The 111,465-nt window shown below is 66.5% G+C and carries 104 protein-coding genes and 3 tRNA genes (2 of these 107 cut by a window edge); 50 read left to right on the plus strand and 57 right to left on the minus strand.

Annotated elements, in window-relative coordinates:
- On the plus strand, nucleotides 1-80 hold the final stretch of the coding sequence (locus IBJ06_RS01395; RefSeq protein WP_209116798.1) for a hypothetical protein. It extends 130 nt beyond the left edge of the window; the window shows 80 of its 210 coding nt (coding positions 131-210); the start codon falls outside the window, past its left edge; the stop codon is at nucleotides 78-80.
- Nucleotides 81-227: 147 nt separating this feature from the next.
- Here IBJ06_RS01395 and IBJ06_RS01400 read toward each other — a convergent pair whose 3' ends face one another.
- On the minus strand, nucleotides 228-920 hold the full coding sequence (locus IBJ06_RS01400; protein WP_292156731.1) for a murein L,D-transpeptidase catalytic domain family protein: 693 nt from the start codon (nucleotides 918-920) through the stop codon (nucleotides 228-230).
- Nucleotides 921-1,046: 126 nt separating this feature from the next.
- Between IBJ06_RS01400 and IBJ06_RS01405 the strand changes: the two genes are divergently transcribed.
- Nucleotides 1,047-2,363, plus strand: coding sequence for an amidohydrolase family protein (locus IBJ06_RS01405; RefSeq protein ID WP_292156732.1), 1,317 nt, complete (start codon nucleotides 1,047-1,049; stop codon nucleotides 2,361-2,363).
- Between the two features lie 3 nt (nucleotides 2,364-2,366).
- Here IBJ06_RS01405 and lpxK read toward each other — a convergent pair whose 3' ends face one another.
- From lpxK to IBJ06_RS01425, 4 genes are read right to left on the minus strand one after another with little or no spacing between them, the layout of a single operon-like run.
- On the minus strand, nucleotides 2,367-3,377 hold the full coding sequence (gene lpxK / locus IBJ06_RS01410; RefSeq protein WP_292156733.1) for a tetraacyldisaccharide 4'-kinase: 1,011 nt from the start codon (nucleotides 3,375-3,377) through the stop codon (nucleotides 2,367-2,369).
- Nucleotides 3,374-4,660, minus strand: coding sequence for a 3-deoxy-D-manno-octulosonic acid transferase (locus IBJ06_RS01415; protein ID WP_292156734.1), 1,287 nt, complete (start codon nucleotides 4,658-4,660; stop codon nucleotides 3,374-3,376). Before IBJ06_RS01415 ends, lpxK begins: the two co-directional genes overlap by 4 nt.
- The gene (locus tag IBJ06_RS01420; protein WP_292156735.1) at nucleotides 4,657-5,349 is read right to left on the minus strand and encodes a lysophospholipid acyltransferase family protein; all 693 of its coding nucleotides are present in this window, start codon (nucleotides 5,347-5,349) and stop codon (nucleotides 4,657-4,659) included. The genes IBJ06_RS01415 and IBJ06_RS01420 overlap by 4 nt, the downstream gene beginning before the upstream one ends.
- A complete protein-coding gene (locus tag IBJ06_RS01425; protein WP_292156736.1) occupies nucleotides 5,346-7,172 on the minus strand; it encodes an ABC transporter ATP-binding protein in 1,827 nt (608 codons plus the stop codon). Before IBJ06_RS01425 ends, IBJ06_RS01420 begins: the two co-directional genes overlap by 4 nt.
- Nucleotides 7,173-7,261: 89 nt before the next feature.
- On the opposite strand from IBJ06_RS01425, the gene IBJ06_RS01430 reads away from it, so the two are divergent.
- Nucleotides 7,262-7,927, plus strand: a complete 666-nt coding sequence (locus IBJ06_RS01430) for a sulfur transferase domain-containing protein (protein WP_292156737.1) — start codon at nucleotides 7,262-7,264, stop codon at nucleotides 7,925-7,927.
- Nucleotides 7,928-7,937: 10 nt separating this feature from the next.
- Here the strand turns inward: IBJ06_RS01430 and IBJ06_RS01435 are convergent, their stop codons facing one another.
- From IBJ06_RS01435 to folE, 17 genes are all read right to left on the minus strand, one after another.
- Entirely contained in the window at nucleotides 7,938-8,696 is a 759-nt protein-coding gene (locus tag IBJ06_RS01435; protein WP_292156738.1) for a hypothetical protein, read from the minus strand.
- Between the two features lie 54 nt (nucleotides 8,697-8,750).
- Complete coding sequence (locus IBJ06_RS01440; protein ID WP_292156739.1) at nucleotides 8,751-8,957, minus strand: hypothetical protein; 207 nt, start codon at nucleotides 8,955-8,957, stop codon at nucleotides 8,751-8,753.
- Between the two features lie 45 nt (nucleotides 8,958-9,002).
- Complete coding sequence (locus IBJ06_RS01445) at nucleotides 9,003-9,260, minus strand: DUF4170 domain-containing protein (protein WP_292156740.1); 258 nt, start codon at nucleotides 9,258-9,260, stop codon at nucleotides 9,003-9,005.
- 43 nt (nucleotides 9,261-9,303) lie between these two features.
- Nucleotides 9,304-10,098 (minus strand): 3'(2'),5'-bisphosphate nucleotidase CysQ, encoded by a 795-nt coding sequence (locus IBJ06_RS01450; RefSeq protein WP_292156741.1) that lies wholly within the window; start codon nucleotides 10,096-10,098, stop codon nucleotides 9,304-9,306.
- Nucleotides 10,095-11,444, minus strand: a complete 1,350-nt coding sequence (locus IBJ06_RS01455) for a metallopeptidase TldD-related protein (RefSeq protein ID WP_292156742.1) — start codon at nucleotides 11,442-11,444, stop codon at nucleotides 10,095-10,097. The genes IBJ06_RS01450 and IBJ06_RS01455 overlap by 4 nt, the downstream gene beginning before the upstream one ends.
- Nucleotides 11,445-11,498: 54 nt before the next feature.
- Entirely contained in the window at nucleotides 11,499-11,927 is a 429-nt protein-coding gene (locus tag IBJ06_RS01460; RefSeq protein ID WP_292156743.1) for an MAPEG family protein, read from the minus strand.
- Entirely contained in the window at nucleotides 11,927-13,780 is a 1,854-nt protein-coding gene (locus IBJ06_RS01465) for a M14 family metallopeptidase (RefSeq protein WP_292156744.1), read from the minus strand. Before IBJ06_RS01465 ends, IBJ06_RS01460 begins: the two co-directional genes overlap by 1 nt.
- Nucleotides 13,781-13,827: 47 nt before the next feature.
- The gene (locus IBJ06_RS01470) at nucleotides 13,828-14,445 is read right to left on the minus strand and encodes a hypothetical protein (protein WP_292156745.1); all 618 of its coding nucleotides are present in this window, start codon (nucleotides 14,443-14,445) and stop codon (nucleotides 13,828-13,830) included.
- Between the two features lie 126 nt (nucleotides 14,446-14,571).
- Nucleotides 14,572-14,886 carry a type II toxin-antitoxin system PemK/MazF family toxin gene (locus IBJ06_RS01475; RefSeq protein ID WP_292156746.1) on the minus strand — a complete coding sequence of 105 codons (315 nt, stop codon included), beginning with the start codon at nucleotides 14,884-14,886 and terminating at the stop codon, nucleotides 14,572-14,574.
- Nucleotides 14,886-15,215, minus strand: a complete 330-nt coding sequence (locus IBJ06_RS01480; protein ID WP_292156747.1) for an AbrB/MazE/SpoVT family DNA-binding domain-containing protein — start codon at nucleotides 15,213-15,215, stop codon at nucleotides 14,886-14,888. The genes IBJ06_RS01475 and IBJ06_RS01480 overlap by 1 nt, the downstream gene beginning before the upstream one ends.
- 42 nt (nucleotides 15,216-15,257) lie before the next feature.
- A complete protein-coding gene (locus tag IBJ06_RS01485) occupies nucleotides 15,258-16,787 on the minus strand; it encodes a UbiD family decarboxylase (RefSeq protein WP_292156748.1) in 1,530 nt (509 codons plus the stop codon).
- A 52-nt stretch (nucleotides 16,788-16,839) separates the two neighbouring features.
- Complete coding sequence (locus IBJ06_RS01490) at nucleotides 16,840-17,088, minus strand: helix-turn-helix domain-containing protein (protein WP_292156749.1); 249 nt, start codon at nucleotides 17,086-17,088, stop codon at nucleotides 16,840-16,842.
- Nucleotides 17,089-17,109: 21 nt separating this feature from the next.
- Nucleotides 17,110-17,955: an aldo/keto reductase gene (locus tag IBJ06_RS01495; protein ID WP_292156750.1), complete on the minus strand. Its 846-nt coding sequence runs from the start codon at nucleotides 17,953-17,955 to the stop codon at nucleotides 17,110-17,112.
- 55 nt (nucleotides 17,956-18,010) lie between these two features.
- On the minus strand, nucleotides 18,011-18,880 hold the full coding sequence (locus tag IBJ06_RS01500) for an alpha/beta hydrolase (RefSeq protein WP_292156751.1): 870 nt from the start codon (nucleotides 18,878-18,880) through the stop codon (nucleotides 18,011-18,013).
- Between the two features lie 50 nt (nucleotides 18,881-18,930).
- Nucleotides 18,931-19,290 (minus strand): MmcQ/YjbR family DNA-binding protein, encoded by a 360-nt coding sequence (locus IBJ06_RS01505; RefSeq protein WP_292156752.1) that lies wholly within the window; start codon nucleotides 19,288-19,290, stop codon nucleotides 18,931-18,933.
- A gap of 75 nt (nucleotides 19,291-19,365) precedes the next feature.
- Complete coding sequence (locus IBJ06_RS01510) at nucleotides 19,366-19,809, minus strand: biopolymer transporter ExbD (RefSeq protein ID WP_292156753.1); 444 nt, start codon at nucleotides 19,807-19,809, stop codon at nucleotides 19,366-19,368.
- A 156-nt stretch (nucleotides 19,810-19,965) separates the two neighbouring features.
- Nucleotides 19,966-20,577, minus strand: coding sequence for a GTP cyclohydrolase I FolE (gene folE, locus IBJ06_RS01515; protein ID WP_292156754.1), 612 nt, complete (start codon nucleotides 20,575-20,577; stop codon nucleotides 19,966-19,968).
- Between the two features lie 175 nt (nucleotides 20,578-20,752).
- Between folE and cysS the strand changes: the two genes are divergently transcribed.
- The gene (gene cysS / locus IBJ06_RS01520; protein ID WP_292156755.1) at nucleotides 20,753-22,162 is read left to right on the plus strand and encodes a cysteine--tRNA ligase; all 1,410 of its coding nucleotides are present in this window, start codon (nucleotides 20,753-20,755) and stop codon (nucleotides 22,160-22,162) included.
- Between the two features lie 38 nt (nucleotides 22,163-22,200).
- Here cysS and IBJ06_RS01525 read toward each other — a convergent pair whose 3' ends face one another.
- Entirely contained in the window at nucleotides 22,201-22,446 is a 246-nt protein-coding gene (locus IBJ06_RS01525; protein WP_292156756.1) for a hypothetical protein, read from the minus strand.
- Between the two features lie 137 nt (nucleotides 22,447-22,583).
- Between IBJ06_RS01525 and putP the strand changes: the two genes are divergently transcribed.
- Both putP and IBJ06_RS01535 read left to right on the plus strand, forming a co-directional pair.
- Complete coding sequence (gene putP, locus IBJ06_RS01530) at nucleotides 22,584-24,104, plus strand: sodium/proline symporter PutP (RefSeq protein ID WP_292156757.1); 1,521 nt, start codon at nucleotides 22,584-22,586, stop codon at nucleotides 24,102-24,104.
- A 44-nt stretch (nucleotides 24,105-24,148) separates the two neighbouring features.
- Nucleotides 24,149-24,535: a hypothetical protein gene (locus tag IBJ06_RS01535; protein WP_292156758.1), complete on the plus strand. Its 387-nt coding sequence runs from the start codon at nucleotides 24,149-24,151 to the stop codon at nucleotides 24,533-24,535.
- A 7-nt stretch (nucleotides 24,536-24,542) separates the two neighbouring features.
- On the opposite strand, the gene IBJ06_RS01540 is transcribed toward IBJ06_RS01535, so the two are convergent.
- Both IBJ06_RS01540 and IBJ06_RS01545 read right to left on the minus strand, forming a co-directional pair.
- Complete coding sequence (locus IBJ06_RS01540; protein ID WP_292156759.1) at nucleotides 24,543-25,310, minus strand: ABC transporter permease; 768 nt, start codon at nucleotides 25,308-25,310, stop codon at nucleotides 24,543-24,545.
- Nucleotides 25,307-26,269, minus strand: a complete 963-nt coding sequence (locus IBJ06_RS01545) for an ABC transporter ATP-binding protein (protein ID WP_292156760.1) — start codon at nucleotides 26,267-26,269, stop codon at nucleotides 25,307-25,309. Before IBJ06_RS01545 ends, IBJ06_RS01540 begins: the two co-directional genes overlap by 4 nt.
- Before the next feature lie 92 nt (nucleotides 26,270-26,361).
- On the opposite strand from IBJ06_RS01545, the gene IBJ06_RS01550 reads away from it, so the two are divergent.
- From IBJ06_RS01550 to IBJ06_RS01560, 3 genes are all read left to right on the plus strand, one after another.
- Nucleotides 26,362-27,249, plus strand: a complete 888-nt coding sequence (locus tag IBJ06_RS01550) for a DUF1206 domain-containing protein (RefSeq protein WP_292156761.1) — start codon at nucleotides 26,362-26,364, stop codon at nucleotides 27,247-27,249.
- Between the two features lie 63 nt (nucleotides 27,250-27,312).
- Nucleotides 27,313-27,855 carry a lipocalin family protein gene (locus tag IBJ06_RS01555; RefSeq protein WP_292156762.1) on the plus strand — a complete coding sequence of 181 codons (543 nt, stop codon included), beginning with the start codon at nucleotides 27,313-27,315 and terminating at the stop codon, nucleotides 27,853-27,855.
- Between the two features lie 123 nt (nucleotides 27,856-27,978).
- Nucleotides 27,979-29,811, plus strand: a complete 1,833-nt coding sequence (locus tag IBJ06_RS01560) for a long-chain-acyl-CoA synthetase (protein ID WP_292156763.1) — start codon at nucleotides 27,979-27,981, stop codon at nucleotides 29,809-29,811.
- 452 nt (nucleotides 29,812-30,263) lie between these two features.
- Here IBJ06_RS01560 and IBJ06_RS01565 read toward each other — a convergent pair whose 3' ends face one another.
- Nucleotides 30,264-31,049, minus strand: coding sequence for a hypothetical protein (locus tag IBJ06_RS01565; protein WP_292156764.1), 786 nt, complete (start codon nucleotides 31,047-31,049; stop codon nucleotides 30,264-30,266).
- A 318-nt stretch (nucleotides 31,050-31,367) separates the two neighbouring features.
- On the opposite strand from IBJ06_RS01565, the gene motA reads away from it, so the two are divergent.
- The 5 genes from motA (at nucleotide 31,368) to IBJ06_RS01590 (ending at nucleotide 35,384) form a co-directional block, all read left to right on the plus strand.
- Nucleotides 31,368-32,240 (plus strand): flagellar motor stator protein MotA, encoded by an 873-nt coding sequence (gene motA, locus IBJ06_RS01570; RefSeq protein ID WP_292156765.1) that lies wholly within the window; start codon nucleotides 31,368-31,370, stop codon nucleotides 32,238-32,240.
- A gap of 131 nt (nucleotides 32,241-32,371) precedes the next feature.
- Complete coding sequence (locus tag IBJ06_RS01575) at nucleotides 32,372-32,617, plus strand: hypothetical protein (protein WP_292156766.1); 246 nt, start codon at nucleotides 32,372-32,374, stop codon at nucleotides 32,615-32,617.
- 149 nt (nucleotides 32,618-32,766) lie between these two features.
- Nucleotides 32,767-34,584, plus strand: a complete 1,818-nt coding sequence (gene mnmD / locus IBJ06_RS01580) for a tRNA (5-methylaminomethyl-2-thiouridine)(34)-methyltransferase MnmD (protein WP_292156767.1) — start codon at nucleotides 32,767-32,769, stop codon at nucleotides 34,582-34,584.
- Entirely contained in the window at nucleotides 34,581-34,964 is a 384-nt protein-coding gene (locus tag IBJ06_RS01585; protein WP_292156768.1) for a hypothetical protein, read from the plus strand. Before mnmD ends, IBJ06_RS01585 begins: the two co-directional genes overlap by 4 nt.
- A gap of 21 nt (nucleotides 34,965-34,985) precedes the next feature.
- Complete coding sequence (locus IBJ06_RS01590; protein WP_292156769.1) at nucleotides 34,986-35,384, plus strand: hypothetical protein; 399 nt, start codon at nucleotides 34,986-34,988, stop codon at nucleotides 35,382-35,384.
- Between the two features lie 9 nt (nucleotides 35,385-35,393).
- Here IBJ06_RS01590 and scpA read toward each other — a convergent pair whose 3' ends face one another.
- Together scpA and IBJ06_RS01600 are read right to left on the minus strand one after the other, a co-directional pair.
- On the minus strand, nucleotides 35,394-37,541 hold the full coding sequence (gene scpA / locus IBJ06_RS01595; RefSeq protein WP_292156770.1) for a methylmalonyl-CoA mutase: 2,148 nt from the start codon (nucleotides 37,539-37,541) through the stop codon (nucleotides 35,394-35,396).
- Nucleotides 37,538-38,935, minus strand: coding sequence for a methylmalonyl-CoA mutase family protein (locus IBJ06_RS01600; protein ID WP_292156771.1), 1,398 nt, complete (start codon nucleotides 38,933-38,935; stop codon nucleotides 37,538-37,540). Before IBJ06_RS01600 ends, scpA begins: the two co-directional genes overlap by 4 nt.
- Before the next feature lie 90 nt (nucleotides 38,936-39,025).
- Here IBJ06_RS01600 and IBJ06_RS01605 point away from each other — a divergent pair, with 90 nt between their 5' ends.
- Complete coding sequence (locus IBJ06_RS01605) at nucleotides 39,026-39,763, plus strand: Crp/Fnr family transcriptional regulator (RefSeq protein ID WP_292156772.1); 738 nt, start codon at nucleotides 39,026-39,028, stop codon at nucleotides 39,761-39,763.
- Here IBJ06_RS01605 and IBJ06_RS01610 read toward each other — a convergent pair.
- Complete coding sequence (locus IBJ06_RS01610) at nucleotides 39,698-41,386, minus strand: ATP-binding cassette domain-containing protein (protein ID WP_292156773.1); 1,689 nt, start codon at nucleotides 41,384-41,386, stop codon at nucleotides 39,698-39,700. The genes IBJ06_RS01605 and IBJ06_RS01610 overlap by 66 nt on opposite strands.
- Complete coding sequence (cydD, locus tag IBJ06_RS01615; RefSeq protein ID WP_292156774.1) at nucleotides 41,383-42,987, minus strand: thiol reductant ABC exporter subunit CydD; 1,605 nt, start codon at nucleotides 42,985-42,987, stop codon at nucleotides 41,383-41,385. Before cydD ends, IBJ06_RS01610 begins: the two co-directional genes overlap by 4 nt.
- A gap of 130 nt (nucleotides 42,988-43,117) precedes the next feature.
- Between cydD and IBJ06_RS01620 the strand changes: the two genes are divergently transcribed.
- From IBJ06_RS01620 to cydX, 3 genes are read left to right on the plus strand one after another with little or no spacing between them, the layout of a single operon-like run.
- Nucleotides 43,118-44,692, plus strand: coding sequence for a cytochrome ubiquinol oxidase subunit I (locus IBJ06_RS01620; RefSeq protein ID WP_292157265.1), 1,575 nt, complete (start codon nucleotides 43,118-43,120; stop codon nucleotides 44,690-44,692).
- A 23-nt stretch (nucleotides 44,693-44,715) separates the two neighbouring features.
- Nucleotides 44,716-45,864: a cytochrome d ubiquinol oxidase subunit II gene (gene cydB / locus IBJ06_RS01625; protein WP_292156775.1), complete on the plus strand. Its 1,149-nt coding sequence runs from the start codon at nucleotides 44,716-44,718 to the stop codon at nucleotides 45,862-45,864.
- Nucleotides 45,865-45,881: 17 nt separating this feature from the next.
- The gene (cydX, locus tag IBJ06_RS01630) at nucleotides 45,882-46,013 is read left to right on the plus strand and encodes a cytochrome bd-I oxidase subunit CydX (RefSeq protein WP_292156776.1); all 132 of its coding nucleotides are present in this window, start codon (nucleotides 45,882-45,884) and stop codon (nucleotides 46,011-46,013) included.
- A 758-nt stretch (nucleotides 46,014-46,771) separates the two neighbouring features.
- Here the strand turns inward: cydX and IBJ06_RS01635 are convergent.
- The 3 genes from IBJ06_RS01635 to IBJ06_RS01645 are packed head-to-tail and all read right to left on the minus strand — an operon-like array spanning nucleotide 46,772 to nucleotide 51,365.
- Nucleotides 46,772-47,116, minus strand: coding sequence for a metalloregulator ArsR/SmtB family transcription factor (locus IBJ06_RS01635; RefSeq protein WP_292156777.1), 345 nt, complete (start codon nucleotides 47,114-47,116; stop codon nucleotides 46,772-46,774).
- Complete coding sequence (locus IBJ06_RS01640; RefSeq protein WP_292156778.1) at nucleotides 47,113-50,343, minus strand: efflux RND transporter permease subunit; 3,231 nt, start codon at nucleotides 50,341-50,343, stop codon at nucleotides 47,113-47,115. The genes IBJ06_RS01635 and IBJ06_RS01640 overlap by 4 nt, the downstream gene beginning before the upstream one ends.
- A complete protein-coding gene (locus IBJ06_RS01645) occupies nucleotides 50,340-51,365 on the minus strand; it encodes an efflux RND transporter periplasmic adaptor subunit (protein ID WP_292156779.1) in 1,026 nt (341 codons plus the stop codon). Before IBJ06_RS01645 ends, IBJ06_RS01640 begins: the two co-directional genes overlap by 4 nt.
- A gap of 166 nt (nucleotides 51,366-51,531) precedes the next feature.
- On the opposite strand from IBJ06_RS01645, the gene IBJ06_RS01650 reads away from it, so the two are divergent.
- From IBJ06_RS01650 to IBJ06_RS01665, 4 genes are all read left to right on the plus strand, one after another.
- Nucleotides 51,532-52,845 (plus strand): FAD/NAD(P)-binding oxidoreductase, encoded by a 1,314-nt coding sequence (locus tag IBJ06_RS01650; RefSeq protein ID WP_292156780.1) that lies wholly within the window; start codon nucleotides 51,532-51,534, stop codon nucleotides 52,843-52,845.
- Complete coding sequence (locus tag IBJ06_RS01655; protein WP_292156781.1) at nucleotides 52,842-53,045, plus strand: DUF2892 domain-containing protein; 204 nt, start codon at nucleotides 52,842-52,844, stop codon at nucleotides 53,043-53,045. Before IBJ06_RS01650 ends, IBJ06_RS01655 begins: the two co-directional genes overlap by 4 nt.
- Nucleotides 53,046-53,562: 517 nt before the next feature.
- The gene (locus IBJ06_RS01660) at nucleotides 53,563-54,033 is read left to right on the plus strand and encodes a hypothetical protein (RefSeq protein WP_292156782.1); all 471 of its coding nucleotides are present in this window, start codon (nucleotides 53,563-53,565) and stop codon (nucleotides 54,031-54,033) included.
- A complete protein-coding gene (locus IBJ06_RS01665) occupies nucleotides 54,030-54,530 on the plus strand; it encodes a hypothetical protein (protein ID WP_292156783.1) in 501 nt (166 codons plus the stop codon). Before IBJ06_RS01660 ends, IBJ06_RS01665 begins: the two co-directional genes overlap by 4 nt.
- Before the next feature lie 8 nt (nucleotides 54,531-54,538).
- Here IBJ06_RS01665 and IBJ06_RS01670 read toward each other — a convergent pair whose 3' ends face one another.
- The 7 genes from IBJ06_RS01670 to zorA all read right to left on the minus strand — a co-directional run bounded on the left by IBJ06_RS01670 (nucleotide 54,539) and on the right by zorA (nucleotide 67,545).
- Nucleotides 54,539-55,069 carry a hypothetical protein gene (locus tag IBJ06_RS01670; protein ID WP_292156784.1) on the minus strand — a complete coding sequence of 177 codons (531 nt, stop codon included), beginning with the start codon at nucleotides 55,067-55,069 and terminating at the stop codon, nucleotides 54,539-54,541.
- A gap of 326 nt (nucleotides 55,070-55,395) precedes the next feature.
- Entirely contained in the window at nucleotides 55,396-58,530 is a 3,135-nt protein-coding gene (locus IBJ06_RS01675; RefSeq protein ID WP_292156785.1) for a DEAD/DEAH box helicase, read from the minus strand.
- A complete protein-coding gene (locus IBJ06_RS01680; RefSeq protein ID WP_292156786.1) occupies nucleotides 58,523-59,284 on the minus strand; it encodes a hypothetical protein in 762 nt (253 codons plus the stop codon). The genes IBJ06_RS01675 and IBJ06_RS01680 overlap by 8 nt, the downstream gene beginning before the upstream one ends.
- Nucleotides 59,285-59,755: 471 nt before the next feature.
- Nucleotides 59,756-63,409 (minus strand): DEAD/DEAH box helicase, encoded by a 3,654-nt coding sequence (locus IBJ06_RS01685; RefSeq protein ID WP_292156787.1) that lies wholly within the window; start codon nucleotides 63,407-63,409, stop codon nucleotides 59,756-59,758.
- Nucleotides 63,402-64,826, minus strand: a complete 1,425-nt coding sequence (locus IBJ06_RS01690) for an EH signature domain-containing protein (protein WP_292156788.1) — start codon at nucleotides 64,824-64,826, stop codon at nucleotides 63,402-63,404. Before IBJ06_RS01690 ends, IBJ06_RS01685 begins: the two co-directional genes overlap by 8 nt.
- Nucleotides 64,823-65,578 (minus strand): OmpA family protein, encoded by a 756-nt coding sequence (locus IBJ06_RS01695; RefSeq protein ID WP_292156789.1) that lies wholly within the window; start codon nucleotides 65,576-65,578, stop codon nucleotides 64,823-64,825. Before IBJ06_RS01695 ends, IBJ06_RS01690 begins: the two co-directional genes overlap by 4 nt.
- Nucleotides 65,575-67,545 carry an anti-phage ZorAB system protein ZorA gene (zorA, locus tag IBJ06_RS01700; protein WP_292156790.1) on the minus strand — a complete coding sequence of 657 codons (1,971 nt, stop codon included), beginning with the start codon at nucleotides 67,543-67,545 and terminating at the stop codon, nucleotides 65,575-65,577. Before zorA ends, IBJ06_RS01695 begins: the two co-directional genes overlap by 4 nt.
- Before the next feature lie 161 nt (nucleotides 67,546-67,706).
- Here zorA and IBJ06_RS01705 point away from each other — a divergent pair, with 161 nt between their 5' ends.
- Genes IBJ06_RS01705 through IBJ06_RS01725 form a run of 5 tightly spaced genes read left to right on the plus strand, consistent with a single transcriptional unit; the run spans nucleotide 67,707 to nucleotide 76,355 of the window.
- Nucleotides 67,707-69,314, plus strand: a complete 1,608-nt coding sequence (locus IBJ06_RS01705) for a class I SAM-dependent DNA methyltransferase (protein WP_292156791.1) — start codon at nucleotides 67,707-67,709, stop codon at nucleotides 69,312-69,314.
- Nucleotides 69,307-70,644, plus strand: a complete 1,338-nt coding sequence (locus IBJ06_RS01710; RefSeq protein ID WP_292156792.1) for a restriction endonuclease subunit S — start codon at nucleotides 69,307-69,309, stop codon at nucleotides 70,642-70,644. Before IBJ06_RS01705 ends, IBJ06_RS01710 begins: the two co-directional genes overlap by 8 nt.
- Nucleotides 70,641-71,057 carry a hypothetical protein gene (locus tag IBJ06_RS01715; protein ID WP_292156793.1) on the plus strand — a complete coding sequence of 139 codons (417 nt, stop codon included), beginning with the start codon at nucleotides 70,641-70,643 and terminating at the stop codon, nucleotides 71,055-71,057. The genes IBJ06_RS01710 and IBJ06_RS01715 overlap by 4 nt, the downstream gene beginning before the upstream one ends.
- Nucleotides 71,058-71,079: 22 nt before the next feature.
- Nucleotides 71,080-73,212: a DUF262 domain-containing protein gene (locus IBJ06_RS01720; protein WP_292156794.1), complete on the plus strand. Its 2,133-nt coding sequence runs from the start codon at nucleotides 71,080-71,082 to the stop codon at nucleotides 73,210-73,212.
- Nucleotides 73,212-76,355 (plus strand): type I restriction endonuclease subunit R, encoded by a 3,144-nt coding sequence (locus tag IBJ06_RS01725; protein ID WP_292156795.1) that lies wholly within the window; start codon nucleotides 73,212-73,214, stop codon nucleotides 76,353-76,355. Before IBJ06_RS01720 ends, IBJ06_RS01725 begins: the two co-directional genes overlap by 1 nt.
- 619 nt (nucleotides 76,356-76,974) lie before the next feature.
- Here the strand turns inward: IBJ06_RS01725 and IBJ06_RS01730 are convergent.
- Nucleotides 76,975-77,325 (minus strand): XRE family transcriptional regulator, encoded by a 351-nt coding sequence (locus IBJ06_RS01730; RefSeq protein WP_292156796.1) that lies wholly within the window; start codon nucleotides 77,323-77,325, stop codon nucleotides 76,975-76,977.
- A gap of 67 nt (nucleotides 77,326-77,392) precedes the next feature.
- On the opposite strand from IBJ06_RS01730, the gene IBJ06_RS01735 reads away from it, so the two are divergent.
- The 3 genes from IBJ06_RS01735 to IBJ06_RS01745 all read left to right on the plus strand — a co-directional run bounded on the left by IBJ06_RS01735 (nucleotide 77,393) and on the right by IBJ06_RS01745 (nucleotide 79,486).
- Nucleotides 77,393-77,959, plus strand: a complete 567-nt coding sequence (locus IBJ06_RS01735; protein ID WP_292156797.1) for a hypothetical protein — start codon at nucleotides 77,393-77,395, stop codon at nucleotides 77,957-77,959.
- A 145-nt stretch (nucleotides 77,960-78,104) separates the two neighbouring features.
- The gene (locus IBJ06_RS01740) at nucleotides 78,105-78,512 is read left to right on the plus strand and encodes a hypothetical protein (protein ID WP_292156798.1); all 408 of its coding nucleotides are present in this window, start codon (nucleotides 78,105-78,107) and stop codon (nucleotides 78,510-78,512) included.
- A 122-nt stretch (nucleotides 78,513-78,634) separates the two neighbouring features.
- Nucleotides 78,635-79,486: a site-specific integrase gene (locus IBJ06_RS01745; RefSeq protein WP_292156799.1), complete on the plus strand. Its 852-nt coding sequence runs from the start codon at nucleotides 78,635-78,637 to the stop codon at nucleotides 79,484-79,486.
- On the opposite strand, the gene IBJ06_RS01750 is transcribed toward IBJ06_RS01745, so the two are convergent.
- Together IBJ06_RS01750 and IBJ06_RS01755 are read right to left on the minus strand one after the other, a co-directional pair.
- On the minus strand, nucleotides 79,483-80,790 hold the full coding sequence (locus IBJ06_RS01750; RefSeq protein ID WP_292156800.1) for a type II toxin-antitoxin system HipA family toxin: 1,308 nt from the start codon (nucleotides 80,788-80,790) through the stop codon (nucleotides 79,483-79,485). The genes IBJ06_RS01745 and IBJ06_RS01750 overlap by 4 nt on opposite strands.
- A complete protein-coding gene (locus IBJ06_RS01755) occupies nucleotides 80,790-81,002 on the minus strand; it encodes a helix-turn-helix domain-containing protein (protein WP_292156801.1) in 213 nt (70 codons plus the stop codon). Before IBJ06_RS01755 ends, IBJ06_RS01750 begins: the two co-directional genes overlap by 1 nt.
- Nucleotides 81,003-81,041: 39 nt before the next feature.
- Between IBJ06_RS01755 and IBJ06_RS01760 the strand changes: the two genes are divergently transcribed.
- The gene (locus IBJ06_RS01760) at nucleotides 81,042-81,224 is read left to right on the plus strand and encodes a hypothetical protein (RefSeq protein ID WP_292156802.1); all 183 of its coding nucleotides are present in this window, start codon (nucleotides 81,042-81,044) and stop codon (nucleotides 81,222-81,224) included.
- On the opposite strand, the gene IBJ06_RS01765 is transcribed toward IBJ06_RS01760, so the two are convergent.
- Together IBJ06_RS01765 and cpdR are read right to left on the minus strand one after the other, a co-directional pair.
- A tRNA-Val gene (locus tag IBJ06_RS01765) sits at nucleotides 81,203-81,277 on the minus strand. The genes IBJ06_RS01760 and IBJ06_RS01765 overlap by 22 nt on opposite strands.
- Nucleotides 81,278-81,352: 75 nt before the next feature.
- On the minus strand, nucleotides 81,353-81,709 hold the full coding sequence (gene cpdR, locus IBJ06_RS01770; RefSeq protein WP_292156803.1) for a cell cycle two-component system response regulator CpdR: 357 nt from the start codon (nucleotides 81,707-81,709) through the stop codon (nucleotides 81,353-81,355).
- Nucleotides 81,710-81,848: 139 nt separating this feature from the next.
- On the opposite strand from cpdR, the gene IBJ06_RS01775 reads away from it, so the two are divergent.
- Nucleotides 81,849-82,730: an N-formylglutamate amidohydrolase gene (locus IBJ06_RS01775; RefSeq protein ID WP_292156804.1), complete on the plus strand. Its 882-nt coding sequence runs from the start codon at nucleotides 81,849-81,851 to the stop codon at nucleotides 82,728-82,730.
- A 240-nt stretch (nucleotides 82,731-82,970) separates the two neighbouring features.
- Here the strand turns inward: IBJ06_RS01775 and IBJ06_RS01780 are convergent, their stop codons facing one another.
- The gene (locus IBJ06_RS01780; protein ID WP_292156805.1) at nucleotides 82,971-83,681 is read right to left on the minus strand and encodes a DUF599 family protein; all 711 of its coding nucleotides are present in this window, start codon (nucleotides 83,679-83,681) and stop codon (nucleotides 82,971-82,973) included.
- A 128-nt stretch (nucleotides 83,682-83,809) separates the two neighbouring features.
- On the opposite strand from IBJ06_RS01780, the gene ppa reads away from it, so the two are divergent.
- Together ppa and cobT are read left to right on the plus strand one after the other, a co-directional pair.
- Entirely contained in the window at nucleotides 83,810-84,361 is a 552-nt protein-coding gene (ppa, locus tag IBJ06_RS01785) for an inorganic diphosphatase (RefSeq protein ID WP_292156806.1), read from the plus strand.
- A 549-nt stretch (nucleotides 84,362-84,910) separates the two neighbouring features.
- Nucleotides 84,911-86,782, plus strand: coding sequence for a cobaltochelatase subunit CobT (gene cobT / locus IBJ06_RS01790; protein WP_292156807.1), 1,872 nt, complete (start codon nucleotides 84,911-84,913; stop codon nucleotides 86,780-86,782).
- On the opposite strand, the gene IBJ06_RS01795 is transcribed toward cobT, so the two are convergent.
- A complete protein-coding gene (locus IBJ06_RS01795) occupies nucleotides 86,779-87,303 on the minus strand; it encodes a demethoxyubiquinone hydroxylase family protein (RefSeq protein WP_292157267.1) in 525 nt (174 codons plus the stop codon). The two genes, cobT and IBJ06_RS01795, sit on opposite strands and share 4 nt — an antisense overlap.
- An 85-nt stretch (nucleotides 87,304-87,388) precedes the next feature.
- On the minus strand, nucleotides 87,389-87,922 hold the full coding sequence (locus IBJ06_RS01800; RefSeq protein ID WP_365811750.1) for a disulfide bond formation protein B: 534 nt from the start codon (nucleotides 87,920-87,922) through the stop codon (nucleotides 87,389-87,391).
- A 91-nt stretch (nucleotides 87,923-88,013) separates the two neighbouring features.
- On the opposite strand from IBJ06_RS01800, the gene IBJ06_RS01805 reads away from it, so the two are divergent.
- The 9 genes from IBJ06_RS01805 to IBJ06_RS01845 all read left to right on the plus strand — a co-directional run bounded on the left by IBJ06_RS01805 (nucleotide 88,014) and on the right by IBJ06_RS01845 (nucleotide 93,969).
- Entirely contained in the window at nucleotides 88,014-88,679 is a 666-nt protein-coding gene (locus IBJ06_RS01805) for an exopolysaccharide biosynthesis protein (protein ID WP_292156809.1), read from the plus strand.
- A 121-nt stretch (nucleotides 88,680-88,800) separates the two neighbouring features.
- A complete protein-coding gene (gene hppD / locus IBJ06_RS01810) occupies nucleotides 88,801-89,904 on the plus strand; it encodes a 4-hydroxyphenylpyruvate dioxygenase (RefSeq protein ID WP_292156810.1) in 1,104 nt (367 codons plus the stop codon).
- Nucleotides 89,897-90,070, plus strand: a complete 174-nt coding sequence (locus IBJ06_RS01815) for a hypothetical protein (protein WP_292156811.1) — start codon at nucleotides 89,897-89,899, stop codon at nucleotides 90,068-90,070. The genes hppD and IBJ06_RS01815 overlap by 8 nt, the downstream gene beginning before the upstream one ends.
- Before the next feature lie 22 nt (nucleotides 90,071-90,092).
- Nucleotides 90,093-91,247 carry an isoaspartyl peptidase/L-asparaginase gene (locus IBJ06_RS01820; protein ID WP_292156812.1) on the plus strand — a complete coding sequence of 385 codons (1,155 nt, stop codon included), beginning with the start codon at nucleotides 90,093-90,095 and terminating at the stop codon, nucleotides 91,245-91,247.
- A 3-nt stretch (nucleotides 91,248-91,250) separates the two neighbouring features.
- The gene (locus tag IBJ06_RS01825) at nucleotides 91,251-91,745 is read left to right on the plus strand and encodes an isoprenylcysteine carboxylmethyltransferase family protein (RefSeq protein ID WP_292156813.1); all 495 of its coding nucleotides are present in this window, start codon (nucleotides 91,251-91,253) and stop codon (nucleotides 91,743-91,745) included.
- Nucleotides 91,742-92,011 carry a hypothetical protein gene (locus tag IBJ06_RS01830; protein WP_292156814.1) on the plus strand — a complete coding sequence of 90 codons (270 nt, stop codon included), beginning with the start codon at nucleotides 91,742-91,744 and terminating at the stop codon, nucleotides 92,009-92,011. Before IBJ06_RS01825 ends, IBJ06_RS01830 begins: the two co-directional genes overlap by 4 nt.
- Nucleotides 92,012-92,059: 48 nt before the next feature.
- Entirely contained in the window at nucleotides 92,060-92,779 is a 720-nt protein-coding gene (locus IBJ06_RS01835; protein ID WP_292156815.1) for a hypothetical protein, read from the plus strand.
- 37 nt (nucleotides 92,780-92,816) lie between these two features.
- Nucleotides 92,817-93,827, plus strand: coding sequence for a fumarylacetoacetate hydrolase family protein (locus IBJ06_RS01840; protein WP_292156816.1), 1,011 nt, complete (start codon nucleotides 92,817-92,819; stop codon nucleotides 93,825-93,827).
- A gap of 57 nt (nucleotides 93,828-93,884) precedes the next feature.
- Nucleotides 93,885-93,969: transfer RNA gene (locus tag IBJ06_RS01845), tRNA-Leu, on the plus strand.
- Nucleotides 93,970-93,975: 6 nt separating this feature from the next.
- On the opposite strand, the gene IBJ06_RS01850 is transcribed toward IBJ06_RS01845, so the two are convergent.
- Nucleotides 93,976-94,950 (minus strand): class I SAM-dependent methyltransferase, encoded by a 975-nt coding sequence (locus IBJ06_RS01850; protein WP_292156817.1) that lies wholly within the window; start codon nucleotides 94,948-94,950, stop codon nucleotides 93,976-93,978.
- Between the two features lie 101 nt (nucleotides 94,951-95,051).
- Here IBJ06_RS01850 and IBJ06_RS01855 point away from each other — a divergent pair, with 101 nt between their 5' ends.
- The 3 genes from IBJ06_RS01855 (at nucleotide 95,052) to IBJ06_RS01865 (ending at nucleotide 99,043) form a co-directional block, all read left to right on the plus strand.
- Complete coding sequence (locus IBJ06_RS01855; protein WP_292156818.1) at nucleotides 95,052-96,302, plus strand: multidrug effflux MFS transporter; 1,251 nt, start codon at nucleotides 95,052-95,054, stop codon at nucleotides 96,300-96,302.
- 100 nt (nucleotides 96,303-96,402) lie between these two features.
- On the plus strand, nucleotides 96,403-98,349 hold the full coding sequence (locus IBJ06_RS01860; RefSeq protein ID WP_292156819.1) for a M1 family metallopeptidase: 1,947 nt from the start codon (nucleotides 96,403-96,405) through the stop codon (nucleotides 98,347-98,349).
- Between the two features lie 172 nt (nucleotides 98,350-98,521).
- The gene (locus IBJ06_RS01865) at nucleotides 98,522-99,043 is read left to right on the plus strand and encodes a porin family protein (protein ID WP_292156820.1); all 522 of its coding nucleotides are present in this window, start codon (nucleotides 98,522-98,524) and stop codon (nucleotides 99,041-99,043) included.
- Nucleotides 99,044-99,113: 70 nt separating this feature from the next.
- On the opposite strand, the gene IBJ06_RS01870 is transcribed toward IBJ06_RS01865, so the two are convergent.
- From IBJ06_RS01870 to IBJ06_RS01895, 6 genes are all read right to left on the minus strand, one after another.
- Nucleotides 99,114-99,395 carry a hypothetical protein gene (locus IBJ06_RS01870; protein WP_292156821.1) on the minus strand — a complete coding sequence of 94 codons (282 nt, stop codon included), beginning with the start codon at nucleotides 99,393-99,395 and terminating at the stop codon, nucleotides 99,114-99,116.
- A 98-nt stretch (nucleotides 99,396-99,493) separates the two neighbouring features.
- On the minus strand, nucleotides 99,494-100,627 hold the full coding sequence (locus IBJ06_RS01875) for a beta-ketoacyl-ACP synthase III (protein WP_292156822.1): 1,134 nt from the start codon (nucleotides 100,625-100,627) through the stop codon (nucleotides 99,494-99,496).
- A 28-nt stretch (nucleotides 100,628-100,655) separates the two neighbouring features.
- Nucleotides 100,656-102,695: a capsular polysaccharide biosynthesis protein gene (locus IBJ06_RS01880; protein WP_292156823.1), complete on the minus strand. Its 2,040-nt coding sequence runs from the start codon at nucleotides 102,693-102,695 to the stop codon at nucleotides 100,656-100,658.
- Nucleotides 102,692-103,549, minus strand: coding sequence for a CoA ester lyase (locus IBJ06_RS01885; RefSeq protein ID WP_292156824.1), 858 nt, complete (start codon nucleotides 103,547-103,549; stop codon nucleotides 102,692-102,694). The genes IBJ06_RS01880 and IBJ06_RS01885 overlap by 4 nt, the downstream gene beginning before the upstream one ends.
- A 5-nt stretch (nucleotides 103,550-103,554) precedes the next feature.
- Nucleotides 103,555-104,235 carry an SDR family NAD(P)-dependent oxidoreductase gene (locus IBJ06_RS01890; RefSeq protein WP_292156825.1) on the minus strand — a complete coding sequence of 227 codons (681 nt, stop codon included), beginning with the start codon at nucleotides 104,233-104,235 and terminating at the stop codon, nucleotides 103,555-103,557.
- Nucleotides 104,236-104,313: 78 nt separating this feature from the next.
- Complete coding sequence (locus IBJ06_RS01895) at nucleotides 104,314-104,820, minus strand: GAF domain-containing protein (RefSeq protein ID WP_292156826.1); 507 nt, start codon at nucleotides 104,818-104,820, stop codon at nucleotides 104,314-104,316.
- Between the two features lie 305 nt (nucleotides 104,821-105,125).
- Between IBJ06_RS01895 and IBJ06_RS01900 the strand changes: the two genes are divergently transcribed.
- Together IBJ06_RS01900 and IBJ06_RS01905 are read left to right on the plus strand one after the other, a co-directional pair.
- The gene (locus IBJ06_RS01900; protein WP_292156827.1) at nucleotides 105,126-106,547 is read left to right on the plus strand and encodes a sel1 repeat family protein; all 1,422 of its coding nucleotides are present in this window, start codon (nucleotides 105,126-105,128) and stop codon (nucleotides 106,545-106,547) included.
- Nucleotides 106,548-106,562: 15 nt separating this feature from the next.
- On the plus strand, nucleotides 106,563-108,059 hold the full coding sequence (locus IBJ06_RS01905) for a hypothetical protein (protein WP_292156828.1): 1,497 nt from the start codon (nucleotides 106,563-106,565) through the stop codon (nucleotides 108,057-108,059).
- On the opposite strand, the gene IBJ06_RS01910 is transcribed toward IBJ06_RS01905, so the two are convergent.
- A tRNA-Ile gene (locus IBJ06_RS01910) sits at nucleotides 108,054-108,129 on the minus strand. The two genes, IBJ06_RS01905 and IBJ06_RS01910, sit on opposite strands and share 6 nt — an antisense overlap.
- A gap of 909 nt (nucleotides 108,130-109,038) precedes the next feature.
- Here IBJ06_RS01910 and IBJ06_RS01915 point away from each other — a divergent pair.
- A complete protein-coding gene (locus IBJ06_RS01915) occupies nucleotides 109,039-109,788 on the plus strand; it encodes an SIMPL domain-containing protein (protein ID WP_292156829.1) in 750 nt (249 codons plus the stop codon).
- A gap of 61 nt (nucleotides 109,789-109,849) precedes the next feature.
- Here IBJ06_RS01915 and panD read toward each other — a convergent pair whose 3' ends face one another.
- Entirely contained in the window at nucleotides 109,850-110,206 is a 357-nt protein-coding gene (gene panD, locus IBJ06_RS01920; RefSeq protein ID WP_209116665.1) for an aspartate 1-decarboxylase, read from the minus strand.
- A 215-nt stretch (nucleotides 110,207-110,421) separates the two neighbouring features.
- Here panD and sppA point away from each other — a divergent pair, with 215 nt between their 5' ends.
- Nucleotides 110,422-111,465, plus strand: partial view of a signal peptide peptidase SppA gene (gene sppA, locus IBJ06_RS01925; RefSeq protein WP_292156830.1) — the 5' portion only. 738 nt of this gene lie beyond the right edge of the window; 1,044 of the gene's 1,782 nt are visible here — the first part of the coding sequence; the start codon lies at nucleotides 110,422-110,424; its stop codon lies off the right edge, out of view.

The following is a 111,465-nucleotide window of genomic DNA, read 5'->3' on the forward strand; positions in this document are numbered from 1 at the left end:
AACTGGCGGCGCCCGTCGCCGTCGACTTCTCGAACATGCCCTCACAGGTCATCAACGAAGCCGCCCACGGGTACGAATAAGGAAATCCTCCCCCGACGCGAAGCTTCGGGGGAGGGGGACCACGGAGTGGTGGAGGGGGTGGAAACCGGACACCGGCGGCTGGAGGTCGCCCCCTCCACCCCCCTTCGGGCGGTCCCCCTCCCCCGTGAAGGACGGGGGAGGATCTTTTAGCTGAACGCGAACAGCAGGCGGCCCTCGCCCATCCGCTCGCGCAGGCCCGGCAGGTCGGCGTGGGCGACCGAGAAGCAGCCGTAGGACCGGCCCAGCTTGCCCTCGCGCTCCAGGAATTCCGGATCGGCGTAGTCAGCGCCGTGGACGATGATGGCCCGCTCGCGCGCCTTGTCGTTGGAATACTCCAGCCCGTCCAGCAGGACATTCGGCCCCTGCTGCGGACCCCAGTTCGGGCCTGCGGTCACATAGGACCCGACCGACGACATGTAGCTTTCCGGTGTGTTCGAAAAGGTGCGCGGAACCCCCGTATGCTCGGGATCCGATCCCCGGCCGTGGCTGGTCCGAAGCGCGGTCACCGTCCCGGCCAGCAGGTCGACCTCATACAGGCGCGGCTGGGACGAATGGACCTTGAAATCGACCAGATACATCCGGTCCCGCTGCGGGATCCGGCGGTGGTGGATGTCCAGCGCGGCCATGGCCCGGTCCATCACTTCCTTGCGCACCAGACCCTTGGGGTCCAGGGGCGCGGGGTCTGCACTGGCAAGCACCGTCGGCTCAATCAGCGGGGCCGGCACCGGCTCGGGCATGACCAGCGGTGCGGCCAGCTCAACCGTGCTGGCGGTGGCGGACGAGCATCCGGCCAGAAGCGCGGAGCCCCCCAGGATCAGTCCTCGTCTCGATATCCGCATGCGACGCCCTGTTTGCGGTTCAACGATGATGTCGACTTGTTTCAAATCCGCACGGCCATATCAACCTGAGCCTTGGCGAAACCCCACATCGGCCTATGGTGCAAACCTCGTACCGGGGAGGGGAAGATGCGTTCGATCCTGATGGCGATTGGCCTGTGGCTGCTGTCGACGGTGCCCAGCCTGGCACAGCAAGCGGCGGTCCCGACTGGCCTTTCTCCTGATGGGGGAACGACGTTCCTGCAGGTCGGTCGTCTGCTCGCCGACCCGGGAACCGGCAGAATTCTTACGGATAAAACTGTCGTGATCACGGGTGGCCGGGTGGTCGAGATCCGCGACGGCTTCGTCGGCGAGGGCCGGGTCATCGACCTGCGGGACGCCTTCGTCCTGCCCGGCCTGATCGACAGCCACGTCCATCTGACCAGCCAGCAAAGCCCGACCGGCCGCCTGGACGCCGTCACCCTCTCGACCTCCGACCGGGCGCTGATCGGGGCCCGCCATGCCCGGCTGACCCTGATGGCGGGCTTCACCACCGTGGCCGATCTGGGCGGAGCCAATGAAGCGGTCTTCGCCCTGCGCGACGCCATTCGGCGCGGCGATGTGATCGGCCCCCGCATCATCGCCTCGGGCTCCTCTGTGTCCATCCACGGCGGCCACGGCGATGCCAACGGCTATCGGGATGAGGTCCTGCACGTGCTGTCCTCGCCCAGCGTCTGCTCGGGCGTCGACGACTGCATGCGGGCCGTCCGCGAACAGGTCCGGGCCGGGGCTGACGTCATCAAGATCACCGCGACCGGCGGCGTCCTGTCGAACACGGCCGCCGGTCTGGGCCAGCAGTTCACCGAGGCCGAGCTGGCCGCCATCGTCGAGGCCGCCCACCGCATGGGCCGCCGCGTCACCGCCCACGCCCACGGCACCGACGGCATCAACGCCTTCCTCCGCGCCGGGGGCGACTCGATCGAGCACGGCACCTACCTCGATGACGAGTCGATCCGGCTGATGCGTCAGAGCGGTGCCTGGCTGGTGCCGACCCTGATGGCCGGGGACTATGTCGCGCGCGTTGCCTCGGGCCCCGACAACTTCTTCACCCCCGCCCAGACGGAGAAGGCCCTGCAGGCCGGACCCCTGATGCTGGACATGGCCGGTCGCGCCCACCGGGGCGGCGTGCGGATCGCGTTCGGCACCGACTCCGGGGTCTCGGCCCACGGCGACAATGCGCAGGAGTTCGCCCTGCTGGTTCGCGCCGGCCTGACCCCGCTGGAAGCCATCCAGACCGCCACTGTCAACGCCGCCGAACACCTCGGCATCGCCGATCAGGCCGGCCGCATCGCGCCGGGCATGCCCGCCGACCTGATCGCCGTACGCGGCGACCCGCTCAGCGACGTCACCGTGCTGGAACGCGTCACCTTCGTCATGAAGGGCGGGGTGGTCTACAAGTCGGAATAGGCCTCAGCCGCCGCAGGCCCGGGCCAGCAGGGCGTCCAGCGCCGCCGCGTCCTCGAAGCGGGCGCGGACGGGCCAGGCGGTGACGCGGGCGCGCCAATCGGGGGGCAGGCGCACCCAGTCCTTTTCGGTCGTCACCAGACCGGCGTCGAACACCGCCGCCCGCTCGGCCAGGGCCTTCAGTTCGCCGTCGGAATAGGCGGCGTGGTCGGCGAACGGGGCAAAGTCGACCAGATTGCAGCCCGCAGCCTTCAGCGACCGCTCGACCTTCCACGGCTTGGCGATGCCGGCAAAGCCCATCTGCGGTCCGGTGGGAGGAGGGCCAGCCGGCTCCAGCCGGGCGATCAGCACGGGCAGGGCACCGAAGGTCGTCACCAGCTCCGGATCGGGGGCCTCGAGGTCGGCCGGCATCAGGATGACGACCGCGTCGGCCCGGGCCAGCCCCGTCGCCAGCGGCTCGCGCATCGGGCCGGAGGGAAACACCGCCCCGTCGCCGAATGGCCATTCGTCATCGCGGGTCTCGCCGTCGACGATGACAAGGCTGAGGGTCTTGGTCAGCGTGGGGTTCTGGTGGGCGTCGTCCAGCACCAGGGCTTCAGCCCCGCCTGCCACGGCGGTATCGGCCCCGGTCGCCCGGTCCCGCGCGATCCAGGCCGGGGCGACCTGCGCCAGCATCAGCGGCTCGTCGCCGACATCCTCCGCCGTGTGCGCAGCGGGATCGACCTGCACGGGCCCTGCCAGCCTGCCGCCATAGCCGCGCGACAGGGCGTGGGCCACGACCCCCCGCGCCTTCAACCGCTCGAGGATCGCCAGCGCAATCGGCGTCTTGCCCGAGCCGCCGACCGTCAGATTGCCGATCGAGATGACCGGCACGCCCGGATCATGCGGCACCGTCCGCGCGATCCGCCGCGCAGTCGCCGCCGCCCAGATCCACGAGACCGGCTTCAAAAGCAGCCGGGGCAGCACGCCGTATTTGCGGTCGCGGCGGTACCACCAGCGGGGGGTCGAGATCTTCATCGGCGTCCTCCGGCCGGGGGCAGCAGGGGCACCATCGCCTGCCACAGGACCTCCAGCCCGCCGTCGGCGCCGGCGGCGGCCTGTTCTGCCTGCCGCCCCAGCTGGCGCGCCTGATCCCGATCGGCCAGCAGTTCGCCCACCCGGGGGGCCAGACGGGACAGGTCGGTGATGATCTCGAGGCCGCCCGCCTCGGCCATCGCCCCGGCGATGCTCCAATTGCTCATGTCCGGCCCGGTCAGGGTCGGCCGGGCCAGCCGCGCGGGCTCCAGCGGATTGTGGCCGCCGACGGGGGCGCGCCCGATCAGCGGCCCGAAGGCCCCGCCCAGCACCACCACCTCGGCCAGCCTCAGGAACAGGCCCATCTCGTTCAGGGTGTCAGCCAGATAGACCTGCGAGTCCGCGCCCGGCGTCTCGCCCCGGGACCGGACCGCGACCGTCAGGCCCAGCGCCGCCATGTCCGCCTCGATGGTTCCCGCCCGCTCCGGGTGGCGCGGCACGACGATCAGGAAGGGCAGGGGGTCGAGCGCCTGCAGCCGCTGGACCAGCGCGGCTTCCTCGCCGTCATGGGTGCTGGCCAGCACCACCACCGGCCGGTCGCCGATGGCCCCGCTCAGCCGGTCGAATTCCTTGCGGTCAAAGGGCAGGGGCGCGCCCACCAGCTTCAGATTGACCCGCCCGCCCGTCCGTCCGCCCAGATCGGCGATCCGGCTCGCCGAGGCCTCATCCTGCGGCAGGATGCAGGCAAAGGCCTCCAGCAGCGCCCGCGCCGCCGCCGGGCGCTTCTTCCAGCCCGCCGCGCTGTGCCCGGTGATCCGCGCGCTGGCCAGCATCAGCGGAATGTCCCGCGCCCGCGCTTCAAGGATCAGGTTCGGCCACAGCTCGCTCTCGACAAACAGGCCCAGCGACGGTCGCCAGTGGTCGAGGAACCGCGCCACTGCGGCCGGCACATCGACCGGCGCATACTGGTGGATCACCCCCTTGGGCAGGCGCTGGGCCATCATCCGGGCCGAGGTGGTCGTGCCGGTCGTTACCAGCACCGACAGGTCCGGCCGCCGCTCGGCCAGCAGGGTAATCACCGGCAGCAGCGACAGGCTCTCACCCACGCTGATCGCATGCATCCAGACCAGCGGCCCGTCCGGGCGAGCCACTCCGGCCTGCCCCAGCCGCTCGTCCAGCCGTGCCGGGTCTTCCTTGCCCTTGCGTGCCCGGTGCGCCAGCACCCGGGGCGCTAGCGGCTGCAACAGCCGGGTCAGCAGGCGGTAGCTGTGCAGCAGCAGGCTCACGCCGCGTCCCTGCTCAAACCCGTCAGCCGGTCGGCGCGCGCCTCGACCGCGTTCAGCCGGTCGGTCCACTCGGCGGTGACGGCCTCCATGTCACCATCCCCGGGCCAGTCGACGCGGTCCCACACCACCGCCCCCTTGCCGAACGGCAGGGGCAGGACCGCCCGGTCCCAGCTGTTCAGCCGAATGGCGGGGCTGCACGACACCCCGATCAGCAGCACCGGCGCGCCCGACATCCGGGCCAGGGTCGGCAGGCCGGGCGCCATGACATTGGCCGGGCCACGCGGCCCGTCCGGCGTGATCGCCAGCCCGCCGGTCTTCAGCTGCCGAAGGCCATCGCGCAGGGCCTGCGCCCCGCCCTTGGCACGGTCGGCCTTGTCCTTGTTGGCCGAGGACCCCCGTATGGCTGGAAACCCCAGCCGCGCCACGGCCCGCGCGATGAACTGACCGTCCGGCGACAGCGAGATCAGGGCCTTGGTCGGTTGCGCCCGGTCCAGGGGCCAGCTCGCGGGCGACAGGGCGATGCGCGAATGCCAGAAGACCGCCAGCACCCCGCCGCCCTGGTCCCAGACCGCCTCGGCCACGCCCTCATTCTCGCGCTGCCAGCGGATGGTGGCGAAGCAGAAGGCCATCCACCGCGCCAGCAGCCAGGCCAGCAGGCCCTGGATCAGAGGATTGCGCAGCGGCCTCATGCCACAACACCGGCGGGCTGTCCGTCCAGCGCCTGACTGCGCGCCAGCCGGGCATACAGGCCCTTCTGTGCCACCAGATCGGCGTGGCGGCCCTGTTCGACCACCCGCCCGGCCGAGATCACATAGATGCGGTCGGCGTTCTGAACCGTCGACAGCCGGTGGGCGATCATCAAGGTGGCGCGGCCCTCCATCAACCGCTCCAGCGCGCCCTGCACCAGCGCTTCGCTCTCGGTGTCCAGCGCACTGGTCGCCTCATCCAGCAGCAGGATCGGCGCATCCTTCAGAAAGGCCCGGGCGATCGCCACCCGCTGGCGCTGACCGCCCGACAGGCGCAGGCCCGCCTCTCCCGCCCGGGTCTGATAGCCGTCCGGCAGGGCGGTGATGAACTCATGGGCCGCAGCCGCCCGGGCCGCATCCTCGATCTGGTCCTGCGTCGCGCCCGGCCGGCCATAGGCGATATTGGCCGCGAGCGTGTCGTCGAACAGGAAGGGCTCCTGCGTCACCAGGGCGATGCGGTCGCGCAGGTCGGGCAGCTTCAGCTCCCGGATGTCGCGGCCATTGATCGTCACCTTGCCCGCCGTGACGTCATAGAAGCGCGGCAGCAGGCTCAGGATGGTGCTCTTGCCGCCGCCCGACGGTCCGACCAGCGCCACCGTCTCGCCGGGGCGGACCACCAGATCGACGTCGGAGAGGGTCGGGGCGCTGTCTTCGTTCAGCGGACCATAGGCGAACGACACGCCCTCCAGCGCCACCGTCACCGGTCCGTGCGGCAGGGGGGCGGCATCGGGTGCCTCGCGGATCTCGGGCTGGATATCCAGCGCCCCGAACAGCCGGTCGGCCGCGGTCAGGCCCTCGGACATGACGGTCTGCAGATTGGTCACCTGACGCAGCGACTGCCCCGCCGCCATCAGCAGGCCGATGTAGGCGGCAAAGGCCCCGACCGTCATCGCCCCGTCGCGCGCCTGCCAGCCGGCATAGGCCATGACGGCGGCGACGATCATCATGGCCACGAGGTTCGACATCGGACCAGCAAAGGCGCGGGAATCGGCGCTCTTGATCACATGGCGCTGGCGCCGCCCCACGACCTCGCCCACGCGGGCCTGTTCGGCGTCCTCGCGGTTCTCGATCTTGATCAGCCGCACCCCGTCCAGATTCTCCATCAGGGCGGTCGACAGATTGCCGGTCTCGACCATGGCGCCGGTCGTGGCCTTCTTCATCCGCTTGCCGAACCGGCGGATCACCAGGGCGATCAGCGGCGCGCCCAGCAGCACGATCAGCGTCAGCCGCCAGTCGGTCCAGGCCATATAGGCGATCACCGCAATCAGGGTCAGCGCATGCTGGGTATAGTTGACCATGCCGTTGGTGAAGGCTTCCCGCACCAGATTGGCGTCGAACAGCACGGACGAGACAAAGCCGCCCGAATGCTGCGCCCGCAGCCGCGCCAGATCGGCCCGGATCATCGCCCCGAACAGCTTGATCTGGATGTCGCCGACGATGCCGTGGCCCAGCCGGTTGACCAGCGCCGCCTGTCCCAGCGCCGCCACCGTCCAGATCAGGCCGGCCCCCACGATGATCAGGGGAATCCACACCAGCGCCCGCCCGGGCGGCACGGTGATCACGCCCCAGATGGTCACCGCCTCGCCGAGGAACAGGCCGTCGATGGCCGGCTCCAGCAGCTGCAGCACCGTCGCCGCCATGATCCCGACCACCGCCGCGCAGACCAGCGACAGGGCAAGCGCCGCCTTGTGCCGGGACAGATAGTCACGCCAGATCCGGCCCAGCAGCGGGCGGGCAGGTCGGGTGGGTGCGTCGGACGCGGACATGCCCTCTCGGTCGTCTGATGCCCCCCGCAAGTCAAGCGTCTGGCGAAATTGCATTGCTGCCCTTCCCGGCGAAAGGCTATCTGCCCCCCATGTCGCGCCATGATCTGTCCACGCGCCTGGGCCGCTTCAAGACCCACCTGTCCTATTGGCTGGACGACCATGCCTTCCTGCGCGTGGCCTTTTCGAATGCCCACTGGCTGGGCCCCGACTTGGTCCGCACCAACCAACCCTCACCGCGCCAGCTGGCCCGCTGGAAGGCGAAGGGCATCAAGACCGTCATCAACCTGCGCGGCGCGCGCGACCAGGCCTACTACTGGCTGGAGAAGGACGCCTGCGAGCGGCTGGGCCTGACCCTGATCGATGCGCCGCTGGACTCCCGCGACGTGCCGGGTCCCGACCGTGTGCACCGGGCCAAGGCCCTGTTCCAGACCATTGAGTATCCGGTGCTGATCCACTGCAAGTCCGGCGCCGACCGGGCCGGTCTGATGGCCGTCTTCTATCGCCACTTCCATCTGGGCGAGCCGATCTCCGAGGCCATGAGCCAGCTGTCGAAAAAGTACCTGCACAGCCGCGAGGGCCTGACCGGCGTGCTGGACTTCTACCTCGAGAAATACGTCCACGAGATCGAACCGCAGGGCATCGGCTTCCTCGAATGGGTCGACAGCCCCGGCTATGATCCGAAGGCCATTCGCGCCGAGTTCAAGGCCGGCTGGTGGGGCACCTTGCTGACCGAACGCCTGCTCAAGCGGGAGTAGGGCTTACCCCCTAGTCAGCGATAACGCGGCCATCGGCCCACCCCCACATCACGCTCACGGCGCTCGGAGGGCGGAGCTCAGAGAGTTCGATTTTGAGGATCCACAAGTCTCCATCACTACGGAGCACCAGTGCCCAGCAGTCATAGGAATACCCGCTTCGGCATTCGCCCTCGGCGCTTCTTACGCGCTCTAGATCGCTCGGCTTGAGAATCGCCAGCCCCTGATCGCGGGTGGGGCAACGTTCAATATTCTCGCAGCCCCATCTCACGCGCTGATCGGTCCGCGCGTCGAGCGCGAGTGCCTCGATAATATGCCCTGCCAGCCAGACGGCGCCGTCATGCTCTGCGTCTATATAGGCCAAGTTTCCCTGCTGGCCCCAGTGATAGCAGGCGATGTCATGGGCGATGTCCCTCTCCCACTCCTCCTCAACGGTCTCATTCCCGCGTTCGAGTTCGACGGCCATGATTCCGTAACTGGTCTGGACATGAGCCTCCGTCGCCCGCGGGACGCCTTCGCCCCGATCAGGCCCCATGCCGATCCAGAAACTGTCCTGCTCGCAGATGCCGGGGCTTCCCTCTGACGCCCGCATCCTTGTTTCGCCCTTAAGAGCAATGCCTTCCCCCATGAGGAACCAGTCTTGGGGCCACAGGGTGGTGTTGTCTTGAAGGGCTTGCAGAACCTCATCTGTCGACGGGTCGAGGACAGCATCCTGGGCCTGAGCGGCGGTCGCCAGCAGAGGGATGGAAAGCAGCAGGGCGCGTAGCAACATGGCAGGATCCCGTCAGCGAGCGGTGGGTCACTATTGCCGTCTAGCCGATCGGGCTCAACCCCACGGACCGCCCGATCCGCCGCCGCCCTCGGCGCGGTCCTGGGCCTCGCGCCTCGCCTTGCGGTCGGCTTCCCAGCGCTTGAACCAGCGGTGATAGCTGCGCTCGCCCCGCATGACGAACACCCAGTAGATCAGGCTGGCGCACAGCAGCACCAGGGCGAACACCTGCTGCGTATCAAAGGTCTGGCCGAACAGGGTCATGGGCTCAGCATCTCACGGTCCGCGCCACTGCACCAGACAGGGGCCTCAGTGGGCGTCGCCGCGCGGGTCGATCATCCGGTGCGCGTGCAGGATGAAATAGCGCATGTGAGCGTTGTCGACCGTGGCCTGGGCCTTGGCCTTCCACGCCTTCTTGGCCTCTTCGTAGTTCGGGAAGGCACCGACGAAGTCGATCTTCGACAGGTCGCGGAACACCGGGGCGTCCAGGTGACGCAGCTCTCCGCCGATCACCAGATGCAGCAGCTGCTCGGGTTCCTGGCCGGGGGTCTTGGGGGTGTCGGTCATGGGCGGCTGGCCTGCGGGCAGGCCTCCTGATGGAGGGGAGGGGTCAACTGGCCCGGGGGATAGCCCCGGTTCGCTCCAGGATCAACGGGTGCAGGGCCGGTGCCGAACAGATCAGGCTGGTTTGACGCGGGTCGGGCCGGTTGAAGCGCCAGTCCCCGCCGAGGTGATCGGTGACGATCGCCCCGGCCTCGCGCGCGATCAGGGCGCCTGCCGCGACGTCCCAGTCCCATTTGGGGGTCAGGGCGACCGTGGCATCGAACGCCCCGCCTGCCACCAGCGCCATGCGGTAAGCCAGGGCATTGCGCTTCTCGAACCGCATGGGCGGCCAGGGCGTGACCCACTGCGGGCCCTGCAGCATCTGGGCGCTGGCCAGCAGGGAGGCATCCTCCAGCGCATCGGTGTCGCTGGCCCGGATCGCCCGGCCGTTCAGCCGGGCACCGGTGCCGAGCGTGGCCTCGAACGTGTCGCCCAGTTCCGGCACGTGGATGACGGCGGCAACGGGCTGGCCGTCCTCGACCACGGCGATCGGAATGCACCACCACGGCCGGTTGGCGATAAAGGCCTGGGTGCCGTCGATCGGATCGACCACAAAGATCCGCCGGTGCTTCAGCCGCTCGGGGCTGTCCGGCGTCTCCTCCGACAGCCAGCCATAGTCGGGGCGGGCCGACCGCAGGCGCTCCTTCAGAAAGGCGTCGACGGCATGGTCGGCGCTGGTGACCGGCGAGCCGCCGGGCTTGCGCTCGATCTCCAGCCCCTTGACCCGCTCGGCCTCGGCCAGAATGGCGCCCTCGCGCGCGGCCTCGATGATCAGGGCCAGATCGGCGGCGAGGTCGGTCACTTGCCGGCCACCGCCACCCCGTCGATCAGCAGCGACGGGCTGTTGAACGACGACCGGAACTCCAGATCGCGGCCCGCCACCATCCGCTTCCACAGCGCACGCAGGTTTCCGGCCACGGTCACCTCGCTGACCGGATGGGTGATCTGGCCGCCCTCGAAGAAGAAGCCCGACACCCCCGCCGACCAGTCGCCGGTGTTGGGGTTCAGCGACGGGCCGAACATGGAGGTCACCAGCAGGCCCGTGCCCGCCTGACCCATCAGACCCGCCAGATCGGCCTCGCCCGGGGTCAGGTGCAGATTGTGGGTCGAGACGCCCGACGGGCCCGCGAGACCGCGTGAGGCATGGCCGGTGCTGGCCAGCCCCAGCTGTGCCGCTGCCGCCGTATTCATCAGCCAGGTGGTCAGGACTCCGTGGTCGACCAGCGAGCGTTCGATCACCTCGACCCCCTCATCGTCGAACGGGGTCGAGCCCAGACCGCGGACCCGGAAGGGATCATCGATCAGCGACAGATGGGCGGGCAGAACGGCCTCGCCCAGGGCGTCCTTCAGGAAGGAGGTGCCGCGCGCAATCGACGGGCCGGAGATGGCGCCCAGCAGCGGCGACAGCACCTGGGTCGCGACCCGGTTCTCGAAGATCACCGGCAGGGTCTGCGAGGCGATCTTGCGCGCCCCGACGCGGGCCACGGCCCGACGTCCGGCCTCCAGCCCCAGCGATTCCGCCGACGGCATGTCCGACAGATGGCGCAGGGTGCGGTGTTCTCCGCCCCGCTCCATCGCCCCGTCCTTCTCGGCGATGACGCCCGCGCCCAGCGAAAAGGCGGTGCCGCGATACTGGCCGTCGAACCCGTGCGAGGTCACCAGCCGCCAGGCGCTGCGCGAGGCCGAGGCATGGCCGCCTTCGGACCGGGCCACGCCCTCGACGCCCAGTGCGGCCGCTTCACAGTCGCGGGCCGCCGCCTCCAGCGCCCTGGGTTCGGGGAATTTGTCGTCGTAGAGATCCAGCTCGCGAAACGGTGCCCGGGCCAGCCGCTTTTCGGGGGCCAGCGTCGCATAGGGGTCTTCGGGGGCCAGCCGCGCCATGGCCACGGCCCGCTCGATCAGCCGCGCCCGCGTCGGTGCCGACAAGTCGGAGGTCGACACCGTCGCCTGTCGCCGTCCGATAAAGACCCGGAGGCCGAGATCGTGCGACTCCTCGCGCTCGACATCCTCCAGCGCCCCGTCGCGCACGCCGACCGACAGCGAGGTCCGCTCGGAGGTCACGACCTCAGCCGCATCGGCTCCGGCCCTGAGCGCGGCGGTCAGGACATCATGGATCAGGTCAGGGGAGGGAGAGGAGGAATCGGCCATGCCCCGATATGGCGACAGCGGCTCTCAGGGGCAACCGTCCGCGCCTGTCCGACCTCAGCCGACGGCCTGCCCGATCAGGAGCCCTGCCGCAAACAGCAGCACCGCATAGGTCAGGGCCATGCCCAGGATCCGGCCCAGCGACGGCCCCTTCTGGAACAGCAGGCCACCCGCATGGATCACCCGCCCGATCAGCAGGGTCGCCCCCAGCGCATGGATCAACAGCGGCGTGGCCCCGGTCAGGGCCAGCAGCAACAGGGCGATCAGCCCGGCCGGCACATATTCCGCCGCATTGCCGAACGCCCGCCCGGCCGCCGTCAGCGACACATGGCCCCCGTCGCCGAAGGCCACCTTCAGCCGTCGCCTCTGCCCGACCACACCAAACGACAGCACCACCAGCCACAGCACCAACAGGCCGACCCACAGCGACAGGGCGTCCAACGCTCCGGGCAAGGCCTCGGGCCCGATGAAATCCGACAGGGTCATCAGCGTGTCTCCCGCGCGACCGGATACAGGTTGAAGCGGTCGTCATAGAAGGGCGTCCGCTGATAGAACCAGGCCAGCCGCGCATCGCCGTTCGCGGCAAACTCCGGCTCGGCGGCCAGCTTCGCCTCGAACTCGGCCTTCAGCGCCGGATCGGCCGCGAGCATGGCCTCGGCCAGCGGGGCGATGGCATAGGCTTCCATATATTCGACGCGGTTCAGCACCTCGAGGAACATCCCCCAGGCAAAGAAACTCTCGCTCGACTGCGGCTCCAGCAGCAGCACTACGACATCGCCCAGCGGCTGGTCGGTCGACACCCGCACCGATCCGGCGGGGAAGGTCCAGTCGCGGGCCTCGGGCGTCACCCCGCCCACCCGCACCGGCACATGGCCCTCATTGGTGCGCGGCGACAGGCGGATGTCATCCAGCCTCAGCATCTCGACGGACACGGTGCGCGCCTCGGTCAGGGTCTCCATCTCGATGCCGTGCATCCGCAGCCGCTCGATGATGTCGGCCCGGTGCGCGGGCACCCAATAGGCCTCGGGCCGCGTCAGCTCCAGCGTCGGCACCGAGCCATAGAAGGGCATCTGCCACAGCTCGGGATCGGCCACGCCCAGCCAGCGCACCTCCTCGCGGCCCGACGCCGGGCTCACCCAGGTCTCATAGCGGATGCCCTTGAACGGGCGGATCGACACCGGTTCCTCGGTCGGCACGAAATTGGTCGGGATGGTCGCGGGGCGCAGGGCCCGGTCGGCCTCGACCGCCGCGCGCAGGTCGCTGCCCCCGTCCGCCAGCACGGTCAGCGCCGTCTCAAGGAAGACATAGGTGCCCAGCACCCGCTGCTCATAGGGTTTCAGGCTGTGGTTCTCGATCAGAATGGTCGGCACATGGGCGGCCGAGCCCCAGCCGTTCGAGAAGCGCTCGCCCAACCCGCCGTCCGACAGGCCCGCGCGCGGGTTCCGGTCGTCGATGCCGAACACCAGCTCGCCCGGAATGTGGCCCTGGGCCTCCAGCGCGTCGTTCATGGCCGGCTTGAAGGCCCGGTCCAGCCAGCGGGCCGTCTCCGGGCTGCGGCTCCAGATGCCGTTCTCGCCGTTGTAGCCATAGGTCACGTCATATTGATAATCGAGACCGTCGGTGACGTGGATGTCCAGATACAGATCCGGCTGGTACTTCAGGATCAGCCCCCGTACCGCCCGCATCTCGGCCTGGTCCAGCTTCATGAAGTCGCGGTTCAGGTTCTGGTTGGTCGCGGTATTGCGCCAGCCCTGAATGCGCGGCCCGCGCTGGTTCGGCCGGGAATACGCACTGGCCCGCTCATGCCCGTCGACCGACAGGATGGGGATCAGGATCAGATTGGCCCCGTCCAGCAGGTCATCCCGTCCGTAAAAGGCAATGTCGCGCAGCAGCATCATGCCCGCGTCCTTGCCGTCGATCTCGCCGGGGTGGATGCCGGCCTGCGCCAGGATCACGGGCTTGGACGGATCGAAGGTCGCCCCATCCTTTGACGCGATCACCGCATAGATCGGTCGCCCCTCGGGCGAGGTGCCGAACTGCTCGATGCGGATCCAGTCCGATGCCGCATCCAGCCGGTCGAACCAGGCGCGGGTGTCGTCATAGTTCGGGCTGAAGTCCAGCTCGGGGTCGCGCTCGAAGTCCGTGGCCCACGTGTCCGAGGCGGGCCGCAGCAGCGACCGGCTGGCGCCGTCCCACGCCGGTGCCGGCGGCAGGAACCCCTGCGGATCATACAGGGCCTGATTGGGCAGGGACGGCGAGGAGGTCTGGGCCATGGCGAGGGCTCCCGTAAACAGCTGGGCCGACGCCGCAATGAGACTGATCAGGATTAGGCGACGCATCATGGGCTCCCTTTGACCATGCCGGATAGAGGGCCGCAACGTCTGGTCTAGCTTCCCGTCAGCGACCAGCCCCCGGCCTGGACCAGCGCGGTCAGCGCCCGTCCCGTGGTGAAAACGTGATAGGCGACCAGCACGCACAGCGCCCCGATCACCCACCTGCGACCCGGCGCAAAGGCCCCGATCGAGGTCCCGCCGATGAAGATCGCCAGTCCGATCCAGAAGATCGGTCCCAGCGCAATCTGACCGATCTCGCCGCTCAGCCCGGTGACGAGGAAGAAGGTCGCGGCCACGATCAGATTGGCGGCCAGTACACAGGCGAACACGATCCGCCGGTGCGCCCAGAAATGGTCGTCCAGATCCAGCTTCTTCCCTTCGGTCGCCACCCGCGGAAAGGTCACGCTGGCCGCAACATAGAAGGTCCCGGCGACCACCAGGCCCAGCACCAGCAGGGCAAAGTTGAACGGCGCCCCGCGAAAGATCACCCAGGCCTGATTCCAGAAGGTGGCGATGTCGATGGCCACAAAGATCGCCAGCAGCGGCGTCAGCCAGCCGAACCGGATCCGCTCCCGCTCATGCAGGACGCGCGAAAACCCGCCCACCAGCTCCGCAACCGACAGCCCCAGCAGCAGGCCATAGAAGCTGAAAAAGAACTCGAACGCGCTCATGCGGCCCCCCCCGACCGTGACCGGCGCTGAAGCCTAGAGGGAGATTGCCTGTTCGTCACCACATCCCCGCGAGACGTCGCCAGACCGGGGTGGGTCGCTCACCTGACACCTCTCCAGTTCGTCGGGCTATTCCTCGAACATCTCGCGCAGCACCGCCAGCGTGGCGCTCAGAATACCGGCTTCAGCGTCTCCGATGCGACGGCCCAGCCGCGCGTGATCAATCATCCGCACCTGATCCACGGCTGCCGCGCCCAGCTTTCCGGAAATGGACGTGGTGACGCGATAGCGCCGACCCCGGCTGCTGGTCAGAGGCACGACGATGCAGGTGCCGTGCCGATTGATCTCGTCCGGCGAGACGATCATGCACGGGCGGGTCTTGCGGATTTCGTGTCCAACGGTGGGATCCAGCTTTACCCACCACACCTCGCCGCGCTTCGGCACTATGACTTCACCACGCCGTCGGCAAGCAGTTCAGCCTCAACGCGTTCCATGTCTGCCTCGGTATAGGCATCCCAGGCGTCGGGGGCATCGTCCGTCAGATCGGCGTCGATCCACTCGCGCTCCTCATCGGTCAGACCTGCGGCCGCGATCGCTTTGGCGTCTTCTTCCCATCCCTCGCGAACAGGACGTCGCGCGGGGACGATACTGATCTTGCCAGGCTCATAGACGAACTCTACCGCGCCGCCTTCCGCGACGCCGAGCGCCTGAAGCGCGGGCTTGGGCAGGATGACGCCCTGCGAGTTGCCGATTTTTCGGATCGAGGTGACCATGGCCGAACTCCGTTGCAACGAAGTTATAACACGGCCGGGAAGTCACCTCCAGATCGGCGTTCCGTCACCGGGCAATCCCAGCCGGTCCCACATCTCGCTGACCCGCTCGACCACGGTCTCGTCCATGCGGATTTCCTCGCCCCATTCGCGTTTGGTCTCGGGCTCCCATTTGTCGGTGGCGTCGAGGCCGATCTTGGAGCCGAGGCCGCTCTCGGGCGAAGCAAAGTCCAGATAGTCGATCGGGGTGTTCTCGATGACGGTGATGTCGCGGGCCGGGTCCATCTTGGTCGAGATGGCCCACATCACGTCCTTCCAGTCGCGGGCGTTGATGTCGTCGTCCACCACGATGATCCACTTGGTGTACATGAACTGCCGCAGATAGCTCCAGCAGCCCATCATCACCCGCTTGGCGTGGCCCGGATAGGCCTTCTTCATCGACACCACGGCGATGCGGTAGCTGCAGCCCTCCGGCGGCAGCCAGAAGTCGGTGATCTCGGGAAACTGCTGTTGCAGCAGGGGGATGAAGACCTCGTTCAGCGCCTCGCCCAGCACGCTCGGCTCATCCGGCGGGCGCCCGGTGAAGGTGGTCAGATAGATGGGGTCGCGGCGCAGGGTGATGGCCGACACCTGAAACACCGGGAAGGTCTCGACCGAGTTGTAATAGCCCGTGTGGTCGCCGTACGGCCCCTCGGGCGCGTGCTCGTCCAGCAGGACATGGCCTTCCAGCACGATCTCGGCGGTGGCGGGCACCATCAGCGGCACGGTCTTGCAGGGAACCAGTTCGGCCTTGGCCCCGCGCAGCAGGCCGGCGAACTGGTATTCCGAAAGGGTGTCCGGCACCGGCGTCACGGCCGCCAGAATGGTGCCCGGATCGGCGCCCAGAACCACGGCGCAGGGCAGGGGCTCGCGCTTTCCGGCCTTCTTGTGCCGGGCATAGTGTTGCGCCCCGCCCCGGTGGGCCAGCCAGCGCATGATGGCCTTGTCCTTGCCCAGCACCTGCATGCGATAGATGCCGAGGTTGAAGTCGTCCTCGCGGTCGTCGGATGGGCCTTTGGTGACGACCAGACCCCAGGTGATCAGCGGCGCGGGCTCGCCCGGCCAGCAGCCCTGAACCGGCAGGGATGTCAGGTCGATCTGGTCGCCCTTCAGCACCACCTCCTGCACCGCGGCCTTTTTCACCACCTTGGGCCGCATCGCCATGACGGTCCTGGCCAGCGGCAGCATCTCCATGGCGTCGGCCAGGCCGCGCGGCGGGGTCGGATTCTTCAGGAAGGCCAGCAGCTCGCCGACCTCGCGCAGTTCGGCGGCGGTGGTGCGGCTCTTGCCTTCCAGCGTCACCCCCATGGCGACGCGCTTTACCGTGCCGAACAGATTGGCCAGACAGGGGATGGGGCTGATGGTGCCATCCGGCATGACCGGTTTTTCGAACAGCACCGCCGGGCCGCCGTTCCTCAGCAGCCGCGTCTGGATCTCGGTCATCTCGAGCTGGGTCGACACGGGCTCGCGCACGCGCACCAGCTCGCCCTCGGCTTCCAGCAGATTGATGAATTCGCGCAGGGACTTGTAGGCCATGCGAAAACGCTTAGGCGGCGAGGCGGCGTCTGTCACGCGGACAGGCTGTCGCTCAATACGCGGGGGTGTCCGACACCAGGGCCCAGACCGGCAGATGCAGATGCCGGGTGGCGACGGCCATCTGGGTCGAGTCCATGCGGGCCTGACCGCTTTCCAGCCGACGGACCGCTTCGGGCGTCAGTTTCAGGGCGCCTGCCAGCGCATCGACATCGCATCCGCGTCGGTCACGCCAGTGTTTCAGCCGTCGTCCGACCGCGACATCAACCGGGTTCGTTCCCGGAAATTCCAGGACCCTGCCCATCTGCGAACCTCCCCAGGTTCATTATTGTCGGGAAGTATCCTGATCCCATTCAAAGGCCGGATCAATCCAGTCGCCCAAGCGACCGCCCGGATGGGCCAGGCCGTGGATGCGCGCCATCTCCTCATCGGTCAGGGAAAAGTCGAAGATGTCGAGGTTCTCGGCCGCACGGCTTTCCTTCGACGTCCTGGGAATGGCGATCACGCCCTGCTGTACGATCCAGCGCAGGGTCACCTGTCCGACCGACCTGCCATGGGCCTCGGCGATGGTGCGGAGGGTGGCGTCCTCCGCGATCTTGCCCTGGGCCAACGGCGACCAGGCCGTGATCGACGCGCGGAGGTCGCGGGCCGTGTCGATCAGCGTCTTTTGCGACAGATAGGGGTGGTACTCGACCTGATTGGTCACCAGCCGCGCCTCTGACAGCTGCTGGGCCTTTCGCCATTCAGCGGAGGGATAGTTGGACAGGCCGATCGAGCGGGTCAGGCCGCGCGCCTTCGCCTCGTTCAGGGCAGCGATGGTCTCTTCCAGCGGCGGCGTGGCCTTGGGCCAGTGCAGCAGCAGCAGGTCAGGCGCCGTACCCAGACTGTTGGCCGACTCCTCGGCCTGTTTCAGCAGGGCGTCATGGCTGAAATGGTCGACCCAGATCTTGGTCGTCAGCCAGAAGCTGTCCCGCGGCACACCGGCGTCCCGGATGCCCTGGCCGACACCGTGTTCGTTTCGATAGATCCAGGCCGTGTCGATGTGGCGATAGCCGTTCGTGAGGGCATGGCCGACCATGCGCCGCGCATCGTCGGGCTCCAGCTGCCATGTGCCGAGGCCGATAAGGGGAATGTCATGTCCGTCGACGGTCAGCGTATCGGTCCTGGCCATGGGAGATCCTTCAGCACGGGGGAGGGGGCCTTAGCTGGGGCCGATCCCGCCCGGATCAAGGGCGGGCAGCGCCCTCCAGCCAATTGGCGATCTCATCCCAGAGGGGCTCCATCCCGCGCCGGAAGGCGCCCTCATGGCCGATGCGCCGGACGCCATAATCTCCGGGCGACCGGACGATGATCTCACGAGGGGCACGCGGATAGACCTTGAGCAGGTCCGCCCCCGTACGCGGCGTGGCGATCGGATCGTCGGTGAAGATCCACGAGCGGATGGGGGCAGTCACCGCCTCGAAATGATGCGGCTTCAGGGTGGTGGCGAGCTCGTTGGAGAAATAGGCGGGCTTCAGGCACCAGCGTTTCCACGTCTCAAACACACCCCGCGGCAGGTCGGTCCCGGCCCACAGGCCTCCACCTTTCACATAGCCGTGCCGCCTCAGGCTCAGCGGGCCAAAGCCGAACCAGAAGAACAGCTCCAGCGGATTATAGGCACGATGGTGCCGTCCCCAGTAGCCGGTACCGACCGACACGAAGGCATGGCGGGCGAACCGGTCATGATTGGCCATGAAGCCGAGGAAATGCCCGCCAACACTGTGACCCAGATGGCTCAGCGGCAGGCCCGGGGCCGCGTCGGCCAGCGCCTCGAGCGCCGCGGGCATGTCCAGCCGGCCCCAGTCGGGATAGTCCATCTGCAGCGCCGCCAGATCGTCGGGTCGCGACCCTGCGATACCCCGGAAGTCATAGGTCAGCACCACGGCCCCGCGTCCGGCCAGATGGCGGGCGACCCGGTCATAGAAGCCCTTGGGAAAGCCGGTGCCCGAGCTGATCAGCACCGACATGTGCGGATCGGCGGGCCGGTACAGCCGCATCGACAGCGGATAGCCGTCGGAGGCGCTGACGGTCAGGTCCTCGATAGCCGGCTCGGTCATGGGGTTCGTCCTTATTTGCAACGAACCTGGCAGATTTCCGCGAGGTCAGGTCAAGAGGGCGCTGCGGCCCCGGCCAACTCCGGATGCGCCTTTCTCAGTTTCGCGGGCGCGACCTTCCTCCAGCGGCTGGCCAGTTCGGCCTTCAGCCAGTCCGGATCGACCCCTTTGATACGGATCAGCACATAGGCGTAGGCGCGATAGTGGTCGGTGATGTGGAACACTTCGGGGTCGACCTCGACCAGCATGTCTCGCCGTTCGATCGAGCCGACATCCAGCGCCAGGCTGTCATCCTCGGCCCGCAGCCGCGTCAGGAATTTGCCCGCGACCCGCCAGCAGGGCTGGCCATAGGCGGTTCCATGTTCGGCCCCGGGCAGGGCCATGATCAGGGCATCGACCTCATCCTCGGTCATCGCACGCGCTCCGAATTGAAAAGGGCCGCCCCGGACGGGAGCGGCCCTTTCGGTATCAGGCGGTTGGCCCGATGCCTACATGATGTCCTCGTTCATCAGACCGACCTTCAGGAAGCCGTTCATCTGCAGGGTGTTCATGACGGTCATGAAGTCATTGTACATGACCTCGGCGTCGGCCCGGATGAAGACGCGCTCTTCCTGACAGCGTCCGCCGCCCAGCGCCGCGCAGGCGTCCACCGGCAGGCGCGAAATGTCGGTTTCGGTCAGCACGTCGCCGACGCCGATAAAGATCTGGCCGGACTGCTGGATGTTGATGACCACGGGCTCGACCACTTCCTGTCCGGGAACGGGCGGCGTGGCCGGCGGCAGGTCCAGGCGGATCGAGACGGTGGCCAGCGGGGCGGCGACCATGAAGATGATCAGCAGCACCAGCATGATGTCGACGAACGGCGTGACGTTGATGTCCGCGTTCTGGCTGATGGTCTTGCCACCGTTCGGTCCCGAAAGTTTGGCGCCCATGGGGTCGTCTCCGTGTCATGCCGCCGCTCGGGGCGCGCGTGTGGATCAGCTTCAACCGTCTCATGGCGATCCTGACGGCGCTTGTAAAGCGGTCAGGGGCCCTGAAGGGTTCCGATTCTGAGGATTACGCCTGAGGGGCGAACCGCAAGGGGCGTCTCAACCTTTCGCCAGCTTCAGGAACCGCTCCATCTGCGCCGGATCGCTCCTGAAAACGCCCGTGAAGCGGGTGGTGATGGTCGAAACATGACGGTGGTGGACGCCGCGGGTGGTCATGCACTGGTGCTCGGCATCGATCAGCACGGCCACGCCGGCCGGCTTCAGGTGCGATTCGATGGCCCCGGCGATCTGGTTGGTCAGCACTTCCTGGGTCTGCAGCCGCTTGGAGAAGATCTCGACCACGCGGGCGATTTTGGAGATTCCAACGACCTTCTCGGTCGGCACATAAGCAACATAGGCCTTGCCCAGGAAGGGGGCCATATGGTGCTCGCAGTGGCTCTCGACCTCGATGTCGCGCAGCAGCACCATGTCGTCATAGCCCTGCACGTCCTCGAAGGTGCGCGATAGCTCCCTGGCCGGATCGGCGTGATAGCCTTCGAACCATTCGGCATAGGCATCGACCACGCGTTTCGGCGTATCGACCAGACCCTCGCGGTCCGGATTGTCACCAGCCCAGGCCAGCAGGGTCCGCACGGCCTGCATGGCTTCTTCACGCGAGGGACGGACCAGGGCGTTGGCGTCGGGGTCGGCGATCAGGCCGGGCGTTTGCACGATGGCATCCATATCGATGTAGGCGACGAAGTTGCGCCGGAACGAGGGTTCCGGAAATGACGCGCGCCGCTCTCCCTTTTTTCTGCGGGGACGAACTGTGTGGTTGGACGCGCCCCGTCCCGGCTATATGGGATGATCCCCTTTCCCCGCAAGCAAGCCGGACCGGCCGCCCGTCATGCCTCTCGTGATTCACGACACCCTGACCCGCTCCAAGAGGGTCTTTGAGCCCCGCGATGAGAAGCGCGTGACCCTCTATGTCTGCGGGCCGACGGTCTATGACTATGCCCACATCGGCAATGCGCGGCCGCCGGTGGTGTTCGATGTTCTGGTCCGGTTGCTGCGCCGCCGGTACGGGGCCGAACACGTCGTTTATGCCCGCAACGTCACGGACGTGGATGACAAGATCAACGCCAGGGCCGCGAAAGAGGGCGTGCCGATCGGCGAGATCACCGCGCGCTATGAGGCCGCTTACCTTGAGGATATGGCGCGGCTGAACGTCACACCGCCCGACATCGCGCCCCACGTCACGGATCACATGGACGCCATCGTCGCCCAGATCCGCGCGATACTGGACCACGGCTGCGCCTATGAGGCCGAGGGTCATGTGCTGTTCGACGTCTCGGCCTATCAGGCCTATGGTGCCCTGTCGGGCCGTAACCTGGACGACATGATCGCCGGTGCCCGGGTCGAGGTCGCTCCGTACAAGAAGAACCCCCACGACTTCGTCCTGTGGAAGCCGTCAAAGCCGGGCGAGCCGGAATGGCCGTCGCCCTGGGGGCCGGGCCGTCCCGGCTGGCATATCGAATGCTCGGCCATGATCGAGGAGGTGCTGGGCCTGCCGATCGACATTCACGGCGGCGGCATTGATCTGGCCTTTCCCCACCACGAAAACGAGATCGCCCAGGGTGTCTGCGCCCACGGCCATGCCCATGGCGAGCGCCCGCACGATCATTATGCGCGCTACTGGATGCACAACGGCTTTCTGACGCTGGATGCGGAAAAGATGTCCAAGTCGCTGGGGAATGTGCTGCTGCTCCATGACCTGGTGCAGGCCATCCCGGGCGAGGTCGTGCGTTGGGCCCTTCTGTCCGCCCACTATCGCCAGCCGCTGGACTGGACCCCGAGCCTGCTGGATCAGAGCCGCAAGTCGCTGGACCGGCTGTATGGCGCGCTGGCCCGTTCGGCCGGCGTCGCGGTTTCGCCCAGCGAGCCGCCCACTGAATTCCTCAAGGCCATTGAGGACGACCTGAACACACCAGGAGCCATGGCCGTTCTGTTTGCCCTGTCCGGCGAGATCGAGCGCGCCCTGACCGCAGGCGATACAGGGGCGGTTGCCCGGGCCAAAGGGCAATTGGTTGCCTCGGCAAACCTTCTGGGTGTGCTTCAGTCCGATCCGGCCGACTGGCTGAAGGGTGACGCTTCCGACGCCCTGACGACCGAGGTCGAGGCCTTGATCGAACAGCGGGCCGCCGCCCGGGCCGCGAAGGACTGGCCTGAGGCCGACCGCATCCGCGACCGCCTGGCCGAGCTGAATGTCGAGGTCATGGACGGCCCCGAAGGCGCCCGCTGGCGTCTCCGGTCCTGAACGAGGGCATTCCTCCCCCGATGGGGGAGGAGCTCTTTCTATCGCGTCCGGCTGGACGGCAGGCCGCTGATCTCGCAGACGTAGTCCCGCTCGGGTGAGGCGCTTTGCGCACCGGTCGGGGTCAGAATGCCGCCGCGGGCCTCACAGTCGGCCATCAGGGCGTCCAGCTTCTGGGTATAGGTGCCTTCGCGGGCCCCCATGCCGGCGCAGGCGGCCAAGGACAGGGACAGGGCCCCCACCGCGAGGGTCGACACAAGGGCGGGGCGGTTCAGACGGATGGTCATGGACTTCTCCAGTCAAGAGTGAGGGACAAGAATAGCTTGTCCCAGACTATGGCTAACCCGTGGCAAGGTCAGCCGTTCCGTTCGGGAATATGGCGGGGGGTGGACCCGATTGCGGCAACGCTGCTACCCCATGGCCTATGGAAACCGGAACCTGGATCACCCTCGGCCTGTATTTCGCCCTGATGCTGGGCATCGGCCTCTATTCCTATCGCGAGTCCACCTCGGACGTGTCGGGATACATGCTGGGCGGGCGCAGGCTGGGACCGGCGGTGGCCTCCCTGTCGGCGGGCGCCTCGGACATGAGCGGCTGGATGCTGCTGGGCCTGCCGGGGGCCATGTATCTGTCCGGCCTGTCCTCGGCCTGGATCGCCATCGGCCTGTTCATCGGCGCGCTGGCCAACTATCTGATCGTCGCGCCGCGTCTCAGGACCTATACGGTCATGGCCCGGGACGCGATCACCATCCCGGACTATTTCGACAAGCGGTTCCAGGACCGGTCGCGCCTGCTGCGGGTGATCTCCTCGCTGGTCATCGTCATCTTCTTTACCCTGTACACGTCGTCGGGTCTGGTCGCGGGCGGCAAGCTGTTCGAGAGCGCCTTCGGTCTCGACTATGCCTGGGGTCTCTGGATCACGGCGGGCGTGGTTCTGGCCTACACCGTGGTCGGCGGCTTCATGGCCGTCAGCCTGACGGACTTCGCGCAGGGGTGCATCATGTTCGTGGCCCTGGTTCTGGTCCCCATCGTGGCGCTGGGCGCGGTCGGCGGTCCGGTCGAGGCGGTCGAGACGGTGCGCGGTATCGACCCCGGCCTGCTGAACCTGTTCCAGGGGGCGACCGTCATCAGCGTCATCTCGGCCATGGCCTGGGGCCTCGGCTATTTCGGCCAGCCGCATATCATCGTCCGCTTCATGGCCGTGCGCTCGCTCAAGGATGTGCCGACCATGCGCAACATCGGCATGAGCTGGATGCTGATCACCCTGATCGGGGCGCTGGCAACCGGGCTGGTGGGTCTGGCCTATGCCACCCGCACGGGGCTGGAGGTCGCGGATCCCGAGACCATCTTCATCCTGCTGTCCGATGTGCTGTTCGACCCATTGATCACCGGCTTCCTGCTGGCGGCCATCCTGGCGGCGATCATGAGCACCATCTCGTCCCAGCTGCTGGTGTCGTCCAGCTCGCTGACCGAGGACTTCTATTCCATCTTCCTGCGCCGGAATGCGCCGCAGAAGGAACTGGTCCTGATCGGTCGCCTGGCCGTGCTGGCCGTGTCGCTGGCGGCGATCTTCCTGGCGTACGATCCCACGAACAACGTCCTGGGGCTGGTGTCCAACGCCTGGGCCGGCTTCGGCGCCGCCTTCGGGCCGCTGGTGATCCTGTCGCTGACGTGGAAGCGCATGACCCGCAACGGCGCGCTGGCCGGCATGATCGTCGGCGCGGTGACCGTCCTGTTCTGGATCTATGCCCCGGTGCTCGCCGACGGCCAGACCCTGTCGCAGGGCAGCGGCGTCTATGAGATCGTGCCCGGCTTCATCCTCAGCGGGCTGGCGATCTGGCTGGTCAGCATGATGGGCAAGCCGCCGTCCGGGGACATCCAGTCGACCTTCGAGGCCGTCCGTCAGGCCCTGCACCGCAAGGGGGAACCCGCAACGCCCCGTTAACCGACACGGCGCACCCTCAGGGCCCACGCCTTTGCGAGGCCGCCATGTCGACGATCCAGACTTCCAGCTACCGGCGTACGCGGGACCATTTCGAGCCCCAGGACATCGATCCCCACGAGCAGCGCCGCCTGCGCGGCCTGATGGAGCATATCGACTACACCGCCTATGTCGCCAACCGCGAGGTGGTGGGCCAGATGCTGGCCTCGGTCGACGCCGGTCATTTCCAGCGGCTGGCCGTCACGGTTGCGACGGCCCGGGCCAAGTGGGTGGCCGAGGCCCTGCGCCAGTCCGAATCCGGCGCCCCCTCCACCCCTGACCAGATCGCGCGTCTCACGGCCTGCAGGGTGGCCTTCGAGGAACTGTCCGAGGCCTATGAGGGCCTGCGACGCATGGTCGACCGCGGCTATGTGCCGATGAAGTCTCCCGGCTGACGGTCGCCTACGCCTTCAGCCGGTAGCCCGTCCGGAACATCCAGCCGACGATTGCAAGGCAGGTGAAGAAGAAGCCCAGCGTCGCCGCGAGGCTGATGCCCACGCTGACGTCACCGACCCCGTAGAAGGCCCAGCGGAAGCCCGAGATCAGATAGACGACCGGGTTGAACAGCGAGATGGTCCGCCAGGTGCCCGGCAGCATGTCGATCGAATAGAAGGATCCGCCGAGGAAGGTCAGCGGCGTCACGACCAGCATCGGAATCATCTGCAACTGCTCGAACCCCTGGGCCCATATGCCGATGATGAAGCCGAACAGGGAGAAGGTTGTGGCGATCAGCACCAGGAAGGCGATCATCATCAGCGGATGCTCGATCCGCAGAGGCACGAACAGGGCCGCCGTCGCCAGGATGATCAGCCCCAGCACCAGCGATTTGGTGGCCGCCGCGCCCACATAGGCCAGGACGATCTCGAAGGGCGAAATCGGGGCCGACAGGATCTCGTAGATCGTCCCCGTGAATTTGGGGAAATAGATGCCGAAGCTGGCGTTGAAGATCGACTGGGTGAACAGGCTCAGCATGATCAGGCCCGGCACGATGAAGGCGCCATAGGCCACGCCGTCGATCTCGGTCATGCGGCTGCCGATGGCCGAGCCGAACACCACGAAATAGAGCGCCGTGGTGATGACGGGCGTGACGATCGACTGCCAGAAGGTGCGCAGCGCGCGCGCCATCTCGAAGCGATAGATGGCCCAGACTCCGTAAGCATTGAAGCTCATGATGCGGCTCCTTCACCGGTGGCCTGCCGGGCCGGCTTGTCGCGGTGCACCAGGCTCACGAAAATGTCCTCCAGCGAGCTCTGGGCCGTGTTCAGGTCCTTGAAGCCGATGCCCAGATCGCTGACCGCGCGCAGCAGCGAGGGCACGCCGGTGCGCTCGGCATTGGCATCGAACACATATTCCAGCTCGTGGCCGTCGGCTTTCAGCTCGACCTTCCACTCGGCCAGTTCGGCCGGCACCGTCTGCATCGGGTCCTGAAGGTTCAGGGTCAGCGTTTTCTTGCCGAGTTTTTTCATCAGTTTGGTCTTGTCCTCGACCAGGATCAGCTCGCCGTTCAGGATCACCCCCACGCGGTCGGCCATCTCCTCGGCTTCCTCGATGTAGTGGGTGGTCAGGATGATGGTGACGCCGCGCTCGCGCAGGCCCCGCACCAGGGCCCACATATCGCGGCGCAATTCGACATCGACCCCCGCCGTGGGCTCGTCCAGAAACAGGATGTCGGGCTCATGGCTGAGGGCCTTGGCGATCATCACCCGGCGCTTCATGCCGCCCGACAGGGTCATCAGCTTGGCGTCCTTCTTGTCCCACAGGCTCAGGTCGCGAAGGATCTGCTCGATGAAGGCCGGGTTCGGGGCCCGGCCGAAAAGTCCGCGGCTGAAGGTAACGGTCGCCCAGACGGTTTCGAAAGCGTCGGTGGTCAGTTCCTGCGGCACCAGGCCGATCCGTTCGCGGGCCTTGCGATAGTCGGACTGGATATTGTGTCCGTCGACCAGAACCGTGCCCGTGCTGGGGGTCACAATCCCGCAGATGGTGCTGATCAGCGTGGTCTTGCCGGCGCCGTTCGGACCCAGCAGGGCGAAGATCTCGCCCCTGGCAATATTCAGATCGACCTGCTTCAGCGCCTGATGGCCACTGGCATAGGTCTTGGTCAGGCCGTTGATGGAAATGACCGGCTGCATTCCGTCCCCCTCGTCTCAGGCCACGCAATTAGGGTTCCGATATCCCGCTCACAAGGCGGAGCCTGTCGCCGCGTCAGGAGTTGTTGTCGCCGATGGACACAGGCTGGGCCGATCTCCGCACCGACAGGCTGGCCCGACGGGCCCGCAGGCTCTGGCAGCGACGGCCCGCCATGCCGGTACTGCTCGAGGCGCTGGCCCGCTTTGGCTACGGCGCGCGCGGCTTCGTCTATCTGTCGATCGGCGTGATCCTGATGATGACGGCCCATGACCTGACCAGCCAGACGGCGGGATCGACGGGAGTCGTTGAAACCCTGGCGCGCCAGCCTTTTGGCCGGGTCTGGCTGATGACCCTCGGGATCGGCCTCTGGGCCTTTGTGCTGTGGCGTGTGCTTCAATCGGTGTTCGATGCCGATCACGAGGGCCGCAGCCTCGCGGCCATCGGCAAACGGGCGGGGCAGGCGGTCAGCGGTGTGGTCTATGGCCTGCTCGCCTCGACCGTCTTCGAGGTCCTCGATGAGGTCCATGCCAATCTCTCGGCCGAGGACATCGCCGAGAATCAGGAAAAGGCCCGCGCCCTGATGGATCTGCCGTTCGGGCAGGCCATGCTGATCGGCATCGGGCTGGTGATCCTGGCGGTGGGGATGGGCAATGTCGTGCGCGGCATCCGCTCTGACTTTGGCCGCGATCTGCGCTGTTCGGAAAAGCTGTGCCGTCGTGTCGTGCCCCTGGCCCATATCGGCTATGTCTCACGCGGTCTCGCCTATTTCCCGCTGGCCGGCCTCGTCATGCTGGCCGGGTTCCGCGAGCGGTCCAGTGAGATCACCAGCTTCGGCGGCGCGCTGGAGGCGGTTGAGACCCTGCCCGCCGGACCCTGGCTTCTCAGCGCCACAGCGCTCGGGTTGATGGCATTCGGTGCCTTTGCCTTCGTCGAGGGCCGCTTTCGCCGCATCCGTCCGCCCCGCGATCTGGACCTCGGCTGACGTCTGCGTCCGGGTGTGACGTCGCGGCGTATATCCTGCACCTGACCGATCGGAGCCCCGACCATGCCGCCTGTCCGCCTGTTCGCCCTCGCTGCCCTGGCCCTGATGGTCAGCGCCTGCGTCACCGCGCCTTCACCTTCCGAATGGCGCGCGCCGGAGCCGCTCAAGCCCGTAGACGCCGAACGCCTCTATTCCGGTCGCTGGCTGGAGGTCGCGCGCCTGCCCATGTCGATCACCGACGGCTGCGTGGCCGGGGCCTCCAACTACACCCTGGTCAATGAAACCCGCGTCGATGTGCGCGACACCTGTCAGGTCGGCACCCCGGACGGTCGCGAAAAGGCCATCGGCGGGCGCGGCGAGATCCTCGATCCCGGCACCAACACCCGCCTGCGGGTCCGCTATGTGGCGGGCTTCGTCACCTGGGACTACTGGATCCTCGATCGGGCCGACGACTATAGCTGGTTCATCTCGGCCGACCCGACCTTCGAAAAGCTGTTCATCTACACACGCGCGATTCCGACGGATGCCGAGCTCCAGGCTCTGGTCCGGCGGGCGGCCGAGCTGGGCTATGACGTGTCGAAGCTGGAGTTTCCGCCGAACGAATAGGGCGGCCCGCGCCTGACCCTGCGTCACCGGGGCGCGCGCGCCACGCCCGGCCAGAAACCGTGCGGCGCCGGCCCCGGCGATTCCCCTCGCGGTTGACCTTACGCCTCCGGCCCGTCATCACCGATGAAACAGCCGCACAGGGAGGATCGGGCGATCATGGGCTTGCTGGCCAACATCCGACGGGATCTGAAGTTTGCCGCCGGACTGCGTCGCCTGCTTTCGCGCATCAAGCCGATCGATCTGGACAGCCCGGTGCTGGTCTGTGACGACCTGGAGGAGGCCGTCGACCGCTTCCCCGACCGCATCGCCATCGAGGACGAGCACCGAAGCCTGACCTATCGCGAGTTCGATGGTCTGGCGAACCGCTTTGCCCACTGGGCCCGGGGCCGGAACCTCAAGCGCAGCGACACGGTCGCCCTGGTCATGCTGAACCGCGCGGAATATCTCGCCGCCTGGTTCGGCCTGTCCAAGGTCGGTGTGGCCACCGCCCTGATCAACACCAATCTGACCGGCGCGGCGCTGGGCCACTGCATCGAAATCTCCGGCGCGTCGCAGATCATCACCGATCAGGAATGCTGGCGCGCGGTCGAGGATGCCCGCCCGCACACGGACCGCAATCTGATGCTCTGGGTCCTGGGTCTGGCCGACGAGGACGAGGTCAGCGACCGCCGCGACCTCGACACCCCGCTGCGCAGCGCCTCCTCGGTGCGTCCGGCACCTGGCGCCCGTCAGGGCCTGACCAACCGCTCGACCGCCCTCTATATCTACACCTCCGGCACGACCGGTCTGCCCAAGGCGGCCCGCGTGCCCCATTCGCGCGCCCGAACCTACATGCTCGCCTTCGCCGGCTGCACGGCGGCGACCGAAAAGGACGTCACCTACAACGTCCTGCCCCTCTATCATTCGACCGGCGGCCTGGTGGGAATCGGCCCGGCCCTGCTGAACGGCGGCAAGCTGGTGCTGCGCAAGCGCTTCTCGGCGACCGCCTTCTGGCCCGATGTGAAGAGGACCGGTGCCACCATCTTCGTCTACATCGGCGAACTGTGCCGCTATCTGGTCAACAGCCCCGCGAATGACGACGAGCGCGCCCACAAGCTGCGCCTCGCCTACGGCAATGGCCTGCGCCCCGACGTATGGGATGACTTCAAAAGCCGCTTCGCCATTCCCGAGATTCTCGAATTCTACGGCTCGACCGAGGGCAATGTCTCGGTTTTCAATTTCGACGGAAAGTCGGGCGCGATCGGCCGCGTCCCCTGGTTCGTGAAGGGCAAGGTCAACATCCGCCTCGTGCAGTTCGACTTCGACACCGAAACCCCGGTGCGCGGCCCGGACGGGCGTTGCCGTCTGGCGGCGGTGGGAGAGGTCGGCGAGGCCATCGGCATGATCGGCGACGACACCCGCCATGACTTCTCGGGCTATGCCGACAAGTCCGCCTCGCAGAAAAAAATCCTCACCGACGTGTTCAAGCCCGGCGACCGCTGGTTCCGCACCGGCGACCTGCTGCGTCAGGACCGCGAGGGCTATTTCTACTTCATCGACCGTATCGGCGACACCTTCCGCTGGAAGGGCGAGAACGTCTCGACCGCCGAGGTGGAACAACTTCTGGCCGAGGCCCCGGGTGTCAGGGAAGTCATCGCCTATGGCGTCCCCGTCCCGGGTCAGGACGGCAAGGCCGGCATGGTCGCCCTCGTGGTCGAGGGCCGGTTCGGTGCCACCGCCTTCGCCGAATATGTCGAGGCCAATCTGCCCTCCTATGCCCAGCCCCAGTTCGTCCGCATCATGAAGGCCGTCGACACCACGGGCACCTTCAAATACCGCAAGGTCGATCTGGTCACCGACGGCTTTGACCCGGACAGGGTCGACGGCCCCCTGTATGTGCGCGGCGGCAAGGCCGGCTACACCAGGCTGACCCCCGCCGCCCGCCAGGCCATCCTCGACGGCGAAACGCGGCTCTAGCTGCCGGACCAGCCCAGTCGGCCCTGCCACCACCAGACGGCGACCGAGGCCTGGCGTCGGCCAGTCTTCAGACCCTGAATGACTATCGATTCATTGTCTCCCGCCTGACAGGTCACCTCCACCGAACTCAGGGCCGTCAGATCGGCCAGCCAATAGTTCCAGCGCGCAAGATCTGTCTCCGAGGCCTGCCCCCCCGCACCCGAATAAGCCGTTACCCTGACCCGACCTGGCCCGGACAGGCTCCAGCGTGCTTCGATCTCGAGATGAACCGGACCACTGGGACATTCATGACGATGAATGACTAGGCTCTGAAGTGGAGGCTCATACTCCACATGTGGGGGGGGCTGCCTGCTTACATTGGGTGGCGTATCCGACACTGACTGGGCACAGGCCTGCGTGGCGAATGGCACGACAAGGAAGGCGAATACTCTTAGAATATTATGGGTCATCGTTTAGCCTTCGCCACAGGTGTCTGCGTCATTGGTCGCAAGCCGGACACGGTTATCATCATCTGGGGAATTTTCATAAAAATCATACTCGTATATGATGCCGTCGAAGTAGATGTATTGTGTAAAATTTGTACCGTCTGCACCTTCAGAGACTAGAAAGTCTGGCCATTCCCAGTCGCGGCTACTTGGCTGGAAATGTCCATCTGAGAGGTCTACATTTACAGAGTACCCATCATCGTGGAAACGGACATTGGGATGGCTATGAATTATTCCAACTACTTGATTCCAAGACGTGAATCCAAAATCGGCTGGCACGCTGCCCGGGTTCAATCCGGTCAGAGAGTTGTTATCTCCCGAAATCATTGAACCAAGTTGCAGATCGCCATTCTCATCGCGGTAGATGAAAAATCCATACTCCCGAGTATCTATGTCTTCCAGTTGCGCTAACAAAGCCGCAGCGAGCGAGGCCAATCGATCAGCCTCTCGATCTTCACAAGCATTCCAACCATCTGGTCGATCAGGGTCTTGGGGTAACCCGCCACCACTTCCGCTACCGCCTCCCAGATCATCGAGTCCCCCTTGACTGTCATTGTCTCCAATTGTCACGCTGGTGGCTGAACCAAACCCGCCTCGTCCACCGACGACCTCGATATCATCAACCGGGGTGCCCGGATCCTCATCGTCGGGACCCCCCGCGCCGAAAAGCACGAAATCTTCTCCGCCCTTGTCCAGTGAGAACGGGCGGAAGTCATGCCGCTCGGGTGGAAGCTCATCTTGTGGAAACGCCAATCCGGAGTCGAGTGCAGTCTGCCCGCGCAAGCTATGCAGCAGATCGGCGATGCTGGTCTGAGGTGCATCATTGAGTTGGAGAAAAGGATCGGGGCTCAGGCCTAAACCGTCGCGGAATAACGTTTCATCAGTATGTCGAACAGCATGGCGGCCTCTCCCTCATTGCAACTTTGGCTCACCCTGGGTGAGCCTTGCGCTTGGGTCACCGACAGCCCCATGAAATTTCAGGCATTTGCGATCACCTTCTTGGCAACGCGGCTTTAAGCATTAACGGGCAGGGTTGACGCCTCTCGTTCGCCACAGGTGTCGCCTCCGTCCATGTTCCAGATCATCGGCATCGTCCTGCTGTTCGCCATGGTGTTCGGCAGCTACATCCTGGCGGGCGGCAAGATGGGGGTGATCATGCACTCCCTGCCGTATGAGCTGATGGCCATTCTGGGGGCCGGCGTGGCCGCCTTCCTGATCGGCAATTCGGTCGGGACGATCAAGGCGACCCTGGCCGGCTTCGGCAAGGTGTTCGTCGGCAACAAGTGGAAGCGCAAGGATTACATCGACCTCCTCAGCCTGCTGTTCCAGCTGACCAAGACGATGAAGTCCAAGGGCGTCATCGCCCTCGAAAGCCATATCGAAAAGCCCGCCGAGTCCGCGATCTTCCAGAAATATCCGAAGATCATGAAGGACCATTTCGCCACCGACTTCATCTGCGACACCCTGCGCATGATGACCATGAACCTCGAGGATCCGCACCAGATCGAGGACGCCATGGAAAAGCAGCTGGAAAAGCACCATCATGAAGGTCTGGCCGGTGCCCATGCGCTGCAGACCATGGCCGACGGCCTGCCGGCGCTGGGCATCGTCGCGGCCGTGCTGGGCGTGATCAAGACCATGGGTTCGATCACCGAGCCGCCGGAAATCCTGGGCGGCATGATCGGCGGCGCTCTGGTTGGCACCTTCCTCGGCGTGTTCCTGGCCTATGGTCTTGTCGGCCCCATGGCCGCGCGTCTGAAGGAGATCGTCGACAGCGACGGGGCCTTCTACAAGATCATCCAATCGGTGCTGGTCGCCCACCTGCACGGCAATGCGGCCCAGATCTCGGTCGAGATCGGCCGGGGCGACATTCCCTCCGGGGCGCAGCCCTCGTTCAGTGAGATGGAAGAGAGCCTGGCCAACGCACCGATGGAAGCGGCCTGACCGGACGGGGTTCGGTCGCTCACGGAAGATCACGAACCCGTGAGAATTCGCTTGCGAGTCGGCTCACATTTCCGTTATCACCCTTTTGCGGGGATTCATGACCCCGTTGAACCTTCTGAAGGATGAAACACATGCGTATCGTTGCTCTGGTCGCCGCTTCGGCCGCCGCCCTGGCCATCGCCGCCTGCACCCCCGCCGCCGAAGAAACCCCGGCTGCTGAAGCTGACGCCGCCGCCGAAACCGCTCAAGAAGCCGCCGTCGACGCCGAAGCCTCGGCCGCGGAAGCTGGCGCTGCGGCCGACGAAGCCACCGCCGCCGCTGGTCAAGCCGCTGCTGAAACGACCGCTCCGGTCGAAGCCGCTCCGGCTGCTCAGTAAGCCAAACGGATACGGTCCTTCGGGGCTGAATCGGGAAAGGGCCGCCCCCACGGGCGGCCCTTTTTCTGTTGCGCGGCGCAATCTCGCGCAGAAGCGGAGTCGGGCTAACCCCCGCGACACGCCCGGCTTCCCGCGCTAGGGCAGATGGCATGACGCCCCCCTCCGACACCTCCCCCGATCTGGTCTGGGATGACGACGGCACGCCGCGATCGGGCCGGTTCGGCGACATCTATTTCTCACCCGAGGACGGTCTGGCCGAGACCCGGGCGGTCTTCCTCGACGGCTGCGGCCTTCCTGACGCCTTTGCCGGTCGCGACCATTTCTGTGTCGCGGAACTTGGCTTCGGCACGGGCCTCAATATGGCGGCGCTGCTGATGCTGTGGCGCGAGCATGCCGCCCCCGGTGCCCGGCTCAGCCTGTTCTCCATCGAAGGCTTCCCCCTGTCGCGGGACGAGGCCGCCCGCGCCCTGTCCGCCTGGCCCGAGCTGGAGCCTGCCACCCGCGCCCTGCTGGACGTCTGGCCCCCCTCCACACCCGGCATGCACCGGCTCGATCTGCCGGCCTTCAACGCCACCCTCGATCTGGCCATCGGCCCGGTAGAGCAGGGGCTGTCGAACTGGGCAGGCCTGGCCGACGCCTGGTTCCTCGACGGTTTTTCGCCCGCCACCAATCCCGACATGTGGTCGCCCGGCGTCCTGTCCCGGGTCGCGGCCCGCTCACGGCCCGGGGCACGGCTGGCCACCTTCACTGTGGCCGGTGCTGTCCGGCGGGGTCTGGCCGAGGCCGGTTTCAGCGTCGACAAGCGGCCCGGCCACGGCCGCAAGCGCGAGCGACTGGAGGCGGTCCGCGACGGCGGTCCTGCCCCGAAATCCCCGCTCTCCGACATCGTCATCTTGGGGGCCGGGATCGCCGGGGCGGCGCTCGCCCGGGCCTTTGCGGCGCACGGCAGCACCGTCGAGGTGATCGAGGCTGAGGCACCCGGTTCGGGGGCTTCCGGCTTTGACGCGGCCCTGGTCACGCCGCGTCTGGATGCCGGGGATGCCGATCTCGCCGCCGGCTTCGCCCAGGCTCTGGAGCGGGCCGGACAGCTCTACGACGCCGTCGATGGCGCGGTTCTGGCGCGCGGCGTGCTGCAACTGCCCGGCCGCGAGCGCGACATCGACCGCCACGCCCGGATTGCGGAACAGCCGATCTGGCAGAACGGTCACATGCGGGTCCTGTCGCCCGGCGAAGCGTCCGACCGCCTCGGCGAGACGGTGGATACGCCGGGTCTCCTGATGGTCGACGCGCGGGTCGTGCGGCCGCGGGTCATCCTTTCCGCATGGCTGCCGGAAGGAACCACCCGCGCCTCGGTGGCCCGGATCGAGCGCCACCCCGAGGGCTGGGCCCTGCACGACGCGGAAGGGGCCATCATCCGCAGAACCTCCTGTCTGATCGTGGCCGGGGGGGCGGGGGCGGTTGCGCTGCTGCCCGACCTCGCGCTGCAGCCCGTGCGCGGCCAGGTCGAGGTGACCCCGGCAGTCTCGATACCCCTCCCCGTGGCCTGGGGAGGATACGCCATCCCCACAGGCAACGGCCTGCTGTTCGGGGCGACTCATGACCGGGACGACACCGGCGTGGAGGTGCGGGCCGCCGATACGATGCGTAATCGGGCGGCGCTGGCGGCGCGGTTCCCGGGTCTTGCGGACCGTGCGGGGCAGGGGCCGGTCTTCTCCCGCGCCGCGACCCGGGCCACCACGCCCGATCGCCTGCCCTATGCCGGTGCTATCCAGGAGGGCCTGTATATGCTTGGCGGTCTGGGATCACGCGGCTTCTGTCTCGCGCCCCTGCTGGCCGAGCACATTGCCGCCCTGTGCCTTGATCGTCCGTCGCCGATGCCGGACGCCTTTTCCCGCAGGCTGGATCCCCGCCTCCGGGAGTCCGGGCTTGCGAAACCCGCGAAACCGTCAGACGTTGGTGCGTCATGACCGCCTTGATCCGCACCCCGTTGCCGCTGGCCCTGGCCGGGTCTCTCCTGGCCCTCGGAGCGTGCGCGCCAACCCGTTCGTCCGATGACGCGCCGGCCTTCAACGACCAGACCTGCTTTTCCCCATCGCAGGTGCGGGGTTTCCAGGATGGTCCGGGCCAGACGGTCTATCTGAACGTCGGGCGGGATTCCTATCCCTTGACCATCTTCGGGGCCTGCCCGGGCCTCGACGGCGCGCTGGGCTTTGCCCTTGAACCGGATGCCGTTGGTGTCACCCGCCTGTGCCCCGGCGATGCCACGCGCATCGCCGTGCGTGGAAGCGTCAATCCCGTCGAATACTGCAGCGCCCGCATCGGTCCCCGCATCGAGGGCCGTCGCTGAATCCTTGCCCGGAGACCTGCCATGATCCGCCTTGCCGCGCTTTCGTTCCCTCTCCTGATGATGGTCGCTGCCTGCGCCCCGGCCCCGGACATGGATCGGGCCGCCGGGTCCGAGCGGGCCTGTTTCATGTCGGATCGGGTCGTCAACTTCCGCGCCGGACAATCGCCATCCCTCTATGTGAAGGCTCTGGGCGGCGATGTGTTCGAGCTGCAATCCACCGGCTATTGCCGCGATCTCGACTCGTCCAGCAGCCTCGGGTTTACCCCGCTTGCGGGCTCGTCCGAGCGCACCTGCGTCGGAGACCCCATTGACATCAATGTGTCGGTCGCCGGGGCCTCGTCCAACCGCTGTCGGGCGCGCGTCGTGCGCAAGTTGACCGAGGAAGAGGTCGCCGCCCTGCCGTCACGCTACCGGCCGTAAAGCCTCGCCTCAGCCCTTGGGTTTCTGGGCATAGCCCAGCCGCTGGTTCAGCTTGTCGATCAGATCGATGGCCGTGTCGGCAATCACCGATCCGGGCGGATAGACGGCCGCCACGCCGGCATCCAGAAGGGGCTGCACGTCCGAAGGCGGAATGACCCCGCCGACCACCACCATGATATCCTCGCGGCCCAGCTTCTTCAGCTCGGCGATCAGCTGCGGCGCCAGCGTCAGGTGACCGGCGGCGAGCGAGCTGGCGCCCACGGCGTGAACGCCCTTCTCCACGGCTTCCTGCGCAGCCTCGGCCGGAGTCTGGAACAGGGAACCCGCCGTGGCCTCCAGCCCCAGGTCGCCATAGGCCGTGGCCACCACCTTCTGCCCCCGGTCGTGCCCGTCCTGCCCCAGCTTGGCGATCAGGATGCGGGGTGGGCCGCCGTCGTTCTCGATAAAGGCGGCCACCATGTCGCGCGCCCGGCTGATCTTCGGGTCCTTGCCCGCTTCCCTGCCATAGACGCCGCTGACGGTTTTCACCGACGCCACATGACGGCCGAAGGCGGCTTCCAGCGCGTCCGAGATCTCACCCACGGTGGCCTTGGCGCGTGCCGCCTCGATCGACAGAGCCAGCAGGTTGCCGTTGCCCTTCGCGCCCGCCGTCAAGGCGTCCAGCGCTGCCAGCGTCGCCGTCTCATCACGTTCGGCCCGCAGGCGCTTCAGCTTGTCGATCTGGGCCGCCAGCACGGCCGCATTGTCGACCTTCAGCACCGGGATGTCGTCGACCTGATCGGACAGATAGCGGTTCACGCCCACCACCGTCTGCTGGCCGGTATCGATGCGGGCCTGTGTCCGCGCCGCCGATTCCTCAATGCGTAGCTTGGGAATGCCCGCCTCGATCGCCTTGGCCATGCCGCCCAGGCCTTCGATCTCGGCCATGTGGGCGCGGGCCCGTTCAGCCAGTTCGTGGGTCAGCCGCTCGACGTAATAGCTGCCGCCCCACGGGTCGATCACGCGGGTCAGGCCGGTCTCCTGCTGCAGCAGGATCTGGGTGTTGCGCGCGATCCGGGCCGAGAAATCGGTCGGCAGGGCCAGCGCCTCGTCCAGCGCGTTGGTATGCAGGCTCTGGGTCTGGCCGCCCGCTGCCGCCATGGCCTCGACCATGGTGCGGCCGACATTGTTGAAAACGTCCTGTGCCGCCAGCGACCAGCCCGAGGTCTGGCAGTGGGCGCGCAGGCTCAGCGATTTCGGGTTCTTCGCGCCGAATTTCGACACGGCCTCGGCCCACAGCAGCCGCCCGGCCCGCATCTTGGCCACTTCCATGAAGTAGTTCATGCCGATGGCCCAGAAGAAGCTGAGCCGCGGGGCGAACCGGTCGACGTCCATGCCGGCGTCCACGCCCGCCTTCAGGTATTCGATCCCGTCCGCCAGCGTATAGGCCAGCTCCAGGTCGGCCGAGGCGCCTGCCTCCTGCATGTGATAGCCGGAGATGCTGATCGAGTTGAACTTGGGCGCATGTTCGGCCGTCCAGGCGAAGATATCGGAGATGATCCGCATCGAGGGCGCGGGCGGATAGATGTAGGTGTTGCGGACCATGAACTCCTTGAGGATGTCGTTCTGGATGGTCCCGGTCAGCTGGGCGGGGGCGACCCCCTGTTCCTCGGCGGCGACGACATAGAGGGCGAGAATCGGCAGGACCGCCCCGTTCATCGTCATCGACACCGACATCTGGTCCAGCGGAATGCCGTCGAACAGGGTCCGCATGTCGAGGATGGAGTCGATCGCCACCCCGGCCATGCCGACATCTCCGGCCACGCGCGGATGGTCGGAATCATAGCCCCGGTGCGTGGCCAGATCGAAAGCGACCGACAGCCCCTTTTGCCCCGCCGCCAGATTGCGCCGGTAGAAGGCGTTGGACTCCTCGGCCGTCGAGAACCCCGCATACTGGCGGATGGTCCAGGGGTTCTGGGCGTACATCGTCGGATAGGGGCCGCGATGATAGGGGGCGATGCCCGGCAGGCCGTGGATGGAGTCCAGCCCCTCCAGCGCGCCTGCACCATAGCGGGGCGCGACCGCGATGCCTTCCGGCGTCTGCCAGGCGGGCCGGTCCGGTCCGGTGCCGGTCGCACCGGTGTCCAGCTTCAGCGTGGTGAAATCGGGGCGGGTCATCGGGCGGTCTCCCCGGTCTCGAGGTCCGCGGCGAGGCCCAGGGGGGACAGCGACTCGCATCGGTGGTCCAGCGGCGACGGCGCGTTCTCTGGTTCGGCCGTCACATCGACCGGGCGCGGGTTTTCGTCGACGAACCGGGTTACGCCCACCAGATGGGCATCGCCGCGCGCATAGGCCGCCACCAGCGCCTCGCGTGCCTTTGCCACCCGGGCCTGCAGCCGTCCGGCCTCGACCGAGGCGACCAGCCCGCCCTCGCGCTCGATGGTCTGGAAGGCCGCCCAGCCCGCGTCGGCCAGATCGCGGGTGCGGGTGTCCAGGAACCACGACCCGGCCGCCGGATCGTCAACCCGGCCAAGGTGCGCTTCCTCCATCAGGATCAACTGGGTGTTACGCGCCTGTCGCAGGGCAAAGGCATCGGGCAGACCCGCCGCCCGGCTGAAGCCGTCCAGCACGATCACATCGGCACCGCCCACGGCCCCGGCAAAACCGGCCGCCGTCAATCGCAGCAGATTCGGCCAGGCGTCCCGCGTGGCCAGCATCCGCCGCGATGACCGCGCCTCGATCACCGCCTCGGTCTCCGCTCCCCAGGCCCGGGTGAAGGTCCGCCACATCAGGCGCAGCGCCCGCACCTTGGCGAGGCCGTCGAAATAGGTCTGGTCCAGCGACACGCCCAGCACCATGCGCTGGAACGCCTGCGTCGGTGACAGTCCCGCCCGGCCTGCCGCGTCGGTCAGGGCCACGGCATTGGCCAGCACATAACCCAGCTCCTGGGCCGCCGTGCCGCCTGCCTCATGCACCACCCGTCCGGAGGCGAGGAAGGCCCGCGCGTCGGGATAAGCCTCGGCATGGCGCGCCGCCGTATTGCCTGCCAGCTCCAGATAGTCCGCGAGCGGACGGGCTCCGCCGCCCTCGGCGACAAAGGCTGAAACCGGATCCATGTGAAAGGCCAGCTTCGCGCGCGGCGAGCCCTTGGCGGCGACCGCCAGGGCGTCGGCTGCCGTGGCCCCGTCCAGACCGGCGTCCAGCGCCACCTCGGCCAGTTCCAGCTGAACCCCGGCCAGGGTCTGGACCAGCGTGTCCGAATCTCCCGTCACGCCCCCCCGCACCAGCAGCGAGGCCGCTCCGCCCTCCAGTTGCGCCAACGCCACGCCATTCAGCGCGACCGCGTCTTCGCCTTCCACCAGGGCCCGCAGGTCCCAGGCCCGGCCGTCCGCATGGGCGGGGCGGGGCGCCCAAACGGGCGCGTCGGCATTGGCGGCGGCATACAGCGGCCGCACATCCAGCCCGTCGGCATCCAGATGCACCAGACTGGTCAGGTCGCGATCCCTGAGCGCGGCTTCGGCAAGCGCGCGCCAGTCGGCGGGGGAGGGGGCGGCAAAGGGCGAATTGGACATGGCGCTTCTATGGCCGAGGCGACCGCCCGTCGCAATTGTCACGGGGATATGGCCCGCCTATGAAAGACCTTCCTCCCACGGGATTCCCCCATGCTCCAGGTTCGATTGAAGCCCACCGTCTGTCCAAGCCGCCCGCTTGCCGCAGACTGCGGGGCTTGCGGGGCACGGGCCTTCAGCGTCTGCGCCACCCTGGAAGGCGAGGATCTGGCCCGCCTTTCGGCCTTGGCGGAGCCGGTACGGTTCGCGCCCGGGCAGGCCCTGACCCATCAGGGGGAACGGGCCGACTATCTGTTCAACATCACATCGGGCTCGGCCAGGGTGCAGACGTTGATGGCCGACGGACGGCGTCAGATCACCGGCTTCCTGTTCGCCGGCGACTTCGTCGGTCTGGAAGCCACGGCGCGTCATACCGGATCGGTCGAGGCGATCGAGCCGGTCACCGCCTGTCGCTTCGCCATGGCGGACTACCGGGCTCTCGTTCGCCAGACCCCGGCCCTGGAGGCGGTCCTGCTGGAACGCGCGGGTCATGAACTGACCGAGGCCCGGGCCCAGATCGTGCTTCTGGGACGCAAGACCGCCGAGGAGAAGCTGGCCTCTTTCCTTCTCCATCTCGCGGATCGCGATCCGATGCGCCCCCACGCCGAGGGTCAGATTCGCCTGCCGATGAGCCGGACCGAGATCGCCGACTATCTGGGCCTGACCATCGAGACCGTCAGCCGCGTGCTCGGCAGGCTGAAGACGGCCGGCATCGTCCAGCTGGTGTCAGTCTCGGAGCTGCGCATCCTGCGCCCCGACCGGCTGGCGGCCCTCGCCGGCGACGAGCGGTAGACGCGCCCGGCCGGGATGGCCATGAACCGCCACGGCGCTGTCGCAAAGCTCCACGCCTGCCGTGCGGTGGCTGATCAGGATCAACCCCTGACCGGTGCGTTCGAGACGCCCCTTGAGCCGCCGCAGCACCCGGGCCTCGGTGTCTGAGTCGAGGCCCTCGGTCGGCTCATCCAGAACCAGCCAGGGGGACGGCCGCAGATAGGCCCGCGCCAGCGTCAGGCGACGCCGCTCTCCGCCGGACAGAAAGGCGCCACCCGGCCCGACCGGCATGCCCAGCCCCTCGGGGGACGACGCGACGCGTTCGGCCAGCGCCGCCTCCTCCAGAACCTCCCACAGCCGGGCCTCCGGGGCCTTCGGATCGGCCAGCCGCAGATTCTCGGCTACGGTCCCGTTCAGCAACGACACCTCCTGGGCGGCATAGGCGAACAGGCCCCGGACATCGACATCGGCTCGCGCGGGGTCCAACCCGCCGACGGACATCTGGCCCTCGGGGCCGGGCCGCAGTCCCATCATCCGCTCGATCAGGGTCGTCTTGCCGACGCCCGACGGTCCGCTCAGGCGCAGACGCGACCCGCCCGGGATCTCCGGTCGATCCGGGAACAGACGGAGGGCCGTCCCGGCGGGGGTCTGAATCGGTCCCGTCACGGCCTCTCCCATCAGCGGCTCCAGCCGCGCGGTCGCCGCCCGGGCGGCCCCGGCATCGCGCAGCGCCGTGATCAGACCCAGCGCCGCCTCCATGCCCGCCGCCGCAGCCAGGACAGCGAGCGCGATCAAGGGGACAGCGGTCGGCACCGGGGACAGGATCAGGGGCAGGGCCACCACCCCCGCCAGGGTCAGGCCGGTGACCGCGCCCGCCCAGCTCATCAGGTAACCGGCGCGTCGCGTCAGCGTCACGGCGGCGGCGTCGGTCGCGTCGGCCGCGCGCGCCACCTCGGCAACCGCCCAATCCTGCAGCGACCAGGCCTTCAGCTCGGGTGTCGCCGCCTCAAGCTCGGCCAGCCGTGCCTTCAACTGCCCCTGCGCCGCCTGGCGGGCCTCGGCGGCGGGGCGCACCCATCGCCCGGCGATCCAGCGGCTGCCCACGACCAGCGCCGCCGCGCCGGCGACCAGGACGATCCCCGAACCGACATGGGCCAGCGCGGCCATGATGACCGAGACCAGCAGCCCCGCCCCCAGGGCCCATGGGGCGGGCAGGCGGATAAAGCGCGTCTGGATCGCGTCCACATCCTCGATCAGTCGCGAGGAGGCCTCGCCGGTCGACAGGGAGCGGCTGGCCCCCCGGCCTTCGGCCAGCCGGGCGTAGAGGCGGGGGCGCAAGCGGCCCAGTCCCTGCAGGGCGGCTTCGTGTCCCGCGACCCGTTCGACGTAGCGCGAGCCGGTCCGCACGATGGCCAGAAGCCGGATCAGGGCGCTCGGGATCATATAATTAAAGGCATGGGCGACCGCCGGTCCGGCCAGACCCGCCAGCGCCGCCGCCGTGATGAACCATCCCGACAGGCCCAGCAGCAGGGCCGCACCGCAGGTCACGCCAATGGCCGCGACGGTCGCGATCAGCAGGCGCGGACGCTGGGCCCGCACCTCGGCCTGGATCAGCTGCTCAAGCGGTGAAACGTCCCGGCTCACAGCGCTATCACCCGATCCGCCAGCGCCATCACCGCCCGGGAATGGGTCGCGATCAGACAGGTCCGGCCGCGTGTGGCCGCAGCCAGAGCGGGCAGCAGGGCGGTTTCGGACTCGGCATCCAGATGGGCGGTGGGTTCATCCAGCAACAGCAGCGGGGCCTGTTTCAGCATCGCACGGGCGAGGGCCAGTCTGCGCCGCTCGCCCCCTGACAGGCCGCCGCCACGCTCGTCGATGCGGCGCTCAAGATCCAGCGTCAGGCCGGCCTGCTCCGCCGTGGCCCGAATGAGATCATGCGAAGCTCCGGGCCGCGACAGGGCGATATTGTCGGCCAGCGTCCCCGGCACCACCACCGTTGTCTGTCCCATCCAGCCGATCTGACCGCACCAGTCCCCGTGGCGCGACAGGGGGTGGCCGTCGACCTCGACTTCACCCTCCGTCAGCGGTGACAGGCCGAGGAACAGGTGCAGCAGGCTGCTCTTGCCGGTGCCGCTGGCCCCCGTCAGCGCGACCACCTGGCCCGGCCGGACCTCGAGGTCGAACCCCGAGATCACCGGCGGCGTCTCTCCATAGGCGATGCCGACCTTGCGGAAGGTTACGGCAGGGGCCTTGCCGAGGCGCGGGGCGGGAAACCGGGCAGGGGCGTCGCGGCGCTCAAGCGTCGGTACGACGGCCTCGGCGGCCTGCCGGTCATGATAGGCGGCGGCCATGCGCCTCAGGGGTGCATAGACCTCGGGTGCCAGCACAAGGGCGAACACCGCCCGCCCCAGGTCCAGCGGCTCCGGAATCGGCACCGGCATGAGGTCCAGCAACTGGAAGCCGCAATAGACGGCGACCAGGGCCACCGCGAGCGCCGAGAAGAACTCCAGGATGCCCGATGACAGGAAGGCGATGCGCAGAACCCGGGCGGTGCGTCCGGCAAGGGCCCCCGACGCGCGCTCCACTTCGGAGGCCACGGCGTCCGAGGCCTGGAACGCGGCGATGGCCGGCAGGGCCCGGATACGGTCCAGGAACAGCCCCGACAGCGCCTCCAGTGCCTGGAACTGTTTCCGGCTCTCGGCGGCGGCCGCCGTTCCGGCCAGCCACAGGCTCATCCCGAAGGGAATCAGGGTCAATGCCAGGATCAGGGCCGAGACGGGACTGGCCATGGCGATGGCGATCAGCACCAGAACCGGGGCGAACACCGCGGCCATCCGCGCGGGTTCGAAGCGGGCATAATGGCCTTCCAGCCGGTCCACGCCTTCCACGGCGGCGATCAGGCCTCCGCCCCCGGGGCGCAGCCCGGCGAACAGGTCGGCCACGACGCCGCGCCGGACCTCGCCCTTGATTCGTGCGGCGGCTCCGGCACCCAGGTTCGCGGCCTGCTGCGACACCAGACCGCGCACCAGAAGCGAGGCCATCATCACCACCAGGCCGATCAGGATCATCCCCGACCGGTCCGGCCAGGCGGTGAGGGTCAGCGCCAGGCCTGAAGCAAAGCCCACGGCGGGCAGGACGTCGGCCGTGGTGATCAGGGCCGCGAGGCCCAGCGCGCGACGGTGGGACCGGCCCGCGTCGCGCAGCCAGCGTCTCGGGAAAGGGGGGGAGAGGGGTGCAGCGGTCACCCCGTCCTTATAGCGGATCGAGGTCCGCCTGCCCCTTGATGCAGATCAAGGCGCGGTACCTTCCCCTGTCTTACGGCAGCGACATATCCGGCCGATCCGGCCATGCCCCAAGGGAGTGTTCGATTCCATGATCGATCTGGCGGTCGTTGACCTGTCCCGCCTTCAGTTCGCGCTGACGGCCCTCTACCACTTCCTGTTTGTGCCCCTGACCCTGGGGCTCAGCTTCATGCTGGTCATCATGGAGTCCATCTATGTGATGACCCGGCGGCCCATCTGGCGGACCATCACCAAATTCTGGGGCACGCTGTTCGGCATCAACTTCGTGCTGGGCGTGGCGACCGGCATCACCATGGAGTTCCAGTTCGGCATGAACTGGAGCTACTACAGCCATTATGTCGGCGATATCTTCGGGGCCCCGCTGGCGATCGAGGGGCTGATGGCCTTCTTCCTCGAGGCCACCTTCGTGGGTCTGATGTTCTTCGGCTGGGACAAGCTCAAGCCCGTCACCCACCTGTTCGTCACCTTCCTTGTGGCGCTGGGCACCAATCTGTCGGCCCTGTGGATCCTGATCGCCAACGGCTGGATGCAGAACCCGGTCGGATCGACCTTCAACCCCGACACCATGCGGATGGAGGTCACCGATTTCGCCGCCGTCCTGTTCAATCCGGTGGCCCAGGCCAAGTTCGTGCACACCGTCTCGGCCGGCTATGTGATCGCGGCCGTGTTCGTGCTGGGCGTCTCCGCCTTCTACCTGCTCAAGGGACGTCACAAGGGCTTTGCCAAGCGGTCGATGACGGTCGCCGCCGCCTTTGGTCTGGCGTCCTCCCTGTCGGTCGTCGTGCTGGGCGATGAGAGCGGCTATGCCCTCACCGACAACCAGAAAATGAAACTGGCCGCCATCGAGGCCATGTGGGAGACCGAACCGGCCCCTGCCGGCCTGACGGCCGTCGGCCTGCCGAACATGGCCAACCACCGCACCGACTATGAGATCAAGATCCCCTGGGTGCTGGGCCTGATCTCGACCCGCAGTCTGGACGGTCAGGTCGAGGGCATCCTGCCGCTCGTGGCCGTGGCCGAGACGCGCATTGAATCCGGCATGCTGGCCTATGACGCCCTCGAGAAGATCAAGGCCGACCCACAGGACGTCGCCGCCCGGGGTGCCTTTGAACTGCACCGCAACGACCTGGGCTATGGTCTGATGCTGCGCCGCTTTGTCCAGGATCCACGCGACGCCACCGCCGAGCAGATTCGTGCCGCCGCCTGGGCCACGGTGCCCAATGTGCCGGTCATGTTCTGGTCGTTCCGCATCATGGCGGGCATCGGCTTCCTGATGATCGCCCTGTTCGCCACGGCCTTCCTCCTGTGCACCCTGCGCAGGCATGAGACCCGGTGGTTCCTGCGCCTCGCCGTGCTGGCCATTCCCCTGCCGTGGATCGCCGCCGAGCTGGGCTGGATCGTGGCCGAGGTCGGCCGCCAGCCCTGGGCCGTCGAAGGGGTTCTGCCGACCTTCCTCGGGGCCTCCAGCCTGACCGTGCCGCAGCTGTGGGGCACCATCATCGGTTTCACCGTCCTGTATGGCGCCCTGGCCGTGGTCGAGGTCGGCCTGATCCTGCGCACCATCAAGAAGGGGCCCTTCGCCGGACATGACGAAGCCGGCTCCGAACCCGGATCGCCCTCGGGCGAAGCCGAACCCGCCACCGCCTGACCCGCCAGACCCGGAGATCCGTCATGGAACTGCCTTTCGATTTCGCCACCCTCCGTGTCATCTGGTGGGGCCTGCTGGGCGTGCTCTTGATCGCCTTTGCCCTGACCGACGGCTTTGACCTGGGCGTCGGTGCCCTGCTGCCCTTCGTCGCAAAGACCGACGAGGAACGCCGCATGGTGATCAACACCATCGGTGCCACCTGGGAGGGCAACCAGGTGTGGTTCATCCTGGGCGGCGGCGCCATCTTCGCTGCCTGGCCGTTTGTTTATGCCGTCAGCTTCTCGGGCTTCTACCTCGCCATGTTCCTGGTGCTGTCGGCCCTGATCCTCAGGCCCGTGGCCTTCAAATACCGCTCCAAGCGGCCCTCGCCCCGCTGGCGCAGCTTCTGGGACTGGTGCCTGTTCATCGGCGGCTTCGTGCCCGCCCTGGTGTTCGGCGTGGCCGTCGGCAATGTGCTGATCGGCGCTCCCTTCCGCCTCGATAGCGACCTGCGGTCCTTCTACGAGGGCAGCCTGCTGGGCCTGTTCACCCCCTTCGCCCTGCTGTGCGGCCTCCTGTCGGTGACCATGCTGGTCCTGCACGGGGCTACCTGGCTGGGCCTCAAGTCCGAGCGCGGCCCGGTGCAGAAGCGGGCCTTTGCCATCGGCACGGTCGCGGGCCTGCTCAGCCTGGTGCTGTTCGCCGCAGGCGGCGCCTGGGTGGCCTTCGGTGACCTTGGCTTCCGCATCGTCGGGGTGGTCGACCCCAATGGCGTCTCCAACCCGCTGCGCGCCACGGTCGAGGCCGCCGGGGGCGCGTGGATGGACAACTATGCGACCTGGCCCTGGATGATGATCGCCCCGGCGCTGGGCTTCCTCGGTACTGCGGCCGCGCTCCTCGGTCTGTGGCGCAGGTCCGAGCCCCTGGCCTTCATCGGCTCCTCGGCCGGCGCGGTCGGCATCATCTCCACCGTAGGCCTGTCGATGTTCCCCTTCATCCTGCCCAGCTCGATTGATCCGACGTCCAGCCTGACGGTCTGGAACGCCTCCTCCAGCCACCTGACGCTGTTCATCATGCTGGTGGTGACGATCATCTTCCTGCCGCTGATCCTTCTGTACACCGCCTGGGTCTACAAGGTGCTGTGGGGCCGCTCGACCACCGCCGCCCTCAAGACCAACCCCGACCTCTACTGACCGGAAAGACCTGAGCCATGTGGTATTTTGCCTGGATCCTCGGCCTCGGCCTCGCCGTCCTGTTCGGCGTCCTCAACGGCCTCTGGCACGAGTTCAACCTCTTCGACGAAGGCGACACCGGCGAGTCCGTGCCGGATCCCGACGCGTAGGCGCTCACGCGACTTCAACGACGGCAAACCCGCTTGGTCACCCGGGTGGGTTTTGCGATTGTGCGCAGTCTGGAAAGAAATGGCAGGCGCGATAGTGCTTGAGCCTGTGACCTACCCTTCGGCTGCGATCAGATTCTTTTCGGGAACTTAATGAGGATGGCTTGGAGGCGCATTCAACACCCCCAAGTCCGCAATCGATTGCGTGACTAGTCCTGGCGCGCCGAATAGAAGCAACGCGGTCGACACGATGAGGATCGAGTTAACGAAATGAGCTCTAAGACTGTCATCGTGTGCTGAGCCAAGCAGCCAGTGTGCGGGCATCGCTTGGGTCATCTTCCGGGCCACATATAGCGTCGCCATTAGGGTCAACGCTGTGGCAAGCCAGTTGAGCCAAGAACTCTCGGATGCACCGGCGGCCCAACGGATGGCCGTTATGATGATGAGCCACTCAACGATCTGAAGCGCTACGGGAACGACATCGTCGATTAGCGCGGCGGTGATCGTGATGGGGTCCAGGTCATGGCGCCGCATCAGCGATTAATTCCAGATCGACATCGGGCGGCCGCGGGATGGTCAAGACGACGCTCGCCCCATTCTTTCGGCCCAAAAGCGATCACCAGAACGCCGACAGCCAGCCAATGAGAAACCTTCATGCACCGTCCTCCCTCCTGGCCACGATGTCAGCGCGGCTGCGGGGGCAAGCCAGCGATAGCCTGAAGGGCGGTCAGCGCCCGACGCCACCCCCCTAACCCCTCAGCTCACGAGGTCGGGCTCTTCGACTTGCGGCCATAGAGGTCGCACAGCAGGGCGATGACCCGGGCGGCGGTCGGGTCCGTGATGGCATAATAGATGGTCTGGGCCTCGCGCCGTGGGGCGATGACGCCGGCGTCGCGCAGACGCGCGAGGTGCTGCGAACAGGCCGACTGCGACAGGCCGACATAGGCGGCGAGGTCTCCGACGGCGCACTCCCCCTCGCTGAGGCGGCACATCAGCATCAATCGCTGCTCATTGGCGAACAGCCGCATCAGTCGGGCCGCCGGGGCGGCGCTGGCCTCGAGCTCGGCCAGGGCGGCCGCGTCGGGCGAGGGGAGGGCATCTGTCATGGCGTTTCTTCCGCAGGGGGTGGCGCGCCGACCGGCCGACCGTCATCCCTCAACGTAATATAGATCGCCGGGATCACCAGAACCGTCAGAAGGGTCGAGGAAATCAGGCCGAACAGCAGCGAAATGGCCAAGCCCTGGAAGATCGGGTCGAACAGGATCACGGCTGCCCCGATCATGGCCGCCAGCGCCGTCAGCAGGATGGGCTTGAAGCGGATGGCACCGGCCTCCAGCAAGACCTCCCGCAGGGGGCGGCCGGGCGTTCGGGCATGGCGAATGAAGTCGACCAGCAGGATCGAGTTTCGCACAATGATCCCCGCCAGGGCGATGAAGCCGATCATCGAAGTGGCGGTGAACGGCGCGCCGAACAGCATATGGCCGATGACGATCCCTATCAGGGTCAGGGGGATGGGCGTCAGGATCACCAGCGGAATGCGGAAATCCTTGAACTGGGCGACGACCAGCACATAGATCCCCAGCAGGGCCACGCCAAAGGCCGCGCCCATGTCGCGGAAGGTCACCCAGGTGATCTCCCACTCGCCGTCCCACAGCACGGTCGGAACCGTCTCGTCCGTCGGCTGGCCGTTGAGTCGGACCTCGGGCCGGGGCAGGTCACCCCAGTCGTGCGCATCAATGGCCGCTCCGATGGCGAGAATGCCATAGATCGGGGCCTCGAACTGACCCGCCAGCTCGGCCGTGACCATTTCGGCCGCCCGGCCGTCGCGGCGATAAACGGGCCAGCTGGCCAGTTCCTGGCGCGCATCCACGACCTCGCCCAGTTCGACGAGCCGATGCGTGCCGTCGACCGTGGTCCTGGCCACGGGCATCACGGCCAGCTGTTCGGTCCACGCCCGGGCCGACTGCGGCAGCCGCACGGCGATCTCAACGGGTGTGCGTTCGTCGTCGCGCGCGGCATAGCCCAAGATCCGCCCGCCCATGAGGGCGGCAACGGAGTCATGGACCTCGCGCTCGGACAATCCGAAGCGCTCGATCTTCTCCCGGTCCGGCACCAGCCTCAGCACCGGGCGGCGCTCCCCATACGAGTTGTCCACATCGACCACCGACGGCTCGGCCCGGAACAGGGTCTCCAGTTCGGCGGCGACGGCCCGGCGCGTGGCGGCGTCGGGGCCATAGACCTCGGCCAGCAGGGTGGCGAGCACTGGCGGGCCGGGCGGAGCTTCCACGACCTTGATCGATGCGCCGGTCGGCAGCGGCAGGTCCGCCAGGCGGCGGCGCAGGTCCAGCGCCACAAGGTGGCTGCTGCGATGGCGGTCATGCTTGGGCGCCAGCAGGACCGCGAGATCGCCCTGCTCCGGTCGGTCCCGCAGGAAGTAGTGGCGCACCAGGCCGTTGAAATTGAACGGGGTCGCGGTCCCGGCGTAGCTTTCCATCGACACCACTTCGGGCAGGGTCTGGGTTACGGCTGCGGCGGCGGCCAGGGTCCGTTCCGTGGTCTCCAGACTGGTGCCCTCGGGCATGTCCAGAACGACCTGCAGCTCGGACTTGTTGTCGAACGGCAGCAGCTTCACCGGCACTGCCCTGAAGCCGAACATCGACATGGCCAGCAAGGTGGCGAGACCCACCACGATCAGAAAGGTCCAGGCACTGCGACGGCTGCGGATCACCGGCGTCGCCACTCTGCGATACAGGCGGCCCGGCAGGCCCTCGCCCTGCTCGTGACCATGGCCGCCGGCCAGGGTCTTGCGCGCCAGGCGGATCATCAGCCAGGGCGCGATGACCACGGCGACAAAGAACGAGAACACCATGGCCGCCGAGGCATTGACCGGGATCGGCGCCATATAGGGGCCCATCAGGCCCGAGACGAACAGCATGGGCAGCAGGGCGGCGACCACGGTCAGGGTGGCGACCACGGTCGGATTGCCGACCTCGGCCACGGCCTCCACCGTCGCCTGCGCCCGGCTTCGACCATCGTTCATGGCCCAGTGTCGGGCGATATTTTCGATCATCACAATGGCATCGTCGACGAGGATGCCGATCGAGAAGATCAAGGCGAACAGGCTGACCCGGTTGATGGTGTATCCCATCAGGTTGGAGGCAAAGAGCGTCAGCAGAATGGTCGTGGGAATGACCACCGCCGTCACGGCCGCCTCGCGCCAGCCTATCGCAAAGCCGATCAGGACGACGATGGAGACTGTCGCCAGCCCGAGGTGCATCAGAAGCTCGTTGGCCTTTTCATTGGCCGTCTCGCCATAGTCACGCGTGACCACGACCTCCAGACCCTCCGGGATCAGGGTGCCCTCCAGCGCCTCGACCCGTGCCAGCACCGCATGGGAGACAACCACGGCATTGGCGCCCTGACGCTTGGCGACCGCCAGGCTGACGGCGGGGGTCCGGCTCCAGCCGCCGTCGGCACGGGTGTAGTGGGCAGCGCGGGCCTGATCTTCACGCGGCCCCTGAACGATCGTCGCCACGTCCCGCAGATAGACGGGCTCGCCCGTCGCAGAACTGACCGTGAGCATCGCCGCGTCTTCGGGCGAGCTCATCCGGTTCCCCGAGCGCAGGGGCACCGCCTGGCCCCCGTCGCGGACAGAGCCCGCCGGGAAACTGCGGTGCGCCTGACCGATGGTTTCAAGGATCGCGGACAGGGCAACGCCGCGGGCGGCCATACGGGCGGGGTCCGGTTCGACCCGGATTTCGGACGGCCGTCCGCCGACAATGAAGGTCAGGCCGACATCCTCGACCTTGCCGATCTCGGTGCGCAGACGCGTGGCCACGTCATACAGCGCCTGGTCGGTCCATCGGCCTGCCGTGTCGGCGCGCGGCGTCAGGGTCAGGACCACGGCGGGCACATCGTTGATGCCACGGGTGACGATCTGCGGCTCGGACACGCCGACGGGGATGGCGCCGTAGTTGGCGCGCACCTTTTCATGGACACGAACTGCCGCATCGTCGGGATCGGATCCGACCTCGAAGCGGGCGGTGACCATCACCCGGTCGTCCTCGACCTGCGTATAGACGTGCTCCACCCCATCGATGCTGCGCACGATGGCTTCCAGCGGCTTGGCCGCCAGTTCTGTGGCGTCAGCCACGCTGAGCCCCGGCGCGGCGACCATGATATCGACCATGGGCACGCTGATCTGGGGCTCCTCCTCCCGCGGGATCGACAGCAGGGCCATCAGGCCGACGGCGATGGCCGCCAGCAGCATCAGGGGCGTCAGCGGCGAGTGGAGCGTGGCGCGCGTCAGGCGACCGGAAATGCCGAGGTTCATCGGACGGGCTCCGGGCTCAGCACCACATCTCCGGCCTTCAGGCCTGACAGGACCTCGACCCGGTCGCCGTCGACCGGGCCGCCCAGCTGGACCGGCGCATCCGACACCCGTCCGGCGGCATCAACGGTGCGGACGAAGTCGATACCATAGCGTGTGGATACGAAGCGGCGCGGCAGGACCAGGGCCTTTCGCTCGCCGACCGGGGCCAGCACGGTGACGCGCTGGCCCACCCGGTCACTCGCCAGACCCTCGACGGCGATGTCGGCGGTGATCCGGCCGCCGCTGGCCGCCGGATAGACCTGGACGATGGTGCCATTGGCGGGAAGGCCGTCGCCGGACAGGCCCACAGTCTGGCCGACCCTCAGATTGCGGCCCTGGACCTCCGGCAACTCCATACGCAGGACAAGGGGGCCGGCGGTCACGGTTGCGATGGACTGGCCGGCGGCAACCACCGAGCCCGCCGGCACATCCGCGCTCAGGACGCGGCCGGACGTCGGGGCAAGGATGCGGCCCTGCGCGCCGGTCTCGGCGCTGGCGGCGCGCTGGGCACGGGCGGCCCGGGCCTGGGCGTCGGCGGCCCGGGCCGCCGCCTTTGCTTGGTCCAGGGCGGCCTGGGCATAGAATCCGCGATCAAACAGGGTCTGAACCCGGGCCAGCTGGGCCCGGGCCCGGTCGGCCTCGGCTTCGGCCGCCGACACCTGGGCGTCGAATGCGGCGGTCTGCAGGTCTACCCGGTCATCGGCGACCACGCCGATAACCTGACCCTGACGGACAATGTCGCCCTCGCGCACCGTCATCTGGATCAGGGTGCCCGGGATCCGCGCCCGCGCCTCTCCGAGATCGCGCGAGGTGATCTCCGCCGAGGTCGGCTTCAGGTCCGCGATCCACGTCTCGCCCAGGGTCAGGCGTTCGCCCGGGGCCGGTTCCGGGGCCGCCGGATCCGGCTCTGCTCCGCAAGCCGTAAGGCTGCCTATCATCAGGGAACCGGCGATGACAGCAGCAAGAGCGGCGTTGGATTTCATCTTCAGGCCTTTATGTTAGCTTGACCTAATATTAGATAATGCTAATGCTAGCGCAAGCCCGGTGATGATCGTCCTGGCGCAACAGCCTGGCGTTGATGGAGATCAAGGTCCGGTTCGTCGGGGCCCGCACACTGGAATATCGGAGACATCGAATGGGAGACCCGTCATGACCCGGCCCACCATTGTCATTCTCGGTGCAGGCCTGGGCGGCGCCATAGCCGCCTATGACATCCGTCGCACCCTGGGCGCCCAGGCGCGGATCGTCATGGTGTCAAAGGGGGACATCTTCCATTTCACACCCTCCAACCCCTGGGTGGCGGTCAATTGGCGAAAGCGCGAGGCCATCGAGGTCAGTTTGCCGGAGGTAATGAAGCGCAAGGGCGTCGAGTTCATCAACGTCGGCGCCAGCGGTATCCGCCCAGCCGACAAGGTCGTGGACCTGACCGACGGCCGGGTGATTGTCTATGACTATCTGGTCATTGCCACCGGTCCCGAGCTGGCCTTCGACGAGATACCGGGCCTCGGCCCCGACGGCCATACCGTCTCCATCTGCCACGTCGATCACGCGGTCGAGGCCGCCGGGGCCTTTGACCGGTTCCTCGAAAACCCCGGGCCCATCGTGGTCGGGGCCGTCCAGGGGGCCTCCTGCTTCGGGCCCGCCTATGAGTTCGCTATGATCCTCGACACCGAACTGCGGCGTCGCAAGCTGCGCGACAAGGTGCCGATGACCTTCGTCACCTCGGAACCTTACATTGGCCACCTGGGGCTGGACGGTGTCGGCGATACCAAGGGCCTGCTGGAAAGCGAGATGCGCCAGCGCCACATCAAATGGATCACCAACGCCCGGGTGACCGGCGTCGATGCCGGCCTGATGCACGTCGAGGAAGTCAACGATGACGGGACGGTCAAAACCGTCCACGATCTGCCCTTCACCTGGTCCATGATGCTGCCGGCCTTCCGCGGGGTCGAGGCGGTGCGCGGGGTCGAGGGTCTGACCAATCCGCGCGGCTTCATCCTCGTCGACAAGCATCAGCGCAACCCGACATGGCCCGACATCTTCGCCCTGGGCGTCTGCATCGCCATTCCGCCGACCGGTCCGACGCCCGTGCCGGTCGGGGTCCCCAAGACCGGCTTCATGATCGAGAGCATGGTTTCGGCCATCTCGGCCAATCTGAAGCAGATCCTCAAGGGCGAGGCGCCGTCCTTCGAAGCCAGCTGGAACGCCATCTGCCTGGCCGATTTCGGCGACGGCGGCGTGGCCTTCATGGCCCAGCCCCAGATTCCGCCGCGCAACATCAACTGGTCCGCCAGCGGCCGCTGGGTACATGCCGCCAAGATCGCCTTCGAAGGCTACTTCCTGCGCAAGGTCCGTAAGGGCCAGGCCGAGCCCCTCTATGAGAAGCTGGCCCTCGATCTGATCGGCGCCCACAAGGTGCGTCGTGTCAGCACCCCCGCCTCAACTCCGGAGACCCTGCCGTGAACCTCGACAAGATCGTCATGTTGTTCGCCGGATGCATCGTGCTGATCAGCCTCGCCCTGACCTACTGGGTTCATCCCGGCTGGGTCTGGCTGACCGCGTTCGTCGGCGCGAACCTGATCCAGGCTTCGGTCACAGGGTTCTGCCCTGCCGCCATGATCTTCCGCCGTCTCGGCGTCCGGAAAGGTGCGGCCTTCCGCTAGGCGCGGCCTTCGTCGAGGTCAGCACTGGAAGGAATGGTGGACGCGACAGGGATTGAACCTGTGACCCCTACGATGTCAACGCGAACATCTTCAATGATTTCAACGATTTGAAATTATCCACAGGCCGGAAACTCAAGGAAATCAGGCACCCCGCCCACGTTTTACGGGTGTTTCATGGGCAGTACAGAATTCCGAGTTTTGAGTTATCGCTCAATCGAGCATGCCGCCTGTTAACACTTTAGCTCGGATCAGCGTGCAGACGGCTGTTAATTAGCAGTTGAGTTCGCCCATATCAAGTCAACCTAAAATTCAATTCTTGACCTGATGGCAGGGACGTGCTAGGTAATAACTAGTCGGGTGGCGCTCCCCTCCCCCGCGGCGACGCTGAGCTCGGCTCGCCTTCCCTTCAATTCCACACTAGGCGCGGTCGCGCCTGCTTGAGGTCGATCGCGCAGCGGTCGGGCTACATAGGAGCGCTCATGAGCACCGTCACGCACACGCACAGCGAGGGTCACTGATGCTTCGCCCCCGTTTCAAGTCCAGCGCCGGGATCGCAGTTCGTCGGCACCCGCACGGCCATCTCCAATACCTCGCCGGTTCGCTTCACGCCGACCTCAGCATGGCGATCAGCCTGCGCGTGGGCGCGGAAGTCCCGGCTTCGCTATTCGCCGGTCTGCTGAGCCGCGGCGCTGATCCGGACGGGCACGGGTATGAGGAAGTAGTCGCCGCCGGCTATCTGAGGCAGACGGTCGGCCTGGCCCCGGCCGGATTGACCCGTATGGCCGTCCCCCATCCGGTGACCTTCGAGGCTTCCCAGCCCCTGCTCGCCACCCACATCGCCATCTTCAGCGCGGTGTCGGAAGGAGAACTGCTCTGGTCCGGCGCCCTCCGCGGCGTCCGCTATGAGCGTCAGCCGAGTTCGCGGGTCTACCTGCCGGCCTTCATGCTGACCGTGGCCAAGCCGCCGACTCCGAGGACGCGGTCGTGAGTGGTTCGAGGTTCGATGAGGGAATTTGGCCGCCCGAGGACGTCGGGGCCTTCCTGCCGCGGCCGGACTTCTTCGCCGCCGTTTACCGCCTGTCCGCCCATAACGACCTGATGATCAGATACTACGCGGCCGAGCAGTTCATCGCGCTGATGATCGGGTCTATTCCGCCATCCGAGGCTGCGGTAAACGCCGTTGAATTAGTCGACTACATCCTCATGAGCGGACGAGTACGGGATGGGGTCGGCGAGTTCCTGTCGGGCTCTTTTTCTTTCCCAGAGGAAGTAGAGGACTGGGATCAGTTCGGCGATGGCGGCCGGACCGCAGGCCTGATCCTGGAGGTGGTCTGCCTGCCGAAGGTTGCGGACCGGGCGGCCATCCTCTCCGCCCTCGCCCTGCACGCTGTCGAAGGGGCCGAGGTGCCGGAACCGCACATTGGACACATCCGACGCTTCCTGTTGGGCGCGCGAGGCGAGCTCGCCATCCGGCGGGTCACCTGAGAGCGGCCTTAGAACCCTTTCAAGCGCAGGATCACCCAGTGCGGCAGGTCCATCCTGGGCCGCAGCATCTCCTCAAAGGTCTCTTCCGCACGCTCGATGCCGTCGAGCAGGGCGAGGTAGAAATCCTCCGAGGCGAGTTTCAGGAGCGACTCGAAGGTCACCATGTTCTGCGCATAGCGTGCGTTCCCGGTGTGGCGAAACCACTTCTCGGGCGCGACGGTGATCGTTCGAGTAGCTCCTTTATGAGCGACCTCGACCGCCGGCAGCTTGCCGGTTCTCTTGAAGCCCGGCTTGCCAAACGTCTTGTCGATTTGAACATCGACCCAGATCGTGATGGGCTTGCTGCGGGAGACGCAGGTTAGTCGCAGGTCTTCCCCCTGGTTCTTCATGGCGATTTCACCGATTTCACTGACGCGGGTGACGCCACCGGCCTTGGTGATGACCTTCACCAGGTCTGCGTTGCGCTCCATCTCGTCGCGGAAGGCGCGACGAATGCCGCGCATGGTGATGCCCTTGCGGCAGTATTCGTATTCTCCCAACTTGGGACACTCCTCTGTGGACAAGGAGCGTCACTGCAAGAGCCGTTCATCATTAACGCCCGCCCGTCTGGAGGCCGCTTAGCGCCAGGAGGGGACCCTAGCGGGTCGGCGAAAAGCGGACATTACCTTTCGTTATTTGCAGCCAAGATGGGCTAGCTGAAATCACAATCAGATGCTCGCCGGGGCTATAGCCCGTGACTGGCTACCGACCGCAGCTCGGCTGCAGCGAGAAGCACGGTTATCCATGGCCGCGCTGGCGGAACTTGGCGTTGCGCGATACCTTGCCGGCTAAGTTATTGCCCCTGTGGGTCTGTTTCCGCCCTCAGTTAAAGGGAAATTTGGCTCTCAGCGAACTGCGTATGAATCAGCCGCCTGGTGTGTAGTCCTTTCCGCTCTGTCGCGAACGTCACTAGGTCCTGTGAGTTGACCCCACGACGGACAGCGGTTGCGAGAAACGTAAGCGTTGGCGCGTCATCGGGATCTTGACCTCTTTCAGCTAGCACTAAGCTAGCTGCTTGCGCGATAAGGCCCAAGGCGAAGGAGAAGCCGCGAGGCGCAATCTCTGTCGCGATTTCTCGTGCCCTCGGGCAATGCGACTTCTTTGCTAGCGAGCCCCCGAGGACCGTCTCGATTTGCGCCAATGGCAAGCCGTTCGTCCATGCAATCAGAGCATCCCTCAGGCGTGGGAGCTCTCCAGGAACTTGGCCATCCTTGGCCAGCCCCAAGGTCTGACGCAACGCTAATTTCGAGTTACCGAGGATGTCCATGTTCTCTGGTTCCGCCTGAAACCAGTCCGTCGTCCAGGTGATCCAGGTAGCAACGTCGGCGGGAAGTTCGGGTGTCGCCCGCAGGCGGGCCATAAGTGACTGCAATATCGGTGGGCGCAGGCCTGATCGCGCGGCAGCGTTGAGCACAAAGGGCTCGTAAGTTTCGATCTCGGAAGCCGCGATTTCAGCCTCCAAACTGGTCAGTTTGTCAGCAAACTCAGCTTCCGCGCCCTGCTGTCGCGCGAGGAATGCGCCAAGGGATCGCGCCCCAACATCCTGGACACGGGACATGCCATCCTCATTCCCATGAAGGCGATTTATCAAGTAGTCGATCTCAGGCAGCTCGGCTGCTTCCTGCATCTTGTCCAAGACAAAGCCGATCGGATCGTCGAGCTCGATGCAACGATCGCTTTCAGGCAGAATCGACTTGAGCTTGCTCTTCGCAGCGAACTCGGGCTCCCCGTTGGCAAACGCTAGGAGGCCCTCCGGCACCAACAGCACCACCCCATTAGCAAGGTGTCCAGCGCGACCGGCTCGCCCTGCCGCATTAAGTAGCTCGTGCGCTTTCAGACTTTCCCGTCCGCCCAACTCGGCGCGCTTGTCGCCGGCAATGATTGCAAACTCCGCCGGTAGATTCATGCCCTGTGAAAGTGTGGTCGTCGCGACAATCACCGACGCGCCATTTTCCCGTCGGTACAGCGTCTCGACGAACCGACGCTCAGCGGGCAAGAGGTCGGCGCAATGGGGAAGCGCGGGTGACCACCCTGGCACCAGAGATGTCGCTCCCGGACCCATTTCGTCTTGGATGGCGGCCCAGAGTTCGCTTTCAAAGTCCGTTTTGGTTTCGACTGCGGACAACCGCTCTGCGATCCGCTCGGCGTTGGTCAGCGTTTGCTGCGCGGTGTTAACGAAGACGATGGTCTTCAGGCCATTCGCTGCTGCGGCGGCGGCCACAGCTGATGACACGACGCCCGTATTAGACGTTACAAACACTCTTCCGTCTTCACCGACCTTGCCAGCGAGTTGGACGTCGTCGCTCAGCAGCTCAGTGAGAGCTATGTCGGTGTTGGCCCCAATGTTCCAGTTATGCTGAAGCCCGAAGAGCGCGTAGGGCCTTGCGTGCAGTTCGGCTTTAGTCGCCTTGCCCACGCCCGCCGTGCCGGCAGTCAGTCGAGCCCGATCCGCCGCACCGCGAATGCTCCTGAGGGATAGTCTATCATACAGGAGCACGCCACGAGCTTGCCTGCTGGGCTTCCAGATCGGATTAACAAGTAAGCAGTCTCGGCCTGTGATTGCGGCTATCCAGCGGATGAAGTCCGCTCCGTCCTTCACCATTGCGGAGAGGAAAAGTAGGTCTGCAGCAGGTACCTGCTTTTGAAAGCCGAGAACGCAGAGCATCCCGTCGATGGCACGGCGCACTGAGCCAGCCTGCGGCGATAACATGTGGCACTCGTCAAAGACCAAAAGCCCAACGTCGTCGAAGGCTTCCGGCGCCATCGTTAGACGCGCGAGGCACATTTCGGGCGTCATGACCTCAATGCGAGCCAGCGGGAGAAAGTCGCTGAGGAGCAGGTCAAAGTCGGTCGAGACCGATCCACCAATCACGTCGCTTGGAAAGGCCTCCTCAAGATCGTCGCGTAGCTGATCGGCTAGGGCGTGCGTTGGGACTAGGAAAATCACGGATTTGCCCCGTCCGAGCACGCCGGCGATTTTGAATTCAGCCACGGTCGTTTTGCCGGCCCCGGTCGGCAACGTCATCAGCGCCGATATGCCCGTTTCATGGAAGCGGGCTTCAAGGGCGGTCCGGTGATTTGGCCACATCAGCGGCTTGGATTGAGCGCGATGATTTAGCCAACGCGCCCAGAACTCCGCATCAGTTCCATTGGGTGGAGTCAGCCGCTGGATCGATGCCGACGCCAGCGTCTCTCCTGCCGCTCGCAATAGGAGGCCAAGGTGCCTTGGCCCAGGGTAAGTGGTGACGAGTTGGCTCTCGGCGAGAGGGAAATCCTGTGTGTAGGACGAGAGATCAACTACTTTCCCAAATGCATCGCCTGATTGCTCAAACGCAATGGTATCGGAAGCTGGGTGGCGACGCCCGAGGAGTTCTGCGGCAAGAAGTTCGACGCCATCTAGAAGAGCACCGTAAAGGATAGCCGTTCCATCACCCCGAACACGGCGGCGGTTGAGGTCAGCTCGGCGGCCAGCCCGTGTCAGGACATCTTCCAAGTTACCCTTCCCAAGCGCTCTCAGACTTTCAGCCAAGAGGCTGATCTGAAAATCTTCTCCCTCCACGCGTGACGGGAGAGCACTGGCGGCTTCGTTGGCATCCGGATATTGCTCGGCAGCCAAGAACAACAAGGAAGCCGATATCGCAGGATGGACCTGGTCGCGCGTAAGAAGACCTTCGGTACCTGCAACACCAGTCCCCTTCGACAACAGCTGGTTCGCCGTGCCCGCCACGAACGCAGCGGCGCGGCGTTCGTCGGCCGCCCCGCTGAGGACGGCTATCAGCTCATAGGTGTCAGCGATCTCGGCTAGCTCGGTCTTCGGTCCGGTTTGATCGACGCCCCGATTCAAACGGGCAGCAACGAGCTGTGCATAGGCCTTGGTAAGTCGGATGGGTAAACGGTCTGCCGGCTGTGCCGGAAGGTCGGGTGCCGATCGAATGAGAGCGGCTGTGTCGGGGTCAAACATCCTCGTGCCCCAGCATCTCCAGATCGTCTTGCGCCTCAACATGAGCGAGCGCAGCGGCTGCGAGTGCAGCTATCCACGTTCGGACGTCATCATCGGGCAGCTTGAACACAGCGCCTAGACGTTGGTCCTGATTGATCCCCTCGAGCTCGTCATAGCCCTTGAACAAAGCTGCTCTGGTCGCGGCGCACGAGATTGCCGACCCCACGGGAAGGCTGGCACGGTAGCGCCGTTTGTCATGGCGCACGATTTTCTGTGCTGCTGCTGGAACGCTTCCCGGCTGTAACCCGGCCTGCTTGAGAAGCTCGGAGGCACCAGCGACAAGTTCGGAAGAACGCTCCCGATTATGATACTTCTTGAACGCTGGCATGACGTCATCACGGAATATGCGTCGAGGATCTTCCGAGCACTTGTCCTCAAAGATTGTCGCGCGAGCGATCTCGCCGCCCGACACCTTGATCAGCAGGCCGTCTAAGCCTTGGGTCGTAGACTTGATGTGCGGATCGCGAAGGTATTCGTCAGCCTCGATGTTCTGACAAGCCGCGACCCACGAGATGCATTCAAAAACGAACCCATCACGGCCATAAAGCGTGGTGCCGTGGCCGACCGTGAGGATACGCCTCGCCTGGTCTTTGATCTCATCGAGGCCGAGGTTCACGCCGCCAGACGAGATGCCAGCAAGGATATTGGCGACGTGCGCCGCTTGGCCTAACGCGATGACAGCGACAAGATACGCGAGATGATCGAAATCGATCATCTGCCACTCCTCGCCGATGCAATGTTGATCGATATCGGCACGCGATATCGTCAGCGCTGGTTGGGCGCTCGGCATAGTTTCCCCCTCGACCTGCGCGCTAGCCGAGTTTTTCAAGAAGGCTATCGTCGAAGCTGGGCCGTGACAACTTCCGGATGCGTCAGCTCAAACTGAAGCTCCGCGAGTCAATCGACTGCCGAGTGGGTGCGCGGCGCGCCCCGGTTGTGCGACGCGGCGATCGGCGATCACTGCCGCTACCTACCGCTCCGGCGAACGGCTTTACGACGCACCCTAGGTCTGCTGGTTCAAGTTCGGCCAAACCTGAGGTCGTCCACACCGGGGTGCTTGCGCGGGGCGACGCGCCCGCTTAGGTGTTCAGCCGGCAGACCTTGTAGAATGTGGTTCCAGTACCGGCACATACCACGGACATTCGGCACGTCCGCTTTGAGTCAAAAGCGGGCGAAAGCCACGCGATCATGAGGGGGGGGCGTAGCTCACAGAACACTGCCACCGATCTTCGTACAGCGCCGTCAGCCCCCGCCCGATCAACAGCGTGTGCGATCTCACAGCCCCTCCGGCGTGTTCGATCTCCAGGGTGACCTGCCGGTCGTGGAAATCGTCCGCCCGGTTCCTCCTTGGTCGCCGCACTGGTGAAAAGGTCGCTCCTTTGCGTGCAGCCGCGCTGGCGGCGAAACGAGCGCCGATGTCACGCCGAGCGGCGGAATCGTCAGGGTCGTCGCCCGCTTCGGGCGCGTACTCCACCACGATCGATTTCACTGTCGCTACTTCAGCCAAATCGGAAACGAACCTGATCTGTGCATCCCTCGCCGAGGAGTTCACCAAAGCATAGGGATCGCTGATCGTCGCTCTTCTGATCAGCTTGCCTTCGAATAGGGACAAGATCTCCGGCGTGGGTCTTGGCTCGTACGGCGCGCGAAGCCAGACACGGGCACCCGTCCGCTCGATGGCTTTCGGCAGACTGAGAGTTGGCCGGGGCGCCGTGACGACCGGGGGTTCAGCCCTACGGCTCGCCGCTGCCGGTAAGCCAGCCTGGTGAGAGGACGTGGCAGTCTTGCTCTCTTCGAGAGGCTCAGGAGCATCAGGTTCGCTCGTGAGTGAGACGTCGTCGAACAGGCGGGTGAGATCGGCGTCGTTCGCTTCGGGGGGAAGGAACAGGTCTCGGGTGAGCGCCCGCTTCCGCTCCATGAGGGCGTCCAGGCGGAGATCGAAGCTGGACTTGTTAAGCGCCGGGTCGGGATGGACCGCCAGCGGGATGTGTATGAACACGTCCTTGGTTTGACCGATCCGGAAGACCCGGTCGGTCGCCTGATCCTCAACGGCTGGATTCCACCATCTCGAGAGATGCACCACGTGGTTGGCTGCCGTGATCGTCAGGCCAACACCGCCCGCCTTGGGGGACAGGACCATGACATCGAACTGATCCGGCTCGGACTGGAACTGCTCGACCATCTTTTGTCGGGCAGGTCCCGGAACGCCGCCATTAATCCGCATTGGGCGACGGGGAAGTCCATATCGGGCCTGAACCAGCTCCGCGAAGCGGTCCTGCATGGCGAGGTCTTCCACGAAAACGAGCACTTTTTCGTTCTTGCGCCTCGCCTCATCAAGCACCTGGAAGGTGCTTTGAATCCGCGCCGACTCGGATGCGAAGGCAGCCAAGTCCCCAACCGGCTCCTGGGGACCACGAGGATGCAAGGACGTCCCTCGCATCGCGGCGAGAAAGGTCAGCATCCCTCCCTTCCCCAGCGTGCCAGACGCTGAAGCCGCAGCGGCCCTGACCACGACATCCTTATATGCTTGGGCTTGAACCGCCGGCATTTCGACAGGGTACGGAACCACGGTTTTCTTTGGCAGGCCTTCGAGCGCCTCGGATTTCAGGCGTCGCAGCATGAACGCTGGCTTCTCAGCGTCTCCGTCCATGAGCAGTGACTTGAGTTCCGCAAGCCCCGCCCTGTTCTCCGGCGGGTACCGCTTTTCGAAATCACGACTAGATCCAAGTAGACCGGGTGCAACAACGTCCATCAGCGACCACAGGTCTTGAAGCCGATTCTCGACGGGGGTTCCGGTCATCCCCAGTACGAACGCGGCGTTCAGCGTCTTGGCGGCGCGGGTCATCTGACTCGCTGGGTTCTTCAACTTCTGGATCTCGTCATAGACAATGATCGCGAAGCGGGTGCGGGCGAAGCTGAAGTGATAGTCTCGTAGGGTCTCGTAGGTGGTCAGTACGACACCGGCTTGCCGCCACGCCCCACTATCGAGCGCGGCGCGCCCCGTGTCGATGTCTCTGCCAGCAAGTCCGGATTCCTCGCGAAGCCTCTTCAGGTCTCCGCCAAAGGCCCGCGCGATGGGGCCCAGCCCGGGGTCTTCCAAGTGCTTTCGGATTTCACTCTGCCAGTTTCCCAGCAGGCCGGTCGGCGCGACTATGAGAAGAGGCTCGGCAGGCCGCCGTCCGGCCGCGGCTTCGCTCTGCATCCACGCCATAAACGCGATAGCCTGGAGCGTCTTTCCGAGGCCCATGTCATCGGCGAGGAGTGCGCCGGGGCGTCCAATCGAGGCGCTTCTCGCAAGCCATTCCAGACCTTCAACCTGGTGGGGCTTTAGGCGGCTGCGGAGGCCCTTCGGCTCCGCGAATGCGGTGGGTTCGGCCGGGCCAGAGTCGCCAAGTGTGGGGGTGGCGTATTCAACTTCTTCGAAGTTGTCGCGAACAACCAGGAAGAGCTTCCCCTGCGTCGCCCCATCCCATCCCTGCAGCGCGTCGGCCCCGACCTCTGGATCGCCCGGCTCGCCTCCGATGGCAAACGGCTGCAGGCTTTGGACTGCAGCCAACATCTGGTCATTGACCGGCAGTGACCGTGGAGGAGCCACATTTTCATCTGCTGCAACCAGCAGATCGCTCACATCGACGGTCTTGGCTTCGGCGGCGTGTGCAGCCTCCACCCGACTGATCAAGAGTTGGGTCTGATCAATCGGGACTACGAAATAGTCGTCGCCAACTCGTAGGCCGAAGCGCTCGGGGATCCACTGGTTCTTGCCGAGCGGTGTCAGCCACGGCAGGACCGGCTTGCGCCAAACGTCCACGCCGGCGACTCGCTCGGAGAACTGCTCCGTCTGTACGAACAAGCGCTCCAGACCGAGCTGATCGGCTATTGACGCGCCTAATCGTTCTCGCAAAATTCCGGTGGGGTTGAGCACGAAATCGCGCCGTTCGGATTCCGGCGAGCCTTGGAGTCTGCGAATTTCCGCAAGGATCGGACGGACTGCAGGGTCGACGTAGACGTACTCTCCTTTGCGCAGCACATACGCCGATCTGGCGCCATCGCTGGCGTAGAACCGGGTTTTGGCGAAGATTCGCTGCGCCGGCTCCGGCAGCAAACTGTCCAGGTCTTCATCTAGAGGCTCGTCCGCGGTTTCAGCGTCCGCGATTGATCTCGAACCAAACAGGACCGGATCAAAAGTGGTCGTGGTTGGAGTCAGCTGAGTCAGTTTCAGCGATACCCCCGAGGCGTAGTGAATTCGCAGATCCTGCAAGTAGGCGTCGGCGCTTACCGCCAGGTCGGGATCCTCAGGCCACCGCGCCTTGAGCTCTGCAATGGCTTGATAACGCTCGGCGTCATCCGCGATTGGACTGCCGAGTCTGAGAGCGGCTCTATAGATGGAGAAAAGAGGTTCAGGAATGCGTTGGAGGCCGTTCGCGGTCCTCAGTACAGCCCCTCGGACCTCCACTCGTTCGGCAGCGCCGCCGGGGCGAACCCAACGCGCCGCGACCACGAAATCTTTATCCTGGATCCCACCTTTCGGGGAGAGGTCGAGCGCCAGTCGAGTTGGCGGCGGAAGATCTAGAGCTGCAGAGATGGAAGCGTCGATACGGGCAAGCGCTGCCGCACTGATCCTAAGACCGGCTCGGTCCACGACAATCTCGGGCTCGCCCTCCGCCTCTGAATTGGATCGTAGTTCGGTCAGAGCGGCAGCGGCTTGAGGCGCCTTGGTCGGCCAATCATCGAAGGCGATCGCCTTGTCGCGCTCCACCAGCTCGAGGATCAACACCTCACCATCGACCCGGCACAAGAAGCGCGCTTCGCGCTCTTTCCGGCCCTTCCAGAGCTTAGACACGTTTGGGCCTCCAGCTCACACGCTCGCTCCAGAAGTGTCGCCCTTCGATTATTGCAGCGAACGTCTTCTGCCAGCTGTAGGTAGAGGGCGAGGGGTGGGATTGCTGCTCCGGGGCGCTGTAGAGCTCCCCTTTCTGATAGCGACTACGGTATAGCTCCGGACGCCCTCGCTCGCCTTTTCGCCAGAAGTTGCATTTGGCGTTGTGACTCCAGTCGACAATTAGCAAGTCGCCAATGCGCATGATCAACGCCGCGTGGGTTGAACCCTTGTCTTCCTGGTGACCGAACGCGGTGAGGCCCGCCTCGCTGTTCTCCCTAGCGGCTTGTCTTGCCAGCCGGGCGCCATCGCTGCCGAACGCGACCCACGCTTCTTCGATCTCTGGAGCTCCTTCTTCTCCGAGAAGATAGGCGGTCCAGAAACGGCGCCGGTAGCTCCACATCTTCCTGCCTGCTGGATCGTGAGCCAGGCTTCGATCCACGATGTCGAAGAACTGAAACACTGACGCCCGCGTCAACCAGCGCATCAGGACAGCATAGGCGTCCGGGGCTTGCTCCCGGACGGGGCGCCACGCCGCTGGCTTGGTTCGCGGATCGCCGCCGCCGAGCGCCTGCAAGACCTCGATTAGCCGACCGCGATGCTCCTTGGGCGGATCATCGTTCGCCCAAGGCAGAAGGAGTGCGGACACCGCGTGGGGAAAGGCGCGGGCGAATATGATCCTCCCGTCAGCGTCCCTCACCCACTCGATGATCCGCTCCTGCAGTGGAATCGAGGCGAGGCCGCGCTTTCCGGCCACCTTTCTCGTCGCCTCCACGAAGGCGGCCTCGGCCAAGCCGCCTCGCTGTCGGATAGTCGTGTCCAGGCCGAGCCTGCTCAAGATCTCAAGCGGAGGCCTATCGGACCCAAGAACAGCATCAGCGATCGTGGTGGGGGCCTTCTGGGGGTCGAAAAGACCGACTGATCGATCAAGCCCGACCCAAGGCTCGACGGATCGCCCTTTCCAACGCCTGAGCAGCTGCCGAATCCGTTCCGCGAATAGCTTGAACGCCTCGCCCTCGCGGAAGCCGTCGATGTACGCCGCGACCAGCGCAAAAAGGGCGGATCGCTGACCCTTTGCCCCGACCCGCTCAAAGATCGCATCTGTCGTTTGAACATTGTCGATGAGGGGTTGGGGGTCGTGGAGGAAAACCTTGCAGGCCTCCCGCAGATCGCGCCTCTTGAGAGCCTCGACCTCTCCCCGCTCAACAGCCTCATGAACGCGGCGTTGAAGGGCTCCTGTCTGCTCGGCATCCATCGCCGTCCCTCCGATGCCGGGCAGGGTCGCGACCGTCCTGTTCAGGGCAATAGGCTCAATTGACCCCACTTTAAGCCGCCGCGACAGCGCGTCCGGCTGCGCCAGGATAGCCGCGAGCCCCGTCATCGGTTCAGCTCTTGAGAAACCGCCTGGATTGCGGCGGTCGAGTCCGGCGCAACCATGATCAGACGAAGATCGATGCGGCGGTTGCTACGTTTTGCCGCCTCGTCGTCTCCGGCGGCGACCGGTCGTTCAGAGCCATAGCCGCTCACACTGAGGACCGCAGCGCAGTCATCACCTTTCATCGAGCACCGCGCGGCGATTGCCGGCTGGTGATCAATCAGCGCACGGAAGGTGTTGGTCGCACGGATAGCGGACAGGTCGAGGTTGTCCCGGATCAATCCGCCGCCCGACAGAGCATCGACGTCTGTGTGCCCTTCGATGTAGACGGACTCGATCCGGTAGGCCGTGTCGGGGCAGGTCGACGGCCGCGCCTGAACGCTCTCCCGCGTATCGGTGTAGCAAGGCAACACCTCCGAAAGCGCATCTGCGAGGTGACCAACGGCGATCAGGCCGTCCGCCTTGAGTTCCGCTCGCCCACTGTCGAACAGGATTGCGTCGGGCAGTCGGAGGATGCCGTTCTGGGTATCGATCGTGACCTCGACGCCCTTCTCCCGTAGCGTTTCCTGGAGCTCACGGAGGATCTCGGCCCGTTGACGGTCGGCCCCCGTCATCTGGTCTGTGATATCCTGAAATTGCAGAGCAAAATACATGAGCATGATGATGAAGATGAACACGAGCCCGACCATCATGTCAGTCATCGAGACGAAGTAGTTCTCTTCGTCGACTTCGGACTCGTGCGCGTCGTCGAGGATCATTCAGCAGCCTCTTGGACCTTCGCCTGCTGCTCGACGTAGTCGCCCAACGCTTCGGCATAGTCCTCGATGGGCGCCAGCGCGTTGGAGAGTTTGCTCACGGCGTCCGCCAAGGCGCTGTCGGTCTTCGTCGCGAAGGAGGAGAACTGGGTCAGGCTGTCGCCCAGCGTCGAAGACATCCGCTCTGCGGCTTGCGCCAGCGCCTTGTCGACCTCCGCGAACCGGCTGCGGTAGTTGTCCCAGGCCTCCTCGGCCGCTTCGTAGGTCCCCTTCATCTGCACCGCGAGCTCCTGCATCTGCTCGAGCGCCTGGGCGTCTGCGGCGCGTCCAGCCTGGATGGCGGACTGGATCTTGGAGACCGCCTCGTCCATCGCCTGCGCCGCTCGCACGATCGGCGCCGCCACGGTGTTGAAGCCTTGCCCCGCCTCAGCGATCCTGGACACCAGAGTTCCGGCTTGGCCGGTCACGCCGGACAGGGCCTCGGCCGATCGGACGGCCTGATCTCCGCTACGGACGAAACCTTCCGACGCTCGGTCCACTGAACCGGCGGCATCGCCGACCGCCTTGGCGAGGCCCAGCACCGTGGCCCTGAGCTCACCGCCAGACTCCTCGATCGCGCTGGCGAACGCGCGTTGACCCTCCGCCACTCCGGTCGCGAGCACCGCCTGGACCTCGGACTGCATCGTCGAAGCCGCTTCAAGTCCCGCGGTCTTCAGGCTTTCCACGGCGCTGTCGATCGCCTCGGCAGATCGGGCTTGAGCTGTCGCCAGTTCCTCGAGCGTTCGTTGCAGGACATCAGCCTGCGCCTTGGCGGCCGCTTCCCCTTGAGCCTGCAGGTTGGCGCCCATCCCATCCACCTGCGCCGCCAGGCGGTCGAACGCCTCGCGAATGTCGGCAGCGGCCTTGGCGAAGTCAGACCCGGCGTCGCGGATCTGACGGGCCGCTTCATCGCCGGAGCTTCCGACGGCCGTGCTGATCGCCTCGATCTTCAAGCCGAGGGTCGCAAGCACCTCGCTGAGGCCGCGGAGCTGATCGCCGCTCACCTCTTCGATCGCCTTCCGGGCGCCGTCGCCAATGCCGGCTGTCACCTCGCTCATGCTGTCGACCATCTGCGAGATGGAGGAAGTCATGGGCGCAAGAGCTTGCTGGAATTGCGCGCCGATCCGGTCCCCGAGCTGCATGGCGAAGTCGGTGTTGAAGGTTTTCAGCTGGTCCCGCTGCTCCTTCATGACCTCGAGCTGTTCGGCGGCAAGGCGCTGGGGCGGCACATACAGCAGGCCTCGTTCCAGCAGGCTGCTGATCTGTTCGGTCAGGCCGCGCGATTTCTTACTCAGATCGTGCTCGACGAACCTGAGCCAGATCGAGGCGATCAGCCCCGCGACCGAGGTGAAGAATTTGGCGCCCGCGACCGTTAGGAGGCCGGCCAGCGCGCCCTTGGCGGCGCCAACATCATCGCCGGACATGCCTTGCGCGGCTTGGCCAAGGGCGACGATCAAACCAATGAACGTGAGGATCAGGCCGATCCCGACGAAGACGTTCGAAGCGAACGTCAGATAGGCCAGCCGGGGCGCCACCCGGCCGAAGAAGACGCTGGGGCGACCTGTGTTGCGGATCGGGTCGGCGTTTTCGTCGACGAAAGTCTCCTGGAACTCGCGCCAGGCCTGGACGAGGGCATGGGCGCCCGGCTCCTGCCGACCCATGACTGCGGACAGATCGACGAAATTGGCGGCGAATGCTTGGCGCTCGCTAAGTGGATCCCCGGTGTCGCCCAGCGCTGATTTCAGGGCCTCGACACGCGCGCGCGCCGCCGCAAGATAAGGGGCAATCTCCTTCCGCGCTCGCCAGTGAAGGAAGCCGGCCATGCCCAGCATGATCGGCAGCAGCACGAACGGCACGAACCACTCGTGCACATAGGCCAGGCTCAGGAACCACAGGACCTTGTGAAGGGCCCCGTTCAATGCGTCTTCCACTACTTCCCCCCACGACTACGCGCGCACTCTTCATCAAATAGCGTTGCGAAAAGAGGGGCAACCCAAGCTGCAAACGAACGCCGCGCGGAGCACCTGGCGTAGCCGTCCCGGTTGCATCTCCCTCCCCCCTGCGCCTATTAGAAAGAGTGTGGGGGGCTTGTATGGCAAGTGAAAAAGTAACCGGCGGCGACCTCGGGTTCGAGGCAGAGCTGTTCAAGGCTGCCGACAAGCTCCGCGGCAATCTGGAGCCGTCCGAGTACAAGCACGTCGCGCTCGGGCTGATCTTCCTGAAGTACATCTCTGAGGCGTTCGAGGCTCAGTACGAGAAGCTGAAGGGCGAGGAGTACGCCGACCCCGAGGATCCCGAGGAATACCTCGCCGCCCACGTCTTCTGGGTGCCGCCTGAGGCGCGTTGGGCCAATCTGCAGGCCAACGCCAAGCGGCCCGAGATCACCTTCACCGACGTCACCACCGGCCGCGAGAAAAAAGGCGACATCGGCGGGCTGATCGACAACGCCATGGAGGCGATCGAGAAGGCCAACATCACCGTCCTGAAGGATGTGCTGCCCAAGATCTACAGCCGGCCCCAGCTGGACAAGACCATGCTGGGGGAACTGGTCGACCTGTTCTCCAACGTCGACATGAAGGTCGGCCACGACGGGGCCCAGGACCTGCTGGGCCGGGCCTATGAGTATTTCATCTCGCAGTTCGCCGGGGCCGAGGGCAAGCGCGGCGGCGAGTTCTTCACGCCGCGGTCGGTGGTGCGCACCATCGTAGAGGTGCTGGAGCCGACCCACGGCCGCGTCTACGATCCGGCCTGCGGCTCCGGCGGCATGTTCGTGCAGTCCGAACGGTTCGTGGAAGACCACCAGGGCAAGCGATCCGACATCGCCATCTATGGCCAGGAGCGCAACCACACGACCTGGCGGCTGTGCAAGATGAACCTGGCCGTGCGCGGCATCGACGCCGACATCGCCTGGAACAACGAGGGTTCGTTCATCCGCGACGCCTTCCCGACGCTGAAGTTCGACTATGCGATGGCCAACCCGCCGTTCAACATCTCGGACTGGTGGCAGCCCAGTCTGGAGGGTGACGCGCGCTGGGTTTACGGCACCCCGCCCAAGGGCAACGCCAACTTCGCCTGGCTTCAGCACATCCTGCACCACCTGGCCCCGCGCGGCACGGCAGGCGTGGTGCTGGCCAACGGCTCGATGTCCTCGCAACAGTCGGGCGAGGGCGAGATCCGCAAGGCGATGATCGAGGGCGACGTGGTCGACTGCATGGTCGCCCTGCCGGGTCAGCTGTTCTACTCGACCCAGATTCCCGCCTGCCTGTGGTTCCTGGCCCGCGACAAGAGCGCCAACGGCCACCGCGACCGGCGCGGCGAAATCCTGTTCATCGACGCCCGCAAGTTGGGCCACATGGTCGATCGCACGCGACGGGAGTTCTCGGCCGAGGACATCGACAGGATCGCCGGCGCCTACCACCGCTGGCGCAACAAGCCGGAGGCTAACGAAGCGCAGGGGCTGGCGCCCTATGCCGACGAGCCAGGCTTCTGCAAGTCGGCGTCGCTGGAGGAGGTGCGCGGCCACGGGCACGTGCTGACGCCAGGGCGGTATGTCGGAGCAGCGGACGAGGAGGGTGACGGCGTGCCGTTTGAGGAGCGGTTCGGGGCGCTCCGGTCGAAGCTGGCGGAGCAGTTCGCCGAGGGGCGGGCACTGGAGGCGAAGATCGCCGCGGCCATACTTGAAGCACAGCCCGATGTATGATCGCCGTGACTTCGCAGGCTGGCGTGAGCGCTCGGTATATGAGCTGGCTCGGTGGAAGAACGGTCTAGCATTCAAGAATATCGACTTCTCGCCGAGCGGCCGCCCGGTAATCAAGATCGCTGAGCTTAAGGCAGGCATCACCCCGCAAACCGCACGGACGTCAGCGACTTACGATCAGTCGGTGTTCGTTAGGGCCGGGGACATGCTGTTCTCTTGGTCGGGCAACCCAGACACTTCCATCGACGTGTTCCGGTGGCGAGGCGAAGATGGCTGGCTCAACCAGCACATCTTCAAGGTCACGCCGGACGAGGGCATCGACGAGGAGTTCTTGTTCTTCGTTCTCCGATGGTTGAAGCCCCGGTTTGCCGAGATCGCCCGGAACAAGCAGACCACCGGGCTAGGTCACGTAACGCTTCAGGACCTGAAGCGCATGGTGGTTGGAGTTCCAGAGCTCGATGAGCAGCGACGGATCACATCTATTGTCTCTCCCTACGAAGACAAGATCGAGCTGAACCGGCGGATGAACGAGACGCTGGAGGCGATGGCCCAGGCGATCTTCCGCGACTGGTTCGTCGACTTCGGCCCCGTGCGCCGCAAGCTGGCCGGCGAGACCGACCCGGTCGCCATCATGGGCGGGCTTTCCGCCGACCCCGCCCGCGCTGCCGAAGTCGCGGGGCTGTTTCCCGCAACCCTTGGCGAAGAAGGCTTGCCCGAGGGCTGGACGGCGGGGGCGGCGGGCGCCCTGATCGAGTTCAATCCAAGGGAACCGCTGAGAAAGGGGGCGGCAGCCCCTTACTCGGACATGTCTTCGCTCCCGACCGTTGGAAGCAACGCGGATTTGCCGATCATGCGCGATTTCGGGTCAGGGATGCGGTTTCGTAACGGGGATGCGCTACTCGCTCGGATCACTCCTTGCCTGGAAAACGGGAAGGCCGCGTTCGTCGATTTCCTGACCGAAGAGTTCCCTGTGGGCTGGGGCTCGACGGAGTTCATCGTGCATCGCGCACGGCCGGGAACGCCGCGGGCATTGCCCTATCTGCTGTGCCGGAACGACGACTATCGCAGTCATGCCATCCAGAGCATGACGGGGACGTCGGGCCGCCAACGTGCCCAAGCCGAAAGCTTGGAGGCGTGGCCAATGGCCATACCCACCGGCCCCGTTCTCGATGCTTTCAGTGCGTTCGTAGATGCATTCTTCGATCGCATCTCTGCGAACGGCCGAGAAAACCGCACCCTCGCCGAAACCCGCGACTACCTGCTGCCCCGTCTGATGTCCGGGCAGGTCCGAGTGGGCGAGTCCGCCAAATTTGCCAGCGAGGTCGCGGCGTGAGTTTGGACAAGAAGACGATCAAGGCCGCCGCCGTCGCCCTTCTCGACGGCCTGGGTGAGGTGCACCCGATGGGTCACCAGGACAGCAAGGCGCGCCGCTATGTGCTTCGCGCCGACGGCGGAACGCCGCTGGAGATCATGTTCGAGCAGGACCCGAAGAGCAGCGCCAATCTGTGGGTGCACGCCAGGGCCGCCGGGTCGCTGGCGACCAAAGGCAAGAACAAGCCGGCCTCGGCGCTCTGGACCAAGATCGGCAAGGACGGCGCCCCGCTCTACGGGCGGCACAGCGCCTTGGAGAAGATGCCCCAGCTCGGCTCGGCCGACCTGATCTGTTTCGTCCCCGAGACGCTGACCGACCTGGGCGCCATCCTCGACCAGGTGCTGTCCGCCTCGGCGGCGCGTATCACAATCTAGAACCGCCAGGGGGGCGGCGCACATGAAGATCTCCACCATCCTCGACAAGATCGACGAGCGACAGCTGTTCGTGCCGGCGTTTCAGCGCGAATACGTCTGGAAGCGCGAACACGCCAAGGAGCTGCTGGACAGTCTGATCAAGGAATATCCCACCGGCACCATGCTGACGTGGGAGACCAACGCGCCGCCGGAGCTGAAGGGCCCCTATCAGTACAACGAGCAGCAGGGCGCGATCCGTCTCCTGCTGGACGGACAGCAGCGCATCACCACCCTGTACATGCTGATCCGCGGGACCCTGCCGCCCTACTACACCCAGGCCGAGATCATCCACGACACCCGCGGCCTGCACGTGAACCTTGAGACCGGCGAACTCGAATACTACTCCAAACTGAAAATGGAGAAGGACCCCCGCTGGCGGAACATCACCGACGTGTTCCAGAAGCGCGTCCGGGCCCGTGACATCCGCGATGAACTGAAGGCGCTCGGCGAAGAGGTGGACGGGGCGCGCGAGGACCGGATCGACGACTGGATCCGCGCGGTGGAGCGCATTTTGGACCGCGACTTCCCCGAGCAAACCATCCCGATCAAGGCCACCCTGCGCGAAGCCATCGACATCTTTTACAAGGTGAACGCCAGCGGCGTGGCCCTGACTGACGCCGAACTCGCCCTGGCCCAAATCTCCGGCTACTGGCCCCAGGCCCGGGACCTGTTCAAGGCCAAGCTCGCCCAGCTGGCGGAGCAGGGCTTCGTCTTCAAGCTGGACTTCATTGTCTATGTTCTGCTCGGCTGCCTGCACCACATGGGCTCCGACATGCGCAAGCTGCATGGGCCCGAAAACGACGAGCGCATTCGTGCGGCGTGGGCGCGGCTGGATGGTCAGGTGCTGGACTATGTCGTCAGCCTGATGCGGTCATCCGCCTATGTGGACCACACGGACGAGATCAACTCCGTCTACGCCCTGATCCCGATCATCGTCTATTGCTACGACAAGGAAGGCGGCCACCTCACCGAGGATGAAATCCGTAAGGTGGTGAAGTGGTTCTACTATTCGCAGATCAGGACCCGCTATATCAGCCAGCTTCCGCAGAAACTGGACCGCGACCTGCGCATGCTGGGGGAGTCCACGAGCCCGTTCGATGACCTGCTGAAGGTGATCGAGGAAGAGCGGCCGCTGCCGATCACGCCGGGCGAGTTCGAGGGGCGCGCCATTGGCCATCCGCTATTCGGTCTGATGCGCTGGTACTTCAAGAGCCGCAACGCGGTCTGCCTGACGACCGGCGTGGCGCTGCGTCAGACGATGGGCAAACGGTACCAGCTCGAGAACGACCACATCTTCCCGTTCTCGCGACTCAAGGCGGCCGGATACGGAAAGGACAACCGGATCAAGTATTCACTGGCCCAGGAGGTCACGAACCGGGCGATCCTGACCCAGGTGGCGAACCGGACCAAGTCCGCCAAGGAGGCCGCGGACTACCTGGCCGAGGTGAAGGCCCGCTCGCCGAACGCCCTCAAGCTGCAAAGCATTCCCGAGGATCCGGAGCTGTGGCGGCTCGAGAACTTCGAGCTATTTCTCGCCGAACGGAGAAAGATGCTCGCCGGTCAGTTGAACGACTTCCTCGAGGGGATCGCGGTCACCGAGGCGACCGCCACGCAGGTCTCGATCGAAGACCTGATCGCCGAAGGAGAGTCTGACGAACTCGAGTTCAAGTCCTCGCTGCGCTGGGATTATCAGCAGGGCACGGTGAATAAGGCTCTGGAGGCCGTCATCATCAAGACGGTGGCGGCGTTCGGGAACAGCCAAGGCGGCACGCTGCTGATCGGCGTGGATGACAACGGTGTTCCGGTGGGTCTTGACCAGGACTACGCTGCCTTGGGCGGCGCGGACTGCGACAAGTACGAACTGCACCTTCGCAACCTTCTGACCAGCGCCTACGGGGCCGCTTTCGTCGCTTCGAAAGTGAAGGTCAACTTCCCGGTCGTCGGCGACACGGAGATCTGCCAAGTGGTGATCTCGCAGGCCTCGAAGCCGCTCGTGACCAAGGTTCTCGACAAGAACGGCCAGCCGTCCGAGAAGTTTTATGTCCGCAACGGAAACGCCTCACGTGAGCTTCCGATGAGCGAGATGCAGGCGTACATGGCCGAACGGTACGCCTGATGTCCGGCGGCTTTTCCGAGGACGTCGTTGAGCAAGCCGGCATCGAGATCCTGAAGGACCTCGGCTGGATCCATCTGCACGGGACCAGCATCGCGCCGGACGGGCCGGCGCCGCAGCGCCTGGCTTTCTCTGACGTCGTGCTCCTGCCGCGGCTCGAGACGGCCCTTGCGAAGCTGAACCCTGATGTGCCGGAAGCGGCGCGCAACGAAGCGATCCGTCAGTTGCTGTCGAGCGAGACCGGGTCCCTGGTCGAGGAGAACCGCCGCATCCATCGGCTGCTGACCGATGGCGTCGGGGTGCAGCATCGGGCCGCGGACGGGCGGATCGTCTCGGAGAAGGTGTGGCTGATCGACTTCGCCGACCCGGACGCCAACGACTGGCTGGCGGTCAATCAATTCACCGTGGTCGAGGGCTCATGGAACCGGCGCCCGGATCTGGTGCTGTTCGTCAACGGCCTGCCGCTGGCGGTGCTGGAGCTGAAGAACGCCGCGGCCGAGAACGCCACCACCACCGACGCCTTCAATCAGCTGCAGACCTACATGGCGCAGGTCCCGAGCCTGTTCCGCACGAATGCGGTGCTGGTCGCGTCTGACGGCGTCGAGGCGCGGATCGGGTCGCTCACCGCGGACTTCGAGCGGTTCATGCCGTGGCGCACGATCACCGGCGCGGACGACGATTTCACGCACAAGGGCTCGCCCGAGCTGGAGACTCTTCTGCGCGGGGTGTTCGAACGCGAGCATTTCCTGGCCCTGATCCGCGACTTCACGGTCTTTGGCGACGGCGACCGCGGGCCCTTCAAGATCATCGGGGGCTATCACCAGTTCCACGGCGCGCGCAAAGCGCTGGCCGAGGCCGTCGCCGCTACCCGTCCTGACGGCGACCGGAAGATCGGGGTGATCTGGCACACCCAGGGCTCAGGCAAGAGCCTGCTGATGGCTTTCTTCGCCGGCCTCGTGGTCAGGGCGCCAGCGCTCGAGAACCCGACCATGGTCGTGCTGACCGACCGAAACGACCTGGACGACCAGCTCTATTCGACCTTCGGCCTGTGCCGCGACCTTATTCGCCAGACGCCCGAACAGGCGGACAGCCGAGATGATCTCAAGGACCTGCTGAGCCGGATGTCCGGCGGCGTCATCTTCACCACGCTGCAGAAGTTCGCGCCTGAACGCGGCGAGGAGCGGTTTCCGGAGCTGACGGATCGCCGCAACGTGATCGTCATGGCCGACGAGGCGCACCGCAGCCAGTACGGCTTCGACTCCAAACTGAACCGCGAAACCGGCGAGCGCCGCTACGGCTACGCCCACTATGTCCGGCAGGCGATGCCGAACGCCTCCTTCATCGGCTTCACCGGCACGCCTATCGAGGCCGACGACGTCAATACGCCCGCGGTGTTCGGCGACTACATTGACGTCTATGACATCAGCCGCGCCGTCGAGGACGGCGCCACCGTGCCGATCTACTACGAGAGCCGACTGGCCCGCATCGAACTGGACGAGGACGAGAAGCCCAAGATCGATGCCGAGATCGAGGCGCTGGTCGCCGATGAGACCCTGACCGAGGCCGAGAAGGCAAAGGCCAAGTGGTCGACGGTGGAGGCGCTGGTCGGCTCCAGCAAGCGCCTCAAGCAGATCGCCGCCGATCTGGTGAAGCACCTCGAGGCCCGCATCGATGCTCTCGACGGCAAGGCGATGGCCGTCTGCATGAGCCGCCGGATTTGCGTGAGCCTCTACAACGAGATCGTGGCGCTGCGGCCCGACTGGCACGCGGATGATGACGCCTCGGGCGCAGTGAAGATCGTCATGACCGGCTCGGCGTCCGACCCGCTCGCCTGGCAGAAGCACATCGGCAACAAGGCGCGGCGGGACCTGCTGGCCAGGCGCGCCCGCGATCCGGCTGACCCGCTCCGATTGGTGATCGTCCGCGACATGTGGCTGACCGGCTTCGACGCGCCGTGCATGAACACCATGTACGTTGACAAGCCGATGCGCGGACACGGGCTGATGCAGGCCATCGCCCGCGTCAACCGTGTGTTCCGCGACAAGCCCGGCGGTCTGGTCGTCGACTACATCGGCATCGCGCAAAACCTGAAGTCGGCGCTCGGTCAGTACACCCAGGCGGACCGGGACAAGACAGGCATCAACGAGGAAGAGGCGGTCGCGGTCCTGATGGAGCGCTACGAGGTGGTGCGCGGCATCTTCCATGGCTTTGACTACGAACCCGGGGTTTCCGGCTCGCCGACACAACGGCTGGCCTGTCTGGCGGGCGCCATCGACTGGGTGCTCAAGTGGTCAGAGGCGGAAGCCGCCAAGGTCGCGTCCCTCGAGGCGAAGAAGCAGGCTCACCGCCAGTTCCACGATCTGGTTCTGGGTTTGGGCAAAGCCTTCGCTCTGGCGTCCGCCAGCGACGCCGCGCGCGAAATCAGGGACGAGGTCGGGTTCTTCCAGGCCATTCGCGCCGCGCTGGCCAAGAGCTCGGCCAAGGGCGGCCTGAGCGCCGCCGAGAAGACCTTCGCCGTCCAGCAGTTGATTGACCGGTCGATCGCGTCCGCGGAGATCATCGACATCTTGCAAGCCGCCGGTTTGCAGACGCCGGACATCTCGATCCTGTCGGACGAGTTCCTGCTCGAGGTGGCGGGCATGGAGAAGAAGAACCTCGCCCTGGAGGCGCTGAAAAAACTCTTGGCGGGCGAGATCAAGAGCCGGTCACGCACCAACGTCGTGGAGAGCAAGGCCTTCAGCCAACGTCTTGAGACGGCGGTCGCGCGCTATCATGCGGGGGCCGTGTCGGCCTTGGAGATGATCCAGGAACTGATTGGCCTCGCGCAGGATCTGAAGGCCGCGTACGCCCGGGGAGAAGAAACCGGACTGTCCCAAGAAGAGCTCGCCTTCTACGACGCGCTTGCCGAACACCAGAAGGCAGTCGATGTGCTGGGTAGCGAGCAGCTGCGGATCATTGCGCACGAGTTGGTCGAACAGCTCCGCGGCAACGTCACCGTCGACTGGCACCACCGCGAGAGCGCCAGGGCTAGCATGCGCATTTTAGTCAAGCGCATCCTCAGACGGTTCGGCTATCCGCCGGACCTGTCTGATCTGGCTGTGCAGACCGTCCTGGCCCAAGCTGAAACGCTCTTACGGGCCGCTTGATCGCCCCGTCGCCGCGCCCGCCGGGGGCGGGGGTGAACCCCCCAGCCCCGCCCCCGGCGGACCTTCGGTCACCCAGAACAGTCGAATTGTTCATGGATTCAGCCGGTTAGGTGAAAATCTCATCTGAGTCACCTTTCAAGCGTAGCGTGACTCAACGCCCGACGCGCCGATTTCCCTCGCAAAATCAACGCGCAATCCGAGTCACGATTATGGGCATCTCCGCCGGACCCCGCCGAAGGCGTGAGTCACGATTATGGGTCCGCCCTGTGCCAGATCGGCACACCCGCCCGTGAGTCACGGTTCGGGGGCAGCGTGACTCGCCTGAGTCATGATTATGTGAATGTCGAATAATTACAGGGTACTAAGTGAGGCCTTCGGCCAGATTTTTTTGGGCCCACCTCCGCCGATTTTTGAGGATGGGCCTCTGAGTAGCGAATCCACCTTCGTGACTCAGATGCGGCGGGGCAGGCTCTTGTCTCGGGCCGACACGACCGAGAGTAGCCAGAAGACTCTCGAAGAATTTCGGTCTGTGTCGACGGGCCTGCGTGCGTTCTCTGGAGAGGTGGAGCCCGCAGGCGCCCGACCGATGCCATGGCCGGCCGCGTGACGAGAATGTCGTCTAGTTCGGCTCGTCGTCGTTGGGGCCGACGGAGTCTTCCTCGCCGCCCCTGCGGCTGCGCCGGCGCTCCCCCTTGAACGACGCTCCGAGCGCCAGGCGGGCGCCTGGCCCGCAGGTGTCGTCGCCAGGGACAAACACGACCCCGCGCTCGGTGAAATAGCGCAGTAACAGACGAGCGTTGGCCCGAGTGGTCGGTGACAGCTCGTTGGTCCCCTCGGCCCGCTTGATGGTGTTGGGGACCAAGCCCGTCTGCTCAGATACCTCGAGGACCGAGACATTCAACAGCCCTCGGGCCGCCCGCAATTGGGCGCCGGTCGGGTGATCCGGGTCAATGTGCTTGTTGCGCCTCAAAATTAAATTTGACTCTTACGACCAACTGCGAATTCGTTAGGCAATATATGCCTTATCGGAGTTGACCATGTTGTCCCTCTCGCCGCAATGCCCCGTCCACGGCCGGACCCTCCACCGCGAGACCTGCCGCGCCTGCAACGCCGCGTACATGCGCGGCTACCTTCAGGACCGTCGCCGTCGCCGTCCGGCGCGCGAAATCTGGGAACGCGCCCGCAAGCGCGCCCGGCGGCTGAACCTGACCTTCAACCTCCCGCGTGACTCGATCGTGATCCCCCCGTCGTGCCCCGTGCTCGGGCTGCCCTTGCAGACCGGGGGCAAGCGGAGCGAGCGTTCCCCTTCCCTCGACCGTATCCGCCCGCAGGACGGCTACGTGGTCGGCAACGTCCGCGTCGTCAGCGACCGCGCCAACCGCCTGAAGGGGGCCCTCGATCTCCCGCGTCTGGAAGCGCGGGCGGCTGCGGCGCGCGGCGTCCGCCGGCAGGAGTATGACCGCCTGGTCGAGTATGTCCGGCGCGAGACGCTGCTGTCCGAGGTGCGCGCCAAGGCTGCGCTCGGCGGGCGCACGGGGCAGGAGTGGGACAAGATCGCCCGCTTCCTGGAGAAGGCGTTCGTCCGCGCCGATTGGGCCCGCTGACGCAAAACATTCCTTTACAGTCAAAGGGTTAACAGAACTCAGGGCTTGCGCCGGACGGTGCTGTGGGGTAGGGTGACCTCGACGACGATGGGGTGACTACCCCGCCCGGCGCCCGCCGGGCGGGGAACCTTTTGGAATGTCGTCGATGACTGACCGCAATGATCGTGATGCTGGTGAGCGCCGGGCCGCCGAACCGGCCAGCCGCCCCGCCCACTTTCCGGACTGGCTCGGGCCGGACACGCCCCTGACGTTTGCGAACGCCGCCCGGTTTGCCTTCCCTGACGGTTCGGTCTCCGCCGCGGCCCTGAAGGGGATGGCCGACCGGGGGCTGCTCACCACCGAGGCCGTCGGCCGCAGCCGCAAGACGACGCTCAACTACATCCAGGAAATGAGAGAACGGTGCCGCCGCCCCGCAAACCCCCACGCCTCCTCCTCCGTCGCCGCGCAGGTCGTCCGCCCGTCTACGTCATCCTCGACCACGGACTTGAAGTCAGCACAGGCTGCGGCCCTGATCGCCAGCGAGAGGCGGAGGAAGCGCTCGCGCGCTACCTAGCGGCCAAGCACGAACCCGACTTCAGCGACCACGACCCCCGGAAGGTCGCGGTCGCCGACTGCCTGATCTACTACCTCGACAACTTAGCCGAAGATCACCGGGGGCCGGAGGCTACCCACGTCATGTGGCTGGCCGAGTTCTTCGGTGAGATGACCTGTCACCAGATCAACGCCGAAACCTCGAAGGCCTATGTGAAGGCGCGGACGACAGGGGAGGTCGGCCGCCAGCCAGTGGCGGTGTCGACGGCCAAGCGTGAACTGGACACGCTCGGCGCCGCGCTCAACTACACCCATCGGGCGGGCAAGCTGGACCGGCCGATCCCCGTCCTGAAGCCCGACTACGCGGCGCCGGAGGCCCGCTGGCTGACCAAACCCGAAGTCCAGCGGCTGCTCCGGGGCGCTCTGGGATATGAGCCCACCGGCCTCGATGGCGCCGGCCGCGGGACTGGGTGGCGGCGCGTAACGGCCCCCAACTACCACGTGGCCCGGTTCATTCTGATCGCCCTGCACACCGCGACTCGCAGCGCGGCGGTTCTCGCCCTGCGTTGGGAGCCGAGCGCCTACGCCGGCTGGGTCGACCTCGCCGCAGGTCGCATCTACCGAAAAGGCCTGATGGAGCGAGACACCCGAAAGGCCCGCCCGCCCTGTCCGATCCCGGACGCCCTCCTGCCGCATCTGCGCCGCTGGCGGCGGATCACGGCGGTGGGCCCTTGTGAATACAAGGGCGAAACGATCCAGCGCGTCAGGCGGGGCTTCGACTCGGCCCGGGTTCTGGCCAAGCTAGGCGAGGAGGTAACCCCTCACACGCTCAAACACACCTGCATCACCTGGCTCTTGCAGGCCGGCGTTCAGCCTTGGGAGGTCGCCGGTTTCACCGGCACGAGCGAGAAGACCATCCGCGAAGTCTACGGCCACCACTGCCCCGACCACATGGAGAACGCCCGCAAGGCCCTAAGCCGGCGGCGCAGCGCCTAGCTCGTCGAGGACGGAAACGCTTCGCCCCGAGCGGCCCGCTCCTCACCATCGCCGTCATCGCCGCCGTCGTCGCGCGCGGCGTTTCTGCCGACGAGGGCGGCGCGCTCGGTGATGTCATGCACGACGGCGTCCAGGAAGGCGCCGCCGCCAGCGGGCATGGCGGCGACCGCCTCGGCGGCCGGGCCGATCTCGCGCTGGATGCGGCCGGTCAGGGAAATCACCCGCCGCACGGTCGCGGCCGGGGCCAGGCCGCAGGCCTCGGCCATGCGGCGCCAGTGGCGGGCCTGGATGTGGCGGCCGCGGACCTGACCGCCGACGGCTTGGGCGTGGTTCTGGGTGATGCTCGGCCAGGGTAGGCCGCTCATCAGGTCGTAGAGCGGGGCCAAGGCGGCGCCGTCCGCGGTCAGCAGGATCGAGTAGTTCTTGGCGTGAGAGTCGACGTTGCCGATGGCGATGTTGAAGATCACCGCGTCCAGCAGCCGGGTGATGTCGACCGCGGTCATGTGCCGGCGGACCAGGGTGAACATGTCGGCCAGCGAGGGCCCGCGCACGCTGGTCTGGTTACGCTCGTATTTGGCGCCCGGCGGCAGGCCGAGCGCCTGGCAGAAATCCTCCTGGTGCAGGCGCGTGGCGGCGGGCGCCTGGCCTGCCCGGTCGTAGCGGTCGACGAGCAGGTAGGTCCGGTCGCCGGTCCGACCCGTCGTGACTGGAGCCGCAGGCAGCCGGCACCGCGCCGCGAGCACCATGCACAGCGCTTCGTTCTGGACGCTGCCGGTCAGGCGCGGGTTGTCGGGCTTGAGGATGTGGGTCGACGGCGCACCGTCCAGCGGAATGGCGATCTGACCATCGAGCAGGGCGACCGGCAGCTTGTCCTGGGCGCCCGCCAGACTCATGGTCACGCCCTCGTCTCCGGCGAGGAAGGGCTTGCGCGGCAACTCTCCGATGATCCGCTCAAGATCCTCGGCGTTCGCGGGACGGTAGTCGCCATGCGCCTCACGGGGGCCGCCGACGCGCAGGGCGCCAGCGAGGTCGCCCCCCGTGGCCGCGATCAGGCCGAGCACGTCCTCCTGGGCGACACCAAGCGCGCGCTGCATGGCGCGCATCGGCTCACCCTCGGGCAGGAGGTTCATCAGCCAGGGAACGACCACCTCGGGCGGCCAGGCCGTCTGGTCCATCGGCATGGACAGCGAGACCGGAAAGGCGTCGGGTGAGGCGCGCCAAGCCTCCTCGTAGGCCAGAGTCGGCCCCGCCGGCGACGGCGTGACCTCGGCCACCGGCCTGTCCCGATGGAACAGCGTCGGCATCAGCGACGCCCCGCCGTGTTCTCCAGCCGGATGCCGACCGCCTTGGCGGCTGCGAGCGCCTTGCCGAGTTGGGCGGTGGCCTTGCCCGCCTCCAGTTCGACGATGAAGCGCTCGCCCGTTCCGATCGCCAGGGCGAGGTCGCGCTGGGTCAGGCCGAGAGCCCTACGAGCATCGGCGACCTGCCGGCCGAAATCCTCTGCGGTGACGATCATGCGCGTTCTTCCCGAGCGGGAAGATTGCCCTACAGGGCCGTGTCGGTCAAGGTCGATCTTCCCGAGCGGGAAGATCGCGGTCTGCAATGCACGGAAAACAGCGGAATCTTCCCGATCGGGCAGATTCATCGTTTCATGGGCCAATCATGGGCAGGCCCTCGTCGCGAGGGCTTGCTGGCCAGCGAAGTCATTGAAAAGAATGGTGGACGCGACAGGGATTGAACCTGTGACCCCTACGATGTCAACGTAGTGCTCTCCCGCTGAGCTACGCGTCCGCCGTGACGGCCCTAGGGCATCCCCGGGGCGGGAAGGCGCGCGGTATAACCCGCCTCGCCTCGAAACTGCAAGCGCTAAGCGGCGATCATCTTCTCGACCTCGCCGACCAGGTCGCGCAGGTGCACCGGTTTGGACAGCACCTTGGCCTGGGGGGTGCTCTGGGCGGCGGTCAGGGCCACGGCGGCAAAGCCGGTGATGAACATGATGCGCAGGCCCGGCTGGCGGGCGGCGGCCACGCGCGCCACCTCTATGCCGTCGGCCCCCGGCATGACGATATCGGTCAGCAACAGGTCATAGGGCCCGTGCTCCAGCGCATCGATGGCGTCATCGCCATTTTCACAATCGACGACCTCATGACCGGCCCGCTCCAGCGCCCGGGTCAGAAAGCCGCGCAGCGATCCATCGTCTTCCGCCAGAAGAATGCGTGCCATCAAAGGGTCCCCAGGGCCGTCAGTCCGATCGGCCGTTTGCCTCACCTGCGGAAAAGGTTAAGGCGACAAGCGTAAACCGGCCATGAAAATCATTGATCCCTGTCCACAGGGATTCGACAGGGCCAGAGGGAGAGGGGGTATGACGGGCGAAGACGGGGATGCATCGGCCGGGGCTCCGTTTCGCCTGCTTTCCCCCGTCGGGGATGCCGCCAGCCCGCTGGTGTTCGCCTCGCCGCATTCGGGCCGCCTCTATCCGGCGTCGGCCGGGTTTGATCCCGACCTGGCCGACGTGTCGCTGCGCAGCGCCGAGGATGCCCTGGTCGACCGGCTGATCGAGGGCGCGCCCGGGCAGGGGATACCGGTGCTGCTGGCCACCCACGGCCGCGCCTGGCTGGACCTGAACCGGGCGCCGGATGACCTCGACCCCGGCCTGATCCATGACCTTCCGGCGGGGGCCGGGGGCGGGCCGAGGGCCGGGGCCGGCTATGGGGTCGTGCCCCGCCTGACCGGTGACGGTCGGCCCCTTTACCGCGAGCGGTTGAGCCTTGCGGAGGTCACCCGCCGGATCGCGACGGTCCATACCCCCTATCACGCGGCGCTGGATGTCCTGATGGAACAGGCCCGCGCCCGCCACGGCGTGGCCGTGCTGATCGACTGGCACTCCATGCCTGGCCCGCGCGCCAGTCCGCCGGCACGGCGACCGCTGCCGGGCTTTCCGCAGATCGTTCTCGGCGACCGGCACGGCGCCTCCTGCGCCACGGCCCTGACGCGCCGCGTCTCGGCCCTGCTGGGGGCAGAGGGGCTGAAGGTCGCCCTGAACCAGCCCTATGCCGGCGGCTGGACGACTGAACGCCGGGGACGCCCGGGCGAAGGCTTTCACGCCCTGCAGATCGAACTGTCGCGCACCCTGTATCTGGACGAGGCCCGCATCGAGCCGGGGCCCGGCTGGGCCCGCTGCCAGGGCGTCGTCAACCGCCTGATCGATACCCTGGCGCGTGAGGCCATCGGTCTCGTCTCCTGATCCACCGGACAGAAAAAATGCCGCGCCCGGGGGCGCGGCATGAAAGTCTATAGGGAGGAAACGCCCAGGAAGGGCAAGACGCCCGAAGGCGTCAAGGTCAAGTTAGGTTGCGGTGCACAATCCGTCAAGCGGCTATTTTTCACCCGCTGTCACGGATTGTAACGGGAGAACGGCAATTTTCACCGATGTAACCGTTTCAAAGTCAAAAAATACCCCGTTAACGGCTGCAACTGCTCACTCTCAGCGCCCCGACGGGGTCTTCCCGGAATCCGATTCCAGCACCGCCCTCACCTTGCGGATCGCCCGCGCCGCCGGCGAGCCTTCCTGCCGCCAGATCAATAGGGAAAAGGCCGCCACCACCCCGACACTCAGCCACAGCGGCCCCATCAGCCAGGCCGCGGCCGCCAGGGCGAAATAGTAGGCCCGCACCCCCTGGCTGAAGGAGGCCAGGGCCGGATTGATCAGATCGCCCGCTGCCCGGCCAAGCGCCTCCCGATCCAGAGCCCCGTCGTCCTCGCCCACTGATCCAATCACCGCCAGGGTGTAGTTGAGCTGGCGAATCGCCCAGATGAAATCCAGCAGTCCCCGCACCAGACAGATCAGGATCAGCGCCAGCTTGGCTTCCAGCAGCGGCAGGGACACGGCTTCGGCCCCGACGACGGCAAAGCCGCGCAGCGCGGCCTCTCCCCCGAACAATATGCCCGCCACCGCCGCGATCAGCAGCAGATTGGTCGAGGCAAAGAACGATGCGGTATTGATGGAATGGCCCATCAGCTGGCTGTCGACCAGCCGGATTTCCCGCCGGGTCATGGCCGACATCCACACGCGTCGGACCAGCTGCATGTCCTGATTCAGGGTGCCGACCGACCGCGACAGCACGCGCAAGACCGGCTCATAGCCCAGCCAGCACAGGGTAAAGAGCGCCACGGCAGCCCAGTCGAGCGGAGTCATAGGCAACGCCTCATGAAGAATGCCCTTGCCGCCCGATGCGTCGGGCCTTGCGCGGAACGCTTGCTACTGGTGCCGGGTTTGCCTATCACGCGCGCCTCCCCGTTTCGCAAGTGCACAATAGACCCGTCATGAACATCGATGCCATCCCCGTCGGACCCAATCCCCCCTGGGACCTGAACGTCATCATCGAAATCCCGCAAGGGGGCCTGCCGGTCAAATATGAGATGGACAAGGCCTCGGGTGCCCTGTTCGTCGACCGCTTCCTGCATACGGCCATGTATTATCCGGCCAATTACGGGTTCGTGCCCCACACCCTGTCGGCGGATGGCGACCCCTGCGATGTCATGGTGCTGAACCCGACGCCGGTGGTGCCGGGCTGCGTCATCCGCTCGCGCCCGATCGGCGTGCTCATCATGGAAGACGAAAAGGGCATGGACGAAAAGATCCTGGCCGTGCCGGTCGACGCCCTGCATCCTTATTACACCGACGTCGCCAGCTACCGTCAGCTGCCGGCCATCATGATCGACCAGATCCAGCACTTCTTCACCCGCTACAAGGACCTGGAGAAGAACAAGGAAACCACGGTCAAGCGCTGGGGCGACGCCGGCGAGGCCGCCGAACTCATCGCCCAGGGCATCCGCGCCCACCAGGACAAGCTGAAAGCCGACCAGAAGGGCTGACGCCCCGTCGGTCCCGAGGTCCCGTCATCCTCCGACTTGATCGGAGGATCGGTCCGGGCAGACCGTTAACCGTTTCGGACGTCCCCGATCCTCGGGTCGAGCCCGAGGATGACGCCGGACTGAGGGCGGTGACCATGATGGCCACCGCCCAAAAAACCAACGCTTTCAACGCCCCCGCCCTCTCGCGCACCGTTCTGACCGACCGGGCCCGCGCCTGATCCATACTGTCCGGTTGCCAGGACCGCCGTGCGGGAGAGCGAAATCAGACCATTCAGACGGTTCAGACGGTTCAGACGGTGTCTATTCCTCCCCCATCGGGGGAGGGGGACCGCAGCGCGCAGCGCTGGGGTGGTGGGGGCAGAGCTGGCACTGGCCGTAAGCGCGCCTGTTTCCACCGCCGCTGGCCCCCTCCACCATCCTTCGGATGGTCCCCCTCCCCCGATGGGGGAGGACCCACTTCAGACCATTCAGACCATTCAGACGGTGTTTTCTCACCGTCTCAATTCCCCGCCCCTTTCCCCCGCGCCCTGCCGGGGCTAGGTCAGGGTCATGCCGCCGGACACACCGACCGAGACCTTCAAGCGCGCCCTCGCCCATGCGGCGCGGGCCCTCGCCGAACAGGACGAGCTTGAGGTCGTGTTCGCCTCGGACGGGCCGCGTCTGTCGAACGGGGTCCTGACCCTGCCGCACCCGCCGCGCGACCCCTCCGGCCCCGAGAGCGCTTCGCTGCGCGGACAGGCGGACCGGCTGGCCCTGCGGCTGGCCAACCACGACGACAGCCTGCACCGGACCCTGACCCCCGTCGACAGTCGCGCCGCCGAGGTGTTCGAGGCCGCCGAACAGGCCCGGGTCGAGGCTGTGGGCGGTCGCGCCCTTGCGGGGGTTCGCGCCAATCTCGAGGCCGCCCTCGTCACCCGCATGGAGCGCAGCGGCCTTGTCCGCGTGACCCAGGCCGATCAGGTGCCGCTGGATCAGGCCGTGGGCCTGCTGCTGGCCGAACGGCTCGGCGAACGCCCCCTGCCGAAAGTGGCGGCCGCCACCCTCGATCTGGTGCGCGATGACCTGATCGAGCGGGCCGGTCCGGCGCTCGACCGGCTGGTCGCCACCCTCGACGATCAGCAGGCCTACGGCCGCGAGATGCAGGCGGTGCTGAAGGCCCTCGATCTCGATCCCGGCAACGGTCAGGCGGACGAGGCCGACGACAGCGAGGGCGAGGACGAGGCTCAGGACGATGCCCCCTCCGAGACCGAGGACGACAGCGACGACCCCGACACCGGCGACAGCGAGGACAACTCCCCCGAGGGCCGTAGCGAGGACTCCGGCTCCGAAGGCGAGCGCGACAGCCGTCCGGACGGCACGCCCGCCGAGGCCGACGGGCAGGAGTCGGATCAGGCGTCGGATACCGAGGAAGGCATGCGCCCCGGTCGCACCGAAGGCGAGGGGGGGCATGACCCCTCCGTCTATCGCGCCTTCACCACCGCCTTTGACGAGGTCATCGCCGCCGAGGAGCTGTGCGACCCGGTCGAGCTGGACCGCCTGCGTGCCCTGCTGGACCAGCAGCTGATCCAGCTGTCCAGTGTCGTCGCTCGCCTGGCCAACAAGCTGCAGCGCCGCCTGCTGGCGCAACAGAACCGCAGCTGGATGTTCGATCTTGAGGAGGGCGTTCTGGACACCGCCCGCCTGACGCGCGTCATCACCGACCCGACCGCGCCCCTGTCGTTCAAGGCCGAGAGCGAAAGCCCGTTCCGCGACACGGTCGTCACCTTGCTGATCGACAACTCCGGCTCGATGCGCGGACGGCCGATCATGGTCGCCGCCGTCTGTGCCGACATTCTCGCTCGCACGCTGGAACGGTGCGGGGTCAAGGTCGAGATCCTCGGCTTCACCACCCGTGCCTGGAAGGGCGGCCAGCCGCGCGAGGCCTGGATCACCGCCGGCCGCCCCGCCAACCCCGGGCGGCTGAACGAGCTGCGCCACATCATCTACAAGACCGCCGACGCCCCCTGGCGCCGGTCCAAGCGCAATCTGGGCCTGATGATGCGCGAGGGCCTGCTCAAGGAGAACATCGACGGCGAGGCGTTGGCGTGGGCGCACGAGCGCATGCTGGCCCGCCCCGAGGCGCGCCGCATCCTGATGGTCATCTCGGACGGCGCGCCCGTCGATGACACCACCCAGACCGCCAATCCGGTCCACTATCTGGAACGCCACCTGCGCCAGGTGATCGGCATGATCGAGGCCGGGTCCGACGTCGAACTGCTGGCCATCGGCATCGGCCACGACGTGACCCGCTTCTACCGCCGCGCCCTGATGATCACCGACGTCGACCAGCTGGCCGGCGCCATGATCGAGAAACTGGCCGAACTGTTCGACGCCAAACCCAGGACGGAGCGCTCAGGCCGACGGCTCAGGCGCGCGGCCTAGATCCGCTCGCTGACCTTGATGGCGGCGCGGCAGCCGGCCTTGATCACCGAGGACAGCAGGCGATAGCCGGGCGCGTCGCGGCTGCCGTGTTCGACGGCGTGGTCGTGGTGGGCCATTTCCTCGGCCCGGAACTGCGCCAGCTCGCGGGCCAGCTCTGGCTCGCGGTCGGCCAGTTCGGCGATCTGGTCGGCATAGTGCTGCTCGATCACCGATTCCACCGCCTCGGTGCAGGCATGGGCCGCCTTCTCACCGAGCAGGGCGGTGCCCGCGCCCAGCACGCCGGCGGCCAGATGCCACAGGGGCAGGGCGGCGGTGGGCGCGACGCGGTTCTGGTTCAGCAGGGCCTCGAACCGCGACAGATGCACCTGTTCGTGGCCCTCCATTTCGGTCAGGTCCTCGCTGATCGGAGACTTGCCCTTCCGCCCTTCAAAGACGGCGCGCTGGGCGCGGTAGATCTGGACGGCCGCATATTCGCCCGCGTGGTCGACCCGCAGGATCTCGGCCATCCGCGCCCGGTTCATCCCCGCACCGGGCCGGGGCAGGGGAATGGCGCGCGACCCTTTGCGGCCCGTGATCTCCGGGTCGTTCAGCGGGTCGGCGGAGGGGTCAGCCTCTGGGGGCACGGGCATCCTTCGGGCGCTTGGCGGCCAGCAGGCTGAAGATCGCCAGCGCCGCTGCAATCAGGGTGTTCCAGCCTGCCATGGACAGGCCGAGAAAGCGCCATGTCACGGCGTCGCACGCCACGATCGGCTCGACCTCGGCGGTGCCCATGGCCAGGGCCGCCAGCCGCTCCAGGTTGATCTCGCCCGCCCCGCCCGAGCACAGGGCCGGCAGCTCCCACCAGCCGATCTCGCCCCCGGCATGGAAGCCGGCCGTGATCGCTCCGGTCAGGAAGACGATGAACAGCAGGAAGGCGGCGATACGGGGCGTTCCCCGGCTGGCCCGGCTGACCAGGGCCCACAGGCTGGCGGTCAGGGCGATGGCCACCGCCACCCAGTAGACCTCGCGCTGCTTGAGACACAGGTTGCACGGGGCCAGTCCGCCGAACCGCTCAAAGGCGTGGGCGGCGGCAAGGAGGCTCAGGGACGCCGCGAGGGCAAACACCGTCCACCAGCGGGTCAGGACACGATAGGCCGACATCATGCTGCGATGCTTAGCGCGGTCCTGCGGGAACGTCGATCCATCATCGTCGGCGGCTGGACCTGACACGTCGGGATGCTAGACGGGGGGCATGACCACCGTACCCGCACCGCTCCCGCCGTCCTCGGAACAGGACGACGTCCGCCAGAATCTGGCCCGCCTGCTGCGGCGACTGGCCGATGACGGGGCAGAGGACGGCCTGACCCTGCACGAGATCCGCGACAGGCTGGACGAGCGGGCCTACGGCCTGCTGATCCTGATCCTCGCCATCCCCTGTCTGGTGCCGGGCCTCTACGGCGTGCCCCAGGTCGTTGGCGTCGTCATCGTCATCCTGGCGGCCCAGTTGCTGGTCGGGCGCGAGGAACCCTGGCTGCCGCAGTGGGTGCTGAGACTGCGGGCCCGGGCCAGCTGGCTGAAGGCCATGGCCGACTTCGCCGAGCAGCGGCTGGGCTGGATCGACCGCTTCTCCCGCCCCCGGCTGTCGGCCTTCGCCTCGGGCGCGGGCGAAAAGCTGGCGGCCCTGTTCATGATCCTGGCGACCCTGACCATCGTCCTGCCCATGACCAACACCATCCCCTCGGTGGCGCTGTCGCTGCTGGCCGTCGGCCTGATCCAGAGGGACGGCCTGTTCGTCATCGGCGGGGCGATGATCGCGACCGCGTGGATCAGCCTGCTGGCCACGCTCGGGGTCGCCTTCCTGCTGGGCGCCGACTGGGCCCTGCGGCTGGTCACGGACCACCTTCCAGAGCTCGGCTGACCGGCCCTCGCCACAAGGTGAAGCCGCTTCGCTTGGCTTGAGCGGTCCGGATGACTAGGTTCCGGCCACAAAGGCGGCCGCGCGTGCCGCCGTGAACCCTTCAGGATCAGGAGACGCGACCATGGATGACGCGACCCAAAACCCCACGGCCCGGCAGATCAATGCCGAGAACCCGCTGGGCGTCGACGGCTTCGAATTCGTCGAGTTCACCGGCCCCGAGCCGAAAGCCATGGTCGCGCGGCTGGAGCTGATGGGCTTCACCCAGACCCATGTGAACCCGGAAAACGACGTGGTCCGGCTGAAGCAGGGCGACATCACCCTGCTGGTCAACCGCAGCCCCAAGGGACAGGCGGGCGAGTTCGCCACCGAGCACGGCCCGTCGGCCAACGGCATGGCCTTCCGGGTGAATGATGCCAAAGCCGCTTACGAAGGCGCCGTGGCGCGCGGTGCCAGGCCCGCCGAGGGCCATCACGGCGGCGCCCTTGGCAAGGGCTATCCCTATATTCTTCAGGGCATCGGCGGGTCGCTGCTCTACCTCATTGATCAGTACGGCGAGGCGGGCTCGCTCTATGACGGCTGGGACGAGATCGAGGGCTGGGAAGAGGCCGAGCGCAAGAACAGTGTCGGCCTGTTCAGCCTCGACCATCTGACTCACAACGTCCGTCGCGGTCAGATGCGTACCTGGTCGGGCTTCTACGGCGATGTCTTCGCCTTCGAGGAGCAGAAATATTTCAACATCAAGGGCAAGGCGACCGGCCTGCTGTCCCAGGCCATGATCGCTCCCGACCGCGCCATCCGTATCCCCCTGAACGAGAGCCAGGACGACAACTCCCAGATCGAGGAGTTCCTGAAGCGCTACAACGGCGAGGGTATCCAGCACATCGCCCTGGCCACCGACAACATCTTCGAGACGGTAGAGGAGATGAAGCGTCGCGGCATTCCCTTCCAGGACACGATCGAGACCTATTTCGACCTGATCGACAAACGCCTGCCCAACCACGGCGAGGACGTGGCCCGCATGCGCGAGAACCGCATCCTGATCGACGGCTCGGACGAGGACGGCATCCTGCTGCAGATCTTCACCCAGGACACCTTTGGTCCGATCTTCTTCGAGATCATCCAGCGCAAGGGCAACCAGGCCTTCGGCGAGGGTAATTTCCAGGCCCTGTTCGACTCCATCGAGCTGGATCAGATCCGGCGCGGCGTCATCAAGGTCGATGCCTAAGCCGCCGGCCTGGGTCCCGTTCACGGGACCGGTCACGGCGGGGGTGACGGCGGGGCTGGCCGCGCCGCACCTCGGCTTCTGGCCGCTGGTGGTCGCCGCCACCCTGATGGGGCTGGTGCCGGTGGTGGGCTATCAACTGTGGAAACGGGCGCATCACGAGCGATGACGCCCAGTGGGGGAGGCGGATCATGAAGACCTGGCTTGCGGCGGTTGCGACCGCTTTGATTGTAACGCTGGCTTCGCCGGCCCTCGCCCAGGACGGCCGCGGATGGTCGCTGGCCATTCACGGCGGGGCCGGGGTGATCGAACGGGGCAGCCTGACCCCCGAGCAGGACGCGGCCTATCGCGCGGCGCTGGACAGCGCGCTTCAGGTCGGGGCCGAGGTGCTGGAAGGCGGCGGCTCGGCGCTGGATGCGGTCGAGGCCGTCATCCAGGTGCTGGAGGATGATCCCCTGTTCAACGCCGGGCGTGGGGCGGTCTTCACCGCCGACGGTCGGATCGAGCATGACGCCGCCATCATGGACGGCACGACGCTGGACGCCGGGGCGGTCGCCGGCCTGACCCGCACCCGCCATCCGATCAGCGCCGCGCGTGCGGTGATGGAGGACTCACCGCACGTCTTCCTGATCGGTCAGGGGGCCGAGACCTTTGCCCGTGATCAGGGACTGGAAGAGGTCGAGCCCGCCTACTTCTTCACCGAACGGCGCTGGCGCGGGCTGGTGCGTCAGCTGGAGCGCGAGGGCCTGCCCGTGCCCGCCCGTCCCGAAGGCGCGCCGGCTGAAGGTGCCATGGCCACGGTCACTCCGCCGCTCGACGAGCGCAAATTCGGCACGGTCGGCGTGGTTGCGCTGGACCGTGAGGGACGGCTGGCGGCCGGCACCTCGACCGGCGGCATGTCCGGCAAGCGCTGGGGCCGGGTCGGCGATGTGCCCGTAATCGGCGCCGGCACCTATGCCTCCAACGCCGAGGGCTGTGCGGTATCTGCCACCGGCTCGGGCGAATATTTCATCCGGGCCACGGTGGCGCGGGATATCTGTGCCCGGATCGCTTTCGGTGCGGCCCATCCCCAGCTGGCCGCCGCCGATCTCGAACAGCGCAGGGCCTGGTGCGAAACCCGAGCCGCCGAAGGCGATATCTGCCTGGTGTCCCAGCTGCTGCCGGGCATCGCCGAGGCCCGGGCCGAGATCGCCGAGGTCGGCGCGCTGGGCGGCGAGGGCGGCGTGATCGTCATGACCCGCGCGGGCCGGGTGATCTTCGCCATGAACACCTCCGGCATGTACCGGGGCCGGGTGGCTGAGGGCGAGGAGCGCCGGGTCGCCATCTATGCCGATGAGGAAGACTGAACCGTGAGCACGCGCGACCATCCGAATGTGGCGGTGCCGCCGCCGGTCATCTATTTCGCCTTCCTGGGTCTCGGCTGGGCGCTGGATCGCTATGGCGTGCAGATCGGCCTGCCCCCGTCGGACGAGATGGGGTTTGGCCTGACGACCGAGGTGCGGCGCGGGGTAGCGCTGGCCTTGATCCTCGGCGGCCTGTTGCTGGACGGCATGGCGGCGGGCCTGTTCCGGCGGCTGGGCACGGCGGTCGAACCGTGGAAGCCCTCGACCGTGCTGGCGACCGAGGGCCCGTACCGCTTCAGCCGCAATCCGATCTACGTCGGGTTCGCCATCACCTATGCCGGTCTGGCCATAGCCATGGACTCACCCGCGGCGCTGGCCATGCTGATCCCCTGCCTGCTGGTCGTCGACCGGTTCGTCATCCAGAAGGAGGAAGCCTATCTGGCGGCGAAATTCGGGTCCGACTATGCCGCCTATCGCAACCGGGTGAGGCGCTGGTTGTGAGCGATCATCGACCCGACGACCTGTCCGCGCTGGCCATCGAGGAACTGGACGCCGCCTGCGCCCTCAGCTGGGCGGAGATGAAGCGCATCACCCCCTGGGGCGACACCTATGGCGGCCTGACCGCCGGCGGCCTCGAGGTCGAGGTCGAGCGCCGCTACATCTGGGCGCACCAGCCCGAGGGCAGTATCGCCATCGAGGTCGAGGTGCGGCTGCCGGGCACGCGACAGGGCGCCGAGGCCCGGGCGGTGGTCGAGCCGGATCGCTGATCCGCGTCGTTAACCTTTCCCGTTGCCAACCGGGCGGACCCTGCCATCATGGCCCGGGCTGAGGGAGGGATCGTGGCCGTGTATCCGACTGAATTTCAGGCACCGGACGCCTATGAGGCCGTGGACTCGCCCCTGTTCCTGGGTCTGGAACCGCTGTTCCTCGCCGCGTTGGTCGCGCTCGGGGCGCTGCTTTTCTTTCTGGGCTGGATGGTTCGTAACGCCCAGACGCGCCGCGATCCCGATGCCGCCGGCAGCATCTGGAAGGCCGTCGACGATGCGCTCAAGGCCGCCATGAAGGCCGATGGCGGCTCCCTCGTCGGCAAGGCCGAGGATGTGGAGCGCGTCATCCGCAAGCGGCTGGGAGCCACCCTGTCCATCGCCAATGGCCTCAATCCGGGCCTCGCCAGCCTGAAGGCCGCCCTGGCGGGTCAGCGGCATGTGCCCCATGCCCACGCCGAAACGCACGACGATCACGATGACCCGGGCCACGACAAGCCGGCCGACGACGGCCCTGCGACCGAATCCTCGTCCTCGACATCCGTCACCCAGATCACGGTCATCAACGGAGTCCGCGAAAGGGGGCAAGGCGGCGGGCCCGGAGGCGGGGGAGGCGGTCATGGTGGCCACGACCACGGCGGCTCTCTGTCGCCGCGAGAACGGGACCATGCCATCCGTGCCGCCATTGCGGACCTGAACGACTGGTGGCGGGACAAGGACGCGCGGATCCGCGAGATGCGGGCCGCCTACAGCGAACTGTCGGCAGACTGAGGTTTTCCTCGCGCCCCAAACCGCCTAATCGTGGCTCATGAAACTCGCATCCCTGAAACATGGCCGTGACGGCCGCCTCGTCGTGGTGTCGGAAGACCTGAACTGGTTCACCGATGCCTTCCTGATCGCCCCGACCCTGCAGGCCGCACTGGACGACTGGGAACGGTGCGAGCCGCGCCTGCGCGCCCTCGCCGAGAGCCTGGAGCACGCGGCCGTGCCGCGCGGCCGCTTCCATGAGCGCGAGGCCGCCGCCCCCCTGCCGCGCGCCTATCAGTGGGCCGACGGCTCGGCCTATGTGAACCACGTCGCCCTCGTCCGGCAGGCGCGGGGCGCCGAAATGCCCGAGAGCTTCTGGACCGATCCGCTGATGTACCAAGGTGGCTCCGATGGCTTCCTCGGCCCGCGCGACCCCATACCGCTGGCCGATCCGGCGTGGGGCTGCGACCTCGAGGCCGAGGTCGTGATCGTCACCGGCGACGTGCCGCAGGGCGTCTCCCGCGAGGAGGCGCTGGGCCACATCCGCCTCGTCGGTCTGGTCAACGACGTATCCTTGCGCAACCTGATTCCGGCCGAGCTGGCCAAGGGCTTCGGCTTCGTCCAGTCCAAGCCGGCCAGCGCCTTCACGCCCGTTTTCGTGACGCCCGACTCGCTGGGCGACCGCTGGAAGGACGGCAAGCTGCACGGCGCCCTGACGGTCACCCTGAACGGCCAGCCGTTCGGTCAAGCCGATGCCGGCGACGACATGACCTTCTGCTTCGGCACCCTGATCGCCCACCTGGCCAGGACCCGGTCGCTGGTGGCGGGCTCGATTATCGGCTCGGGCACGGTCTCGAACCGCGACGCCGACGGCGGCCCGGGCAAGCCGGTCAGCGAGGGCGGCCTCGGCTATTCCTGCATCGCCGAGGTCCGCACGGTCGAGACCATCCTGCGCGGCAAGCCCGAGACGCCCTTCCTGCAGCACGGCGACACCGTCCGCATCGAAATGCTGGACGAAAAGCACCACTCGATCTTCGGTACGATCGAACAGAGGGTGGAGCCCGTGGGATGAATGCGCTCGGCGGTATGGCGCACCCGGCGGTGATCCGCTAAATCCGCCGGACCTCACGCGGGTGTGGTGGAATTGGTAGACGCGCCGGACTCAAAATCCGGTTCCGAAAGGAGTGTCGGTTCGAGCCCGACCACCCGCACCATGGCCTTCAGGGCTGGCCGGCCTTCTGGATGATCAGGCCGAACGATGTGGTGGCGAATCCGGCCAGCGCCAGCCGCAGGTGAGGCTCCGGCAGATAGGGCGGGATGTCGACGAAGCTGTCGACGGGCCCACTTCCGGCATCGAAATCCAGCGGCGCGACCGTATGGCCCGCAGCGGTCAGCCGCTCGGCCAGGGCGCTCAGGTCGCGGCGACGATACAGCACGGTGCCCCCGGTTTCGAGCGTGTGCACATCCGACGTCAGGTTCAACTCGGTCGTATGGATAGCGAATCCGCCGGGCTGGAGGGTGTCGATCGACCGCTCGATAAAGGCCATGCCCGCTTCCAGACTGCCCAGGTGCTCCAGCGCACAGGCGGACCAGCAGAAGTCGTAACCGGTCAGATCGTCCGGGATGGCGTTCATGTCCACGACGCGAAAATCAACGGCGGCCTCGAACACCTCGGGGTCGCACAGGTCCGGGCGCATCAAGGCCGCCTTGCCTTCGGCGTGCTGATCGGTGGCGGTCCATCCAGCATCGGCAGCCTGCTCCGGCGCCAGATCGGTGCCCATGATCCGGCATCCCCGCGAGGCGAAATAAGCCGCCAGCGGCTCTCGCCCGACGCCAAAGCCCAGGCCCCGTGCCCCGGCGCGCAGCTGGCGGCGCTCATGCAGGGCCTGGGCGATGAACACGAACTCCCACAGCTTGCGATGATAGCGCAGCCGTTCGCCCAGCCGCTCCGACCAGTTGGAGAACCACGGGGTCTCGAAATCCGTCTGACGACAGGGACGGGACTGGTTCAGGACGTCCATTCCGGGTTTGCGATCGTCGCGCAGGGTCGGGCTGCCAAGCCAGTGGCCCTCATCCGGCAGGCGCAGGGCGGCCAGGGCATGCATCTGGCTTTCCAGAAGCGCGATACGGTTCCGCAACTCGGCCATCTGGCGCGCGGTTTCGTCCGGGTCGGGCACGATCGGATCGGTCGTCATGTCAGACGATTAGCAGAGGGATACCGGTCGTCGACCCTGAAATGGCCCGGGCGTCGCCTTTCGCGGTTGCAATACCGGCCCCCCCGTCACATCTGCACGGCATGCAAACCGGCGATGTACCGACTACCAAGCCCGTGCGCGGCCCGGGCTTTCCCGAGTTCGTCGCCCTGATCGCCATGATGATGGCGCTGAATGCCCTGGCCATCGACATGATGCTGCCGGCGCTCCCCGCCATCGGCGAGGCCCTGAGCGTGGCCTCCGAAAACTCCCGCCAATGGGTGATCACCGCCTATCTGCTCGGCTTCGGTGTGGCCCAGTTGATCTATGGGCCGCTGGCCGACCGCTACGGGCGCAAACCCGTGCTGATGGTGGGACTCGGTCTCTATGTGCTGTTCAGCGTGGTGGCGGCCTTCACCACCACGTTCGAGGCCCTGATCCTCGCGCGGCTGGGCACCGGACTGGGCGCGGCGGCGCTCCGCGTGCTGGCCGTGTCGATCGTACGCGACCGCTATTCCGGGCGGACCATGGCGCGGGTCATGTCGCTGAGCTTCCTCGTCTTCCTTGGCGTGCCGATTCTGGCGCCGACGCTGGGTCAGCTGGTGCTGTTCGTGGCACCCTGGCGCTGGATTTTCGGCGTGCTGGCGCTGGCCGGGTCGGCTTTCATGATCTGGGCCCTGATCCGCCTGCCCGAGACGCTGGCACCCGAGAACCGTCTGCCGATCCGCCTTGGCCGGATCGCCGAGGCCTTCCGCGCGGTGGTCAGCGACCGGCTGTCGGTCGGCTACACCCTGGCCATGACCGCGATCACCGGGGCCCTGTTCGCCTTCATCAACTCCAGCCAGCAGATCTTCTTCGATGTGTTCCAGCAGCCGGGTCTGTTTACCACCGTCTTCGGCCTGATGGCGGCGGGCATCGCCGTGGCCTCCCTGACCAATGCCCGGCTGGTCGAGCGGCTGGGATCACGACGTCTCTCGCATCTGGCCCTGATCGGCTTCATCGCCTCGGCCGCCGTCCATGCAGGGGTGGCCCTGTCCGGGAATGAGAGCCTGATCAGTTTCGCCGTGCTTCAGGGTCTGACCATGTTCTGCTTTGGCTTCATCGCGGGAAATCTCGGGGCCCTCGCCATGAACAACATGGGCCGGATCGCGGGCACAGCCTCGTCGGTGCAGGGGTTCGTCTCCACCACCTTCGGCTCACTGGCCGGCTTCGTGATCGGTCAGAGCTTTGACGGAACGGCGGCACCCATGACCCTCGGCATCACGATCTGCGGAATTCTGGCGCTGATCGCGGTGCTGGTCGCCGAGCGCGGCACGTTGTTCAGCACCGCCGAGAGGGCGAGCCGCCCGGCCTGAGCTTGACCTTGCGCGGCCGGACTGGTCCGGTGACCGGAACGAAGGGCTGCCCGGACACATATCCGGCGGGTGCCCGAAACGACACCATGAGGAACCCCCGATGGCCTTCAAACTCGCATCCGTCTCTACCCTCGCCATCACTGCCGCCCTGGGCCTGACTCTTGGGGCCTGTGCCTCGATGCCGGGATGGGGCGGTTCGGGCACCGCACCCGCCATTCAGGCACCCGCCGACGTCCAGTGGGTGCGGGATGTCCATTCGTATGCCCGGCCCGAGATCGCGCGCGTTCACCATGTGGACCTCAACCTCGCGGCGGACTTCGAGCGCCGCATGCTGGCCGGCACGGCCAGCCTCAGCATCACGGCGGAGCCGGGCGCAACCGAGATCATCCTGGACATCCGGGATCTGGATATTCACGGCGTGCGCTCGGACGATGGCCCGCTGGACTACACCATCGGCCAGGAAAGCCCCTTCATGGGCAAGCCGCTGATCATCGCCATTCCCTTTACCGAGGGCCGCATCCACATTGACTACTCCACCCGGCCCGAGGCGGCCGCCCTGCAGTGGCTGAAACCGGAGCAGACGGCGGGCGGACGGCTTCCCTATATGTTCAGCCAGGGTCAGGCGATCCTGACCCGGACCTGGATCCCGACCCAGGACAGCCCCGGCATCCGCCAGACCTACTCGGCCCGGATCAGTGTTCCCGAGGGCATGACAGCGGTGATGAGCGCCGAGATGCTGACGCCCGGCGGCGAGCCGGACCCGCGGGGCCGCGCCTTCCACTTTCGCATGGACAACCCGGTGCCCCCCTATCTGATCGCCATCGGGGTGGGTGACATCGCCTTCCAGGCTCTGGGCGCACGCACCGGTGTCTACACCGAGCCGTCGATGCTGGCGCGCTCTGCGGCCGAGTTCCCCGAGGTTGAGGCCATGGTCGAGGCCGCCGAGGGGCTCTACGGGCCTTACATCTGGGGCCGCTACGACCTGCTGGTCCTGCCGCCCAGCTTCCCGTTCGGTGGCATGGAAAATCCGCGCCTGACCTTTGCCACCCCCACCATCATTGCTGGAGACCAGTCGCTGGTCGCCCTGGTTGCCCACGAACTGGCCCATAGCTGGTCCGGCAATCTGGTGACGAATGCCACCTGGGACGACTTCTGGCTCAACGAGGGCTTCACCGTCTATTTCGAGAACCGGATCATGGAAGCGGTCTATGGCCGCGACCGCGCCATGCAGGAGCAGGTGCTGGGATGGGAGGACCTTCAGAGCGCCCTTGCCACCCTGCCGCCCGAGGATACCCGACTGAAACTGGACCTCGCCGGGCGCGATCCAGACGACGGCATGACCAATATCGCCTATGAGAAGGGCGCCTTCTTCCTGCGGACGATCGAGCGGACCGTCGGGCGCGACCGGTTCGACGCCTGGCTGAAGGGCTATTTCGAACGCAACGCCTACCGGCCCATGACGACCGCCATGTTCCTCGAGGACATCCGCACCTATCTGATCCGGGGGGACGCCGCGCTTGAACAGGCCCTGATGATGGACGCCTGGGTCTATCAGCCCGGCCTGCCCTCCAATGCCGTCGCCCCGGTCTCGCAAGCCTTTGATCCGGTCGATTCCGCCGCCCGCAGCGTCTTCCTCGATGGTGGGGCGCCGCCGCAATCCCTGTGGCAGGGCTGGAACACCCAGCAGCGTCAGCGCTTCCTCGCCTGGCGGCCCGAGGGGCATCAGGCCGGTCAGGACTGGCTGAGCGAAGCCCAACTGAAAACGCTGGACGAAAGCCTGGGGCTGTCGGTGGAGGGCAATGCGGAAGTGCTGTTCGCCTGGCTGCAGATCGCCATGACCCATCGCTATGAACCGGCCGTGGCCCCGACCGAAGCCTTCCTGACCGGCATGGGGCGGCGCAAATTCGTCCTGCCCCTGTTCCAGACCCTGTGGGGCGAGGGCGAGTGGGGCCGCGATCTGGCGCGTCGCATCTATGCCCGGTCGCGACCGCTGTATCACCCTGTGACCAGCAACTCTGTCGACGCCGTGGTGGGCGTGCCGGACTGATGACGGCGCTGCCGATTTCACGCCATAATTGACAGAACGATGACTGTGTTCTGAAAACCACTGTTACCGGCCGGTAATCCTTTGGCCATGGAAAGGACAGAACCAGATTACTAGTTTTGGGCGGTCAGTTCAGGTGAGTGGCATCTGAACAAGGAAAAAAGGAACTACAAATATGCGTAGTCTCATTCTCTCTGCTGCGGCTCTTGCATTGATCGCCACCCCGGCGCTGGCCCAGGATCCCGGTGCGAATGTTTATGGCTCGGTAGGCTACAGCCAGATCGACGCTGAAGGCTTCAATCTGGGAGCGATCACGGCCCGTGTGGGCACCCGTTTCACCCCGAATTTCGGTGTTGAAGGCGAACTGTCGTTCGGCCTGGGCGACGACTCGGGTTCGCTCGGCGGCTCGCCGGTCAACGCTGAGCTGGAATACGATGCTTCCGTGTATGGCGTGGCCTATCTGCCCGTCAGCCCGAACTTCGAACTGTTCGGTCGGGTCGGCTACGGCAAGAACGAGATCAAGTTCTCCGACACAACCGGCTCGCTTACGGTCGATGACGAAAGCTGGAATTATGGCGTGGGTGCCCAATACTCGTTCGACGGCCAGAATGGCATTCGCGGCGACTGGACCCGTCGTGACTTCCAGGACGGTGGCGACGCCGACGTCTGGTCGCTGAACTTCGTCCGCAAGTTCTGATCCCGACCGACGACACGATAACGGCGCGTCACCCTGCGGTGGCGCGCCGTTTCTGTGTCCGGCGACGGGATCAGGCCAGTTCGGGCTTCAGGGCCCAGCGCATGGATCCCTCACCGAACGGCCGGAAGAACAGGTCGCGGTATTTCTCGAAGACCTCGATGATCCTCTGGGCAAGGTCCTGGGCGACGGTTTCGCCACGCTGGCGCTTGAGGGCCGCGACGCACTGCACGACCTGCGCCTGATGGCACGAGCCGCCCATACTCTTGAGCACGGTGGCCACATCACGGGCCAGGGGCTCGTCAATTCCGGCCATCCAGGGGCCCGAGAACTCGGGCGCGGCGAATTGGGTCATGGATCTGGGCTCCCGTTACGACGCCAAGACTTGAGACACCCGTTCGCAAAAACCCCTGCCGCGTGCAAGCGGTGCCATAAAATGTGATCGTCAGGGGATCAGCCCCGCTTGCGCACAAACACCGTGCCGGCGGAATAGCCGGCGCCGAAACTGCAGATCAGCCCCACCTCACCCGGCACCATCCCCTCCTGATGCAGGTGGAAGGCGATCACCGATCCTGCGGAGGAGGTGTTGGCGTATTCGTCGAGGATGATGACGTTCTCGGACGGCGCGGGATCGCGGCCCAGCACCTTGCGGCCGATCATCTCATTCATGTTGATATTGGCCTGGTGCAGCCACAGCCGCTTCAGTTCGGTCGGCTCCAGGCCCAGATCGTTCGCGTGGCTGACGATCATCTCGGACACCATGGGCACGACATCCTTGAAGACCTTGCGGCCCTGCTGGACAAACATCTTGTCGGGCTTGCCGATGCCCTCGGGTGCCGCATTGTTCAGGAAGCCGAAATTATTGCGGATGTTGTTCGAGAAGGTGGTCTTCAGGCGGGTGCCCAGAATGTCCCAGCCCCCAGGCCCGGCCTGTTCGGCGGACTCGATGATCACGGCGGTGGCGACGTCGCCGAAGATGAAGTGGCTGTCGCGGTCCTTGAAGTTCAGATGGGCCGAGCAGACCTCGGGGTTGACCATCAGCACGGCCTTGACCGAGCCCGAGGCGATGAAGTCAGCCGCCGTCTTGATGCCAAAGGTGGCCGAGGAGCAGGCGACATTCATGTCAAAGGCAAAGCCCTCTATGCCCAGGGCCTGCTGCACTTCGATGGCCATCGCCGGGTAGGGCCGCTGCATGTTCGAGGCGGCGCACAGAACGGCGCCGATCTCGCTGACCGGCTTGCCCCAGGCGGCGATGGCGTCCCGCGCCGCCTTGACCGCCATCTCCGCCAGGATCGACAGATCCTCATTGGGGCGCTCGGGAAGGTGCGGGACCATGCGCTCGGGGTCCAGCACCCCGGTCTTGTCCAGCACGAAGCGGCTCTTGATGCCCGAGGCCTTCTCGATGAACTCGACCGACGACGGCGTCAGGGCCTCGCGCGTGCCGGCGGCGATTTCATCGGCGTTACGCGCGTTTTCCAGTTCGGCCCAGGCGTTGTAGGCCGCGACCAGTTCGGCGTTGGAAATGGATTGTTCCGGCGTGAACAGGCCGGTGGCGGCGATGACGGCGGTCGGAGAAGAGGCGCTCACAAGGGTATCCGTGTTCTGATGCTGGCCTTCAATAGGCCGGTGGATGGCCGCGGTCGAGGCTGGCGATCAGGCCGCGTTCCCAGCGCCGCAAACCACCGGTGCGACCGCTGTCCGCTGATGGCTCCGGATTGGCCAGCCACCGGGCCAGATCCTCGGCCTCGCAGGGGTATCCGTCGGGGGTCACATACAGCGGGTAACGGATCAGGGCCTCGGCGATCAGGGTATCGAGATCAACCCGGCGGGTCCGGCGGGGGAAGGCCAGCGCGTCCTCGGTCAGGCCCCAGCCCGCATAGGAGGGACGCCCCCACGTCATGACCCGCTTGCCGCGCAACAGGGCCTCAAGCCCTGTCAGGGACGTCATCGTGGCGAGGACATCACAGACATCGATGCACGCACTGATGTTCAACCCCTCGGCCCGGGCGTCAACCAGCGTGGCGGTGTCGGCATCCAACCGGCCCGGGCGGTTGCCGGCAACCGTATCGGGATGGTCGCGATAGATCAGAAAGGCGTCGGGAAAGCGCTTGCGAACCGCCCGGACCAGCGCGGCATTGGTGGCGATATCCTCGCATCCCAGAAGGATGGACCGGTCATTTTCGACCTGACCGACGATCAATATCCGGGGGCGGTCTCTGGGCCAGCCGGGCGGCGTCTCGCCGCCGAGATTATACTTGCTCAGCCCCCGCTCGATCAGGACCTGCCGCAGGGCGCGGGCGCGGACGACGTCTGCGGCCGGGGTCTGTCCGGCCTCCAGCGCCAGCTCCAGGGCGGAAGGCCGCGAGCCGTCAAAATGGATGCCCACAGGGTCGAGGACCACTGAGAGGGCCGCGTTGAAATCGGAGCCGAGCCCCCGCGACCTCAGGAAGCCATCCTCCATCCGCCAGAGGGGGAGGGATGCCGCCTCGGCCGCCTCTGCGACATCGGGTGCCTCCTTGCCGGCCCAGACCACCAGGCGGCCGTCACGCTCCCTCGCGGCCGTCACAGCCGCGGCGGTCGAGGCGAAGAAGACGGTTTCGCCGAGCGGCGTGTTCATCAGACGCCGCACCGCGCCCCGCTTGGCCGGAGAGAAGCCGACGCAGGCCGAATAGCCCGCCAGCCTGCGCGCCCGGTCCCGCTGCTGCAGCAGTCGGCACACTGTGTTTTCGGGTGTCGAGGGGCTGTCCGTCACCGGGTCCACATACCGGGCCTGAACGATCAGGGCCGCCGCCACCAGCACCTCCAGTGACCGTTCATCGCCCCGTCGGGGCGCGGGGAGGCTGTCGGTGGTCAGCCCCCACCCGGCATAGAAGGGCAGGCCGAAACAGTGGACCGGCAAACCCCGGATCAGGGCCTCGAATCCCAGACCGCTCGAGACCGCGAAGACGGCGTCGACCTGCGGAAGCAAGACATCCAGCGCCATGTCATCGACCGGGATGGCCCCGGTCAGCGCCTCTGGCGGCAGGCACCCCGTTTTCAGCCTCGCCACGGTCGCCGGGTGGCGACGCACCAGCAGCTGCCCGCCGCCTGCCGCCGCGCGGGCTGCTTCGGCCATGGCGAGGAAGCTTTCCCGATTCGCCAGTCCGCCTGCGATGGAGGCGTCACCGGCGGTCTGGTCAACCATCAGGACGCGGGGGCCTGACGCGAGCGGCAGGTCGATATCCAGACGCCCCATGCTGGTCTTCGACAGGCCGGTCTCGCGCAGGGTCCCGATCAGGGCGCGGGCCCGGGCCTCCATGTCAGTATCAAACCAGCCGTCCGGCTCGCGGATCAGGCTCTCCAGCCGCGAGGGCTGGCGGGCATCATGGTGCACCCCCAGGTCGTCGATCAGCAGACTGTGCGGCGAGGCACCGGCCTCGCCCAGCCCGATGGACCGCAGAAAGCCGTCCTCGAGCGCCAGATAGGGCAGCCCCGCGCGCGCGGCCCAGGTCCTGCCGATCCACGACGTCCCTTTCCGGCCCCAGCCCAGGACTGCACGCGTCCGGGGTGACGGCAGGCGTTGCAGCCGGTACTCGGGCAGGAAGGCCTGAAGCCCCCGGATGCGCCACAGACCGGGCGCCGACACCCATGCAAGGGGCCGGTCGTCCCCGCTCATTCGCCGTTCCGCGCGCCGGTCAGGGCTTGGTGCCGGGCCAGCAGACGCCGGGCGGCGGCCAGATGCAGCCGCTCGACCATCCGGTCATCGACCCGCACCACGCCGAGCGTCTCCGCGCCGGGGGCGGCAAAGGCCTCGACCACCTTGCGGGCATGGGCGACCGCCGCCGCATCGGGCGAAAAGGCCGCGTTCGCCGGTCCGATCTGCGACGGATGGATCAGGCTCTTGCCGTCAAAGCCGAAGGCCGCTCCCTGGGCACATTCGGTGGCAAAACCGTCGAGGTTGTCGAGGGTGTTGTAGACACCGTCGATGGCCAGCAGGCTCGACACCCTCGACGCTGCGACGATCATCGCCAGCCAGGATTTCAGCGGCTCGCGGTCCTCGCCGAGGGTCGCACCCAGGGCATCCGCCAGGTCATTGACGCCGGGCATGAGCGCCTCCAGCGGGGCCTCGCACCCGGAAATACCCTGCAGATTGAACAGGGCGCGGGGCGTTTCGATCATGGCCCAGAGGGCGCAATCCCTGCCCATGACCCCGGCCGCGGCCTTGAGCTGATCGGCGTTTTCGACCTTGGGGATGATGATGCAGTCCGCGCCGGCCTCGGCGAGTGCGCGGGCGTCGTCCTTTCCCCATTCGGTCTCAAGCGCATTGATCCGCACGGCCAGGCGCGGCCCGAAACCGCCCTCGCGCACCGCCGCACAGGCGGCTTCCCGCGCCTCGACCTTGGCGCTCGGGGCCACCGCATCCTCGAGGTCCAGTACGGCGACATCGCAGTCCAGACCGCGCGCCTTCTCGACCGCCCGGGCGTTCGAGGCCGGAACGAACAGCACACTGCGGCAGGGCCGGGGCGTCATGCCGCTCAGACCCGGCCGGTCACAGGCACGAGGGCGCCGGTCATGGCGCGTGAGGCCGGTGAGGCGAGGAACAGCATGACCTCGGCCAGATCCTCGACCCTGACCCAGCTGGCCGGGTCGGCGTCGGGCATGTCCTTGCGGTTCTGCGGCGTGTCCAGAATGGACGGCAGAACGGCATTGACGGTGACCGAGGTGGACTTGGTTTCCTCGGCCAGACTTTCGGTCAGGCGATGCACGGCCGACTTCGAGGCGGCATAGGCCCCCATGCCCATGCCGCTCTTCAGCGCCCCGGCCGCGCCGACATTGACGATGCGCCCGTCGTCGGAAGCCTTGAGGTGGGGCAGTGCGGCCCGGCTGGTGTTCAGGGCGGTGACAAGGTTCAGCCGGTACATCCGGTCCCAGGCGGGTTCGGCGTCGTCCACCGTCTGCCAGACAAAGCCCCCCGCGATGTTCAGCACCGCATCCAGCCGCCCGAAATGCGCGTGGGCCCGGTCCACGGCACGCTTCGCGGCTGACGCATCGGTCAGGTCGATGCCGCCGATCTCCAGACAGGCGCGCGAATCGAACGGCTCCACCGCCGAGTGGTCGATCGCGGCAACCTTCAGCCCCCGGGCCAGCGCCGCCGTGATCACGGCCCGGCCCAGCTGACCCTGACCGCCCGTGATGACCAATACCCTGTCGCTCATGCCTGGTGTCTCCCGGTGCCTATCCGCCGGACCATAGGCGGCTGGGCCCATGGATCAAACTTGGGATCAAACGGGAGATCAAACCGCGAAGGCCCGGCCCAGCAGATCCTCGAGCGCCGCCTGGTCAACGCGGTCGAAGGCGGCCTTCTCGGTCGAATCGACATCAAGCACCGCGATCAGCCGTCCTTCCCCATCCCGGACCGGCACCACAATTTCGCTGGCCGAGCGGCTGTCACAGGCGATGTGTCCGGGAAAGGCGTGGACGTCTTCGACCAGCTGGGTCTGGCCCGTGGCGGCGGCGGCGCCGCATACGCCCCGTCCGAACGGGATCCTCAGGCAGCCCAGGGTGCCCTGGTAGGGGCCGACCACCAGTTCATCGACGCCTTCGGCCCGCCTGTCCTCATCCACGACGTAGAAGCCGGTCCAGAAGAAGGTGTCAAAGGCGTCGTGCAGCATGGAGGCGATGGTCGCCATGCGGGCCATGCGATTCGGCTCGCCGTCCAGGACGGCCATGATCTCCCCGGCGACCTCGGCATAGCGGGCGCTCTTGTCCTCCGGGCGGTCGTCGCGGGCGATATAGGCCATGGGGGGAGATCCTGAAGTCGTGTCAGAACGGCCATATGGGACGAAAACCCCGCGAGGGAAGGGGGTAAGCCCCTCGCCTCGCAGGTGAATTCGAAAGCAACCATCTGGGGAAAAGTCTAGCTCGGACACAATGTGGTCACCGTGCGGCAACGGTATGGCACCGGTTGCGTTAACCATATCGCGAAGTTCACTGGACCGATCATCCAGATTGGGAAAAGGTTAACGTCGTGCGGCCTTCGGGGAACGGCCTTCGGGTGCGGTAAGGGGTGTGGGGGATTATGAGCGACACCGGCGGGAACAGGAGCATGCGGGGCCGCAACGGGCCGATCGCCATTGCGGCGGTGGCCGTGCTGTTGATTCTGGCCCTGCTGTCGATGGCCGCCTGTGGTGAGCGGCCGCCCACCTTCTTCCAGCGCTCCGCCACCGCCAACCCGTGCCCGCGCCCGGCGAATCTGACCGGATCGGAGTTCAACGCGCAGGAGACCGGGATTCGGGCCCTGCGCCGGGCCGCGTTCCGGGGCGACTTCTTTGCCCAGCTGGAGCTGGGAGGGCGCTATGCGGCCTTGCGCGCAACCGACAAGAATCTGGAAGACCCCATCGAAAGCTCGGTCTGGCTGGCCATGGCGCTCGCCAATGAGGATGGCTTTGCCCCGATCAACCGGGTTGAACGCGGCATGTTCGGCGGCTGGCGTCCGCTGTCCAAATACGATGACTGCCGGGCCTGGGAGCGTCAGAACGCCTATCAGCGCCTGAACACCCAGCTGTCGCGCATGACCCTGGCGGAACAGCAGGCGGTGCGGGATCGCGTCATCTATGTCCTGTCGACCCAGGGCGCCGACGGCTATCGCACGCTCGCCCGTCTGCACGACGCCCTTTACGGCGCGTTCGGCGAGCCGCAGGACAACCCGCAGGCCCGCGAGGCCATCGGCCGGGGGTCGGGACGGGATCGCCGCCGGGGCGGCTATCCGGCCGCGCTGAACCTGTTCCAGCGCAATGAGGTGGACGCCTATCTCTACAACTATCTGGCGGTGCAGACGGGCGACGTCGGGGCCTTTGTCCTGATGAAGGACTTCGAGAGCTCCTCGCCCGGCCGGGCCCAGTACAGCGGCTTCGTAGAGGCCAAAGCCCGCCAGTGGGTGCCGCCCTACGAATTCTATCCCAACACAGCCCCGGCCTCGGGCGTGCCCTTCTCGGATGAGAGCCGGCCGCGCGGGGACGCCTATGAATACGCCCTGTCGCGGGTGACGGAGCTTCCCTTCATCCATGTGGGCCGGGCGATCCGCTATCTGGGCATCGCCGACCGGGCCGCCGCCCGCCCCGAGGACCTGTCCAAGCGCGAAATCGAATCGCTGGAGGCGGTGCTGGGTCATCCGATAGAGGGGCGCCTCTCCTATCAGGAGCGGGTGCGGGCCATCCAGCTGGCCGCGGTCAACGGTTCTTCCGAGGCGCAACTGGTGCTGGCCGTTATGTATTCCGAGGGCATCGGCGTGCCGCCCGACTATGCCCGGGCCTATTACTGGTACGCGGAGGCCGCGCGTCAGGGCAGCCCCGAGGCCAAGTTCGCCCTGTCGACCTTCTTCGCCCTGGGCGTTTCCGGCGTCGCCGACCAGGACAAGGCCGAGGCCGTGGTGATGCGTATCGACTCGGCCCTCGCCGGCTTTGCGCCGTCGGTGGCCCGCCTGCAGGCCGTCCTGTCCCAGGTCTCCCGTTCCCAGCAGCGCCGTTAAGGAGGGCGTTGAGACATGATCCCGTTCCGCAGTCCCCTCCGCCTTCGCTCCCTGATGGCACCCGCCCTCGGCCTGGCGGTCGCCGCCACGGCCCTGTCGCTGGCCCCCGAAGCCGGCGCGCAGGTGGCCGCCCGCGTCGAAAGCGAGACGCGGCCGAACTTCGGCGTCCTGCTGGATCCGCCCGCCCCGCGCCGCAGCCGCGCAACGACCCACCGCCGCTGGACCAGTGGTGACCGCCGCCCGGGCTATTATCCCGGACCCCACGACGGACGGCCCTATCCGCCCGGCGGTGAGCAGGTGGTGCTGGTCGACTGCGGCGGCAATCCGGGGTCGGGGGCGATCGAGGACGCCGTGCGCCGCGTCGCGCCGGGGGGCACCCTGATCCTCCGGGCGCGCGGTGGCCCGTGCGTTGGGTGGCTGAACATCAACAAGCCGCTGACCATCATCGGCGAAGGCGGCTTTGATCCGCGCGACTGGAACCGCCAGCCCATGGCCACCCTGCAGGCCCCCGACGGTCTGCCCTGCATGACGGTGGCCCGGGGGGTCCGGGTCGATGTTCGCGACGTGGTCTTCTCGTCGCAGCGGGCCGGGGATGCCGCCTGCGTCATCGGCTACGGCGCCGAGGTGCTGATGAACCGGGTCGGCTTCCGCCACGTCGGTGACGAGGCCGCCATCTATATGGACGGGGGCCTGCTGGACATCCGCAACGCCGTGCTGGAGACCCAGACGGTCGCGCCCGCCATTGTGGCCGACGGCGCGTCCCTGACCGCCTGGGAGGTAGTCGTGACCGGCGCCCATGTGGGCATGGAGCTGATCCCCGGAGCCGGCCAGACCGCCCGGGTCGACTCGACGACCCTGAAGGGCATCGGGGCGCCCAATGCGTTCGGCCCGCGCTCGATCGGCATGATCATCCGGTCGGGCCGGAACTATGGCCGGGTCGAGGTCACCAACACGGCCATCTGCGGCTATGTGGAGGGTGTGGCGGTCGAGGGGGCCTCGGTCGACATCCAGGGCAGCCGCGTCTGCCGCTCGGACAAGGGCGTGGTGGTCTACAACGGCGAGTTGACTCTGACCGACACGCGCATCCGGGCCGACAGCGTGGGCGTGGCCGTGGCCTCGGGCCGGGCCGTCATCACCAACAATGTCTTCTCGGGCGTGCGCGAGGTCATCTATGGCGAGAACCGCGCCAGCATCGAGGCCAGCGGCAACCGCGTCTGGTCCCGCCACGTCTGCCGCGCGCGGTTCCGCGAGCGGACCCGGGGCCGGTATGAGCCCTACTGGTCGGGCGGCCAGGGCTGGGAGTGTGTCTACGGCTCCTATCCCCGTGACTGGTGGGCGCAGGAAGATGGGCTGCTGGGCCTCGACTACTATGACGACGGCTATTCCCTGCAGGGGTACGACACCTACCAGGACGGCTATGGCTGGTACGACCGCGAAGGGCGCTACATCCAGGATCGCGACTATTACGGCGATGCCCGCTGGGTCGAGCCGCGCCGTCGCGGCTTCTGGTAGGCCCGGAGGGACTCGAACCCCCAACCAGACCGTTATGAGCGGTCGGCTCTAACCATTGAGCTACGGGCCCCCGGAGGCGACGCTCCGGGCCTAGCAGGCGCACGGGATGTTGCAAAGAGGGTGGCGGAGGCGGTGCTGCCCCTTCCCCGAGGGGGAAGAGATGAGCGGAAGCCTCCGTCCGTGGGTGCGGCGGGTTGGAGGGCAGGCGGAGCGCCGGGCCTTCGCCCGGAGACATTGATAAATACCGTTTCGACGAAGACAGACGCTCCGCGCAGACGGTTTTCCGGGAGCTTGCGTCGGGTGGCCGTGTTCGGGCCTTACCGCAGCGCCCCCGGCGGGCAGGGGTGTCCTGCGACACCTCCTGGACGATCAGGTATCCCCCCTGATCCAGTGTTGAAGGCGGGCCTTGCGCCCGGCTGCCGAAGCCTCCCTGAGACCCGGAAGCCGGACAGCGCGCCTTCAACCCCGCTCCATCCGCTCCCGCCGCTCACAAGGTCGCAGGCCTTACGAGCCCTCCGTGCAACGGGACGCTCTGAGGATTGCACAGCTCGCGACCTGGTCGGGAAGAACGGTACGGGAAACGGTGGGGGTGTTGAAAGGGCTAGGGAATTGGCGGGCGGCTATCCTATCTGAGTGCGTCGGCTCAGCGGTCCTTCTCCCTTGGGGGAGAAGGTGGGCCGCGGGAGCGGCTTGGATGAGGGGGACCCAGGAAAACACGACGGGGTAGCGGGCTCCGCGCCCGCTGTGTCCTTTGTGAAAGCGGTGTGCGCTGTGATGGAGCCTGCCTGGCCGCCCGCGCCGCCCTTCGGGCCGCGGGGAAGCACGGCTCTGTCAGTCTTCTGGCTCCCGATGGGAGGTGATCGTCCCACCTCGATGAACGGAACCTGACCCCGGGGCCTGAGCGTTCATTCAGCCAGTATGGTCGAGGTTGGCCCCATGGGCGCGCGGGTGGCGCGTGTCCGAACCTCAGGAGATTTCCATGATCCGTTCCCCCCTTCGCCTGCTGATGCCGATGGCCGCGGCCGTGGCCCTGGCCGGTGTGTCCGCACCGGCGCTGGCGCAGTCGATGCCGGAGCCCGCCGGCCATCATATGGTGGCGCCGCCGTATCTGAGCCTGGCAGCCTATGGCGAGGTCAAGGTTGCGCCGGACATGGCGACGATCAATTTCGGCGTCATGACCGAGGCAGCGACCGCCGAGGCGGCGATGCGCCAGAACGCCCAGTATATGGAGCGGGTCATGGCCGCCCTGCGTCGGGCCGGGATCGCCGAGCGCGATATCCAGACCTCGGGTCTGAACCTGTCGGCGCAGTATGACTATCTGCCCAATCAGCCGCCGCGTCTGCGGGGCTATCAGGCGGTCAACCGGGTGACGGTGACGGTACGCGACCTGTCGCGGGTCGGCACCACGGCGGATGCGGTGGTCAGCGCGGGCGTCAACCAGATCGACGGGATCAGCTTTGGCCTGACCGACCGGACGGCGGCCGAGGACCAGGCGCGGCGCCTGGCGGTGCGGGACCTGCAGCGCAAGGCCAGCCTGTATGCCGAAGCTCTGGGCGTGAGGTTGGGCGGCATTCGTGGCTTGAGTGAAGGCACGTCGATGAGCGCCCCGCCGCCCATGCCCTATGCCCGGGCCGAGATGATGGTCCAGTCCGATGCGGCGACCTCGGTGTCGCCGGGCGAGCTGACGGTGCGGGTGGACATCACGGGGGTCTATGACCTGATCCGCTAGGCGGATGGATGATCAGACCGGAAAGGGGTGGCGCGAGGCGTCACCCCTTTTTCGTGCCGGATCAGGCGGCGCGCTTGATGTGGTTGGCGTCGTCCAGAAGCACGACGGTCGGCGCATAGTTGCGGGCTTCCTCGGCCGGAAGCTGGCCATAGGTGACGATGATCACCTTGTCGTTCTTCTGGACCAGACGGGCGGCGGCGCCGTTGACGCCGATCACGCGCGAGCCGCGCGGGGCCTCGATGGCATAGGTGGTGAAGCGTGCGCCGGTGGTGATGTTCAGCACATCGACCTGTTCGTTCGGATAGATGTCGGCGGCATCCAGCAGGTCCCGGTCGATGGCGATCGATCCCTCATAGTCGAGATCGGCCTGGGTCACCGTCGCGCGGTGCAGCTTGGACTTCATCAGGGTGACCAGCATGGGGAGTGCGGTCTCCGGTTCGGCGCGGGGAACAGCCCCCGCTGAGGGATGCCTCATATAGGGGCTTCGCCCCCGGCCATCAATCACGATGCTGCGAGGCAACAGAAAGACCGGGCGCAGTTCGCGTGTTACGGGACGTTCATTTGACGGTGACGGCTTGCCCTCTATGGTCGAGCCTCCGCCGCCTTCCGACCTCGACGGGACTTCCGACCGACATGAAACAGTTTTTCCTGACCGTGCTGGGGGTCTTCACCGGCCTGCTGCTCTTTGTCGTGGTCGTGCCGATCGTGCTGATCACCATGGCGGCGGCCAGTTCGTCGGGACCGGAAGTCCCCCGCAATGCGGTGCTGGAGCTGGATCTGCGCGGCGGGCTGAGCGATCAGCCGCCGACCTCGCCCTTTGCCCTGTTCGGCGGCGGGGGCCTGTCGGTCATGCAGGTGGTCGATACCCTGTCCCAGGCCGAGGACGACGCGAACGTCAAGGTGCTGCTGATCCGTCTGCCGGAAACCGGCATGACACCGGCGGCGGCCGACGAGGTGCGTCAGGCGATCCGCCGCTTCCGGGCCTCGGGCAAGCCGGTCATCGCCCATTCGCAGGGCTTCATGCCCGCCGGCGCTGTGATGTCCAGCTATATGGTCGGAGCCTCGGCGTCCGAGCTGTGGATGCAGAATACGGCCAGTTTCCAGGCGACGGGGTTCAGTGCCGAGGAAATCTTCCTTGGCCGGGCGTTCGACAAATATGGCGTCGAGCCCGAGTTCGAGCAGCGCCATGAGTACAAGAACGCCGTCAATATCTATACGCAGAGTGACTTCACCGGGCCGCACCGCGAGGCGATGTTGGCCTGGATGGGCTCCATCTATGACACCACGGTCGTCCAGGCGGCGCAGGATCGCAAGATCACGCCCGCCGCCCTGAAGGCCAGCATTGAGGCCGGGCCCTGGACAGCGGATCAGGCGCTGGAGCGCAAGCTGATCGACAGGATCGGCCATGTGGAGGAGGCCGAGGATGAGGCCCTGCGCCGCGCCGGCCGGGGCGCGCGGATCATCCCCTTCGACAAATATGCCAGGGCCAAGGGTCCGAACAACGGCTCGGGCCGTGACGCCATCGCCGTGATCGGCGGCGAGGGGGCGATCATCACCGGCTCGGGCGGCAATGCCGATCCGTTCGGGGGCGGATCCTCGATCCATTCGGACGTGATGGCCGAGGCCATTTATGACGCCATCAAGGACAAGGCCGTGAAGGCCATTGTGCTGCGCGTG

The organism is Brevundimonas sp. (assembly GCF_016742135.1).
Lineage (GTDB): Bacteria > Pseudomonadota > Alphaproteobacteria > Caulobacterales > Caulobacteraceae > Brevundimonas.

What these genes read in the sequence shown, in the direction of transcription:
- IBJ06_RS01400 (WP_292156731.1), bottom strand. Translation starts at nt 920, where the DNA reads ATGCGGATATCGAGACGAGGACTGATCCTGGGGGGCTCCGCGCTTCTG.
- IBJ06_RS01405 (WP_292156732.1), top strand. Translation starts at nt 1,047, where the DNA reads ATGCGTTCGATCCTGATGGCGATTGGCCTGTGGCTGCTGTCGACGGTG.
- lpxK (WP_292156733.1), bottom strand. Translation starts at nt 3,377, where the DNA reads ATGAAGATCTCGACCCCCCGCTGGTGGTACCGCCGCGACCGCAAATAC.
- IBJ06_RS01420 (WP_292156735.1), bottom strand. Translation starts at nt 5,349, where the DNA reads ATGAGGCCGCTGCGCAATCCTCTGATCCAGGGCCTGCTGGCCTGGCTG.
- IBJ06_RS01425 (WP_292156736.1), bottom strand. Translation starts at nt 7,172, where the DNA reads ATGTCCGCGTCCGACGCACCCACCCGACCTGCCCGCCCGCTGCTGGGC.
- IBJ06_RS01430 (WP_292156737.1), top strand. Translation starts at nt 7,262, where the DNA reads ATGTCGCGCCATGATCTGTCCACGCGCCTGGGCCGCTTCAAGACCCAC.
- IBJ06_RS01435 (WP_292156738.1), bottom strand. Translation starts at nt 8,696, where the DNA reads ATGTTGCTACGCGCCCTGCTGCTTTCCATCCCTCTGCTGGCGACCGCC.
- IBJ06_RS01440 (WP_292156739.1), bottom strand. Translation starts at nt 8,957, where the DNA reads ATGACCCTGTTCGGCCAGACCTTTGATACGCAGCAGGTGTTCGCCCTG.
- IBJ06_RS01445 (WP_292156740.1), bottom strand. Translation starts at nt 9,260, where the DNA reads ATGACCGACACCCCCAAGACCCCCGGCCAGGAACCCGAGCAGCTGCTG.
- IBJ06_RS01455 (WP_292156742.1), bottom strand. Translation starts at nt 11,444, where the DNA reads ATGGCCGATTCCTCCTCTCCCTCCCCTGACCTGATCCATGATGTCCTG.
- IBJ06_RS01460 (WP_292156743.1), bottom strand. Translation starts at nt 11,927, where the DNA reads ATGACCCTGTCGGATTTCATCGGGCCCGAGGCCTTGCCCGGAGCGTTG.
- IBJ06_RS01465 (WP_292156744.1), bottom strand. Translation starts at nt 13,780, where the DNA reads ATGCGTCGCCTAATCCTGATCAGTCTCATTGCGGCGTCGGCCCAGCTG.
- IBJ06_RS01470 (WP_292156745.1), bottom strand. Translation starts at nt 14,445, where the DNA reads ATGAGCGCGTTCGAGTTCTTTTTCAGCTTCTATGGCCTGCTGCTGGGG.
- IBJ06_RS01480 (WP_292156747.1), bottom strand. Translation starts at nt 15,215, where the DNA reads ATGGTCACCTCGATCCGAAAAATCGGCAACTCGCAGGGCGTCATCCTG.
- IBJ06_RS01485 (WP_292156748.1), bottom strand. Translation starts at nt 16,787, where the DNA reads ATGGCCTACAAGTCCCTGCGCGAATTCATCAATCTGCTGGAAGCCGAG.
- IBJ06_RS01490 (WP_292156749.1), bottom strand. Translation starts at nt 17,088, where the DNA reads ATGGGCAGGGTCCTGGAATTTCCGGGAACGAACCCGGTTGATGTCGCG.
- IBJ06_RS01495 (WP_292156750.1), bottom strand. Translation starts at nt 17,955, where the DNA reads ATGGCCAGGACCGATACGCTGACCGTCGACGGACATGACATTCCCCTT.
- IBJ06_RS01500 (WP_292156751.1), bottom strand. Translation starts at nt 18,880, where the DNA reads ATGACCGAGCCGGCTATCGAGGACCTGACCGTCAGCGCCTCCGACGGC.
- IBJ06_RS01505 (WP_292156752.1), bottom strand. Translation starts at nt 19,290, where the DNA reads ATGACCGAGGATGAGGTCGATGCCCTGATCATGGCCCTGCCCGGGGCC.
- IBJ06_RS01510 (WP_292156753.1), bottom strand. Translation starts at nt 19,809, where the DNA reads ATGGGCGCCAAACTTTCGGGACCGAACGGTGGCAAGACCATCAGCCAG.
- cysS (WP_292156755.1), top strand. Translation starts at nt 20,753, where the DNA reads ATGCCTCTCGTGATTCACGACACCCTGACCCGCTCCAAGAGGGTCTTT.
- IBJ06_RS01525 (WP_292156756.1), bottom strand. Translation starts at nt 22,446, where the DNA reads ATGACCATCCGTCTGAACCGCCCCGCCCTTGTGTCGACCCTCGCGGTG.
- putP (WP_292156757.1), top strand. Translation starts at nt 22,584, where the DNA reads ATGGAAACCGGAACCTGGATCACCCTCGGCCTGTATTTCGCCCTGATG.
- IBJ06_RS01535 (WP_292156758.1), top strand. Translation starts at nt 24,149, where the DNA reads ATGTCGACGATCCAGACTTCCAGCTACCGGCGTACGCGGGACCATTTC.
- IBJ06_RS01540 (WP_292156759.1), bottom strand. Translation starts at nt 25,310, where the DNA reads ATGAGCTTCAATGCTTACGGAGTCTGGGCCATCTATCGCTTCGAGATG.
- IBJ06_RS01545 (WP_292156760.1), bottom strand. Translation starts at nt 26,269, where the DNA reads ATGCAGCCGGTCATTTCCATCAACGGCCTGACCAAGACCTATGCCAGT.
- IBJ06_RS01550 (WP_292156761.1), top strand. Translation starts at nt 26,362, where the DNA reads ATGGACACAGGCTGGGCCGATCTCCGCACCGACAGGCTGGCCCGACGG.
- IBJ06_RS01555 (WP_292156762.1), top strand. Translation starts at nt 27,313, where the DNA reads ATGCCGCCTGTCCGCCTGTTCGCCCTCGCTGCCCTGGCCCTGATGGTC.
- IBJ06_RS01560 (WP_292156763.1), top strand. Translation starts at nt 27,979, where the DNA reads ATGAAACAGCCGCACAGGGAGGATCGGGCGATCATGGGCTTGCTGGCC.
- motA (WP_292156765.1), top strand. Translation starts at nt 31,368, where the DNA reads ATGTTCCAGATCATCGGCATCGTCCTGCTGTTCGCCATGGTGTTCGGC.
- IBJ06_RS01575 (WP_292156766.1), top strand. Translation starts at nt 32,372, where the DNA reads ATGCGTATCGTTGCTCTGGTCGCCGCTTCGGCCGCCGCCCTGGCCATC.
- mnmD (WP_292156767.1), top strand. Translation starts at nt 32,767, where the DNA reads ATGACGCCCCCCTCCGACACCTCCCCCGATCTGGTCTGGGATGACGAC.
- IBJ06_RS01585 (WP_292156768.1), top strand. Translation starts at nt 34,581, where the DNA reads ATGACCGCCTTGATCCGCACCCCGTTGCCGCTGGCCCTGGCCGGGTCT.
- IBJ06_RS01590 (WP_292156769.1), top strand. Translation starts at nt 34,986, where the DNA reads ATGATCCGCCTTGCCGCGCTTTCGTTCCCTCTCCTGATGATGGTCGCT.
- scpA (WP_292156770.1), bottom strand. Translation starts at nt 37,541, where the DNA reads ATGACCCGCCCCGATTTCACCACGCTGAAGCTGGACACCGGTGCGACC.
- IBJ06_RS01600 (WP_292156771.1), bottom strand. Translation starts at nt 38,935, where the DNA reads ATGTCCAATTCGCCCTTTGCCGCCCCCTCCCCCGCCGACTGGCGCGCG.
- IBJ06_RS01605 (WP_292156772.1), top strand. Translation starts at nt 39,026, where the DNA reads ATGCTCCAGGTTCGATTGAAGCCCACCGTCTGTCCAAGCCGCCCGCTT.
- cydB (WP_292156775.1), top strand. Translation starts at nt 44,716, where the DNA reads ATGGAACTGCCTTTCGATTTCGCCACCCTCCGTGTCATCTGGTGGGGC.
- cydX (WP_292156776.1), top strand. Translation starts at nt 45,882, where the DNA reads ATGTGGTATTTTGCCTGGATCCTCGGCCTCGGCCTCGCCGTCCTGTTC.
- IBJ06_RS01635 (WP_292156777.1), bottom strand. Translation starts at nt 47,116, where the DNA reads ATGACAGATGCCCTCCCCTCGCCCGACGCGGCCGCCCTGGCCGAGCTC.
- IBJ06_RS01640 (WP_292156778.1), bottom strand. Translation starts at nt 50,343, where the DNA reads ATGAACCTCGGCATTTCCGGTCGCCTGACGCGCGCCACGCTCCACTCG.
- IBJ06_RS01645 (WP_292156779.1), bottom strand. Translation starts at nt 51,365, where the DNA reads ATGAAATCCAACGCCGCTCTTGCTGCTGTCATCGCCGGTTCCCTGATG.
- IBJ06_RS01650 (WP_292156780.1), top strand. Translation starts at nt 51,532, where the DNA reads ATGACCCGGCCCACCATTGTCATTCTCGGTGCAGGCCTGGGCGGCGCC.
- IBJ06_RS01660 (WP_292156782.1), top strand. Translation starts at nt 53,563, where the DNA reads ATGCTTCGCCCCCGTTTCAAGTCCAGCGCCGGGATCGCAGTTCGTCGG.
- IBJ06_RS01675 (WP_292156785.1), bottom strand. Translation starts at nt 58,530, where the DNA reads ATGTTTGACCCCGACACAGCCGCTCTCATTCGATCGGCACCCGACCTT.
- IBJ06_RS01680 (WP_292156786.1), bottom strand. Translation starts at nt 59,284, where the DNA reads ATGATCGATTTCGATCATCTCGCGTATCTTGTCGCTGTCATCGCGTTA.
- IBJ06_RS01690 (WP_292156788.1), bottom strand. Translation starts at nt 64,826, where the DNA reads ATGACGGGGCTCGCGGCTATCCTGGCGCAGCCGGACGCGCTGTCGCGG.
- IBJ06_RS01695 (WP_292156789.1), bottom strand. Translation starts at nt 65,578, where the DNA reads ATGATCCTCGACGACGCGCACGAGTCCGAAGTCGACGAAGAGAACTAC.
- IBJ06_RS01705 (WP_292156791.1), top strand. Translation starts at nt 67,707, where the DNA reads ATGGCAAGTGAAAAAGTAACCGGCGGCGACCTCGGGTTCGAGGCAGAG.
- IBJ06_RS01710 (WP_292156792.1), top strand. Translation starts at nt 69,307, where the DNA reads ATGTATGATCGCCGTGACTTCGCAGGCTGGCGTGAGCGCTCGGTATAT.
- IBJ06_RS01720 (WP_292156794.1), top strand. Translation starts at nt 71,080, where the DNA reads ATGAAGATCTCCACCATCCTCGACAAGATCGACGAGCGACAGCTGTTC.
- IBJ06_RS01725 (WP_292156795.1), top strand. Translation starts at nt 73,212, where the DNA reads ATGTCCGGCGGCTTTTCCGAGGACGTCGTTGAGCAAGCCGGCATCGAG.
- IBJ06_RS01735 (WP_292156797.1), top strand. Translation starts at nt 77,393, where the DNA reads ATGTTGTCCCTCTCGCCGCAATGCCCCGTCCACGGCCGGACCCTCCAC.
- IBJ06_RS01740 (WP_292156798.1), top strand. Translation starts at nt 78,105, where the DNA reads ATGACTGACCGCAATGATCGTGATGCTGGTGAGCGCCGGGCCGCCGAA.
- IBJ06_RS01745 (WP_292156799.1), top strand. Translation starts at nt 78,635, where the DNA reads ATGTGGCTGGCCGAGTTCTTCGGTGAGATGACCTGTCACCAGATCAAC.
- IBJ06_RS01750 (WP_292156800.1), bottom strand. Translation starts at nt 80,790, where the DNA reads ATGCCGACGCTGTTCCATCGGGACAGGCCGGTGGCCGAGGTCACGCCG.
- IBJ06_RS01755 (WP_292156801.1), bottom strand. Translation starts at nt 81,002, where the DNA reads ATGATCGTCACCGCAGAGGATTTCGGCCGGCAGGTCGCCGATGCTCGT.
- cpdR (WP_292156803.1), bottom strand. Translation starts at nt 81,709, where the DNA reads ATGGCACGCATTCTTCTGGCGGAAGACGATGGATCGCTGCGCGGCTTT.
- IBJ06_RS01775 (WP_292156804.1), top strand. Translation starts at nt 81,849, where the DNA reads ATGACGGGCGAAGACGGGGATGCATCGGCCGGGGCTCCGTTTCGCCTG.
- IBJ06_RS01780 (WP_292156805.1), bottom strand. Translation starts at nt 83,681, where the DNA reads ATGACTCCGCTCGACTGGGCTGCCGTGGCGCTCTTTACCCTGTGCTGG.
- ppa (WP_292156806.1), top strand. Translation starts at nt 83,810, where the DNA reads ATGAACATCGATGCCATCCCCGTCGGACCCAATCCCCCCTGGGACCTG.
- cobT (WP_292156807.1), top strand. Translation starts at nt 84,911, where the DNA reads ATGCCGCCGGACACACCGACCGAGACCTTCAAGCGCGCCCTCGCCCAT.
- IBJ06_RS01795 (WP_292157267.1), bottom strand. Translation starts at nt 87,303, where the DNA reads ATGAACCGGGCGCGGATGGCCGAGATCCTGCGGGTCGACCACGCGGGC.
- IBJ06_RS01800 (WP_365811750.1), bottom strand. Translation starts at nt 87,922, where the DNA reads ATGTCGGCCTATCGTGTCCTGACCCGCTGGTGGACGGTGTTTGCCCTC.
- IBJ06_RS01805 (WP_292156809.1), top strand. Translation starts at nt 88,014, where the DNA reads ATGACCACCGTACCCGCACCGCTCCCGCCGTCCTCGGAACAGGACGAC.
- hppD (WP_292156810.1), top strand. Translation starts at nt 88,801, where the DNA reads ATGGATGACGCGACCCAAAACCCCACGGCCCGGCAGATCAATGCCGAG.
- IBJ06_RS01815 (WP_292156811.1), top strand. Translation starts at nt 89,897, where the DNA reads ATGCCTAAGCCGCCGGCCTGGGTCCCGTTCACGGGACCGGTCACGGCG.
- IBJ06_RS01820 (WP_292156812.1), top strand. Translation starts at nt 90,093, where the DNA reads ATGAAGACCTGGCTTGCGGCGGTTGCGACCGCTTTGATTGTAACGCTG.
- IBJ06_RS01835 (WP_292156815.1), top strand. Translation starts at nt 92,060, where the DNA reads ATGGCCCGGGCTGAGGGAGGGATCGTGGCCGTGTATCCGACTGAATTT.
- IBJ06_RS01840 (WP_292156816.1), top strand. Translation starts at nt 92,817, where the DNA reads ATGAAACTCGCATCCCTGAAACATGGCCGTGACGGCCGCCTCGTCGTG.
- IBJ06_RS01850 (WP_292156817.1), bottom strand. Translation starts at nt 94,950, where the DNA reads ATGACGACCGATCCGATCGTGCCCGACCCGGACGAAACCGCGCGCCAG.
- IBJ06_RS01855 (WP_292156818.1), top strand. Translation starts at nt 95,052, where the DNA reads ATGCAAACCGGCGATGTACCGACTACCAAGCCCGTGCGCGGCCCGGGC.
- IBJ06_RS01860 (WP_292156819.1), top strand. Translation starts at nt 96,403, where the DNA reads ATGGCCTTCAAACTCGCATCCGTCTCTACCCTCGCCATCACTGCCGCC.
- IBJ06_RS01865 (WP_292156820.1), top strand. Translation starts at nt 98,522, where the DNA reads ATGCGTAGTCTCATTCTCTCTGCTGCGGCTCTTGCATTGATCGCCACC.
- IBJ06_RS01870 (WP_292156821.1), bottom strand. Translation starts at nt 99,395, where the DNA reads ATGACCCAATTCGCCGCGCCCGAGTTCTCGGGCCCCTGGATGGCCGGA.
- IBJ06_RS01880 (WP_292156823.1), bottom strand. Translation starts at nt 102,695, where the DNA reads ATGAGCGGGGACGACCGGCCCCTTGCATGGGTGTCGGCGCCCGGTCTG.
- IBJ06_RS01885 (WP_292156824.1), bottom strand. Translation starts at nt 103,549, where the DNA reads ATGACGCCCCGGCCCTGCCGCAGTGTGCTGTTCGTTCCGGCCTCGAAC.
- IBJ06_RS01890 (WP_292156825.1), bottom strand. Translation starts at nt 104,235, where the DNA reads ATGAGCGACAGGGTATTGGTCATCACGGGCGGTCAGGGTCAGCTGGGC.
- IBJ06_RS01895 (WP_292156826.1), bottom strand. Translation starts at nt 104,820, where the DNA reads ATGGCCTATATCGCCCGCGACGACCGCCCGGAGGACAAGAGCGCCCGC.
- IBJ06_RS01900 (WP_292156827.1), top strand. Translation starts at nt 105,126, where the DNA reads ATGCGGGGCCGCAACGGGCCGATCGCCATTGCGGCGGTGGCCGTGCTG.
- IBJ06_RS01905 (WP_292156828.1), top strand. Translation starts at nt 106,563, where the DNA reads ATGATCCCGTTCCGCAGTCCCCTCCGCCTTCGCTCCCTGATGGCACCC.
- IBJ06_RS01915 (WP_292156829.1), top strand. Translation starts at nt 109,039, where the DNA reads ATGATCCGTTCCCCCCTTCGCCTGCTGATGCCGATGGCCGCGGCCGTG.
- panD (WP_209116665.1), bottom strand. Translation starts at nt 110,206, where the DNA reads ATGCTGGTCACCCTGATGAAGTCCAAGCTGCACCGCGCGACGGTGACC.